This window comes from Francisella salimarina (genome assembly GCF_007923265.1).
Lineage (GTDB): Bacteria > Pseudomonadota > Gammaproteobacteria > Francisellales > Francisellaceae > Francisella > Francisella salimarina.
Window position 1 is genome coordinate 274,584 of record NZ_VOJA01000004.1, and the last position, 115,343, is coordinate 389,926.

Below are 115,343 nucleotides of genomic sequence, written 5' to 3' on the forward strand. Positions count from 1 at the left end.
GACAATAAAGACAATAAAGATAATAAAGATAATAAAGATAATAAAGATAATAAAGATAATAAAGATAATAAAGATAATAAAGATAATAAAGATAATAAAGATAATAAAGATAATCCTGAGCAGTCAGCCGCAGAAGATCAGCGCCAACAAGAACTAAATGATAAAGAGGCGAATAAGCTATTAGCTGCGATAGACAGTAATCCTGGAGGACTTCTTAAAAATAAATTTGCACGTGACTACCAGAGGATGATAGGAGATAAGCGTGAGAACTAAATTATTAAAATTAGTAAGTATACTTTTGCTGTTAATCGCTGGATTGAATATTAGTTATGCTAATGTCACAGCTAGTGTCGATAATACTCATCTTGAGTATGGAGAAACTTTTGAGCTAATACTCCATCTAGATGATTTTGACACCCAGCCTGACTTAGATGTTTTAGATAAAGATTTTACAGTTTATAACACTAGTACCAGCAGTAAGACTACTGTTATAAATGGTAAATCAAGCTCACAATTTGAGATGATTGTCACGCTTATGCCAAATAGATCGGGGAATCTGACAATACCTGCAATTGATGTTGGTAACCAGTCAACAAAGCCAATCTCTATAAAAGTAGATAAAAAACTCTCAAGTGAAGAAGCAAGTAATTATCAGGATATATTTGCTATAGGAACATTAGCTACAAACGAAACTTATGTTAATGTGCCGGTGTTATATACTTTGAAGCTGTATTATTCGACACCTATTTTGAGTCTAAATCCTAGAAATTTTGATATAAAAAACTCTGAAATTAAACAAACAAATCATAGAAGAACTTATCAAAAGCGCATTAATGGTAAAATGTATGATGTTGTGGAAGAAAGTTTTCTGATAATTCCACATAGAACAGGGACTATTGCTATTCCACCTATCGCAATGCAAGCGACTATTCCTAATACATTTGGTCAGTTAGGAACTAGGGTCAAAAGCTTCTCTACGGATGCTAAATTCTTAAGAGTTAAACCAATTCCTCAAAAGATTGCTATTAAAGATTGGTTTCCTGCATCAGATGTTAAGATTAGTGATAACTGGTCAGCAGGAGATACCATAAAAGAGGGTGAACTACTAACTAGGACCGTAACTATTAAGGCAAAAGGTGTCCTAAGTGAAGATATTCCAAAATTAGAATTTAAATCTTCGGATGCTTTTAATGTTTATCCTGAAAAGCCAGTACTTGAGGATGTTGAGCAAAGCGGTCAGCTAATAAGTACAGCGACCTATAAGATTGGTTATATGCCTATTAAGCAAGGTAAAACGACAGTTCCTGCTGTTATATTAAAATGGTTCGATATTGATAATAGTAAATCACAGCTTGCGACAATAGCTGCGAAAACATTTGATGTCAAAAAAGGCACTATACCTAGTACAAGTTTTAATGTAGGTAGTCAAACTGCACCACAAGTTATTAAAAAGGTTATTGAAGATACTTTTTGGCGAAATGTGGCTATAGGGATTTTTGTATTATGGCTGATTACATTTATGCTACTCATAAAGTGTAAACTAACTCGAAAAGCTAAAAATATAACTGAAGAAAAGTTTGTTACAGATGATAAAAATCCTGCAAGCATAAAAGATATTAAAAAAGCATGTGCAAATAAAGATAATATACAGCTTCAAAAAGCAATAATTGGTTGGGCAAATACTAAGAGTGATAAGCGACTCTTATCATTATTAGAGGTTGCTGAGATATTCCCGCAATTAAAAGAGCAATTAAAATCTTTAAATGCTAGCATATATGCCGGAAAAAGTTTTAGTAATTACCAAGAACTGTTAAGTTTGGTTAAAAGTACAACAAAAAATACTAAATCTAAATCTGATACACTAATTAAAGGTTTGTATGAATAGGTAGTTAACATGATAAAAGATTGGAAATATTATTTAGGATTATTGTTATTTATCTTATCATTTGTGCCTTATGTTGTAGTTTTTTGCATAATGCCTTTTTTGGGGTTATCTACATCTAGTTATTTGGCTATTTCATCAATTTTGCTTGTTAGTGCGGAGGGAATTTTTCTAATATCAGTTATGCTATTAGGTAAAGTAATAATTGATACGATAAAATCAGCGATTAAGACAGTATTTAAATCAGCTTTTACAACACACAAGCCTATTAGTCGTACAAGGCATAGCATTGGTTTAGTAATGTTCTTTGCTAGTTTGGTATACCCAACATTATTGCTTGAGATGACACTAATTTTTGACAAAATTAACCAAGTTGGGCAACTAAATATGATGCTTATCTTGTTTAGTGGCGATATTATTTTTGTGGCTAGTTTTTTTGTCTTAGGTGGTGACTTTATCAATAAGTTGAAATCAGTATTTAGGTACAGTAATTAAGCATAACTCAAATAGAGGGTATAAGAAGATATGTTTCATAGATTTAAGTTAATAGTTTGTATAACTCTAGCACTATTGCCTTTTAGTCTTTATGCAAAAGATAAAAAGTTAGATTATTCTAATTTCCTCGGGACTTGGACTAATGTGGATAAAAACACTCAATCCATAGTTAAGTTTGAAATAACTGCCGATTCTAAAGGTAATCCTTTGATTAGTCTAAAGGGAAATTGTTCACCAACATTTTGTGATATTGGGCCGTATAAACTAGTGCTATATGGAGATAGTGTAGCATCTAAAAAAGCGGTATCTGCTATTGCTAATTATGATATTGATTGGTCGAAAGGATATTATGTGCTAAGACTAGAATCAGCTGATAAAGTGGAGCTTTCTTCGTATACTAGTTATGATGATTTTAGGACTAATAGCTATACTTCAGGTGTCTTTGTAAAGACAGACTCAGTAGATAAATAGTATCTAGTCATTTGTCTATAGATTCTATTTGTATTATTATGGTTGTGTATTTTGGTAGATAGCTAAATTGTAATTTTTGGAGTGGTAATATTTGTGATGAAAGTAGAGTTTAGAGTTTTACAAACGCCAGATATTAACCAAATGCTAGAAGTGTTGATTACTACAGTTATCAAAGAGTATAACGAACGCAAAACAATAGCAGTTCTTGCTCCTACAGGTATTGCAAAACAACTTGATGATGATTTGTGGCAAGATGGTCAAGATTCTTTTATACCGCATCATTGTGCTATAACTGCTAGAGAATATAATCAATATAAAAATGTTCCGATTCTTATTACAGATAATTTATTTATCACTTCAGGTTATGATGTTTTGATTAATATTATGGAAGTAGCAGTTGATCCTCAACGAGTAAAAATCAAAGAGTTAAAAGAGTTTGTTTATCAGGAAGATAGAGCTTTACAGGCTTCGCGTAAGAAGTATGTTTACTATAAGAACTCAAATTTAGAAATAACTACTACCAAAGATAGTTAGTGTTGCTATTGGACATAGCTAGCTTATTGATGATAAACCTTAGTATTATTTAACGAGTGACTAATAGTACTTTCTAAAGAACTTTGTTAAAATTATCAGCATTAATTTTTTCTATAAACTTATATATTTAGGCATTATAAATGACTCAAGAAATGAATAAAAACTATAATCCAAAAGAAATAGAACAGTCTAATTATCAAAATTGGGAAGCTTCAGGCAAATTTGCGTGTGGTAATACTGACTCAAAAGATACTTATACAATCATGCTACCACCACCAAATGTAACAGGTACTTTGCATATGGGACATGGTTTCCAGATGTCGTTAATGGATATTTTGATCCGTTATAATCGTATGTCAGGCAAAGATACACTTTGGCAACCAGGTACCGATCATGCGGGTATTGCTACGCAAATGGTTGTAGAGAGACAGCTTAATGCTCAAGGTATCTCAAGACATGATTTAGGTCGTGAGAATTTTGTTAGCAAAATTTGGGAATGGAAAGAGCTATCAGGTGGCACTATTACATCACAGATGCGTAGAATAGGAGCTTCTCCAGATTGGGATCGTGAGAGATTTACAATGGATGATGGTTTATCTGATGCGGTTAAGAAGTGCTTTATTAAGTTATATGAAGATGGCTTAGCATATCGTGGCGAGAGATTAGTAAACTGGGATCCTAAACTAAAGACAGCCGTTTCAGATCTTGAGGTTGCTCAAGTAGATAAGCAAGGCTCACTTTGGCATTTCGTATATCCGGTAGCTGATAGTGATGAGAAGATCATAATCGCAACAACTCGTCCAGAGACAATGCTTGGTGATATGGCAGTTGCAGTGCATCCAGAAGATGGAAGATATACTCACCTAGTAGGTAAGATGATTAATCTACCACTTACAGACAGACAGATTCCAATTATCGCTGATGATTATGTCGAAAAAGACTTTGGAACAGGTTGTGTCAAGATCACTCCAGCTCATGATTTTAATGACTATGAGATGGGCAAAAGACATGATTTGCCAATGCTAAATATTCTAACTGATGATGCGACATTAAATACAAATGTACCATCAAAATATCAAGGATTAGATAGATTTGAAGCGCGTAAGCAAATAGTTGCTGATATGGAAGAAGCAGGGCTTTTAGATAAGATAGAACCACATGCGCTAAAAGTGCCAACTGGAGATAGAACAGGAGAAATTCTTGAGCCATATCTAACTAAACAATGGTTTGTTAAAGCTGATGTGCTAGCAAAACCAGCTATAGAAGCAGTTGAAAAGGGTGATGTAAGATTTGTACCAGATAACTGGAAAAATACTTATTTTGCGTGGATGAGAGATATTCAAGATTGGTGTGTATCACGCCAACTTTGGTGGGGTCATAGAATCCCAGCTTGGTATGATGAAGCAGGTAATGCTTATGTCGGCGAAGATGAGGCAGATGTTAGAGCTAAATATAATTTGGCTGAAGATGTCACTATCAAGCAGGATGAAGATGTATTTGATACTTGGTTCTCTTCTGCATTATGGCCATTTAGTACATTAGGTTGGCCTGAGAAAACTCCTGAGTTAGCAAAATACTATCCAACAAGCGTACTTGTAACTGGTTTTGATATTATCTTCTTCTGGGTAGCTAGAATGATGATGTTTGGCATGTATTTTATGAATGATGTGCCATTTAGAGATATTTATATCACAGGACTTATTCGTGATAGCGAAGGACAGAAAATGTCAAAATCTAAAGGTAATGTATTGGATCCTGTAGATTTGATAGATGGTATTTCATTAGATGAGCTTCTGAAAAAGAGAACTACTGGTCTAATGCAACCACAAATGAAAGCTAAAATTGAGAAAGCTACTAAAAAAGAATTCCCTGAAGGTATCAGCGCTTATGGTGCTGATGCGGTGAGATTTACTTATGCAGCACTAGCTTCTACATCACGTGATATCAGTTTTGATACTGCGAGAGTTGAGGGTTATCGTAACTTCTGTAATAAGCTCTGGAATGCTTCAAGATTTGTGATGATGAACCTTGATGATTATAAAGTTTGTAATAACTATGAGTTAGGTGTGGCTGATAAGTGGATTTGGAGTGTATTAAACACTGCTACTGCTGATGTACATAGACATCTTGCAAATTATCGTTTTGATTTAGTGGCAAACACTATCTATGATCTTGTATGGAATAACTATTGTGACTGGTATGTTGAGTTTGCAAAAGTTGCTCTAAAAGATGAATCTTTATCTGAGCAACAAAAAAATGGTGTTAAATATACGCTTACTAAAGTTTTAGAAAATATCTTAGCTTTAGCGCATCCGCTTATACCATTTATTACCGAGAGTATTTATCAGCAGTTAAAAGCACATTTAAATGATGCTAAAGATACAATTATGGATGTTAGCTATCCTGTAGCTACTCAAGATTTAGAAGCTCCAGAAGCTGAAAAAGCTATCGTATGGTTACAAAATGTTGTTACAACTCTACGTAATATGCGCAGTGAAGTCGGTATCAAGCCATCTTTAGAGATTTCTCTAATAGTCAAAGATGTTGCCGATAAGGACAGAGAATACTTAGCTCAAACGGAAGGCTTTATAAAAGCGTTAGCTAGAATAAATGATATTGAGTTTAATGATAATCCGCCAACATCTTTATCACAGATTGTCGAAGGGCTTGAGTTAAATATTCCATTAGCAGGTTTGGTTGATATCGAAGCTGAAAAAGCAAGATTAGATAAAGAGCTTGATAAGCTAAAAGGCGAAGTTGATAGAGTACAGAAGAAGCTTTCTAATGAAAGATTTGTCTCAAATGCTCCAGAGGCTGTAGTTGCTGCAGAACAAGAAAAGTTAGCTAAGTATCAAGAGCTTTATGCTAAGACTTTAGAGAAGAAGCAAGCATTAGTATAGCTACTTATAGATCACCTTATTTCTACAATTTTCTGGATAAAATTAATTTATATAGAATTCTGATTAGCATTTATATTAGCTGCTAGAGATTTTTTGATTATAGTTTTTAGAAGCTTTTTATGCCTATGATTAGGATTCTTTCTTAGGCAGTCTAACGCATATTGTTGCAATATAACCAAAGGTAGAGTTATATCATCTCTCATTTTGATAGATCTTTCTTTGACAGGATTTGCATGCAAGAAGCTCTCATCTTTTTCAGTTACAGCTAACAGATATTTTTTAGCTAATTGATGTTCATCGAACAATTGTTGCCAAAAGGCGCTGTATTTAGGATCTTTACTTATATGCTTTGTAATATTGAAATTTGTTTGAGCGATACTTTGTAGAGCATTATCAAATATTCCTTTGATTATAAGTGAGCGTTTATATATTTTTTGTAGTGCGGTTAGATTGTTGTTATCTTTTGTCACTACGGTACTTATAGCTGTTCCTAAACCATAAAATGCTAAGATACTCTGTCTCATTTGTGTCCAAGCAGCACCGTAAGGGATAGCTCGAAGATCATCTAGTTTAAATTTATCGCTAGAGTTTCTTTTAGCGGGGCGAGATCCGACATTCATTTCACTAATATATTTCAAAGGAGTGATTTCGGTAATATAGTCAATAAATTGCGGATGATTTTTTAGATTTATATAGGTATCGAAAGATAGTTTTCCTAGCTCATTTATAAGAGAAGTCTCTGTAGGATTAAGTCTATGTGCATTGTGTAAGTTCAGTTTGCCATATAAGCCAGATGTCAAAATTTGCTCAAGATTATATTGAGCGCTATTGGTATTACCAAATTTTGAAGAGATACTTTGTCCTTGGATAGTTATCTGTACATCGTGGTTTGAGACAACATTAGATAGTCCTTTGTAGAATAGAAACATATCTCCACCTCCACGTGAAGGAGGGCCACCACGGCCATCAAAAAATATTGGTTTGATACCTTTTGAGCTAAGATATTTGCTTAGAGCTCTTTTTGCCTCGAGGATAGACCAGTTAGCCATGAAATAACCACCATCTTTGGTACCATCAGAGAATCCAAGCATAATAGTTTGAGTATTTTGCCATGCTTTGAGATTGTCTGTGTAGAGCTGTATTTTGAGTAGTTCATCAATGATTTTTGTCGAGTTTTTGAGGTCCTCCATAGTCTCAAATAAAGGCACTACTTCAATTTTTATTTTACTGTTAGTATCGATATCTTTGTTGAAGAGTTTAAATATTGTCAAAACCTCTAAGATACTTACAGTCGAGTCAGCATTACTTATGATATATCTTTGAATAGCATCGTAACCACTGTGTTGCTGAATATATTGTATTACTTCAATAGTCTCTAGAAGTTCTCTAGCTTGGTCGCTGTTGATTTCTAGTTTTTTAAAAGATTTTTGTTCAGCGAGTTCGACAAGGTGTTTGACTTTCTCAGACTCGTTGAGTGCTTGATAGTCAAGGTTATAGTTCTCGCTAAAAAGTTCATTAAAAAACTGATTATGTATTTTGGCATTTTGACGAATATCCAATTTAGCAAAATGAAAGCCAAAAATTTTGACTTTTAGGATAAGATTATCGAGTTTATCAACAAATAAGGAGTCATATTCACTATCTACGACATTTTTTACTTTGACTAAATCATCCAAGAATGTTTGTGAGTTGGAATATTTATTAGTTTTTAGTCTTTTGCGTATTTTTGTAAGCTCTTCATGGACATTTTCAAAAGTAAGTTTTTTGATTAATCTCTTTAGATCTTTATTGTAGCTATTTAATATACTTGTTCTTAAGTGTTTAGAAACTTTTTTGGTAACATTTGCTGTCACAAAAGGGTTACCATCACGATCTCCACCTGGCCAAAATCCAATTTCAATATTAGTACTATCGTTAGTTAGTTTATGTTGAATTTTTGGAATCACATTATAAAAAATATTATTTAAATACCATATTATCGAAACAGCTTCATCTTCAGGTGTTGGCTTAGCTTTATTACTGAATTTAGTTTTTCCCATTTGTAGGAAAATATCCTGAATTTTATTTATATCATTGTCGATAATGGCTTTTTTTAGATCATGGATAATCGGTAGTACTAATTTTGCATAAAATTGCGTAGGATGAGCTGTGAGTACAAGTCTTGTTTTATACTCTTGTAAGGCTCTACTTAGGGCATTTTGCTTATCGTGTCGTTCGACTCTTCTAGCTAGCCTTGTGATGCTATACTCACCATTTAAATCATGTGTTTTGGCATAAGCAGCTTCTTCAAGAGCATCTATTAAGACTGTTTGTCGTTCAATATAGCGTATGAATTTGACAAAGATCTGAAGCTTTTGCTCTTCTGACATTTCAGGATATAGATTTTCAATAGTCTCTATTGGGTCTTTAGCATTTTCTATGAGATCTTTACAGATATTAGCAAATGTAGCTAGCATTGCATTCGCATTGTGTTCTTTATCAAGAGGAGTACTCAAAAAAAGACCATTTAACATCTTATACTTAAGCTCAACTTCAGATTTATAGCTCTCTACTAGTTCATTTTGGATCGAATAAAATGACATTGGCAACTCCTCAAATTTATAAAAACATATAAGTAAATATTTAAAACTATTTGGTATACAGAGTATATATTTATACGCTTATTTTGATAATTTTCTATAATTATTGCTTTAGTTTTGTGTTAATGAATAAGAGCTTATTAAATAACTGTCTTGAAACCATCAAATTTCTAGTTTAATCTTAAAACAATTTTATTTGCATGATATTTTAAATTGGGAATTTGTAGATATGAAAAAATCTTTTGTATTGCTTGACTATATTTTGAAAAACTTGTTTACAGCAATATTTTGGTTTGTTGCTGGTCTTTTTGTTGGTTATTTAGCAGTAAGCTTTGCAGCATCAGAACATGTTTATAGTGTTCTAAAGTCTTATGGTTTTGTTTGGATGTCAATATATGGAGCTATTAAGATTTCGGGAGTGCTTAGTATTATTTTTGCTATTATTTTTGCTGTATTTGATGAAAATAAAAAGTTTTTGATAATACCGATGATAGTTACTGTCGCTGTTTTATATTTTATTCAATATTTTTTGACTCATTTCATATTTCACTGTCTAGCATAAGATTATGTTGAATCAACTTGCTGAAAATATCTGGGTTGTAGATGGTGGAGCCGTTCCTTTTTTTGGTCTTCCGTATACGACAAGAATGACGATTATAAGGCTTGAGAATGATGATTTATTTATTCACTCACCAATTAAGCTAAATAACGAGCTAATGCAAGAAGTATCAAAGCTTGGTAATATTAAGTATCTAATCTCTCCAAATAAAATTCATCATCTATTTTTACAAGATTGGTTAGAGCTTTATCCTAATGCCGAAGTATATGCTTCACCAGGCCTTAGAGAAAAAAGAAAAGATATTAATTTTACTGCTGATCTAAAAGATTTTCCTAAAGCTCAATGGCAGAATGAAATTGATCAGCTAATATTTAAAGGTAGTAGGGTAATGCAAGAGGTTGTGTTTTTTCATAAACCTTCTAAAACACTAATTCTTACAGATCTTATAGAAAATTTTGATGAGAATTATTTCTCAGGATTTAAAGGCATGATAGCTAAGTTATCAGGTATAGTTGCCCCAAATGGTAAAACTCCTATAGATTGGCGAATGTCATTCTTTTTTGGTAAAAAACAGGCTCGAGAGTGTTTTGAGAGAATCTTGGCTTGGCAACCTGAGAGAATAATTATTGCTCATGGTAAAAATATTGAAACAAATGCTGTAGACTTTCTTAAAAAATCATTTAAATGGCTAGGGAAGTAAATTAATGATTTATGCAGCAGCTTTTGTCGCTATCAAAGATAATAAAATTCTTTTGACTAGAACTAGAGATAATACTATTTGGTATCAAGCAGGTGGTAAAATTGAGCAAAATGAAACACCTATCCAAACTATTGTAAGAGAGCTAAAAGAAGAGTTAAGTCTGGAGCTTACAACAGATGATATGCGCTATTTGGGGAACATAACTACGGATAATCATGATAGAACCACAACGGTATCTTTAGAGTGTTTTACAGCCGATATTAATCAAGAAATTAAGCCGTGTGCTGAAATTTCTGCAATCAAATGGTTTGACTTTGATGATACTGAGTTCGTTGCACCAGCTGTATTAGAGGTTATTACGAAATACAAAAGTGGTGAATGGCAGATATAGATATTTTAGGTATTCTTTTAGACTTTAAATCATAATTTTTTCAAATACGTATTTAAATGATTAAATAAACTCATAAGCTAGTATAAACTTGTTTCAAATTGCTAATGAATTATCAAAAAATATGCAAAGAAAAGAGCTACTAAATGCAGTTAAGAGAATAGTTGTAAAAGTTGGGACTAGTACTCTAACTCATCAAACAGGTCTACTAAATATTTATCGAATAGAAAAGCTAATTAGACAGTTATCAGACCTTCATAATCAAGGCTATGAAGTAATACTTGTAACATCAGGAGCTGTTGGTGCGGGTATGGGTAAGTTAGGGCTGCAACAAAAGCCAAAAACTCTACCAGAGAAGCAAGCTGTAGCTGCAGTAGGGCAAGTGGCTTTGACTCATTTATATCAAAAGCTTTTCTCTGAATATGGTAAGAATATTGCTCAGTTGCTTCTGACAAAAGATGATGTTGCTAATAGAGAAAGATACCTAAATGCACGAAATGCTTTTTCAGCTTTATTGGCAAAGGGAGTTATCCCAATCGTTAATGAAAATGATGCGGTAGTAGTTGATGAGATTAAGGTTGGTGATAATGATACTTTATCGGCATTAGTTGCGAATTTAATAGATGCTGATTTATTGATTATTCTCTCGGATATTGATGGCCTGTATACAGCAAATCCACGTATAGATAGCTCAGCAAAACTTTTAAATATTATCCCAGAAATTTCAGATGATATTCGAGCTATGGCTGGTGACGTGGGTTCTAAATTTGGTACAGGAGGCATGGCTACTAAGATTAAGGCGGCTGAGATTGCTGTGGCTGGTGGTGTTAATATGGTTATTGCCAGCGGAGAAGATCCTAAAATTCTTTTGGAGATAATATTAGGTCATGATATCGGGACATTATTTGCAAAAAATAACAAGAAAGAAATTACAGCTAAAAAGCATTGGATAACATACAGTAGTCATAAACGTGGAGAAATTATAATCGATAAAGGAGCCGTAACAGCCCTAAAACAAAACAAGAGCCTTTTACCATGTGGAATTATTTCAATTAATGGAGATTTTCAAAAGGGCGCTACGGTTGTTGTTTGTAGTGAAGATATTCAAGAAATAGCTACTGGATTGGTTAATTATTCATCACGGGATTTAGCAAAAATCAAAGGACATAAAAGTTATGATATTGCTAATATTTTAGGGCATTGTGATTATAATGAAGTTGTCCATGTTGATAATATGTTTTTAAAGGAGTGTTAGATGAGCTTGTCTATCGTAGAAATGGGTAAAAATGCTAAGCAAGCTGCAAAAGAGTTAGCTCAGGCAAATACAGAGCTTAAGAATAATGTGTTACATCAGTTAGAAAAATCATTGTTAGACAATGCTGAGTATATTTTGCAACAGAATCAAAAAGATCTAGATAATGCTAAAAAAAATAATTTATCAAAAGCATTTGTTGATAGGTTGACACTAACTCCAGCACGAATAGAATCTATGGCTCAAGGGGTTAGGCAAATTGCTGACTTTGCAGATCCTATAGGCAAGATTGAGAAAGGCTTCAAGCATCCAAAAGGAATGACAATCTCTCAAGTTAGAGTGCCATTAGGTGTAATCGCAATGATTTTTGAATCACGCCCAAATGTAACTATAGATGCTGGAGCATTAGCATTAAAATCAGGTAATGCTATTATCCTTAGAGGTGGTTCTGATGCTTTGCATACAAATATTGCTTTGAAAAATATTTTCCAAGAGGTATGTGAAATGCATGGGTTATCAAAAAATATAGTACAGCTAGTCGAGGATGTTGCTAGAGAGCGTGTAACAGAGTTAGTAACACTAGATAAATATATTGATGTGATAATTCCAAGAGGTGGCAAAAGTCTTAAAAAGGCTATCCAACAGCAGGCTACTGTTCCAATGATAGAAACAGGGGTGGGGATTTGTCACACTTATATTGATGAGTTCGCGGATTTAGATAAAGCTATAAAGATAGTTATAAACGCAAAAACCCAGCGCCCTGGAGTTTGCAATGCCTTAGAAACTCTTTTAGTTCATCAAAATATAGCGGAGAAATTCTTACCTAAGTTAGAAATAGAGCTTGCTAAATACAACGTTGAACTAAGAGCCAATAATGAGAGTTTAAAATATCTAGAAAATGCTACACTAACGACTACAGAAGATTGGGATGCTGAATATTTAGATTTAGTACTTTCTATCAAAACAGTGGCAAATATTAATGAAGCTATAGAGCATATTAATACCCATGGTAGTATGCATTCAGAGTGTATAGTTACTGAAAATTATACAAATACAGAGATTTTCTTAAATGAAGTAGATGCCGCAGCTGTATATGCCAATGCTTCAACTAGATTTACAGATGGTTCTGAATTTGGTTTTGGCGGCGAGATTGGTATTAGTACGCAGAAGCTTCATGCTAGAGGACCAATGGGTATCAATGAACTTACAACTCTAAAATATATTATTAGAGGAAATGGGCAGGTTAGGGGATAGTCTTATTTTACTAGTATAGATTTATCTACATTATTGATATCTGTGAAACCACAAAATGCCATAGTTTTATCCATTTCTTGATGGAAAATTTCAAGTACTCTGTAAGCACCTTGTTCGCCATAAGCACCAAGACCGTAAACCATTGGTCTACCAATTAGTCCAGCTTTAGCTCCGAGAGCTTTTGCTTTGAGTAAATCTTGACCGCTACGAATACCACTATCAATTAGAACTTCAAGCTTTGGATCTACTGCGTCAACTATCTCTTCAAGCATAGATATGCTAGAAGGCGCTCCATCTAATTGGCGACCGCCATGATTTGAGACTACTATTGCATCAGCACCAGTATTTTGCGCCATAACAGCATCTTGTGTATCCATAATTCCCTTGATAATCATTGGACCATTCCATTGCTTTTGTACCCACTCGACATCATGCCAATTTAGGCTTAAATCAAATTGTTCATTTGTCCATTTACCAAGAGATGCAAAACCACCTTTATTTTCAGCATGATTTGCAATATTACCAAAGGTTCTATTTTTGGTTTTTAACATATTCAAGCACCAGTATGTTTTAGTACTTAGGTTAATTAGATTTTTAAGAGTAGGTTTTGGAGGTACTGTTAAGCCATTTTTTATATCGGCATGGCGGTTACCTAGCATTTGTAGGTCAGCAGTTAGTACTAGGGCACTACAACCAGCATGCTTCGCACTTGCTATAAGATTTGCCATAAACTTTCTATCTTTCATCATATACAACTGAAACCAAAAAGGTTTGGTTGTATGCTTAGCTACTTCTTCTGTAGAGCAGATAGACATTGTTGATAGTGTAAAAGGAATACCAAATTCTTCAGCTGCTTTGGCAGCATGAATCTCGCCATCTGCATGCTGCATTCCTAGTAGACCAACTGGAGCAAATGCTAAAGGCATACTGTATTCTTGTCCAAGAATTTTGGTTTTTAACGATCGATGTTGGATATCAGTTAGCACTTTTTGCCTAAAAAAGTATTTATCAAAATCTTTTTGATTATGCTCTAGCGTTTTTTGTTGCCATGAGCCTGATTCACAGTAATCAACAAACATTTTAGGAACTCTACGATGATAAATTTTACGCATATCATCAAGAGATGTGATTTTTAGTAGATTTTTTTTCATAAAAGCTTTCTCAACTATAATGATATTTTTATCAAAACCGTAGTGTTAATGTAATAAGCTAAATTTCTGTAAATATTTTATCTTCAGGTAGTCTAGATTTTGGCAATTTAGCATTAAAATCTTCTTCTGAAGCATAACCAACAGTTACAACCACGGATGTTTTATAACCTTTTTCTCTTAGATTAAATTCTTCGTCTATTATATTAGCTTCGATACCTTCCATTGGTGTAGCATCTATTTTCAGGGCGGATAATCCTAATAGAATATTACCAAGGGCAATATAAAGCTGCTTTTCTGTCCAAATCTGTAATTCTTGTGGCTTGTCTTTGTATGCTAGAGCAAATTTTTTGCGTACATCTCTTTGCATATTTTCAAAATCTGAAGTAGGGAATCTACCATCTTTACGCTCTTGATCAAGAAGTAGCTGTAGATATTTATCATCGATATCAGTTTTTAGGCAAAATACTATAGCCAAAGCACAGTCTTTAATATTTGTTACATTTTTTGGGTGTATATTTTCAGCAGCTTTTGAAATTTTGGCTTTTGCCTTATCAGATGTTGCTAGGATAAAATGCCATGGCTGTGAGTTTACACTTGACGGTGTGAATCTTAGCAAGTCTTTTATTTGTTGGACTTGTTCAGAGTTTAACTTTTTTGTTGGATCATAAGCTTTTGTAGTGTAGCGAGTTTTGGCATATTCGACGATATTCATAATTAAAAAGTAAAATTTTATCAAAAGATTAACTCAGTATATTTGATTCAAAAATATACAACAATGTTTTTTGAGTTATAGACTCATCTTAAAGTTATTTAGCAATTAACCCTTACAGGACATTTCCAGTTAAAGTTTTCTGGTAGCTTAGTTATTATTTTTGGGAAATCTTTTTTTAGAAATATTATTAGTGAAATTGATCTTAAAGTTTTTATATACATTAGTAACATAAATATTGAGATCATAGTTTCATAGAAATATCTCATTATTTTTATACTGCCTTTTATTTCAAAGTTTAGATAGATGATTTTATCAAAGACTATTAACACTAAAAATGCTAATAGTGTTAAAAGTATAAATGTAATGAAACTAGTTATTACTTTCCTTAGGATTTTTAAACTTGGAGTAATATAAAAAGTATTGTTTTTATTATCAAAAATAACGGCTTTTAGTTTGTTTAATTTTTTTATTTCTTGAAAAGAAAGATACTCAGTAAGTTTATTTAGTAAGTAAATATCTCTAAATCTCGGTGGAGCTATTGCAAATTCACGCTTGAGAAAGTTTTTATGATCTATCTTAAATTGTAAATACAAAGCTGCTCTAGCGATAGGGTCTGTAGTAGAGTTTATTTTCTCTATTATTTCAGCCATATCTTTTATCTTATGATGACTAAAGACATTTACTTTCTCAGTTTCACCAAATAAAAAATTAAGTGCATAATAGAGTATTGCTACAGGGATAACTAATAGTAACTTGTAGTTAGGATCAATCAAAAATTCAAATAATTCCATGGTAACTGATATCCATAATTAGCTTATAAGCAATATTTAATATTCTTTAGTTACTAAATTCAATAGTGATCTATTATGCTATTTGTTAAGTTTGTTTTTAGTGTTATTGATGTTATCTTAGATTTATCAAGATGTTCACTGTGGGTGATGGCTTTGTATAGAATAGAAACTGATAGTATGGGGGAAGTCAAAGTTGATGACAGATATTATTGGGGTGCTCAAACTCAGCGATCTATAGAGCATTTCTCTATAGGTAAGGATTTGATGCCTATAGAAGTTATCAAGGCTTTAGCCATTATCAAAAAAGCAGCGGCAAATACCAATAATGAGCTAGGTATTTTGCCTACAAATAAGCGAGATATCATTGTTACAGTTTCTGATGAGATAATTTCCGGCCAGCTTGATAATCATTTTCCACTACATGTTTGGATGACCGGCAGTGGTACGCAATCAAATATGAATGTCAATGAGGTTATTTCAAACAGAGCGATTGAGCTACTGGGTGGCAAAAAGGGTAGTAAATATCCTATTCATCCAAATGATGATGTCAACATGTCACAATCATCAAATGATGCCTTTCCAAGTGCGATGTATATTGCTACTGCTTTTGAGATAAATAAACAATTATTACCAGCTCTCGAATACATGTATGAGGATCTAAAAAGAAAGAGCAACGACTGGCAAGCTATCGCTAAGATTGGCAGAACTCATATGCAAGATGCTGTGCCACTAACTCTCGGACAGGAGTTTTCAGGCTATGCGGCGCTACTTGAGAAAAATATTCAAAGAATCAAAGAATCTTTAAAAGATGTATATGAGTTAGCTCTCGGTGGAACAGCTGTTGGTACTGGATTAAATGCACCTAATGGCTTTGCTGAAATTGTAGCGAAACATATTGCTTCTATTACTGGGCTACCATTTGTTACAGCCACAAATAAATTCGAGGTGCAAGGTTCACATGACGCTTTAGTTGCGATTATGGGTCAGCTCAAAACTTTAGCAAATTCACTATTTAAGATTGCTAATGACATTCGCTTATTAAGCTGTGGCCCTAGAGCGGGGTTTCATGAGTTGTTAATCCCTGAGAATGAGCCTGGATCATCAATTATGCCTGGAAAGGTTAATCCTACACAATGTGAAGCTATGGCAATGGTTGCTGCTCAAGTAATGGGTTATGATGTTGCTGTTGGTATCGGTGGTTCTGCAGGATATCTTGAAATGAATGTCTATAAGCCCTTGATTATTTTTAATATTATTCAATCGATTAAGATTATTTCAGATAGTTGTGTGAACTTTACAAAATATCTTTTAGAAGGAATGATGCCAAATCATGACAAAATAGATTCTTATCTCAAAAATTCATTAATGCTTGTTACAGCTCTTAGTCCAGTGATAGGCTATGATAAAGCTTCTAAAATGGCGCATTATGCAGATAGTAACAACTTATCGTTAGCTGAGGCAAATAAAGCTCTTGGTTTTTTGTCTGAAGAGGAGTTTAGTCGAGCCGCTGATCCATACAAAATGACAAAAGGTGGTATTATATAATGGATAACTCTTTCCAAAAACAGTATCCTAATTCGATCTGCTAACTCTTGCAAGAAACCTATTTCTAGTTTAATCTTTAAGCAATTTTATATTCAAGGTACTTATTATATGATCACAACAAGATTTGCACCAAGTCCAACAGGTTTTTTACATGTTGGGGGGGTGCGTACAGCGCTTTTCAGTTGGCTTTATGCTAAGAATAAAAAAGGTAATTTTATCTTAAGAATCGAAGATACTGATTTAGAAAGGTCTACTCAGGAGGCAGTGGATGCGATTTTAGATGGTATGAGCTGGCTTGGGTTAGAAAATGATGGTGAAATTTACTATCAGACAAAGCGTTTTGATAGATATCATGAAGTTATTAAGCAATTGATAATAGAAGGTAAGGCATATTATTGTAATTGTTCTAAAGAAAGGCTAGAAGAGCTAAGAGAGTACCAACAAGCAAATAATCTTAAAACTGGTTATGATGGTAAATGTCGTGATACAAACTATGTGCCAAAAGAGGGCGATAGTTTTGTAGTTAGATTCAAAAATCCTACTGACGGAGTTGTAAGCTGGGATGATGCTGTAAAGGGTAGGATTTCAATTGCTAATCAAGAGCTTGATGACATGATCATCCAAAGAGCGGATGGTTCGCCTACTTATAATTTTTGTGTGGTTGTTGATGATATGGATATGGGTATTACACATATTATTCGTGGAGATGATCATGTTAATAATACTCCTAAACAAATCAACATATACAAAGCCTTAAATGTTAATGTCCCAGTATTTGCACATGTGCCAATGATTCTTGGCCCAGATGGAGCAAAGTTGTCTAAGCGACATGGCGCAGTTAATGTTATGCAGTACCGTGAAGATGGTTATTTACCTCAGGCTATACTTAATTATTTAGTTAGACTTGGGTGGTCGCATGGGGATCAAGAGGTTTTTTCTATAGATGAAATGATAGAGTCCTTTAATTTGGAGCACATCAGCGCATCGCCATCACGTTTTGATTTTGAGAAACTTAAATGGTTAAACAAACACTATATTAAAGAGTCTAACTTTGAAGATATCAGAGATGAAATTGAATACCATTTTGTCAAAGCTGGTTTGGATATCGCTAACGGCCCTGAGCTTCAAGATCTAGTAGCTGTTATGGCAGAAAAAGTTGACACTCTAGTAGAGCTTACAGAAAAATCAAGCTACTTTTATAGTGATGATATTACCTATGATGAAAAAGCTGTTAAAAAGCATATTAAAGCGACAACAGGTGATATATTTATTAAGCTTATAGAAAATTTTGAAGCTTTGGAAACTCAGCAATGGCAAGATCCAGATACTTTGCATAACGTAGTTGCATCAACAGCAGAGCAGTGTGAAGTTGGTATGGGTAAAGTTGGTATGCCATTACGTATTGCTGTTACAGGATCGGGGCAATCACCTGATATTGGTATTACTCTTAAGCTTTTGGGTAAAGAAAAAGTATTGTCCAGACTGCAAAAAGCAATCAAAGAGCTTTGTGAATTATAAGTTTATATTTTCTACCTTCTTCATTTTTTATAAAATCTAAAAGTTAATATCTAGATATCTGTATATAAAACATTTAGTATTTAAGTTTAGTACTTAACTTTTGGTTTTGTTTTGACTTATTCAATTATTGCTAAAAAAGGTAAACAGTACGGCGTAGGGACTATTACAGCATCTGTTGCTGTAGGAGGCTTTGTTCATCACGCTTTACCAAATCAGATAGTTTCAGCTACACAGGGGTATTATACCAACCATCTTTACCACTATTGGGCAGAAGAGTTACTAAAAGACCAAAACTCAACACAAGTTCTTAATAGAATTATTGAAAAAGATCTTAATTCAAATTATCGCCAATTTATTCTCATGGATAAGCAGGGTAATACAGCTGGTTGGACAGGTGAGTTTAACGATTCATTCTGTGGACATATCCTTAAGAAGAATTTAGCTGTTGCAGGGAATCGTCTAGTTGGTAAGCGGGTTTTAGATAATATGATTTCTGCGTATGAGAACTCAAAAAGTGATGATTTTGTTGAACAAATTATAGATTCGCTAGAGGCAGGATTGTTAGCTGGTGGAGATAAACAAGGAGCTGTTTCGATAGCTGTAAGAGTTGTTAGTGAAGACTTACCACCTTGTGACCTAAGGGTCGATTATTCTGAAAATGGAGTTATAACAGATATTCGAAAACTATATTCATACTATGCTGCGAACAATTATCAAGAATTTATAAAATCCATACCAACTATAAATAATCCACATAAAGCTGGATAGAAGATATTTTTTAATAAGAAAAACTATAAGAGAGATAAATATGAAGATTAATTATGATATTGCAGAGTTAAAAAAGTACTTTGATACAGCAGCAACTTTTAGCTCATCACAAAAAGGAGTTACTAGATTATTTTGTAGTAAAGAGCATAAGCAAATTATCCCTGTTATAGATGGCTGGATGCAAGAAGCAGGTTTTGAAACTCATTTAGATGCTTTGGGAAATGTTGTTGGCAGAAAGCAAGGTAAAAAAACCTCTAAAACCTTAATTATAGGATCTCATCAAGATAGTGTTATTGAAGGTGGAAAATATGATGGAATATTAGGTGTACTTTTACCATTATATGTGCTGAAAAAAATGCACGATGCGGGTATTGAGCTTGATTATAGTATTGAGCTCATAGCTTTTGGTGATGAAGAAGGTATTCGCTTTCCAGAGACTTTATTGGGAAGTAAAGCTTTAAATGGAGATGTATCTCTAGATGCCTTAATAAAAGCGACTGATAAAGATGGTATATCAATTTATGATGCTCTTAAATCAATCGGAGCCAATCCAGATGAAATTGCTAAATGTAAGAGAAATAAAGATGATGTTCTTGGTTTTTTTGAAGCACATATTGAGCAAGGTCCAGTTCTTGAACAAAAAGGGCTTCCAGTTGGCGTGGTAACTGCTATCACCGGAATTCAAAGATACGCTGTAAATATCCAAGGCAAGGCAAACCATGCTGGTACAACTCCTATGAATATGAGACAAGATGCTTTGGTTGCTGGTGCAGAGATTATTCGTTTTGCTGATAAGCTATTCAAATCAACAGAGGATTTAGTTGGTGTTGTTGGTGAGTTAAATGTATCTCCTAATGCTGTTAATGTAATTCCTGATCATGTTGATATGACGATTGAAATACGCTCTCCACATAGTAGTTTGAGAAAAGAAGCAATGGAAAAAATTGCTGAATTCTTTAAAAGTGTTGAACAAGAATATAGTGTGAAAATTTCTTATACTAAAAATTATGAGATGGAAGGACCTTTTTGTGATAAGAAAATGCAAGATCAACTTCTTGATGCTATAAAAGAAGAGAGTGAAGCTCCTTTTTCATTGTTTAGTGGTGCTGGTCATGATGGTTTAGCTATGATTAATCTTACTCCTATCTCAATGTTATTCTTGCGTTGTAAAGATGGTTTAAGCCATCATTTTGAAGAAGAGATAGATTATAATGATGCCACTATAGCTGCTAAAGTTATACAGAGATTCTTGCAAAAATTTGATTACTCATAGGAAGTAATACTATGAGTGATAAAGCTAGATTGGAGTCAAAGTGGTATCACAAAATTAGTGACCCAATGGTTATAATATTTATTGTTATAATCCTGGCTTCGATTTTGACATATATTATTCCAGCAGGCGAATTTACAAAAGATGTAGCTAGTGGAGTTACTACAGTTGGTACTAAGTTTTTTCATCGTTTACCTAATCATGGTATTAGTTTATTTGGCGTGTTTGAAGCAATTCCAAAAGGGCTAGAATCAGCTTCGGAATATTTGTTTATAGTATTTATTGCTGGAGGTTTATTTCACCTTCTTGATAAATCACAAGCATTAGAGCATGCCATAGGAACCGCAGTTAAGCATATAGGTTTTAAGAGAAAGACATTGCTAATCTTTTTGGCTACTTATATCTATGGTATTTTTGGAATAGCTGTTGGTTATGAGAATAATATCGCACTAGTGCCTGTAGCTTTGATAATATCAGCAGCTCTTGGTCTTTCAAGAGTTGTTGGTGTATGTATTGCTGTTGGTGGTATAGGCATGGGTTTTGCTCTGTCTCCTATAAATCCATATACTATTGGGGTTGCGCAAAAAATAGCTGATTTACCATTATTTTCAGGAGCTGGTTTACGAACTATTATGGTTTTTGTAGCTTTGACTATATTGGGTTCTTATATAGCAAAATTCATAGCTCCTAAAGAAGAGTGTCAAGAAGGGAAAGCGCTTTTATCTAAAAATATTGAAGATTATCATATGAGCCTAAGAGATATTTTGGTCATACTGGTTTTTGCTTTAGGAATACTTGTTATAGCTGTTTGTTCAATCCTTTCAGGTATAACAAAATCTGATGGGCGATCAGTCTTAGGTATGCCTTGGTATATTAATCAGATTGCTGCGGTATTTTTAATTATATCTATGCTTGTTGCAGTTATTTGTAAATATAACCCTAATCAGTATGTGAAGTTTATGATGGAGGGAGCGTCGAGAGTTACTCCTGGAGCTTTAGTTATTGGTCTGGCTGCAGCTATTCAGGTGATTCTTAAAGAGGGTCAAATAATAGATTCTATTATTTATTACCTAGGTGATATGCTTAGTTATATTCCAGCTTCTGTTTCCGCTATTTTGATGACATTAGTTCAAAGTGTTATAAATTTCTTTATCCCTGGTGGGTCTGGACAGGCTCTGGCTACTATGCCTATCCTAATTCCTGTCGCTGATATGGTAGAAATGAAAAGACAGCTTATGATATTAGCATTCCAAGTTGGAGATGGCTTTACTTATATGATATCTCCAACAGCAGGAGGGACTTTGGCAATGTTAGCTTTAGCTAGGGTATCGTATGTGAAGTGGTTAAGAGCGATTATACCTTTTATTATTTTTATGTACTTCGTATCTTGGATTTTTATATTAATAGCTCACTATATTAATTGGTCATAGCATAAAAAAAGCAAAAATTTTTAAAAACTGCTTGACTAGAGTCTAAAAGTCATTATAATACTCATTATTCCGCTGGAGACAGTGGTTTGAAAAGTCTTATGTCCCGTTCGTCTAGAGGCCTAGGACACCGCCCTTTCACGGCGGCAACAGGGGTTCGAATCCCCTACGGGATGCCAAATTTAAAAAGCCACTTAAAGTGGCTTTTTTTTATGTCGTTAAGGAGTGCTCTCTCTATCTATTTTTATAGAAGTTTTATTGACTTGGTTGAAGAATTATCTTTGTTTGTGTGGGTAGAGCAGTAGTATATGGCTCCATACTTTCAGTTATTACACTGTTTGGCGATACTCTGCAGTGTTTGCCAATAGTTATATCACCTAAGATTTTAGCACCAGCTCCAATTATTACTTCATCTTCAACTGTTGGGTGACGTTTTGTGTATCTCAGCTTTGGATTTCCAGATGAACCAAGAGTTACGCCATGATATAGTGATACATAATTTCCAACTATTGCTGTTTCACCAATTACAATACCCATACCATGATCAATGAAACAGTATGAGCCGATAGTTGCCCCAGGATGTATTTCGATTCCTGTTAGAAATCTAGATATATGAGACAGGAGTCTACCCAAAAATTTTAACTTAAAACGCCATAGTAGATTTGCGGGTCTATGAAGTAATATTGCATGTAATCCAGGATATGCAAATATTGTCTCAAGAATACTTGGAGCAGCAGGATCTTGATCTCGATAGTACTGTATTAGTTTAATCATGGCGCCTCTAAGCGTTGTTGTGGTTTTATTATACTATTATAAAATCGATGTTTTAGCCATCCAAATAGGGTAGAATATCAATTGTTATTTGTATAGAGTATCAAAAGGTTGTGCTATGAATATATCTGACAATTTCAGTGAAACTATTGGTAAAACTCCATTGCTTAGGTTACATAAAATTGAGAGGTTGTTTGACTTAAAAGCTAAGTTGATTGCTAAGTTAGAGTTTTTTAATCCGCTCTCATCTGTAAAGGATAGGGTAGCTCTTAATCTTATCGAAAATGCTGAAAAGGTTGGCGATATAAAGCCTGGTGCTACAACTTTGATAGAGCCAACGTCAGGCAATACTGGGATTGGACTGGCATTTATTGCTGCTGCAAAAGGTTATGATCTAATTATTACTATGCCAGAGACTGTATCGGTTGAAAGACGAAAATTAATACAACACTTTGGAGCCAAGCTTATCTTAACTCCTGCGGCAGAGGGTATGACTGGAGCAATTGCCAAAGCCAATGACTTGTTAAAAGAATTAAAAGATAGTGTTATATTGGGTCAGTTTACTAATCCAGCTAACCCAGAAGCACACAGGGCTTCAACAGCCTTGGAAATCTGGCAAGATACTGATGGTGAGATTGATATTTTAGTTGCAGGTGTAGGCACGGGTGGTACCATTACAGGTGTTGCCGAAGTTCTCAAGCATAAGAAATCTAGTTTTAAGGCAGTGGCTGTGGAACCTACATCTAGTCCTGTTTTATCCGGTGGTAAATCTGGTCCGCATAAAATTCAAGGTATAGGTGCTGGCTTTGTTCCAGAGATTCTAAATACATCTGTGATCGATGATATTGTTACAGTTAGTGATGTGGATGCTTTAGAGTATGCTCGTTTAGTAGCGCGTGAAGAGGGTGTGCCTGCTGGTATCTCATCAGGTGCAGCATTGAAAGCGGCAATTGAAATAGCACAACGTATAGAGAATGAGAATAAATTGATAGTAATTATCTTTGCGTCTAGTGCCGAGAGATACCTATCGACAGCTTTATTTACCGAAGATTAGATAGAGGTTTTTTCATATACGGCAAATGTAAAGTCAAACTCGTTTTTATCATCTTTTTTGAATTGTTTATGGCCTATGCGTTTGTATTTAGATTTGTCCCACTTAGGAAAGAAAGCATCAAGATCACTCATTTCTATGTCGACTTCAGTTATATATAGTCTATCGGCATATTGCAAAAATTCCTTATAAATCTGAGCACCACCAATTACAAAAATCTCATAATGAGGTTTTGATTGCGCGAAGTTTAGAATTTCTTGAACACTGTTAATTATTAAACATTTGTCCTGCTTGTAGTCTTTATCTCTAGTTAGGATGATATTTTTACGGTTAGGGAGTGGGCGACCAATTGATTCAAAGGTTTTTCTTCCCATTACTATATAATTATCCTCAGTTATCTTTTTAAAGTTTTTAAGATCTTCAGAAAGTTTCCAAGCTAATGTATTCTCTTTGCCTATCCCAAGGTTTTTATCATAAGCTACTATTAGTGAAATCATTTTGATGTTGGGTTTTTACAATTATTTTGCAATATTTTAGCATTTTAAATAAATATAAAATACCTTTTGTAATTTATAAATTAAGTGTGATAAAATTTTACGGCTTATATATTATAAGCAGAATGTTTAATTAATAAATCATGTATCTTTTAACCAAAAGTTATGTCAAAGGGTGTCGGTTTCGATATTTGGCGTGACTAAGATACTAGATATAACCCAAATAAGGAAAATCAAAATGTCTTTAATGAAAGAAATGTTATCTGCTGGTGTTCACTTTGGACACAAAAAAGCTTTCTGGAACCCTCAAATGAAAGAATACATCTTCGGTATTAACCATGGTGTACATATTATTAACCTTGAGAAAACAGTTCCTCTTTTCCAAGATGCAGTTAACTTTGTTGGTAAAACTGTAGCTAATGGCGGTAAGGTTCTTTTTGTTGGTACAAAAAGACAAGCACAAGATATCATAGAAGCAGAAGCTAAAAGATGTGGTATGCCATTTGTGAGTCATAGATGGCTAGGTGGTATGTTGACTAACTATAAGACTGTTAGACAATCTATCAAAAGACTTGCTCAGTTAGAAAAGATGAAAGAAGATGGTACTTTAGATTCATTAACTAAGAAAGAAATGCTTCAAAATATCAGAACTATCGAGAAGCTAGAAAAAGTTCTTGGTGGGATCAAAGAGATGGGTGGCTTACCTGATGCTATCGTTGTTATTGATAGTAACAAAGAGCACATCGCTATTCAAGAAGCTCAAAAATTAGGTATCAAAGTTGTATCTATCGTAGATACTAACTCAAACCCTGAAGGTATTGATTACATCATCCCTGGTAATGATGATGCTGTTAAATCAATATCTTTCTATATGGCAAAATTTGCAGATGCTGTTATCGATGCACAAGGTTTAGATAGAGCAGTAGAAGCAAAAGCTGAAGAAACTACAGAAGCATAAGAAACAAACAAGGATAAAACAATGTCAAATATTTCTGCTAAATTAGTGAAAGAACTTAGAGAAAGAACTGGTGCTGGTATGATGGAGTGTAAAAAAGCTCTAGTTGCTGCTGCTGGTGATATTGAAAAAGCTGCTGAAGAAATGAGAATTTCTGGACAGGCGAAAGCTGATAAGAAGGCTTCTCGTGTGGCGGCTGAAGGTGTTATCGAAGTTTATGCTGCTGATGGTAGAGCTGTTCTACTTGAAATCAACTCAGAGACAGATTTTGTTGCTAGAGATGATACTTTCAAAGCATTTGCTCAAAACGCTGTGAAAGCTGCTCATGCTGCAAAAGCTACAACTATCGAAGAGGTTTTAGCTGCTAAAACTGAGTCTGGTGAAACAGTTGAAGAAGCTCGTAAATCTTTAATTGCTAAGATTGGTGAGAATATTCAGGTTCGTAGAGTTAAAACTATCGAAGCTGGTAATTTAGGTGCTTATATTCATGGTGGTAGAATCGGTGTTGTTGCTGCTTTAGAGGGTGGTGACGATGAGCTTGCTAAAGATATCGCTATGCATGTTGCAGCTGCTAATCCTCAGTATGTTAATCCAAGTGATGTTCCAGCGGATGTTGTAGAAAAAGAGCAAGCTATTCAAGTAGAGATTGCTATGCAGTCTGGTAAACCTAAAGAAATCGCTGAAAAGATGGTTGTGGGTCGTATGAAGAAGTTCACTGGTGAAGTTAGCTTAACTGGTCAAGATTTCGTGAAAGATCCTAGCATCAAAGTTGAAAAGCTTGTTAAAGACAAGGGAGCTAAAGTAGTTAGCTTTATTCGTCTAGATGTTGGTGAAGGTATCGAGAAGAAAGAAGAAGACTTCGCGGCAGAGGTGATGAGCCAAATCAAAGGTTAATATATGTCTAATGATTCGTTAGAATGTTCTCAAAATGCTCCAAAGCTTAAGAGGGTCCTTCTTAAGTTAAGTGGAGAATCTTTATCGGCAGATCAAAGTTTTGGTATAAATGTTGAATCTGCTGCCCCTATCATAAATCAAATCAAAACTCTTGTTAACGCGGGTATTGAGCTAGCAATAGTTGTTGGTGGTGGTAATATCTTGCGTGGTGGCAGAGCTAACTTTGGTAATAAAATCAGAAGAGCTACCGCTGATTCTATGGGTATGATTGCTACCATGATCAACGCTTTAGCTTTGCGTGATATGCTTATTAGCGAAGGTGTCGATGCCGAAGCTTTTTCAGCAAAAGGTGTAGATGGTTTGTTAAAGGTGGCTAGTGCACATGAATTCAATCAGGAGCTTGCGAAGGGTAAGGTTTTGATATTTGCTGGTGGTACTGGTAACCCATTTGTGACTACAGATACTACGGCTAGTTTGAGAGCAGTCGAGGTTGGTGCAGATGCTTTGTTGAAAGCCACAACTGTTGATGGTGTGTATGATAAGGATCCTAATAAGCATTCAGATGCTAAGCGCTTTGAAAAAGTAACTTTCTCAGAGGTCGTTAGTAAAGAGTTGAATGTTATGGATTTGGGTGCATTTACTCAATGCAGGGATTTTGGTATTCCAATATATGTTTTTGATTTGACTCAGCCAAATGCTTTGATTGATGCTGTTGCTGATTCAAAACATGGTACGTGGGTTACTTTAGACTAATTGATTTTTAAAAAGGATTGTTTTTATGATAAACGAAATTCTAAAAGATGCTGAAAGCAGAATGACTAAGTCTTTAGAGGTTTTAGCCGATGATTTGGCTAAAATCAGAACGGGTCGTGCTCATCCTGATATTTTGGCTCATGTAACTATAGACTATTATGGCTCTGCCACACCGATTACTCAGGTGGCAAATGTTACAGTGCTTGACGCAAGAACGTTGGGTATTACTCCATGGGAGAAAGGTCTTTCTGGGCAAATTGAGAAGGCTATTATGACTTCTGATCTTGGTCTTAACCCAACTAACCTTGGTGATAGTTTGAGAGTTCCGATGCCTGCTCTTAATGAAGAGCGTAGAAAAGAAATGGTTAAGCTTGTTAAGTCTGAAACAGAAAGTGGTAGAGTTTCTATTAGAAATATTCGTCGTGATGCTAATAGTGACATTAAAGAGCTTCTTAAAGAAAAAGAAATAACTGAAGATGAAGCTAAGAGAGCAGAAGATAATATTCAAAAAATTACAGATAAAATGATTGCTCAAGCTGATGCGTTAGCGGTTAAAAAAGAGCAAGATTTAATGGCTGTCTAATTATTAGATTTCTTAATAAAACTTGTATTTCACTCTATTCTTTCTTATTATTTACGTAGTTTAAATATTTATATAAGTATTTGTCATGACCTTGGCTAAGGAAAATGCTCTTAAGCATGTTGCTATAATTATGGATGGTAATGGGCGTTGGGCTAAAAGTAAGCTAAAGCCAAGAATATTTGGTCATAGAAATTCTATATCTAGTGTAGATGCTTCTATAGAGTATTGTGCTGAGCGTAATATTCAGATGCTGACTCTCTTTGCTTTTGGTCGAGATAATTGGCTTAGGCCTGCTAAAGAAGTTTCTGATTTGATGGATCTTTTCTATAAGACTCTCAAGGATAAGACTCCAAAACTACATAAAAATAATATTGTTCTTAAAGTTATTGGTGATCGATCTAGGTTGCCAGACAAGCTTGTGCGTATGATAGAGTATGGTGAGTCTGTTACAAAAGACAATACTGGGTTGCAGCTTAGGTTGGCAGTTGATTATGCTGGAAGATGGGATATTGTTACTGCTATGAAATCTATCTTTGAAGATGTAAGTAATGGTAAGATGCGTTTGAGTGATGTGACAGAAGAAAATTTTGCTAGTTATACGATCGCTGGCGAGATGCCGGTTGATTTGCTTATTCGTACTAGTGGCGAGGTTAGGTTGAGTGATTTTATGTTGTGGCAGCTGTCGTATGCTGAAATGTATTTTACTGATGTTATGTGGCCTGAGTTTACTAAGTTTGAATTTCAGAAGGCAGAAGAATATTTTAACTCACGCCAGAGAAGATTTGGTAAGAGTGGTGAACAACTTGATAAGAGGGATGTATGAAAGAAAGGATAATAACAGGAGTATTGTTAGTAATTTTTGTTTTTGCGGGGCTTGTGTATGCAAGTGACTATCTTTTTGGTGTTGGTGTCTTTTTGGTTGCAATGCTTTCGGCATATGAGTGGCTAAAGTTCACAAAGATTAGTCAGCAAGAGACGGTTAATTATCTTGTGATATTTATGATAATCTTGTTTGTTGTTTCTGAGTTTTTTGTTTATATTCAGTATGTTTTTCCAATATTTTGGCTGTATGCGATTTATAGGCTTAGTGGTTATGAGCGCCAGAAGTTTGATGCATTGTCTACCAATGAAATGTTGATACTTGGTGTTTTTGCGATTTCGCCATTTGCTGCTTCATTATATGTGTTGCACACCAATTCAATTGCTTGGATATTTATGTTTATTTTGGTTGTGGCTGGGGCTGATAGTGGAGCTTATTTTACAGGTAAAGCAATGGGTAAGCGTAAAATGCTTCCTCGCTTGAGCCCAAATAAAACTATTGAAGGCCTTTTGGGTGGTATGGCTTGTGCGGTAGTTATTGCGGTTATATTTCTTTTATTTATGGATTTGAGCATTTTTGAATATGTATCTATGGTTGTTATTTCGGCTGTAGTTGCTGCTTTGTCAGTGGTTGGAGATGTTTTTGAAAGTATGATGAAACGAATTGCTGGTGTAAAGGATAGTGGTAATATTTTGCCTGGTCATGGTGGTGTGCTTGATAGGTTGGATGGCTATATGCCTGCTCTGCCTATTTTTGTTACATTGGGTTACCTGGCAGGTGTATTTGTTGTGTAGGAGAGCTGTTTTGAATATAGAGCTAAAAATTTTAAATAAAGATATTGTCAAAGAGGTGCCTGAATATGGCACAGAGGGTTCGGCCGCAGTTGATCTTAGAGCTTGCATATCTCAAAAAGAGTTTTTGAATCCTGGCGAGTGTAAACTTGTTGGTACTGGTATTGCAATTAATATCGCAAATTCAGGCTATGCAGCTATGATCTTACCTAGGTCAGGTTTGGGGCACAAGAAAGGTTTGGTATTGGGTAACGGTACAGGCCTTATTGATTCTGATTATCAAGGTGAATTGATGGTTTCTTGTTTTAACCGTTCTCAAGAAGTTATAGAGATAGAGCCTCTGATGAGATTTGCTCAGCTTGTTATTGTTCCCGTGGTTCAAGCAAAGTTTGATGTTGTAGAAGACTTTTCCCAACAGACAGTCAGGGCGGCTGGTGGGTTTGGTCACACTGGAGTTTGATTTATGTTTTTTAATATTCCAAATATTCTAACTTTTGGACGTTTGTTTCTAATACCTTTTATTGTAATTTGTTATTATTTTGACTTTCCTCATCATCATGGTATTACAGCTACTTTATTTTTGCTTGGGGCAGCTACTGACTGGTTGGATGGCTATTTAGCGCGTAAGTGGGAGCAAACAAGTAAATTAGGTGCTTTTTTGGATCCTGTTGCTGATAAGTTGATAGTGGCTACTGCATTATGTCTTTTTATTGAAATGTATCCTTATTGGTGGGCAACAATTCCAGCAATTATTATGATATGTCGAGAGATTTTGGTATCAGCACTGCGTGAGTGGATGGCTGAGCTTGGTCAGCGTAGTGTCGTTAAGGTAGGTGTTTGGGGTAAGATCAAAACAACAGCCCAGATGGCGGCTTTATTTATATTTTTGATTAAGCCTGCGATAGATTTTAGGCACTCTTTGGATTATGCTAGCTTTAATACTTGGTTTATCTTATTAGGTTTTTTAATGCTTTATGTTGCGGTAATTCTTACGGTTTACTCTATGTGTAACTATCTTTATGTTGCGTTTAAGTCTGTTTTTGGCAACTCTGATAAATAATACTTTTTCTTTTCTTTCTTTTGCTTTTTTGTTATTATTTCTGTCTAATGCTATTTTTGCAGGGATCACATCCTTGTCAGGCATTTGAAATCAATTTAAAACAAAACTGATAAAAAACGGAGAATAATAACTAATGGCAACTATTAATCAGTTGGTGAACAACCCTCGCAAGAGATCGGTTGTTAAGTCTAAGGTTCCTGCGTTAAAGGCGTGTCCACAAAGAAGAGGTGTGTGTACTAGGGTGTATACTACAACTCCTAAGAAGCCTAACTCAGCACTTAGAAAAGTAGCTCGTGTAAGATTAACGAGCGGATTTGAGGTAACAAGCTACATTGGTGGTGAAGGTCATAACCTACAAGAGCATAGTGTTGTGCTTATCAGAGGTGGTAGGGTTAAGGATTTACCAGGTGTGCGTTACCACATTGTTAGGGGTGCTTTAGATACTTCAGGTGTTAATAATCGTAAGCACGGTCGTTCAAAGTATGGTACTAAGCGTCCTAAGTCTTAATTTGTGTTTAAAGTTTAACATTTGAAGAAGGTGTAAAAATGTCTAGAAGAAATAGAGCTCCTAAAAGAGATATTCTACCTGATCCTAAGTTTAAGAGTCAGGTTGTTGCTAAGTTTGTGAACCATATTATGCTAGATGGTAAGAAGTCTGTAGCAGAAAAGATTGTGTATGGTGCATTTGATAAAATTAAAGCTAAAGATGCATCCGCTAACGAGGTGGAAGTGTTTGAGAATGCTTTAGAAAGTGTTAGTCCAATGGTGGAAGTTAAGTCTCGTCGCGTTGGTGGTGCTACATATCAGGTTCCTGTAGAGGTTAGACCAGAGCGTCGTCAAACTCTAGGTATGAGATGGATAATTGATGCTGCGCGTAAGAGAAAAGAAAATACTATGGGTGATAGAGTTGCTGCGGAAATTCTAGAGGCTGTAGAAGGTAGAGGTGCTGCTGTCAAGAAGAGAGAAGATACTCATAAGATGGCTGAAGCTAACAAAGCATTTGCTCACTTTAGATGGTAATAGGAGAATAGAAAATGCCTCGTAAAACAGCTTTAGAAAAATATAGAAATATTGGTATCTGCGCTCACGTTGACGCAGGTAAAACAACTACTACAGAGCGTATTCTATTCTATACTGGTCTTTCTCATAAGATTGGTGAGGTGCATGATGGTGCTGCCACTATGGATTGGATGGAGCAAGAGCAAGAAAGAGGTATTACAATTACTTCTGCTGCTACTACAACTTTTTGGTCTGGTATGGATCAGCAGTTTCCAGAGCATCGTATAAATATTATTGACACTCCGGGTCACGTTGACTTTACTATTGAGGTAGAGCGTTCACTACGTGTACTAGATGGTGCGGTAGTTGTCTTCTGTGGTTCATCTGGTGTTGAGCCTCAGTCAGAGACGGTATGGCGTCAAGCTAATAAGTATGGTGTACCAAGAATCGTATTTGTAAATAAAATGGATAGATCTGGTGCTGACTTTGAAAGAGTGTGTGGCCAGATTAGAACGCGTTTAAAAGCAAATGTTGTTCCGGTTCAGTTAAATATTGGTGCTGAAGAAGATTTCAAAGGTGTTGTTGATCTTATGAAGATGAAGGCCATCATGTGGAATGAAGAAGACATGGGTCTAACTTATGATCTTGTTGATATTCCAGCTGAGCTTCAAGATAGAGCTGAAGAACTTCGTATGGAGATGATTGAGGCTGCTGCAGAAGCTTCTGAAGAGCTTATGGAAAAATACCTTGAAGAAGGCGAGCTTTCTGAAGATGAGATTAAACAAGGTCTTCGCACTAGAGTGTTAGCTAACGAAATCGTATTGGCATTCTGTGGATCTGCGTTTAAGAACAAGGGTGTTCAAGCTGTACTTGATGGTGTTATTGAATACTTGCCAGCTCCTAACCAAGTTGCTGCTATCAAATGTGAGACAGAGGATGGTGAGCCAGCTTCTCGTCCTTCATCTGATGAAGAGCCATTTGCAGCTCTTGCGTTTAAGCTTGCTACAGACCCGTTTGTTGGTAACCTAACATTTATACGTGTTTATTCGGGTGTGCTTAAGTCTGGTGATGCTGTATATAACCCTGTAAAAGGTAAAAAAGAGCGTGTTGGTCGTATTGTACAGATGCACTCAAATAAACGTGAAGAGATTAAAGAAGTACGAGCTGGTGATATTGCTGCTTGTATTGGTCTTAAAGATGTTACTACTGGTGATACTCTTTGTGATCTTGATAAGCCAGTAATTTTAGAAAGAATGGAATTCCCTGAGCCAGTAATTTCTGTTGCTGTTGAGCCTAAGACTAAGGCTGACCAAGAGAAGATGTCTATTGCGTTAGGTAAACTAGCTGCGGAAGATCCATCTTTCAGAGTTAAGACAGATGAAGAGTCTGGTCAAACAATTATCTCTGGTATGGGTGAGCTTCATTTAGATATTATTGTTGATCGTATGAAGCGTGAATTCAAGGTTGAGGCAAATGTTGGTAACCCTCAGGTTGCTTACAGAGAAACTATCCGTGGAACTGTGGATCAAGATAGTAAGTTTGTTCGTCAGTCTGGTGGTAGAGGTCAATACGGTCATGTTGTTGTTAAGTTTGAACCATTGGCTGTTGAGACTAACGATGCTGGTGAAGAGAAAACTTTTGAGTTTGTTGACGAGATTGTTGGTGGTGTGGTACCAAAAGAGTATATTAGTTCAGTTGCTAAAGGTATCGAAGAGCAGATGCAAAATGGTGTATTAGCTGGTTATCCTATGATTGGTGTTAAGGCTACATTGTTTGATGGTTCTTACCATGATGTTGACTCATCTGAGATGGCGTTTAAGATTGCTGCTTCAATGGCTCTTAAAGAGGGTGCTAAGAAAGCAAATGCTTGTATACTTGAGCCAATCATGAAGGTTGAGGTTGTGACTCCTGAAGATTATTTAGGTGATGTTATGGGTGACCTTAACAGAAGAAGAGGTATTATCGAAGGGATGGACGAAAACCCAAGCGGAAGAGTTATTAATGCTCTAGTTCCTCTTTCAGAAATGTTTGGTTATGCTACGAATGTGCGTTCTATGAGCCAAGGTAGAGCATCATTCTCTATGGAGTTTAAGAAGTACTCTGAAGTGCCAAATAATATTGCTGATGAAATAATCAAATCACGTAACTCATAATAAAAGGATATAATTAAAATGGCTATAAATAATCAACGTATTAGAATTAGATTAAAAGCCTTTGATCATAAGCTTATCGATATTTCTACTCAAGAAATTGTTGATACAGCTAAGAAAACAGGGGCTCAAGTAAAGGGACCAATCCCTTTACCAGTTCGTAAAGAGAAATTTACAATTCTTATTTCTCCGCACGTAAACAAAAAAGCAAGAGATCAATATGAGATCAGAACTCACAAGAGATTGATTGATATTGTTGAACCTACGGATAAAACTGTAGATGCTCTAATGAAGCTTGATTTGGCATCAGGTGTTGATGTTCAGATCAGTTTAAGCTAATATATACGATACTTTTTTGGAAATTCCAGAAAATAGTATTAGTTAGGTCTCTGCAGTCAATCGTAATTGCAGAGTTAATATAATAATAATAGAGGATATAATAATGTCTTTAGGATTAGTTGGTCGCAAATGTGGTATGACTCGTATATTTACTGAAGATGGTGTTTCTATTCCTGTTACAGTTGTTCAAGTTGAGTCAAACAAGGTTACTCAAGTTAAAACTGCTGAGACGGATGGTTATAATGCTATTCAAGTAACTACTGGTTTTAAAAAGCGTTCTAATGTAAACAAGCCTGCTGCAGGTCATTATGCGAAAGCTGGTGTTGAGCCGGGCAGAGGTTTGTGGGAGTTTGCTATTGATAATGCTTCTGAGTACGAAGTTGGTGCATCTATTGATGCTACTATTTTCGAAGCAGGTCAGAAAGTAGATGTCAGAGGTGTATCTAAAGGTAAGGGTTTTGCAGGTGGTGTTAAGCGTCACAACTTTGCTACTCAAGATGCTACTCATGGTAACTCTCTTTCTCATAGAGTTCATGGTTCTACTGGTCAAAACCAGACTCCAGGTAGAGTATTCAAGAACAAAAAGATGGCTGGACACTTAGGTAGCGAAAACGTTACTATTCAGTCACTTGAGGTTGTGAGAGTGGACGCGGAAAATGGTTTATTACTTTTGAAAGGTGGTATTCCAGGTTCAGTTGGTGGAGATATTATCGTTACTCCAGCTGTTAAAAGTTAGTAGATAAATATTAATTATACCGGAGAGTTGTTGTGGACTTAAATATAAAATCTTTAGCTGGTGCAGAGGCTGGTGTAGTGGGTGTTGCAGATGGTATATTTGCAGCTGACTATAATGAAGCCCTAATTCATCAGGTTGTTGTTGCTTATATGGCAGGCGCTCGTCAAGGTACTAAAGCTCAGAAGACTAGATCAGAAGTATCTGGTGGTGGAGCTAAGCCTTGGAGACAGAAAGGTACAGGTAGAGCGAGAGCGGGTACGATCCGTTCACCTATTTTCAGAAAGGGTGGTGTTACATTTGCAGCTAAGCCTAAGAGCTATAAGCAAAAAGTAAATCGTAAAATGTATTCAGGTGCTGTTAAATCAATACTATCTGAATTGGTTAGATCTGACAGAATGACTGTTGTTGAGCAGTTGAAGTTAGATACTCCTAAGACAAAAGAATTCAAGACAATTGTTGATTCTTTAGGTGTTAAAGATGTTCTTTTTGTTGTTGGTGTGGAAGAGTTTAATGAAAATTTATACTTATCTTCTAGAAACCTTAAGAATGTTGCAGTATGTGATTCTGTGGAAATTAATCCAGTTTCTTTAGTTTGCTTTGAGAATGTTGTATTCACTAAGCAAGCTATTAAAGAAGTAGAGGAGAAACTAGTATGAGTTCTCAAGAAAAATTATTAAAGACAGTTGTTAGACCTCACGTTTCTGATAAGACTTATGGTCTTTCAGATGCTAACTCTACTATAGTGTTCGAAGTAGCAAGAACTGCGACTAAGCAAGATGTGAAAAGTGCTGTAGAGAAGCTTTTTGAGGTTAAAGTTGAATCTGTGAATATCCTTAATGTTAAAGGTAAAGCTCGTAGATTTGGTCGTGTTGAGGGTAGAACAAAGGCTTGGAAAAAGGCTTATGTAAAGCTTGCTGAAGGACATGACATCAGTTTTGTTGGTGCAGAGTAACTTAGAGAAGGTTTGTAATCATGATTGAAATAAAAAAAGCTAAACCTACTTCACCTGGCCGTCGCCACGTAGTGAGCGTAAAGAATACAGAATTACACACAGGTAAGCCGTTTAAGGGTTTGGTAGAAGCTAAGAAGAGTAAGGCTGGTAGAAACAATACTGGTAGAATTACAGTTCGTCATCAAGGTGGCGGACATAAGCAGCATTACCGTGTTGTGGACTTTAAAAGAAACAAAGATAATATCGTAGCTAAGGTTGAGAGAATCGAGTACGATCCTAACCGTAGCGCAAATATTGCTTTAGTACTTTATGCTGATGGTGAAAGAAGATATATCATCGCTCCTAAAGGTTTAAAGAAAGATATGTCGATAGTTTCTGGTGAAAAAGTAGATGTTGCTGTAGGTAACTGTATGCCATTGAGAAATATCCCTCTTGGTACAGTTATTCATAATATCGAAATGAAGCCTATGAAAGGTGCGCAAATGATCAGAAGTGCTGGTACTTTCGCTCAGTTGGTTGGTAAAGATAATGCTTATGCAATTATTCGTTTAAGATCAGGTGAGATGAGAAGAGTGCTTCTTGATTGTAGAGCTGTTATTGGTGTGGTATCAAATTCTGAGCACAACTTAAAATCTTTAGGTAAGGCTGGTGCGAAGCGCTGGAGAGGCGTAAGACCTACTGTAAGAGGTGTTGCGATGAACCCAGTAGATCACCCGCATGGTGGTGGTGAAGGTCGTACTTCAGGTGGTAGACATCCTGTGTCTCCATGGGGTGTGCCTACTAAAGGTTATAAGACGCGTAAAAATAAGCGTTCTAATAAGTTGATTGTTCAAAAACGTAAGTAATTAGGGAGAAGGTTGTGCCTCGTTCATTAAAAAAAGGACCTTTTGTAGATCATCATCTTTTAAAGAAGGTTTTTGAAGCGCAAGAAAGTAATTCTAAAAAGCCAATCAAAACATGGTCGAGAAGATCATTGATTGTGCCGGATATGATAGGTTTAACTATAGCTGTACATAACGGTCAACAGCATGTGCCAGTTCTTATGACTGAAGAGATGGTAGGTCATAAGTTAGGTGAGTTTGCTGTAACTCGTAACTACCGTGGTCATGCAGCTGATAAAAAAGCTAAGAAGAAATAGTTGGGGTTATACACATGGAAGTACAAGCTAAATTAAAAAATGCTAGAATCTCAGCTCAAAAGGCAAGACTAGTAGCAGACCAAGTCAGGGGCTTACCTGTAGAGCAAGCTATTAATCTTTTGACTTTTAGTAATAAGAAAGCAGCAGTGCTAATTAAAGATGTTTTAAATTCAGCTATCGCTAATGCAGAGCATAATGATGGTATGGATGTTGACTCATTGTTTGTTTCAACTGTATTTGTAGATGAGGGTCCTACTATGAAGCGTTTTGAAGCTAGAGCAAAAGGTCGTGGAAATCGTATTTTAAAAAGAACTTCGCATATCACTGTGAAAGTTGCTGAGAAAAATTAAGAGGTGTAGTAAAAATGGGTCAAAAAGTAAATCCTAATGGAATTCGATTAGGCATAGTAAAAGAGCATAATTCAACGTGGTATGCTGACTCTTCTGACTACGCTACTAAGCTTAATGAAGATATTAAGGTTAGAGAGTTTTTGCATAAAAAACTTGCATCAGCAGCAGTTAGTAAGATTCAAATTGAGAGACCTGCTCAAAATGCTAAAATCACAATACATACAGCAAGACCTGGTATCGTGATTGGTAAGAAGGGCGAAGATGTTGAAAAATTACGTTCTGATGTTAATAAGTTAATGGGTATACCTGTTCAGATTAATATTGAAGAAGTGCGTAAGCCAGAGATTGATGCTAAATTAGTTGCTGATAGTGTAGCTCAGCAATTAGAAAAAAGAGTAATGTTCAGAAGAGCTATGAAAAAGGCTATGCAAGCTGCTATGAAATCAGGTGCTAAAGGTATCAAGATTATGGTTAGTGGTCGTTTAGGCGGTGCTGAGATTGCTCGTTCTGAGTGGGCTAGAGATGGTAGAGTTCCTCTACAAACTTTTAGAGCGGATGTAGACTATTCTACAGCTCAAGCGTTGACGACTTATGGTATCATAGGTGTTAAAGTTTGGATCTATAAGGGTGAAGTTCTTCCTGGTCAATTGAATCAGAAAAATAATAAAAAAGGAGCTAAATAATGCTACAGCCTAAGCGTACAAAGTTTCGTAAACAGCAGAAGATGCGTAATAGAGGCTTGGCTCACAGAGGTAATAAAGTAAGCTTTGGTGAGTTTGGTCTACAGGCGACATCTAGAGGTAGGGTTACTGCTAGACAAATAGAAGCAGGAAGAAGAGCTATTACTCGTCATATTAAGCGTGGTGGTAAAGTTTGGATTAGAATCTTCCCAGATAAGCCAATTACACAAAAACCTCTTGAAGTTCGTATGGGTAAAGGTAAGGGTTCTGTTGAATATTGGGTTGCTCAAATTCAGCCGGGTCGTGTACTATATGAGATCACTGGTGTAAAAGAAGAATTAGCGCGTGAAGCTTTTGCTAGAGCAGCTGCTAAAATGCCAGTGCAGACAACTTTTGTTGAAAAGCAGGTGATGTAATGAAAAGAAAAGATACTTTAAAAGATTATAGAGGTAAAAGTATTGACCAATTGCAAGAAGCGAAAATAGAGTTATTGCAACAGTTATTTTCTCTTCGTATGCAGAAGGGTACAGGGCAATTAAAAAAGAATCACTTGTTTAAAAGTGCAAAAAGAGATATTGCTCGTATAAATACAATAATATCAGAAAAGAATAAATAGGTGCCTTGAAGATGAGCGATAAAATTAGATTGTTAGAAGGTAAAGTTTCTAGCGTAGCTATGGATAAAACTGTAGTTGTAAGAGCTGAAAGATATGTTAAGCACCCTTTATATGGTAAGTTTGTTAAAAAAACTACAAAATACTATGTTCATGATGAGAAAAATGAATGTAAAGAAGGTGATGTTATCAAGTTCAAAGAAACTAAACCGTATTCAAAAACTAAGAAATGGTGTTTAGTCGATATTATCCATAGAGAAAAATAATAAATTTGATTTTATTTTTGTTTATTGGTATATTTATCGGACTGCAAATTACTCAGCAGTCTTATATAATAATAATTAAGGGTTATTTGTATGATTCAAATGCAAACAGAACTCCAAGTTGCTGATAACAGTGGCGCTAAGAGAGTAGAGTGTATTAAAGTTTTGGGTGGTTCACATCGCAGATATGCATCTATTGGAGATGTTATAAAAGTGACTGTGAAAGAAGCTGCTCCAAGAGGTAAAGCTAAAAAAGGATCTGTATATAATGCTGTAGTTGTTAGAACAGCTAAAGGTGTTCGTAGAAAAGATGGTTCTAAAGTCCGTTTTGATGGCAATGCTGCCGTGCTTCTAAATGCTAACGGTCAACCTATCGGGACACGTATTTTTGGCCCTGTTACTAGAGAGCTACGTACAGAGAAGTTTATGAAGATCGTATCTTTAGCACCAGAAGTACTATAGTTATATTTATTGAGGTGTAGATAATGAATAGATTAAAAAAAGGTGATGACGTAATAGTTATTGCTGGTAAAGATAAGGGTCGTAGAGGCGTTGTTAAATCATTCGCTAAAGGCGGTTCTTTAGTTTTGGTGGAAGGTGTTAATATTGTTAAGAAGCATGTTAAGCCTAACCCTAATAGAGGTGTGGAAGGTGGAGTTGTTGAGAAAGAACTTCCTGTTGATGCTTCTAACGTTGCTATCTTTAACCCTGCTACTGAAAAAGCAGATAGAGTGGGTTACAAGTTTGTTGATGAGAAAAAGGTTCGCTACTTTAAATCTAATGGCGAGCTTGTAGACTTATAGGACTAAGTTTTTATGGCAAGATTAAAAGATTATTATCAAAAAGAGCTTGTAGCTAAGTTAAAGTCTGAGCTAGGGCTGGATAATATAATGGAAGTACCTGCTATTGAGAAAATTACTCTTAATATGGGTGTTGGTGATGCTGCAAAAGACAAGAAAATTATGACTTTTGCGTTAAATGATTTGACAGCGATTGCTGGTCAAAAACCAGTTGTTACTAAGTCTAAAAAATCAATTGCTGGTTTTAAAATTCGTGACGGATGGCCAATAGGTGCTAAAGTTACTTTACGTGGTGAGCGTATGTATGAATTTTTAGATAGACTTATAACAATTGCTATTCCTAGAATCAGAGATTTTAGGGGGTTAAGTGCTAAATCTTTTGATGGAAGAGGTAATTATAGCTTAGGTATGAGAGAGCAAATTTCTTTCCCTGAAATTGATTATGATAAAGTTGACTCTATCAGAGGTTTAGATATTTCGATAACTACTACAGCTAAAAATGATGATCAAGGAAGAGCTTTGCTTAAGGCATTTGGTTTTCCTTTTAAGTCTTAATTTAAATTGGGGTTTTAAATGGCAAAAAAATCAATGATTCAGAGAGAGTTGAAGAGAGAAAAATTAGTAGCTAAATATGCTCAAAAAAGAGCTGAGCTAAAAGCTATTATTCTTGATACAAACTCTACTGAAGAACAAAAGTGGGAAGCTCAAATTAAACTGCAGAAGTTACCGGTAAACTCTTCAGCTTCTAGAGTTCAAAGAAGATGTAAAGTTACAGGTAGACCACATGCTGTATACAGAAAGTTTGGTTTATGCCGTAATAAGCTTAGAGAGTATGCAATGGCAGGTGATGTTCCTGGTTTGAAAAAAGCTAGTTGGTAATAAGGAATTTAAGTTATGAGTATGCAAGATCCTATCGCGGATATGTTTACAAGAATTAGAAATGGTCTTTCTGCAGAGAAGGAAGTTATTTCTGTACCATTTTCAAAAATGAAGATGGAAATCGCGAACTTTTTAGTTAACGAAGGTTATATTAAAGGTTGTTCAAAAGGCACAACTTCAGCAGGTCATCCTTCAATTGAAATTGAACTTAAGTATCATGCAGGCACGCCTGTAATTGAGATGATAAAGAGAGTTTCTAGACCAAGTTTGAGAATTTATAAGTCTCATGAAGAGCTACCTAAGGTATATGGTGGTTTTGGTGTTGCTATTGTCTCTACATCTAAAGGTTTGGTAAGTGATAGAAAGGCTAGAGATCTTGGTGTTGGTGGCGAAATTATCGGCTACGTAGCTTAAGTTAGCAAGGAGATTTGATATGTCAAGAATAGGTAAAAAACCTGTTGCTATCCCTAGTGGTGTTACGATAAATGTTGCTGCTGGTAATCAGGTTGAAGTTAAAGGAGCTAAAGCAACTTTAAGCAAAACTTTTTCTACAGAAGTAACTTTTAATGTTGAAGATGGCGTTGCAACTGTATCACCTAATAGTAGCAGTAAGAATGCTGTTGCTCAGTCTGGTACTGCAAGAGCTATACTCAACAATATGGTTGAAGGTGTAAGTAAAGGTTTTGAAAGAAAATTAAAGATTATTGGTGTTGGTTATCGTGCTAAAGCTCAGGGTAGCGAACTTAATCTTACTTTAGGCTTTTCACATCCTGTGGTTTACAAGTTGCCACAGGGTATAACAGCTGAAACTCCAGCTCCAACAGAAATTGTTCTTAAAGGTGCTGATAAAGAGCTTTTAGGTAAAGTAGCTTCTGAAATCAGAGATTATAGAAAGCCTGAGCCATATAAAGGTAAAGGTGTTCGTTACGAAGATGAGTATGTAGCGAAGAAAGAAGCTAAGAAGAAGTAGTTAGGTAAGGGATAGTATAATTATGAATAAAAAAACTGCTCGTTTAAGTCGTAGTAAACGTACTAGAATTAAACTAAAAGAGCTTGGTCATACTAGACTGTGTGTTTATAGAACACCTAAGCATGTATATGCTCAAGTAATATCTGGTGATGGTTCTACTGTAATAGCTGCGGCGTCTACTGTAGAAAAAGACGTGAAGGCAAAGTGTAAATATACTGGTAATGTTAATTCTGCTGCAATTGTTGGTGAAGTTATTGCTAACAGATGTAAGGAAAAGGGTATTTCACAGGTTGCTTTTGATAGATCTGGATATAAGTATCATGGACGTGTTAAAGCTTTAGCAGAGGCTGCTAGAGAGCATGGTCTTCAGTTTTAATAAATAAAATATGGATGATTATTCATTATGTCTAATGAAGTGAAAAAAAACGAAGAGCTGATTGAAAAGTTAGTTAGTGTTAAGAGACACTCTAAGACAGTAAAAGGTGGAAGAATTATGAGCTTTGCCGCTTTAACTGTTGTGGGTGATGGTAAAGGTAGAATTGGAGTAGGTAGAGGTAAATCAAGAGAAGTACCTGCTGCTATCCAAAAAGCTATGGAAAACGCTAAGAAAAACATGGTATCAGTCAATCTTAATAACGATACGTTATGGTATGCTACTATGTCTAATCATGGTGCTTCAAAAGTATTTATGCAACCTGCATCTGCTGGTACTGGTATTATTGCTGGTGGTGCTATGCGTTCGGTTTTTGAGGCTGTTGGTGTACACAACGTTTTAGCAAAAACTTATGGCTCAACTAATCCTGCAAACGTTGTAAGAGCAACGATAGCTGGTTTGGCAAAAATTAAATCACCAGAAGAGATCGCTGAGAAAAGAGGTTTGTCTGTTGAAGAGATTCAGGGGTAATTAAAAATGACTCAAGCTAAAACATTTAAAGTTACTTTAACAAAAAGCTTAATTGGCCGTAAAGAAAACCATATAGCATCAGCTAGAGGTTTAGGTCTTAGAAAAATAAACCATACTGTTGAGGTGTTAGATACTCCTGAAAATCGTGGTATGGCGAACAAAATATATTATATGGTTAAGATAGAGGGGTAGTATAAGATGAAATTAAATACAATTGCTCCTGCTGCTGGCTCTAAGAGTGCTCCGAAAAGACTTGGACGTGGTATTGGAAGTGGATTAGGTAAAACTTCTGGTAAAGGTCACAAAGGTCAAAAAGCACGTTCAGGTGGCTATCATAAAGTAGGTTTTGAAGGCGGTCAGATGCCTATACAAAGAAGACTACCAAAGTTTGGTTTTACTTCTGCGTCTAAAAGATTTGTTGCTGAAATTAGACTACATGAATTGAATAATGTAGCTCTAGAAGAAGTAACTCTTGATGCTTTAAAAGACTCTGGTCTTATAAGAAAAGATATTAAATCAGTAAAAGTAATAGCAAGTGGAGAAATCCAAAAAGCTGTTAGCCTTAAAGGTATAGCTTGCACAAAAGGTGCTAAAGAAGCTATCGAAAAAGCTGGTGGTAAGGTAGAGTAAGATTTAAGATATGTCAAAGTATAACAGTGCTTCTGGTACAACAGGTGAATTAAAATCTAGATTAATTTTTGTGGTTATCGCTATATTAGTATTTAGACTAGGGGTATATATTCCTATTCCAAATATTGATCCTACTAAATTGGTCGAGATTATATCAAATCAGCACTCATCAACAGGTGGTTTGATGAGTATGTTTAATATGTTCTCTGGTGGCGCTCTTACTCAAATGAGTATCTTTGCATTGGGTGTGATGCCATATATTTCGGCATCTATTATTTTTCAGATGCTTTCAGCTGTATATCCTAAATTTATAGAGCTTAAAAAAGAAGGTGAATCTGGTCAAAAGAAGATAACCCAATATACAAGATATTTGACACTTGCTTTGGCTATAGTACAATCATTTGGTATTGTTGCATTTGTATTGCATCAAGATGGCTTAGTGACTACAAGCAATATGGGGTTATTTTATTTAACTACAATTGTTTCTGTTACTACTGGTAGCATGTTTTTAATGTGGTTGGGTGAGCAAATTACAGAAAGAGGTGTAGGTAACGGTATATCACTACTAATCTTCTCTGGTATCGTTGCTAATCTACCATTTGAAATTTCTAATACGCTATCTCAAGCTAATCAACATGTAATATCTTACTTATCTGTTTGGGTTCTATTGATACTTCTTTTGCTTGTTATTGCTTTTGTGGTATTCATGGAGAGTGCTCAAAGAAAAATTACAGTAAACTATGCTAAAAGGCAGCAGGGTAGAAAAATGTTTGCTGCTCAGACTAGCCATCTACCATTAAAGTTAAATATGGCAGGTGTGATTCCAGCAATCTTTGCATCATCTATACTTATGGTGCCCGGTGTTTTGCTTGGTTGGTTATCTAACTATAATTCACTTGGTTGGTTTGCAGATGTTGCAGAAATGTTGCAACCTGGAAGTATTGTCTATACTGTAGTATTTGCTGCGACAATTATTTTCTTTTGTTTCTTCTATACTTCATTGGTGTTTAATCCAAAAGAAACAGCAGATAATCTGAAAAAATCTGGAGCTTACATTTCTGGTGTAAGACCTGGTGAGCAGACAGCTAAGTATATTGATGCAGTTATGACTAGACTAACTTTAGTAGGTTCACTTTATATTACAGCTATATGTTTATTACCAATTTTTGTGGTTAAGTTCTTCGCTCAAGGACTTTCATTTACATTTGGTGGTACATCTTTGCTAATTGTAATAGTTGTGATGATGGACTTTATGGCTCAAGTTAGATCTCATATGATGTCAACACAATATGATTCTTTACTAAAGAAAGCAAATCTTAGTGGTAAGAGAAAATAGAGAAATATTATTGGAGAAATTAAAATGAAAGTTAGAGCTTCAGTTAAGAAAATGTGTAGAAACTGTAAAGTTATCAAACGTAATAGAGTAGTTCGTGTGATATGTACAGACCCTAGACATAAGCAAAGACAAGGTTAAACAATCAAGCAAATTAAATAAAGCTTGATTATTTGTTTTTAAAAAGCTATCCTAGCAAGTTACAAAATGCGATAGATAGTAACTAAATTAAGAATAATTATTAGGAGTGAATTAGATGGCTCGTATAGCTGGTGTTAATATTCCTGTTCATAAACATACAGTGATAGGATTAACTTCAATTTATGGAATAGGTAAAACAAGAGCGCAACAAATTTGCCAATCTTGCAAAGTAGATCCAACTGTTAAAATTAAAGATTTATCTGAAGAACAGATTGAAATTTTGAGAACAGAAGTTGCTAAATTTACGGTAGAAGGTGATTTACGCCGTGAAGTTTCTATGGACATAAAAAGACTTATGGACTTAGGTTGTTTCAGAGGTAGAAGACATCGTCGTAGCCTTCCTGTAAGAGGACAAAGAACGAAGACTAATGCACGTACTCGTAAAGGTCCAAGAAAGCCAATCAAGGCGTAAAATACAATTATAACTATAAAGATTAAAGGGTAGATTATATGGCTAAGTCTGTTAGATCATCAAAGAAAAAAGTAAAAAGAGTAGTGACTGATGCAGTTGCTCATATTTACTCATCTTTTAATAACACTATAGTAACTATCACAGATAGACAAGGTAATGCTTTATCTTGGGCTACTTCTGGTGGTAGTGGCTTTAGAGGTTCGAGAAAAAGTACACCTTTTGCTGCTCAAGTAGCTGCTGAAAGAGCCGCTGATATGGCTCTTGAATATGGTGTTAAAAACGTAGATGTTTTAGTAAAGGGACCAGGTTCAGGTAGAGACTCTGCTGTTAGAGCTTTAAATGCTAAAAACTTAAAAGTTACAAGCATAACAGATGTGACTCCATTACCGCATAATGGTTGTCGTCCTCCTAAGAAACGTCGTGTTTAATATTTTAAAGGGAAATTAATAATGGCTAGATATCTAGGACCAAAATGTAAGCTTTCTAGAAGAGAAGGTACTGACTTATTTTTAAAAAGTGGTGTAAAAGCTAACGACGAAAAATGTAAAATGAATACTGCACCGGGTCAACATGGAGCAAGAAGAGCGCGCCTATCTGACTATGGTTTACAGTTAAGAGAAAAGCAAAAAGTTCGTCGTATGTATGGTGTTTTAGAAGGTCAATTCAAAAAATACTATCTTGAAGCTAATAGAAGAAAAGGTAACACAGGTGCTACTTTATTAGAGATATTAGAGTCAAGACTAGACAATGTTGTTTATAGAATGGGTTTTGCTGCTACGCGTGCAGAAGCTAGACAACTTGTTGTACACAAAGGTATTATGCTTAATGGACATACTTGTAATGTTCCTTCAGCGCAAGTTAAATCTGGTGATATAGTTGCAGTTAGAGAGAAAGCTAAAAAGCAGTTAAGAATTCAAAATGCTGTTGAGCTTGCTAAGCACAGAAAAGAACTTTCTTGGATTGATGTAAATACTGATTCACTAGAAGGTACTATGAAGTCTTCACCGGATAGATCAGAATTATCTGCAGATATAAATGAACAATTAATCATCGAGCTTTACTCTAAGTAATAATTTTATTATTTTTTTAAAGACTCGTATATAGCCTTATTTCAAGGAGATTTTTTTAGTGAGTAATAATAATTCAAATCAGGAATTTGTACCTAATATACAGCTTAAAGAAGAGTTAGGGGCTTTTGGATATAAAATTCAAGTTTCTCCTGTAGAAAAAGGTATGGCTCATATCCTTGGTAACTCTATTAGAAGATTTTTGTTATCTTCATTATCAGGTGCTTCTATTATCAAAGTCAATATAGATGGTGTATTACACGAATATTCGACTTTAGAAGATGTTAAAGAAGATGTTGTTGAGATTGTTTCTAATCTAAAAAAAGTTGCAATAAAGCTTGATAAAAGTGTAGCAAAAGTAGAATTAGAACTATCAGTAACTAAATCTGGTGTTGTAACTGCAGGAGATTTTAAAACAACTCAAGGCATAGAAATTATCAACAAAGATCAGCCTATTGCTACTCTAACTAACGAAAGAGAGTTTAGTCTGACAGCTACTGTTAGTGTGGGTAGAAATGTCGGAATTCTTTCGGCACTACCAACTGAGCTAGAAAATGTTGGAGACATCGCTGTTGATGCGGATTTCAATCCTATAAAAAGAGTTGCTTTTGAAATTTTTGATAATGGAAATAGTGAGACATTAGAAGTGTTTGTGAAAACAAATGGTACTATTGAACCACTAGCAGCTGTTACAAAAGCACTAGAGTATTTCTGTGAACAAATATCTGTATTTGTATCTCTTAGAGTACCTAGTAATGGTAAGACTGGAGATGCACTATTAGATTCTAATATTGATCCTATATTACTTAAACCAATTGATGACCTAGAGTTAACCGTTAGATCATCTAACTGCTTAAGAGCAGAGAATATTAAGTATTTAGGTGACTTAGTACAATATTCAGAGTCGCAGCTTATGAAGATACCTAATTTAGGTAAAAAATCTCTAAATGAGATCAAGCAAATATTAATAGACAATAGTTTATCTTTAGGTGTTCAAATTGACAACTTTAGAGAACTAGTTGAAGGAAAATAAATATATAGTAATCATATAATATTAACTATAAAGGAGTAATTACTATGAGACATCGTAAAAAAGGAAGTAAGTTCGGAAGAACTAGTAGTCATAGAAAAGCTATGTTTAAGAATATGTCAGCATCTTTGATTAATCATGAGCTTATTAAAACTACTTTACCTAAAGCAAAAGAGTTAAGAACTATAGTTGAGCCTTTAGTTACTTTAGCTAAAAGAGAACATAAGCTAAGAAATGAATTAGATGTTAACTCTAATGAGTTTAAAGCACAATCTGTTGCTCTTAGAAGACAAGCTTTTGATTTCTTAAGAAATAAAGCTGCTGTTACTAAGCTTTTTGAAGAGTTTGGTGCTCGTTACGCAGAAAGAGCTGGTGGTTATACTAGAATTCTTAAGTGTGGTTATAGATTTGGTGATAAAGCTCCTATGGCTTTCATCGAATTGGTTGATAGACCTCAGGTAGAAGAAGCTGCTGACGAAGAATAATAACCTTTTTTCTATATTCTATATTTATCTCAAACAAATATATCTATTTTAAATTTAACTTACTCTTATAAATTTTGCTAAACTCTTAATAATAGAGTTTTGAAGAATATTATCTTATTATATGCTACAAAAAATTTATCAGAGTATAATAGTCCTTCTTGTTATTATAAATTCATTTACTTTAATTGCTCAGATCGATTATGGCGATATTAATTATTTGAATTATATAAATATAGCTTTTTCAGCTATTTTTTCTATAGAATACATTATCAGATTTTTTTTAGCACGGAGAAAGTTTGTTTTTGTTTTTGGTTTTTATAATGTTATTGATTTTATAGCGATATTTTTACCATTAATATTATCATTGTTTGGTATTAATTCTCATGAATTAATAGCATTGAGGTTACTAAGAGTATTCAAAATTTTCCAAAATACAGCGATAATGAATAGATTGATTAATGTATTTAAAAAAATCTATCTCGAACTGTTAGTATCATACTGCTTAATTTTTGTGATATTGATAATATCTTGTATCTTGATGTTTTATGCTGAGCATGAAGCCCAACCTCAGGTTTTTTCATCTATATCTAATACTTTGTGGTGGGGTGTTATTACTCTAACAACAGTAGGTTATGGAGATATGTATCCAATTACACTCTTGGGTAGATTAATAGCAGCTATAGTTTCTATGTTGGGAATTGGTGTTTTTGCTATTCCAAGTGGTTTGATTGGAGGTGCTTTTATTGACGAAATCCGTCAAGAAAGAGAGCTGGCTGCCAAAAATAAACAAAAAGTAGAATAATTATCTAAAAAGACATTTTTTATATACTAAAAAATCTTGAAAAAATAGCAATGACTCTCATATAGATACTTGTGATTAAGTTATTTGAAAAAAGTATAACAAAAGAGGGTTATATAAATGTCAGAGAAAAAATATACATTTGAAACAGAAGTTGATAAATTACTTCATCTTGTGATCCATTCACTATATTCAAACCGTGAGATATTCTTAAGAGAGCTTGTATCTAATAGTTCTGATGCTATCGAGAAGCTAAGATATGAAAGTATCTCTAATGCAGCTTTGAATGAGGATGATACTGATTATGCTATTAGAATTGATTTTGATAAAGATGCAAAAACAATTACTGTTAGTGATAATGGTATTGGTATGACTGAAGAAGAGGTTATTGAAAATCTTGGTACAATTGCAAAGTCTGGAACTAAAAAATTCTTAGAAAGCTTAACTGGCGACAAGAGTAAAGATAATGAGTTAATTGGTCAGTTTGGTGTTGGTTTCTACTCTTCATTTATCGTTGCTGATAAGGTTACAGTTAGAACAAGAAAAGCAGGTCAAGATAAAGCTCAGGCAACTAAGTGGGTTTCTGATGCGAAAAATGGCTTTACAGTAGAAACTATCACTAAAGAAAAGCGTGGTACAGAGATAACTCTTCATATCAAAGAAGATCAGTTAGACTTATTAGAGTATCACTTATTAAAAGGTTTAGTGAATAAGTATTCTGATTGTATTAATACTCCAATTCAAATGAAAAAAGTTGAAACTGATGATAAAGGTGAGCAAACAATCAAAGATGAGTATGAAACTGTAAACAATACTAAAGCTATTTGGTTAAGATCAAAAGATGAAATAACTGATGAAGAATACCAAGAGTTTTATAAGTATATATCTCATGATTTTGCAGATGCTTCAATGTGGATACATAACAAGGTTGAAGGTAATCTTGAGTATAACAGCTTATTATATATCCCAGAGAATAAGCCTTTTGACTTCTGGAATAGAGATAAAGATTATGGTTTATCTTTATATGTGCGTAGAGTATTTATCATGGAGAACAAGGAATTATTACCTCCATATTTAAGATTTGTTAAAGGTGTAATTGATTCTGCTGATTTACCACTAAACGTATCACGTGAGATATTACAGCATAACAAAGTTATTGATAAAATCAGAAAAGCTACAACTTCGAAAGTTCTTGGTGAGCTTAAGAAACTTGCTAATAAAGATGCAGAAAAATATCAAAAATTCTGGGATAACTTTGGTCAAGTGCTTAAAGAAGGTGTATCTGATGATCATTCAAATAAAGAAAAGATCGCTGGCTTAATGAGATTTGCGACTACTGAAAGTGGTGACTCTAAGCAGACAGTTTCTTTAGCTGACTATATTTCTCGTATGAAAGAAGGTCAAGATACTATCTACTATATTACATCTGATAGTCATAAGGCTGCTGCGAATAACCCTCAACTTGAAGCGTTCAAGAAGAAAGGTATCGAAGTAATCCTAATGTCAGATCGTATTGATGAATGGATGATGTCTACTTTGACTGAGTTTGATGGTAAGCATATGAAATCTATTATCAAAGGTGATATCGATCTTGATAAGTTTGAGTCAGAAGAAAATAAAGAGAAATTTGAAAAAGAGTCTAAAGATTTCAAAAAGATCTTAGAAGAAGTGAAAGAAACTCTAAAAGATAAAGTTGAAGATGTACGTTTATCTAAGCGTCTAACTGATTCTCCAAGCTGTGTGGTTGTAAATGACTATGGTATGAGCTTACACATGCAAAAGATGATGGAAGAAGCTGGACAGTCGTTTATGCCAGGTATGGGTATGAAGCCTATCCTAGAGCTTAATGCTGAGCATCATTTAGTACAAAAGCTAAAAGATGAAGCTGATACAGAAGTATTTGGTGATATTTCTGAGTTACTTCTAATGCAAGCAATGTTTGTTGAAGGCGCTAAAATAGAAGATCCTATGTCTTTTGTTAAGCTTGTAAATAAATATATCAGATAGTTTTTCTCTAAATATTTTTTCTTTTTGGTTATTTTTTAGATCCTATTTTTTTCAATTAGCTCAATTTTTACAAAAATGATGAAAAAAGACTAATTTTAAGCTTTAATAATGAGATAGAGGTATACAATAAGCTAAAGCATTAGTGAGCTAAGCACAGCAAATATATAATAATTCCTTAGGAAAAGTACAAAAATGAACAACCAGCAAATAAAAGATTTAGAAAAAAAACTGTGGGATTCTGCAGATAATCTCAGAGCAAACTCAAAACTAACAGCAGCAGAGTACAAAGACCCAGTACTAGGGTTGATACTTTTACGCTTTGCACAAAATAGGTTTGAAGAGGCAAAAATACAGATAGAAGCTAATCTACCAATAAACCCAAGAACAAGGCAAAAAAGAGCTATTTCAAAAGAGGATTTTATTGGAGCTGGAGCAATTTATTTACAAGAAAACTCTAAATATGAGTATCTTGCAAATCTGCCAGATGGCGAAGATATCAACGATGCTGTAAATACAGCTATGCGATTGATTGAAGAAGACTATACTGACTTAGCGGGTATTTTGCCTAAAAACTATCAAGAATTAGATAGTGATTTACTTCATAATTTAATCAGAGTGTTTAATTCTGAATCAGTACGAACTATCACAGGTGATGCTTTCGGTAGGATTTATGAGTATTTCTTGATGAAATTCTCAATGAGTGGTGCTGGTGCTCAAGAGGGAGGCGAGTTCTTCACTCCGCCATCACTTGTGGAGCTGATAGTTAAATTCATCGAGCCAAAAAGTGGTATTATCCATGACCCTGCCTGTGGTTCGGGTGGTATGTTTGTGCAGACTGGATATTTTATCAAAGACCATACCAAAAAATCTATCAACGAAGCTATCACAGTATATGGTACAGAGCTAAAAACAAACAATGCCAAGTTAGCAAAGATGAACCTAGCTATCCATGGTATCGAGGGGAAAATTATCGAGGATAATAGTTTCTACTCTAACCCTCATGCTCTAACTGGTAAATGTGACTTTGTAATGGCAAACCCTCCTTTTAATGTCAAAAAAGTTGATAAGAAAAAAGAGTTTGTTAAAAATGATGTAAGTCCTAATGGTCGGCTTCCTTTTGGACTGCCGAAAAATGACAATGGCAACTATATGTGGATACAGTATTTTCACGCATATCTAAATGAAACTGGTCGTGCTGGTTTTGTAATGGCTAGTTCTGCTACAGATGCAGGATCTAGTGAAAAGGACATCAGGCAAAAGCTGATAGAAACTGGCGATGTAGAGGCGATAGTAAGTATTGGCAATAACTTCTTTTATACTCGTAGTCTGCCGTGTCATGTATGGTTTTTTAATAAGGATAAAAAAGCCGAGAATAAAGACAAAATACTAATGATAGATGCGAGAAAGACTTTTAGAAAAGTAACACAGACTATCAATGACTTTAGCCCAGAGCAACTAGATGGTTTAACCGCGATTATCAAAAACTTCCGTGGTGAAGAGGTGGATTTCACAGCTAATGAGTGGCTAAAAGAGAAATTTGTAAATGGTAAGTATGAGGATATCGAAGGGCTATGTAAAGTTGCTACTCTTGATGAGATAAAAGAAAATGACTACTCGTTAACCCCTGGTAGATATGTTGGTTTTAGTATAGATATTGATGAAGATTTTGATTATCAAGGTAGAATCAAAGAAATTAACGATGAGTTAATACAGCTAAATAATGGAAGCCAACTATTGTTAAAAGCAATTACAAATATGGGTATTTAGTTATGGAATATAAGCTAGAAGATATTTGTGATTTTTATAATGGGGGTGCTTGGAGTGAATCTGAGTATGCTGAATCTGGTATTCCCGTTGTCAAAGTTTCTAATATAAAAGGTAATGATATTGTTTTTGACAATATTGATTATATATCAGAATCAAGTCTCAAAAAATATCAAAAAAACATATTAAAAACGAATGATGTAGTTATAGCTACAGTAGGTTCTCATCCATCATTAGAATCATCCGCAGCAGGAAGATCTGTAATTATCCCAAAGAAAATTGATGGTCATTTATTAAACCAAAATGCTGTATGCTTAAGAACAAAAGATAATGATATTTTGGATCAAAAGTATTTGGGATATTTAGCTGAAACTCAAACATTTAAGAACTTTATTCAAAATAGAGGTGGTGGTGCAGCAAATCAAATGAGGATACCTATAGGAGCTATTAAATCTTATAAGTTTAAAATTCCAAAAGAACAAAAAAAGATAGCAAAAATTCTATCAAGCTATGATGATTTGATAGAAAACAATCTCAAGCAAATCAAACTTTTTGAAGAAAAAGCAAGGCTTATTTATGAAGAGTGGTTTTTACGCTTTAGAATAGATGGACAAAAGCTAGAGATTGATGAAACTACTGGACTTCCTTTTGGGTGGAATAAAAAAGCAATTACAGTCTTTGAATCTTTCAAACAAGATAAATCTAAAGTAAAAGAGTTCATTGGTGAAAAAAGATATTTAGCAACTGCTGATGTTGATAAATCATTTATTGTAGCAGATGGTGAAATTATAAATTGGTATAATAAGCCATCAAGAGCTCAAATTGCACCATCAAGAAATAGTGTTTGGTTTGCAAGAATGAGTCATACATACAAGGTACTATGTTTTACTAATGAAGATAAAGAATTTAGAGAAAGTATAGTTTTATCATCTGGATTTGCTGGATTCAAATCTAAAAATGAGTTATGTTTACCGTTCTTGTATTGCACTATTAATAGCAATATATTTCATGAATTAAAAGATTTATATGCAACAGGGGCTACTCAAGTATCATTGAATAATGAATCAATGAAATTTATTAAAATGATCGAACCAGATATTGATACTATTGAGAGCTTTGGTAAATTAGTATTGCCAATGCTAAAAAATATTTCCATATTATTAAAACAAAACCAACTATTAAAAGAATCAAGAGATATTTTACTTCCTCGCTTGATGACAGGTATGATAGATGTAGAGACTATGGGTGTTGAGGTGTAGTTAATATGAAAGAGTTTCATAAGTTAAGTGATGATTGGTTTGCGAAATTTATAAACTTATGGATACTACGGTCGTGGCCGTAGTATGACGGTTAATTATGTCATCCTATGGCTTGACCATAGGATCCATTGTTGATGAGTTGGATTCTACAATCAAGGCTTGTGCTGAACTTGGAATATAAGGAAATTAAAATGAGCTACGAATATAACGAAGATAATCTAGTAGAACAAGCAACAGTTGATGTTTTAGCATCTTTAGGTTGGAGCATAACTACAGCTTGGAAATCTGAAACATTTGGCGATAACAAAACACTTGGTCGTAATGATAAATCACAAGTGATACTTAAGAAGTTTTTACTACCAAAACTAAAAGAGTTTAACCCAAATTTACCTGATAAAGTTTATACTGATGCTTATCTTCAAATCGCTCAAAAAATAGCCGATAAAACTCTCGATAGAATCAACAAAGAAAAATACTCATTACTAAAAGACGGCGTAGAAGTCAGCTATCAAAATGACAAAGGCGAACTTATCAAGAAAAAACTAAAAATCTTTGATTTTAAAGAGCCTTCAAATAATGACTTTTTAGCTGTTAGACAGTTTGAAGTACTAGGCGAACTATACCTAAGAAGACCAGATGTAGTAGGTTTTGTAAATGGTATTCCACTAGTGTTTTTTGAGCTAAAAGCTCATCATCGAGATTTGTTTCATGCTTATGATGATAATCTCCGCGATTATAAAAACACTATCCCACATCTGTTTAATACCAATGCTTTTATTATCCTATCAAACGGACTCGATAAAAGTGATGATAGCGGTACAAAAGTTGGTACAGTTACTAGCCCATATAAATTTTTCCACGAATGGAAAAGAATCGAAGAAAACGAACAGGGTATCGTAAGTCTTGATACTACTATCCGTGGTACTTGTGATAAATCGCGACTTATGGATATTTTTGAGAATTTCCTAATCTTTAATGACGATGGTGGCGATGTTGTCAAAATTATGGCAAAAAACCACCAGTTTATCGGTGTAAACAAAACTATCAATAATGCTAAAAACTTTGAAGAACTAAAAGGTAAACTTGGTGTATTCTGGCATACTCAAGGTAGTGGTAAAAGCTACTCTATGGTTTTCTTATCTCAAAAAATACATCGCAAATTTGCTGGTAGTTATACCGTACTTATCGTGGTTGATAGAAGCGAGTTAGAAAACCAACTTTATGATACATTTACAGCTATTGGTGCAGTTAAATCTGACGAAAAAGTCGTAGCTACTAGTAGAGACCACCTGCGAGAATTACTAAAGCAAAATCATAAATATATTTTCACACTTATTCATAAATTCTCAATCGACCCGAAAAAAGAGAGTGAATATCCATTACTGAGTGAAAGAAAAGATATCATCGTAATATCTGATGAGGCTCACCGTACCCAAGGTGGAGTTTTTGCTCGTAATATGAGATTTAATGCTCTGCCAAATGCTTCTTATCTTGGTTTCACAGGTACACCAATTATCAAGGGAGAAGAAGAGCTTACTAAAAATATCTTTGGTGAGTATGTATCTGTTTATGATTTTAAATCAGCTATTGATGATGGTGCTACTTTACCACTTAGCTATATAAATGCTGGTAAAAAACTCAAACTAGAAAATCAAAAAATAGATGATGAGCTAGTCAGCATTTTAGAAAATGAAAACCTAAGCGAAGATGAGCTTAGAAAATTAGACAGACTTTATAAAACTAGCTATCCTGTGCTTACAGCAGAAACTAGGCTTAGAGAGATTGCTAAAGATATTGTTTGGCATTTTAACGAAAGAGGATACCAAGGTAAAGGTATGCTTGTAGCTCTTGATAAACCTACAGCTCTACGCATGTATGACTATATCCAAGAGTATTGGCAAGACTATCTAAAAGAACTAGAAACTCGTATAGCAAATGCTATAGATGAGCAAGAATATCTACAGCTAAAGGCTAAAAAAGAGCTAGTCACAAAAACAGAAGTATGTGTAGTAGTCAGCCCAGAGCAAAACGAAGAAGAGAAATTTAAAAAGCTAGGTCTTGAGATAAAACTACATCGTAAAAAGATGGTGGAGCGAGATTTAGAGAAAGAGTTTAAAGACTCTGATAACTCATTCCGGCTAGCCATAGTTTGTGCCATGTGGATAACAGGTTTTGATGCTCCGTGTATCTCTACAGTGTATCTTGATAAACCAATCAAAGGACATACTCTGATGCAAACTATTGCACGAGCAAATAGAGTATACGATGATGAGAAAGAAAATGGTTTAATCGTTGATTATGGTAATGTCTATAAAAAACTAGAAGAAGCATACAGTCTATACGGTGAAGGCAAAAAAACTGGTTCATCTAATGAAAAACCTGATAGCCCAACCAAAGATAATCAACAAATGGCAGATGAGTTAGATATTGTAATCACTAGCATTATCAGCAACCTAAAAGAACTAGGTTTTGAGCTACAGCAACTTATAGAAGCTAATCCACTCCAGAAATTAGCTCTATTAACAGATGCTATAAATGCTGTATGTCTAAATGAAACAACCAGAGCCAAGTTTGAAGTACAAGCTCGCGATATGTTTAGAAAATACAAGGCTTTATATCCTGCCGAAGAAACTAAGCCATTTATCAAAAAATACAATGCTATAGAAGCTATCTATAATGGATTAAATCAAAAAGTAAAAGAAGCTGATGTTACGGATATAATCATACAGTTACAAAAAGTAGTTGACGAAAATATACAGCTAGAAACTAATCAGACAAAAGATGATGTTTTTATTGATTTAAGTAAATTAGATTTTGATAAGCTCAAACAAATTTATCAGAAAGTATCATCTAAAAATAAGATGGTCTATGACTTGCAACAGGCGGTAGATAAAAAGCTCCAGCAAATGTTATCAAATAATCCATTAAGATTAGAATATTACGAACGATACCAAAAAATCATCGATGAATACAACCGTGGTAAAGATGCTAGTATAACTAAGAAAACTTTTGATGAGCTAGTCGATTTTTTAGAAACACTAAATGAAGAAGATAGCCGAGCTGTCAAAGAAGGGTTAGATGAAGAGACATTAGCTATATTTGATTTACTCAAAAAAGATAATCTTACAAAAAAAGAGTTTGATGAGGTCAAAAGAGTTGCTAAAGAAACACTTACAAAACTAAAAGCTGAAAAGTTAAAAGTGGTGCGATGGCGAGAAAGTGAACAGCTAAAAGCTCAGGTCAAAACTATTATCCATGATGGTTTATTGTGGCTACCACAGGAGAGCTATAGTGACGAAGAGGTCAACAAAAAAACTATAGATGTTTATCAACATATCTATAGTAGCTACTATGGAGGTGGTCAAAGTAGCTATAATAGTTTTACAGTTTAGAAAATTACTTAGACTGAAAGAATAAATAGCCCGATGAGCGTTGGGTAAAACTACCCCCATCAGTTGGTTGCTGAGCGAAGTCAAATGTACTAACGACTGCCACCCCTTCAAAATTTGAAGGGGAATTTGGTTTAAGGTTGAAGTTTGATATTTCCCCTTCGAGTGTCGAAGGGGCGGCTGCGAAGCAGTTCGGGGTAGTACTTTAAAATATCAAATGGATTCTATAATCAGGTCATAGAATAGCAGAATTTTATTAAACTATAATGTAAACTTATAAGTATCTATATATTCAAATTTATGAGTATTTTCATGAAAATAAATAAGCTGTTAGTTAGTGGAGGTGTCCACGGAAATGAATATACCGGTATTTATATCATTAATCGCTTGAAAAAATATCCATTAAAAGCAAAAACATTTGAAATTATACCTTTATTATCAAATCCTGAGGCTTTTAAATTAAGTAAAAGATATAAGGATCAAGATTTAAATCGATCTTTCTCAACTGAGGATCTAAACAATCTTTCATTAAATACCTACGAAGATCAAAGAGCTCGAGAAATTAATCAAACTTATGGGTTTAAATCAGATTCTCCCGTTGATTTTCTAGTTGATTTTCATACAACAACTTCAAGCCTTGGTAAAACAATAATTACTGATGGTAGAAGCCCTCTAGTTAATAAATTATGTGCATACTTAGTTGAGCAAATTGATGGCCTTAGAGTTATTAGGCATCAAAGTATTACTGATGTGGCAATTAATAATATTGCACCAATGTCACTAACTATTGAAATCGGAGCTGTGCATACGAGTGTTTATGATACAAAAGCTATTGAAATAACTACTGAAATATTAAATGAAATTATTAAGTTTGTTGAGATGGCAAACTGTGATGATTTACCAGAAACCAAAAATTGTAAGGCATATGAGCCAGTTAAAGCTATTGCTTTTCCTAGAGATAGTAATGGCAATATTAACGCAGTAATTCATGATAATATTAATGGTAATGATTTTAAGCTAATTAATGAGCAAGATCCAGTTTTTGAATTAATGGATGGCAGTGTTCAACTGTTGAATGAGCTAGGAGAATGGTATCCTATTTTTGTGAATGAATCTGCGTATTATGAAAAAGATATTGCCTTTTATCTGACACGAGAAATTGATTTTTAATTTAGGTATTTTATTCTGTTACAGGGTTTCCCAATAACATATACAAAAGAGCTTTTTGTATAAATTTTCTATTTAAGCTTTGTTGGAAAATAACTGAGCATTTATCATCTGGGAGATCTTTGCTGACTTCTTTACCTCTTTCCATAGGCATACAGTGCATAAAGATAGCATTATTATTTGCATATGACATTAGTTCTTTATTTACCTGGAATCCTGCGAAAGAATCTTCTGCTGTTGGTTCAAAACCCATGCTACACCAGACATCAGTATATACAGCGTCACATCCTCTGACAGCTTCTTTAGGGTCATCAAAATCTTTAACAATACTTAGATCTTGAAGTTGATCTAAAATCCTTTGATCTGGTTTATGACCTTCTGGACAAGCGTAGTGTATTTCTAAGCCGATAGTATTAGCTAATAATAACAAACTGTATAAAATATTGTTAGAATCACCTATATAAGCTATTTTTAGGGAGTCTAAACTACCAAAAACTTCTTTTAATGTTAGTAAGTCTGCTAATGTTTGACAAGGATGATATAAATCTGTCAAAGCATTTATAATTGGAACTTTAGAGTAAGAAACCATTTCCTCAACATCGCTATCTGCGAAAGTTCTAATCACAACAGCAGAACAATAGTTTTGTATCACTCTAATAAAATCTTTGGGTTGTTCATTTTTTCTAGAGGCAGAGACGCTCTCGATTAGATTACCACCCATTTCGATAATAGCAGCAGAAAAACTAAAACGAGTTCTAAGAGATGGTTTATCAAAAATCAGCGCAATAATCTTATCTTTTAAGGCATGGTTATATTTTTGAGGATTAATTTTCATATCCTGGGCTATTTGAATTATATTTTCAAAATCCTTAGTTGTTATTTCTGCCCCTGAAAGTAGATGATTAAAAGATAAGTTTTTCATATTTCTCCTCCAAATACACAAGTTGTTCCTAGTTCTTCTGCATTAAATAATATTTTTTTTGTTAAAATTTTTTCTTGATTACCATTTAGTATGCTAATGGTTTTTTTTGAGCAATTTAAAAAGTTTTTTATTGAGTCAAGCTTGATACTCATTCCACCAATAGCTGTTTTACTTTCAATTAGTTTTGAAATATCTTTCACTGAAAGGCTTTTGATTAAATTACCATTATTATCAAGTACACCATTTTGATCAGTAATATAGATAAGCTCATCGACATCACAAATAATAGCTAGCTCTGATGCAACATTATCTGCATTGACATTTACTGACTCAAATTTATCAGTAAGACAAATCGTTGCAACTATAGGTATTAGCCCTTGAGGTAGAGATTTTAGAATAACTGTAGGATCAACATCTTTGACTAAACCGACATAGCCATATTTATCTTTATCGATTAGGCTACAAGTAATTAAGTTACTATCCTCACCAGATATGCTAATACCATCTAAATTGATACTACTAAACATTTGCGAGAGCTTTTTGTTAACTCTGTATAGAGCCATTTGAATTATCTCCATATGTTCTTTTGGAGTAACTCTTAAACCATCTAGAAATTTTGTTTGAACATTGTGCTTTTCTAGACACTTAGTTATAAATTTACCACCACCGTGGACAACGATTATTTCTGCTCCAGCTTCTTTTAGGTTTTTTATATCAATACATAGGTTTTTCATCACTTTTTCATCTTCAAGTACTGAGCCACCTAGTTTTATTAAGATTCTTTTATTTGCTAATTCTTTCATGATAAATAATCCGCATTTATATTTACATATTGCTGAGTTAGGTCACAGCCCCATGCTATTGCTTGTTGGTTTCCTTGAGAAAATTTGACATCAATAGTTACAGTATCTTCTTTCATGGTATTTTTAAGATTTGTTAAATCATCTAAAACAGGTAGACCGTTTGTGAAGATCTTCTGTCCTTGCATAAATATCTGACAACTTTCTAGAGTTTGCTCATCTATATCAACTTCGCCAATTTTTGCTAAAACTCTTCCCCAATTTGGAGATTCCCCATATACTGCTGTTTTGACTAAAGAGCTAGAGATTATTTTCTTTGCTAATTCTTTGGAAAGGGCTATATCATTTAGACCAGTAACTTTTGCTTCGATAAGCTTGGTTGCTCCTTCGCCATCACGAGCTATGCTTTTAGCTAAAATCACAGCTATTTCATGTAATGCTTCTTTGAATATCTTTATATCTTCATCAGATGAAACCTCTATACCACTTGCGCTATTTGCCAGCATAAATACACAATCATTTGTAGACATATCACCATCTACTGAAATCATATTGAAACTGTTATCACTTGACTCTCTAAGGATTTCTTGAGCTAAATGAATATCTATATCAGCATCTGTTAGAAAATATCCAAGCATTGTTGCCATATTTGGGTTTATCATTCCAGAGCCTTTGCAAATTCCAGTAATAGTGATTTCCCCTGTGGATAGCTGTATTTTCTTGTAAACTGATTTGGGTAGTAGGTCTGTCGTTAGTATTGAGATCGCAAATTTATCAGCAATATTAGATACGCTATTTACTAGTTTTGGTATAGCAGATGTTATTTTATCAGTAGCCATTTGCTGACCAATAACACCAGTGGAGGCAATCAAGACTTGCTCAGATGAACAGTTTAGTTCTGTCGCTAAACTATCAACCACCTGCTGGTTGTGTTTATCGCCTATTTCTCCTGTAGCAGCATTAGCTTGACCACTATTTGTTATGATCGCTTTGATATTACCTGCTGGTAACAAATTCATACAATATTTAATTGGTGCAGCTTTGTATTTATTTTTTGTAAAAACTCCTACAGCTTTACAGTTTTCTTCTGAAATTATAACTCCTAGATCTGGACGATAGAGCCTAACACCACAGTTTACACCACCTGCTAAAAATCCTTTTGGCAATTTTGTTCTAAATAAGCTCTCCATGTCTATCTCCTTTTTTATAATCCTGTGGTTATAGGAAGTCCGTAATAGCTGTTTAAATTCTCAATTGCTTGAGTAACAGCGCCTTTTAGTAAGTTATCGATAAAAGAAAAAATTATGATTTTATTATTTTTAATCGAAAATCCTAAATGAGTGTTGGGTGTGCCAACGATACTTTTAATTGATAAAAATGATGATACTTCTGTACTATCTGTCTCTGCTGCTATATCAATGAATTTAAATAAAGGGTACTCAGCATATTCTTTGTTATAAGCATCGCTAACTAAATCACTAATATTCTCTTCTGAAGTTGTAGTTTCTAAATTTAAATCAGCATAAATTGTCATCGCAATGCCAGAATGAATCGGTAACATACTTGTGTTGAAATAAAGCTCATCTTCTTTAATATCAAACTCTGTTAAAGCTTTTAGAATTTCAGGAATATGTTGATGTTTGCCAATCTTATATGGAAAAAAGTTGTTAAGCATCTCTGAGAACATTAGATCTTGTCTTGGTTTTTTTCCTGCTCCAGAGACTCCTGATTTGGCATCTATAATTATATTGTTGGATTTTATTAGATTATGCTTTAGTAGGGGAAGTAGTGATAATAATGCGCATGTGGCATAGCATCCAGGGTTCGCTATTATGGAATCTTGCTGAGTAAATTTAACATATGGAGAAAGTCCATATTTGGCACCTTGTTCTATGCCTTCAATAGAGTGAGATAATCCATACCAAGATGCTAATAAATCTTTATCTAGTCTAAAAGCGCCACTTAAATCTAAGACCTTTGTTTTTATATTCTTCTCATAGAGCTTTTGTAGTATCTCTATAGAAATCTCTGCTGGTGTAGCTAATAATAAAAAATCCACATCGAAGTTTTCAGCACTTAATTCATCCAAAGAATATGTGTATTCTTTATTTTCTTGCTTAGATATTCCTAAGCTCCCAGCTAATTCAAAATTTGGGTGTTTACTTATTAATTTTTTAAGAAGCTGGCCTGTGTAACCATTTATTCCAGCTATGCATATTTTTGAAATCATTATTTGCTCACAACTCATAATACTTGATGAACACTGTAACATTTTAAAAACTTGCTGTGAATAATTATTTACCAAAAAAGAATAAAAATTTACAATAAGGGTTAGTTTGTGTTTATTTATTCATTTGTTGTGAGGGAGAAAGTTATGGAAACAGTTGTTGATATTACAAAGCAGTATGGTGCAAATATAGTAGCAGCCATGCCTATAAATATAGTCAAAGGGGAAAATGCTTACGTATATGATGGTTTGGGTAAAAAATATATCGATATGGCAACAGGTATTTCATCTGTGAATTTTGGACATAATAACCCTAAAATTTTGTCAGCTCTGTTTGAGCAAGTGAATAAAATTTCAGTTGTGCCAAGACTTTTTCACAATGAGCCTTTGGCAAATTTATTAAAGAAAGCTTGTGAGCTAACAAGTATGGATAAGGCTATAGTTATGAATAGTGGTGCTGAAGCTATAGAGACTGCAATAAAAGTAGCTAGAAAGTGGGGATATGTAAAAAAGCAGATTCCAGATGGTTTGGTAGAAATAATAACTTTTGATAATAGCTTTCATGGTAGAACAATAACGGCAATAGGTACATCATCGAATTATGCTTATAAAGATAAGTTTGGTCCTATGCCTCAGGGTTTTATCTCAATACCTTATAATGATTTAGATGCTCTTGAAAACGCTATTACAAAAAATACAGCAGCAATAATTATTGAGCCTATCCAAGGTGAGGGTGGAGTGATTATTCCAAATGAGGAGTATTTGTATAAGTGCCAAGAAATTTGCAAAAAGAATAATGTGCTGTTTATTCTAGATGAGATACAAACAGGTATGGGACGTACTGGCAAAAATTTTGCTAAAGAGCATTATGGTTTAGATCCTGATGGGATGACATTGGGGAAATCTTTGGGAGGAGGAGTTTTACCTATTTCACTATTTCTAGGCAAAGAAGATCTTATGGAAGTGTTACACCCTGGTGATCATGGTAGTACTTTTGGAGGGAATCCATTGGCTTCTGCTGTGGCGTATAAGGCTCTTAATATTTTGGATGAAGAGGCTTTAGCTGAGAGAGCAGGAGTTTTAGGAAGCTTATTTGTAGATCAGTTAAAAAAAATAAATTCTAAATATATCCAAGAAATAAGAGCAAAAGGTTTATTTATTGCTTTGCAAATATATCCGCAATATTTTGAGAGTTTTTATCAAGAACTTTTAAATCTAGGCATACTTGCTGTAAAAACTAGAAATAATACTATTCGTTTATTGCCACCACTAACTATAGATAGAGAAAATCTTACTGAAGCTGTGAGTATAATAAAAAATCTAAATCTTTGAAAATAAAAAGTTTTCTATGTTCGTTTTTAATTTTTTAATATTTTTGATTGATGATGGAGCAACAAAAATTGTATCATCACCGGCTACTATACCAATTATTTCAAAGCTATTTTTATTATAGTCTAAAGTTCTTGCTACTAATTGTGCGGCACCTGGAGCAGTATCGATTATAACAATAGCTTCATTTGCATCAATCTTGATAACTAAAGATGAAATATTATCAGTCATTATTGGAGGAGCTGGCTCATTGGGTATTTTATATACTAGAGTGCTTTTTTCATTTTTGACTTTAACGGCACCAATTTTTTTGAGCATTCTATTAACTTTTGACTGGCTAGCACTATAGCCTAGGCGCTCCAAAGTATCACAGATATCGTTCTGAGAAGAAAATTCTTTGCTAAGAATGAGCTGTCTTAGATCGTTATAAATATCAGATTTATCCATAAATTTCCCTTATATAAACTAACCACTGTCTTATTTCAGCCTTCGTTATTTTAACGATATTGAGATATCGCAATTATAAGCTTTTCAGAAGAATATATCTATTTTTTGCAAAAATACTAGAATTATTTATTTAGTTTAAGTTTGATAGCTACATAAGCATCACGGAAAGACAGACCTTGTTCTACTAATTTATATACTTCTTCGGTAGCATACAAGTCAGGGGTCATTGCTTGCTCTAGTTTATCTATATGAACATTCAAATCCTTGATTGTTGAGTTAAATAATAAAGCGGTATCTTCGATTAGAGTTATAGCTTCAAAGAATGGTAGTTTTGTTAGTTGGTAGTCACGATTATAACCACTAGGGACACTATCAATTATAGAAGTGATTTGTTGGAGGTAACCTAGATACAGTTTTGCATTGCCTCTCATGATTTCAAATAAATCATAATTACGTTTTTGAGGCATAATTGATGACCCTGTCGTATATGAGTTGCTTAGACTAAAATAATCAAATTCTGCCATTGTAAATAACATCATATCATTAGCAAATCTTGAGTAGATGCTTATAGGGTTTGAGAATGTTTGTAGCATCAGCTTTTCAAAATATCCTCTAGAGAATGCACAATAAATAGGGTTGTCTTGTGTTCTATTAAAGCCAAGTAGTTCGGTGGTATATTCTTTATCATGTTTGAAGTTGCTGATACCAAATCCTGATGCAGATCCTAGGGGATTTTGGTTAATAACTTTGCTAGTAGCTGATATTAATAACAGAGTGTCTGCTAGTGCATCAGCAAAAGAACCCAACCAAGTTGCAACCGTAGTTGGCATTGCTTTTTGCATGTGCGTATAGCCAGGCATGGGTATATTTTTGAATTTACTAGCTTTAGAGCGAAGAGTGTAGATATTCTCTTGAATAGTTTTTTCTAAGAATTGAATCTTATCTATCATGAAAAGACGTAGCATCACTAATGACTGATCATTTCTACTTCTACCTGTGTGTATCTTTTTGCCAACTTCACCATAATGCGTACATAAATACTGTTCAATTGCAGTATGACCATCTTCTTGATCTTGAGTTATTCTAAATTCATTGTTAGATAGGAGCTCTTGTATTTCTTGTAATCCTTTTTTGAGAAGATTAAGTTCATCTTTAGTAATGATTTTCATCTTATAAAGCATTTTTGCATGAGCTAAACTAGCTTGTAGATCGTATTTTAATAGTTTCTGATCAAGTATATGGTCCTGACCTACAGTATATTTTTCAACTATAGGTAAGAGCTTATCTGTTTCTGTTTGCCAAAGTTTTTTGCTCATAATATTACTTCTTATTTTTCATTATTGAATATGCTGTACGTTGAGCTAAGCTGTGAAGTTCTATAAATCCAGCAGAAGCATTATGATTAAATAAATCGCCACCAGCTTCAAAAGTTGCTAACTCAGGTTTTAGCATAGAAAATGGTGATTCGACTGCTACTACTTCTATATTACCTTTATATAAAGATACAGTCACTTTTCCCGTTACTTTTTTATTTTGCTCTTCGATAAATGCAAGAATATTATTCATAACAGGGTTATACCATTCAGCAGCATAAGCAAGGTAAGCCCATTTGTTGTCCATAAATGTTTTTAGCTCATTTTCCTGACGGGTAGAAACAAGTTGCTCAAGCTTTTTGTGAGCAGCTATTATAATGCTAGCACCTGGGTTTTCATAAATACCTCTAACTTTTAGACCAATCAATCTATCTTCAATAAGGTTAAATACCCCAACACCATGTTCGCCACCTATTTTATTAGATTGCATTATTAGTTCTGCTAAAGGCATAGCTTTTCCATCTAGCTTGGTTGGTATACCTTTGACAAACTCTAAGGTAATATTTTGTGGTTTATCAAGAGCATTTTCGGGAGTCTTACACCATTGTAAAATTGCCTCTTTAGGAGCAATTAAATTTGAATGTTCTATTTCGCCACCTTCTGCGGTATTACCCCACATATTTTCATCATAAGAGTAAGGTTTATCTTTTTGTTGCTTAACTGGAATACCATGTTTTTCAGCGTATTCTAATTCTTGCTCTCTACCCATTCCCCATTCTCTAACAGGAGCAATTGTTTTTATATTTTCATCTAATGTTGTTAGATAGCTTTCAAAACGAACTTGATCATTGCCTTTGCCTGTACAGCCATGAGCAACAACTTGACAATCATATTTCTTAGCTACTTCAACAGCTATCTCTGAAATAATAACTCTGCCAAGAGGTGTTGAAAGAGCATAGCCACCTTGATAATCGGCATTTGCTTTAATAGCTTTGCTTATAACCTCATCTGCAAAACGATTTTTGGCATCATACACCACAGCATCTATAGCACCTAAGCTGATAGCTTTTTGTTTTATTTGTTCTAGATTATCAGCAACTTGACCAATATCTATAGTTAAAGCAACAACTTCAACATCATATTCTTCTTGAATCCACTTGAGCATAACTGATGTATCAAGCCCACCTGAGTATAGTAGAAGACAACGTTTGAAATCACCTTTTTTTGCTTCATGACTTGCGACTTTTTGATATGAGATTGACATTTTTACTACCAGTTGTTTATTGAATATTTATTCATGTTATCAAATTAATATTCGATATCAAGGGTTTTATTGCGTATAATGTGAATAAATATTTAAATGGTTGAGATTTTATTTATATCCTATGTACACAGCTATAATTATCATAATAGAGCTTAAAGTCATTAGATATAGATAGAATTTAAAGATGAATTTTAGCCATAACCCATAAGGTATTCTTGCAACACCAAGTACAGCCATAAGTGTAGCTGATGTAGGCATTAAGCAATGTGTCCAGCCATCACCAAGTTGGAATGCTAAGACAGCAATTTGCCTACTTAGGCCCGTTAGGTCTGCTAATGGCGACATAATTGGCATGGTAAGAGCTGCTTGGCCTGAGCCAGATGTAACAAAGAAGTTAAATATTGATTGGAAGAAAAACATCCCTATAGCAGATACATATTCATTGGTACCTGATATAGCTTCTGAAGCATAGTGTAATATGGTGTTTAGCATAGTGTAATCTTGGGGATTAGAGCCTCCCATAAGATATATCAGACCATAAGCAAAACCAATGATTAAACAAACAGGTAAAAGATCTTTGGCACCATTTTTGAAAGCATCAATAGCAATGTTTAAGTTCATACCATTTACTTTACCAACTATAGCAAACAGCCCAGTTAATAGTCCTAGTATTGTAAAAAGTGTCGCAATTTCGGGGATATAATAGCCTAGTTCTACTACGCCATACACTAGCCATATTATTGTAGCGATTAAACTCAAGAGTATTAACCATGAGTAAATACACATTTTTTGTGTTTGTTCTAAGCTATGTTCATCAGAGTTTCTATAGAAATTATCATAAATATACATAGGTGAGGATTGAGGTTTCTTTTGTATTTTTAGTGCATAGATCATTGCAAAAATACTTATAGATAGAGTAAATATAAACCACATAATAATCCTAAAAAGGCTACCTGATAATATTGGAATTTCTGCAATTCCTTGAGCAATACTAACTGAGAAAGGGTTCATCCAAGAAGTTGCAAACCCAATTTGAGTTGCTAAGTAGATAACCACAGTGCAAGTTAGAGCGTCAAACCCAATAAGTACAAAAATTGGCACAAGCAACATTATAAAAGGAATCGTTTCCTCTCCCATACCAAATACAGCGCCACCTAAAGAAAAAATAAAACATAAAACGGGTAGTAGAATGATTTTGTTATTTTGGAATTTATTCACTACTCTGAGAATTGATTGATCAATAACTTTTGTTTTAAGAAGAACTCCGAAAGATCCTCCTATAATTAATAAGAAAGCTATAATTGCAACAGCACCACCATCTTTTGAGCCTGAAGTTATACCATCATATATGAAATTAGTAAAACCTCGACTTTGACTATTTTCAGTTGCAAAGACTTTGACAGGAGATGTTTCTGGATTGCCTTGAGAATCTAATTTATATTGAAAGCTATCAGCAACTAATACATTTCTAGAATATGTTTGGCCATCTGAAGAGTATTGGATTTTTTTTACATCAAATTTACCAACTGGTATGAAATAGCTTGTGATTGCTACGAGGATTGCGATACAGAATAGTATCACTAAAGTATCAGGCATTTGTATTTTTTTTTGACTTCTCATCTATGGAATAATTTTATTATGAGTATTTATTTAGATTATCAGCATTTGATAAAAAATGGATACAAAAATTAACGAAGATTGTCATATTTTCAAATAGCAACATGCCCTTAAAAATGTTATTATTATGTTCCATGATTTTTTATATTTTCATGTGTTCAAATGAATCCAAATACTAAAATTATTTTTGTAACAGGTGGCGTTGTATCGTCGTTGGGTAAAGGTGTAACTGCAGCCTCTTTGGCAACTCTTTTAGAAAGTCGTGGCTTAAATGTAACTATGATGAAGCTCGACCCATATATAAATGTTGATCCAGGGACAATGAGCCCATTACAGCATGGTGAAGTTTTTGTAACTGAAGATGGGGCAGAGACTGATCTTGATTTAGGTCACTATGAGCGTTTTATTCGTAATAAAATGACTCAAGCAAGCAACTTTACAACTGGTAAGGTTTACCAAAGTGTTTTAAGAAGGGAGCGTAAGGGCGACTATCTCGGTGCTACTATACAAGTAATACCTCACATCACAGATGAAATAAAAAGACGAGTATGTGAAGGGATTGCTGAGGATGTCGATGTGGCAATTGTTGAAATTGGTGGAACTGTTGGTGATATAGAGTCTCAGCCATTTTTAGAAGCAATACGACAGCTAAGAATTGAGCTTGGTAGAAATAGGACATTATTTGTACATCTGACTCTGCTCCCATATATAAAAGTAGCTGGAGAGTTGAAGACAAAGCCAACGCAGCATTCAGTTAAAGAATTACGAGGAATTGGAATTCAGGCTGATATGTTGGTTTGTCGCTGTGAGAAAAAGTTTGATGAAAGTGAGAAGCGTAAAATTGCTCTTTTCACGAATGTTGATCAAGATTGTATATTCACAGCTGAAGATGTTGATACTATTTATGAAGTGCCACTTAAATATAATCATCAAGGTTTTGATGCTAAGTTGGTTGAACTATTAAACCTTAACACAAAAGAAGCAGATCTATCTGAGTGGCAAAATGTTGTAAGTACCATTAGAAATGTCAAAGGTGAAGTAACTGTCGCAATGGTAGGTAAGTATGTATCTCTTACAGAAGCATATAAGTCTCTTAACGAAGCCCTTTATAATGCAGGTTATAAAAGAGGTGTTAAAGTGAAAATAAAATTTGTTGACTCTGAAGAGGTTAATGATACTAATGTAGAGTCATTCTTTAACGATGCTGATGCTATTTTAGTACCTGGTGGCTTCGGTAGCAGAGGTGTTGAGGGTAAAATAGTCTCTATTAGGTATGCTCGAGAAAATCAAATTCCTTTTTTGGGTATTTGTTTGGGGATGCAGTTAGCAGTTGTGGAGTATGCTAGAAATGTATTGGGTATACAAGATGCACACTCAAGTGAATTAGATCCATCAACCTCTAATCCAGTCATAGGTTTAATAACAGAGTGGCAAGCAGAGGATGGTACTATACACCAAAGAACTCATGAGTCAGATCTAGGTGGTACAATGCGTCTAGGTGGGTATAAATGTGTGTTAAAAGCAGGTTCCCGTGCTAGAGAAATTTATCAGGCAGATGAGGTAATTGAAAGACACCGTCATAGATATGAAGTAAATAATAATTATGTTGATCGTTTAGAAAGTGCGGGTCTGATTTTCTCAGGAAGATCTGAAGATGATAAGTTAATGGAGCTAATAGAAATTTCTGAACACAAATGGTTTATAGCTTGCCAAGCTCATCCAGAATTTACATCTACTCCTAGATATGGGCATAAATTATTTGAATCATACATTCAAGCAGCTATCGAAAAATCTAATAAATAATCCCTAGTTTTGAAATTTTGTCAATAAAAGTGATATAATCTGAATTAACTAAGAATTGGAGAATTAATTAAATGAGTAATCAAAGAACTTTATCTATTATTAAACCAGATGCTGTAGAAAAGAATATAATCGGAGAAATTTACAGACGTTTTGAGAAGTCTGGTTTGAAAGTTGTTGCAGCTAAAATGAAACATTTGTCAAAAACAGAGGCCGAAGGCTTCTATGCAGTGCATAAAGATAGACCATTTTTTAGCGCTCTTGTAGAGTTTATGATTTCAGGTCCTGTGATGATACAGGTATTAGAAGGTGAAAATGCGATAGCTAAAAATCGTGAGTTGATGGGTGCTACAAACCCTAAAGAAGCAGATGCTGGAACAATTAGAGCTGATTTTGCTGATAGTATTGATGCTAATGCTGTGCACGGTTCAGATGCTCCAGAAACAGCAGCACAAGAAATTAAGTATTTCTTTAGTGATATAGAGATTGTTGGCTAAGCCGGTCTATATCGAATAATACCTAGGAGGAGATTGATAATGAGTTGGTTAACTAGAGTAATTGGTAGAAGTCTTGGTTTAGAAGCACAGAAAAAAGATATGCCTACAGGAGTTTGGAGTCAATGTCCAAGCTGTGGAGTAACGTTGTACTCTGAAGAGTTACACAATAATAAGTCAGTGTGTCCAAACTGTAATTATCATTACAGAATATCTGCTAGACACAGACTAAACTTATTCTTCGATAGAGAGAGTACAAAAGAGCATTTTGCTAATATATCTCCTGTGGATATGCTTAAGTTCAAAGATACTAAGTCTTATAAAGATAGACTTTCTCAAGCACAGAAAAAAACTGAAGAACAAGATGCATTGGTAGTGATGGAAGGAACTGTAAAAGGATTCCCAGTAGTTGCTGCAGCATTTAACTTTATGTTCTTAGGTGGTTCTATGGGTTCTGTTGTAGGTGAAAAATTTACTAGAGGTGTTAAGCTTGCTATCGAGAAAAAAGTTCCTTTTGTATGCTTTACAGCAAGTGGCGGAGCTAGAATGCAAGAGTCTCTATTTTCATTAATGCAGATGGCAAAGACAAGTGCTGCTTTACAAAAATTGGCAGAAGCTAAGCTACCATATTTAGTTGTATTGACAGATCCTACTACAGGTGGTGTATCTGCGTCTTTAGCTATGCTTGGTGATGTACATCTTGCTGAACCAAAAGCTCTGATAGGCTTTGCTGGACCTAGAGTGATTGAACAGACAGTAAGAGAAAAATTACCTGAAGGATTCCAAAGAAGTGAGTTTTTGGTAGAGAAAGGCATGGTAGATATGATCGTTGATCGTAGAAACTTAAGAGAAGAAGTTGCAAAGTTAATAGATAAGCTTATGCCTAACTTGACTAAAATTAATCATTCTCAATCTCTAGAATATAAATCTGAACAGCAAGTATAATCTAAATTAAAGATGAGCATTGAAGTCAAAATAGCTAAAATAATGGCTAAGCCAGATGCTCATAACTGTGATCTTTTAGATCTGTTACTTATTCTTGATAGATTTAACTTTACCAAAAAGTTTAAAGTAATAACAATTGCGGGGACAAATGGTAAAGGTACTACAGTAGCTATGTTAGAAGAGCTATTAGTGTCGAATAACAAGCAGGTGTTAAGTCATACATCTCCGCATGTTTTTAAATTTAATGAAAGAATATCTCTAAATAAGAAATCGATTCCAGATAATGTTTTATTAGAGCTATTAGAAAGATTAGATGAGATAACTCCTGAATATCGACTATCTTATTATCAAATAGCTTTTTTGTGTGCTTGTATGTATTCTCAGAAGGTTGCTATTGATTATCTGATTTTAGAAGTCGGTATAGGTGGTCGTTTAGATGCAGCAAATATAATAGATGCTGACATTACAGCTATTACTAATATTGATTTTGATCACTGTGAAGTTCTTGGTGATACGTTAGATAAAATTGGACATGAAAAGGCTGGTATAGCTAGGGTAGGAGTACCTTTGTTCTTGGGAACAAAAATGCCTGATAGTGTTTATAAATATGCAGAAGCTTGTGGTGCAATAATTTATGAAGAAAATCATGAGTATAGTTCTAGTGAGTGCTTTATACATAGTTATAATATTGCCGTAAGTATAGCTAATTATCTTTTTAATAAGTTGTTGATATCTTATATTCCAAATTTAGAAGAGATAAGAGCTAAAGCAAGATTTTCAATATTAAAAAATAATAGTTTCAATAATAGTTATGTTGTTGTTGATGTTGCACATAATCCAGCTTCTGTGAGGCACTTATTTGAGCTTTTAGATGCAAAATTTGGCAATAATAATGTCAGGTATGAGGCGGTATTTGGGATTTTAGCAAGTAAGGATCTACATGAGATATTAAATATAGCAAGAGACCGTATACATAAATGGGATATTGTGGATCTTAAATATTTGGATGGTCGAGCGGCTGATTTAGACAAAATAAAGCAAGAGTTTGAATCACAAAAAATTGTGCGAGTTGATTTTAATACAGACCTAGGTAGTATATATTTGTCAAAAAAAGATACGGTAACAGTTGTTTTTGGATCATTTGTATTAGCTGGAGAGTTTATAAAGCAGTATGAAAAGCATAATAGTGAAAAGTGAAAAGCATCTGTTTGAGTTTGCTCAAGAGTATGCCAAAAAACTTCAAGTAGGTCAGATTATATATTTACATGGGGACTTGGGTGCTGGCAAAACTACCTTTGTAAAAGGGGTGCTTAAGTCTTTGGGTTATAAAGGCAATGTTAAAAGCCCAACTTATACCTTGGTTGAAAGTTATGAGTTTGATAATTTTAATATTTATCATTTTGACTTGTATAGATTAGCAGACCCCGAAGAGCTTGAATGGATAGGTGTTAGAGACTATTTTAATAATGATTCAATCTGTTTTGTTGAGTGGCCAGAAAAAGGTAAAGGGTTCTTGCCAAAAAACAGTACTGATATATATATAAAATATTTACCTAATGGCAGGCAAATAGATTTTTGTTAAAAATCTCTATAAATATGGTATGAAAGTATATTATACTGTTAAAAATATTTTGTATTTATATTATTTGTCTGTGGGAGAGAAGGATGAAAGTTAGGTTTATAATCACCTTTTTATCAGTTATGTTCTTTGGTTCATCATACGCAACTTTAAAAGAGTGTTATAAAGATGGTGTTGATCAAGAGTATGAAAGAGTCTTAGAATCATGTAAGCCATATCTTAAAACTGATGCTAGAGCTACAGGGCTTTTGGCAGAAGCAAATGTTCAACTTGATATGAGTGATAAAAATGCTTTAGATTATGCTCTTTGGGCTGCTGATTTCTATGAGAAAAATGGTGCCCCAACTGATCCTGAAGGAATTAGGTCTTATTCATATTTGGTATATTTGATTGGTGAGTTATATTTCTTTGGAGCAGATGGTATTGAGGTTGATCAACCTAAAGGGATTGAATATATAACCAAGGCTGCGAATTTGGGCTATGATATTGCACAAAATCAGCTAGGTAACTTATATGTGAGAAATGATAAAGTACCAGGTATGAATGTTGCTAAGGCTTATAAGTGGTATAAGCTTGCTATAGCTAATGGTAGTTTAGAAGCTAGAGGAGCTTATTTAATTAACAATCAGCAAAAATTTATCCAAGAGTATCCATACTGTATGTCTTTGGGTAGAGCTTTTATTGCAGATGCTTATTTAAATGGAACTGGTGGATTACCTAAAAACCCTAACTATGCTATTAAGTGGTATCAGAAGGCATATAACTTAGATCATTCATCTGAAATAGAGGCTGGCCTAGCAGAGGCTTATTATGCAGAGTATAAAAATATTACTCAAGGTAAGCATGCGTTTAAACATGCTGGGATGGCAGAGGCACTTATCGCTAAAGGTGATAAGCAACGAGCGTATAAGTATGCACGTGAAGCTATAACACAGCCATATGCACCAGCATTTGCTATTATGGCGTCATTGACTGACAATAAAGTTGCTAAGTATGCATATCTATCAGAGGCTATTCAGTTATATAATAATCCACTACTAGGTTTTTGGCGTCAGTTTAATCAGTACTGTATGCCAAATCTCTCTGATAAGAGCGGATTAAAGAAAGCCGAGCAGGAGCTAGCTAAAATAAAGCTTACAGCAGAAGAGAAAGAATTAGCTGTTAAAGAGCAGGAGAGTTTAGAGGTATATTGGAATCCAAATGTTCAGTCTAAACAAGAAGGACAAAAGCAAGAATCTTCTGAGGTTCAGCAGCAAGTTAGTGAAAAAACACAAGTAGAGTCAAATTAATCTTAATGAGTATCTCTGTGACTTGAGAAAATGAAAAAGTTCTTCTCAAATAGTTTAATTGTATCTGTATTCTTATTTTTATCGAAATTATTAGGTTTTGTTAGAGACTTATTATTAGCTAGTTTTTTTGGTAGTGGATCAGCTTTACAAGCGTTTTTGGTAGCTTTTAGGTTTCCTGAATTCATGCGCAAGGTTACGTCATCTGGTATTTTGACACAAATAATTAATCCATATTTAAATGGTAGTACTAATGATAGAAACAGAAAGTTTATTATAACTGTACTTTACTTCATAGCTTTATTGTTATTGGTTTTGACTATTGTAGCAATAGTCTTTAGTAATGTTTGGGTGGAAATATATGCATATGGCCTGGTTGATGATAGAAGTGTTTTGAGCTTAGTCAAAAGCATGTTTGTGATCATGATCCCGTACTTGTTGTTCAATGGGATTATGGGAGTGATATCGGCTATCTTAAATAGTTATAGTAAATATCTAATATCGTCAATCCTACCAATTGTACTAAATATTTTAATGATAGTGGGTATAATTATCTCACCAATGTTTAATGTTCCTATCTTTAGTGTTGCTTATGCGGTTCTCTTAGCAGGGATTATCCAAGTTATCATTGGAGGGTATAGTCTTAAAAGACTAATGGGTAAGGTTAAGCTTAATCAAGATGTGTTTTTGGTTAAGGATCTCAGGTCAAGAACATTCTTAAAAAAACTTCCTTCAGCATTTTTCGGAACAGCAATATTACAAATAAATGGATTGATAGAAACATTTTTTGCATCTTTTTTGCTATCTGGAAGCTTGGCGTGGCTATATTATGCAGATAGAGTTAATCAATTCTTATATGGGGTTTTTGGGACAGCTATAGCAACGGTTATGATTCCGTACCTAATTAACTATAAGAGAAACCAGCAGAAATTTTTCCAGACATTAAGCTTTATTATGAGATTTACTTTAATAATAACAGTTCCTGCCGTTATAGGTCTATTTATATTGGCTAAGCCTATCGTTATTTCACTATTTTTCTATGGTAAGTTTAATTTGCAGGATATCGATTTTACTTATCTGGCTTTGCTTGGTTATTTAGTATCATTGTGTTGTTTTGTAATCGTCAGAGTAGTTGTTTCAGCACTTTACATACAGAATAAAACCTCAATAGTTTTTTATATTAGTTTAATATGTCTAATAATTACTATAGTTGCTGATATGCTAGTTGTGAATTTGTTTGCAAAAGATGATCATGCATTTTTGTATTTAGCGTTGGTAAGTTCCTCTGTTGCATTAATCAATTTGGTTATTCAGATGTGGGTGCTTTGTGATTTTAATATTAGATTATTTGTTGATAGTTATTTAGATTTGATGACAATTTTTAGGATAACAATTGCTAGTATATGTATGGTTTTAGTATTAAAATCATTTAATCTAAGTGATAGTTATTGGATTACTTTATCAATGTTTGATAGACTCAAAAGTATAGCTCTAATAGTGTCTAGTGGTATAATTGCTTATTCTGTAGTTATGATAGTACTGGGAGGTTTTAGATCTTTGAAAGATTTAAAACAGTAATAGTTTTATCAAACTATCAGGACAAATTTATTTAGGATAAAAATGTACGATTTCAAAAAAATAAATAATCTTAGGGGAATAGAAAGAGAAACTTTGAGAATCACTTGTAGTGGAGTGCTTGCTGATTCGTGCCACCCGTATGCTCTTGGGCATAAACTAACTAATAGTAGTATAACTGTTGATTTTTCGGAGAATCTTCTTGAGTTGATTACTAAACCTCATGAGAGTATAGAAAGTACTTTTTGTGAGCTATATGACCTTTCAGCTTTCACATTAGCGAATATGGCAGATAATGAGATTATACTTAATACTAGTATGCCTCTTTCAGCTGATGAAAGTGAAATAGAAGAGGCTGATTTTGGTAGTTCGAACTCTGGACAGATGAAGAGAGTTTATCGCAAGGGATTGTCTGTTCGATATGGTAAGATTATGCAAATAATCTCAGGCATACACTATAATTTCTCTTTTGATAGAAAGCTGATAGAAAATATTGCTAGTGATAAGCAAAGTTCAGTTTCTGATGTTTATTTTGATGTTCTTAATAAATATTTTGAATTTATGTGGTTATTACCATATCTATTTGGAGCTAGTCCAATATGTGCTAAGACTTCTGTTAAAAATAAGCCTAACTACTTGTCAGATTTAGATGATGAGTTTTTTGTTGGCAAATATGCTACAAGCTTGAGAATGAGTGATCTTGGTTATACGAGTCCAGCACAAAAGGATCTGGCTATATCATATAATGATGTTAAATCTTATGTTAAAGATTTGATACATGCGACTGATGATATTTTTGATGATTATAGAAATTTGGGTTTATATGATGCTGAAGGTCAAAGAGTGCAACTAAACGAGAGTATTTTACAGATAGAAAATGAGTACTACAGTGCGATTAGACCTAAGCAGATAGCTAAAAGGTGTGAAAGACCTGCATGTGCATTATATAACCGAGGTGTAGAGTATATTGAGGTTAGAGTTCTTGATGTTGACCCTTTTACTCCAGTTGGAATAAGTAAAAATACAGCTCTTTTCGTTGAAGCAATGTTGATGACTTGTTTGGAGGAAGGCGCAGTAAGATATAGTAAAGAACAAATCAAGCAGGCTAAGCAAAATTTGACTGCTGTGGCAATACAGGGTCGTAATCCACAGCTTAAGCTAAAAAAACTAGGTGATGCTAGAGAAGTCTTATTGAAGGATTATGCATTAGAGTTGTTTGATAAGATTGAAGCAACAGCAGAAAAGATGTCATCTGAGTATCTTGAAGCAGTATATCTAGAAAAACAAAAGATTTTGGATATTAATAAAACACCATCTTCTAAAATAGTTAAGATTGCAGAGGAGCAAGGATATAAAAATTTTGCGTTAAAGGTGTCTCAAAAAGCCTCTGAAGAGTTCAGAGGCTATGCGCTATCAGCAGATGTTGAGTCTGAACTACAAAGTCAAGTTTCTCAGTCTGAAGTCGCAGAGAAAGAGTTGGTTGCAAATGATAGCATATCTCTAGACGAATATATTAATAGGTATTACGAATCTTCAAAAGGGTGCTGTTAAACTTTGTTTTAATTTGTTATTTCTGTATAAATTGATAGGCATAAAAAAACCAGCTCAAGGCTGGTTTTGATATTATGGTACAAGTGAAGTAAAAAACTATACTTTCTTGATACCACCGAATCTCTTCTTGAACTTATCAACACGTCCAGCTGTATCAACAATTCTTTGCTTACCAGTGTAGAACGGATGACATTGTGAACAGATATCGATGTTCATAGCATCTTTACCAGAAGTTGATTTAGTAACAAAAGTATTTCCACAACTACAAGTTACTTTTACTTCAGTATATTTAGGATGAATTTCTTGTCTCATTTTTATAGTTTCCTTATATTTATAATCTGACATCGCCACTTAGACTATCTCATCTAAGCACCATATCCCTTATTAGAATAGCTCAGAGATTGTAGCTTAAAATATCCACAGTATCAAGCTTAATTCGAAGAAATATACTTCTCTCTACGTACACTCTTAGGTCCAAAACCTGCATTTGTAAGCATCTCATATGATTGATCAATCATATTGGGATTGCCACAAACGTAAACAATATCAGTCTCAGGGTTTAGCCCTATACTTTCAAATTGATTTTGAACATATCCAGAGATCTCATAATCTTTAAGATCTTGAGTTTCTCTACTAAGACATAACTTAAAGTGAATGTTATCATGCTTTTTTGCAAACTCTATAAAATCATGTTGATAAAGAGCATCTTTGCGATATTGGACTCCTAGTAGTATATGTATTTCAGTGTTGTCAGCCCTTTCTAACAGCTCTGGGAACATTGCTTTGTATGGTACAATACCAGTACCAGTACCAACCAGAACTAATTTATTAATTTCTTCTTCTTTTAGAACAAGTCTACCCGCTGGTCCCATAGCAGGAGCAGTATCACCAATTTTCATATTAAAGAAAGTATCAGTTGCTACACCGCCTTTTACATAAGTGATACCTATTTCTAGAAGCATATTATCAGAAGGTAGTGAGCCTAAGCTGTAGCTTCTGCGTTTTAGGTTACCTTCCTGATCTGTTAATAGGAATGTGATAAATTGCCCAGCGATAAAGTTAAGAGGTTTACCATCAGTTCTTTTGAATACGAAATGTCTAACATTGTCTGTAATATCTTTAAATGAAACTAGTTCAAGTTCAAATTTTTCCAAAGCCATTTTATTAAAAATTGTCATGTGTATTTATAACAGCAATAATTATATACTCAAAATACCTAGAAATATAGATATCTATCAAATCATATTGTTAGATAATTAGTAAAATACATTAGAACAAATTTATGCATTTAGAGTGCTTTTGTGTATATAATAATTTTATATGGGTAGTAAGCTTAAACTTAGAAAATGTATAAAATACTAGTGTTTTTGTTGCTTCTTCCTTGCTTAGGATTGGCAGAAATGACTCAAGCAGATATAGAAAAGATATATACAAAACCAATCATTCTAGATAGTAGGCACTATACTTTTAATGTTGAGTTACCCGTAGATTCGATAGATGGATATAGATGGTTTCTTATTCCACCAGATTATGATTATATAGATGATAGTGGCTATACCCATGAGAGTGTTAATGTTGAAAAATCAAAATGGGCTGGTATGGATAATTTTAAACTTAAACTCACTAAAAAGTTTAGGAAAGTACCTCATAAAATCATATTACATTTTGAATGTTTTCGACCGTTCGAGGAACATCCTGAGATTTTAACAAAAGATGTGACAGTATTATCACTTTTAGATTAGGAGCATATATGAAGAAAATACTGATGATAATATCTGCGATGTTGGTTGCTTTGAGTGCAACTGCTGCAGATTGTGCTGATAAAAGCTTTACTATAATAAGAGATAAAGCTAAGCAAATGGAGCAAGCCTGGGATGCGGCTGACCTTGATAAAGTTGTATCATTCTATGATGATGATTTTATGTATATGAGTGGAGGTAAAACTTATACAAGTAAAGATGCTGTGTTAAAGCATTATCTTGATGGATTTGCCGCAAATAAAGCTGGCAAAAGAGATATGGGTAAGTTAAAACTTAACTATGAGTATTGTCGAAACCTTGATGAGAATCATCAGTTAGTTATATTAAAGTTTATATGGGATGGCTCTGATGGTAAGGTTGTTACAGGTCACGATTTACTTGTTTGGCAAAAAGATGGTAAAGATAACTATACTATAATAGTAGATTTTCCACAGTCATAGTTTATATAAGGTATAAGAGGAGATGTTATGTTTTTTTTGATATTTTTGGTAATAGTTTCTATATTCTTATTGGCTTTCTCAATAAGTATAGTTGAGACTCAGTCAGTAAATGTGATAGAGAGATTTGGTAAGTTTGTTAGAATCCAGCGCGCTGGACTTAATTTTAGAATACCTTTTATTGAAAGAATAGCTGGTAGAGTCAGTTTGAGGGTACAACAGCTTGATATAGTTGCAGAGACCAAAACAAGAGATAATGTATTTGTACACATGAAAGTTTCTGTACAGTTTCTAGTTGAAGAGTCGAAGGCTGTGGATGCTTTTTACAAGCTAACAAATGCCAGAGCGCAAATGGAGTCGTATGTTTTTGATGTGATTAGATCATCACTACCGCGTATGAGTTTGGATGAGTCTTTTGAAAATAAAGATGCAATAGCACTAGATATTAAGAAAGAGTTATCAGAAGAAATGAGTACTTATGGATATACGATAATTAAGTCATTAGTTGTTGATATTAATCCTGAGGAAAATGTTAAGCGTTCGATGAATGAGATTAATGCTGCGCAAAGACAGCTTGAGGCTACAAAAGCAAAAGCAGAAGCAGAGAAGCTTATCAAAATCAAAGAAGCAGAAGGGCAAAAAGAGTCAATGAAGCTACTTGGTGAAGGTATAGCAGAGCAGCGTAAAGCAATAGCAAGAGGTTTGCGTGTATCGATAGAAGATGTCAAAGAGGGTACTGGAGGAAATATTTCTTCTGAATATATTTCATCTTTAGTAATGATGTATCAATATTTAGATACCTTAGAGAATATGACAAAATCAGGTAAATCAAATGTAATCTTTACTCCAAATTCTCCAAAAGGCTTCAATAATCTAACATCAGAAATGATAAGTGCGTTATCTGCTGTTAAAGATATCTAAACTTTTTGTAACTATATTTCTTGAGAAATTGTGCTATGATAGCACAAGCCTTTTTAGGTAGTTAAATCCCTTATTTATATTTATGATTTTTAGGTTTATAAACGACATGAAAAGAATTTTATGTAGATTATTTATTTGTTTCTTATTACTTATGGAATCAAATTATTCATGGGCACTCATAGGTAAACTAAGTTTACAGAATGAAAATCTGAAGCTTGTAACAAAAGATAGAGAGTATAGTGTACTAGGTAGTTCAAGTGTTTTGGGTGAATCAAAAAGTATGGCTTATCTTGATACGTTGGTATTCATAGATAATCAAAACCAAATTAATGATAATGCTTTGTATATTAATGATGTTCCGACTGCTATTAGTGGGAGCGAGCGACTAACAGGTGTTTTGGTTAGACAAAATCGTGACCTATATTTGAAGGTTGGTGATCAAGATATTCCTGTTAAATTTATAGAAGCAGTTGATTTTAGGGGTAATCATTTTGATCAAAAATCCATAGACTACTATCTTAATAAGAAAGTTAATGTTATAGCTGAATTTGATCATGGGGTCCTTTACATATCAGCGATTGTGATTAGTAATGTTTTTGAGAGTATAAATAACCTCTTCCCTTTAGATAGTAACTATAAAAAACTTATCGAAGAGGATTATGTAGAGTTTGTGACAGATACTTTAATGGAAGATGCTCTTAGTAAAAATCTAGAGCCATTTAAGGCTACTTTATTTGATGATGCAAAAGTTAAAAATGGTGATCATGTTTTGATTATTTCTTTGTCGGGTCGTCAAGGCGATGATCTAGTTACAGTTGGAGGACATTTTGTTTTAGGTGAAGCAACTGTTAAACATGGACAGCTCGAGAATTTTAGCTTTTATAATTTTTATACTACTAAGAATAAGAAACTAATGATGCCAGCAAAGGTTTCTTATGAAGATTATTTTGGACATTTATCACAAGGTCAGCAGAACTATAGACCTACGTATACTCTTTTGGTATATGGTGTAGATAAGGATAAAATTAAAAAAATGGCTGAGGTAATAGGTAGAGATTTAGAATATATGCGCACCTCTGGAGATACTGGTGGAATATCTTATGATTGTGTTAATACGGCCTTACATGCCCTATATAAGTCAGAATTTATAGAAAATCCCAACTTTCTGGGATTGGAGAGTTTTTACACCCCTCCAAAAGATTATACAGAAGGAAAATATTCATATTTTAATAATAGCTGGTATTACATTTTGAACACTAAGAGAGTGTTTTTACCAAGGTCTGGTTTTGAATATGTTTTGGAAAATATCGAAACATTTAACCCTAAAAGAGTTGATTTTGTATTTTATAATCAAACACCATCAGGCAGACCTGTTGGTGGGGCACCCATTGCCGGAGTGCTCAAATACTTTAGAATATCACTTCATTCAAATGAGCTTAGTGAGCAAAATACTGTTTATGATATAGCTACTTTTTTAGATGGTTTGGGAATATAGGCTTTATATAGGAAAAAGATACTCATAAAAGCATGTTTAAAATTTCCTGAGTTTTTCTACTTTCTGAAAAAGGCTTTTTAGACACTAAGAAAATGTCAAACCTCTGAGAGGTATATTTTTCAAAAATTTCTACAAGCTCTCCTTTTTGTATTGTATCATCTACAGTAAATGATGGGAGATAAACTATTCCTAGTGAGTTAATTGCCATACTGGTTAATAGTCTAGAGAAAGAGCATTTTTGTTTTAAATTTATGCTATATTCTTTACCAGATATTCCCCAAGTAGATTTGAAGTTTTGATAGTGGTCTAAGCATTGATAATTTACTAGGTCTTTTGGACTGCTTGGTGTCCCATAACTTTTGAGGAAATCAGGTGAAGCGCATACAACTTTTTTCCATTCTCCTATTTTCTTTGCATAGAAGTCACCATCTGGTAGAGTTCCACAGAAAATAATAGCATCAAAATTTTCATCGTATAATCTATTTAAGTAGTTTCCAATTTTCCACTCAACAAAAACATTTTCATTATTTGTTGTATAAAGCTTTACTTTATCAAGAATTGATTCAAAAAATGAAAAAGGAATGCCTATTTTTAAATTTCCTATAAATTGGTAATTAGTGTTAAGATCTGTTTTGATTTGATCTTCAATAAGTATAAGCTCTTTGATTCTTGGTAATATACTGATACCTGTTTCGGTTAAAAAAACTGATCTTGTATTTCTGTAAAAGAGAGTGGAGTTGTAATATGTTTCTAGTTCTTTAATTTTTTTAGATACTACTGATATCGATAGGTTTAATTCTTTTGCGGCTTGTCTGAAATTCAGAGTATGTGCGAGTTTATCAAAAATTTTATAGTGTAAAATTTCTATTTTCATTGATTCTTTTTTGATATCAGTGTTTCTATATTTTGATTATTAATATCATATAAGAATCATTGTAATATTTCTATGTTAATTTGAAACATGAGTAATTAGGATAAAAGATGATATTGATAAATGTTGAATATAAGAAAAGTTTAGATATTGTGGATAAATATAGACAGTCACACATGGATTATCTTTCAAAGTTTTATGATGATGGGTTAATTTTGGCATCAGGCCCTTATAATAACCGCTCCGGAGGGTTCATCATTTCAGTAATGGATCTTGAGTCAGCAAAAGAATATGTTAGAAATGATCCTTTTTATTTAAATGACATAGGTGATTTTGATATTAAGGATTTTATACCTACTAAATCATCACTAGGTTTTAGGAATTTAATTAATGGTGAAAACTTTAGTAAAGATGGTAGAGAATTATTTAATCAGTTACATGGTAAACATGCTGGAGAACAGTTGATTAAAGCTTTATCGAAAATAGCCCCAGATTTCTCAAAGTTAACTTTTGATTTTGCATTTGAAAGTATTTTTGCTAGAGATACTGAGATGTCTATGCTGACAAAAGAATTAATTACAATTGCTGTATGTTGTGCAATAGGTGACTGCCAAGCACAAGTGCAGTCGCATCTAGAAGCTGCTATTAATCTTGGTGCTTCTAAAGATATGATAGTTGAAACTTTACTATTAGTATCTCCATTTGCAGGATTTCCTAGAGTTGCAAATAGCTTACTTGCGATAGATTTGGGTTAAATAAGTTAGGAGTATTTTAAAAAAAATGTATATAAAAGACAAAAAATACTTTTTTAGGTATATGGTCATCTTGGCTATGATGAGTAGCATGGGATTATTAGCTTCCGATATATATGTGCCAGCGATGCCTAGTTTATCAAAAGCTTTATCAACAACTAGTTCGTCATTACAGTTAACATTGGGAGTTTACTTATTTGGACTTGCTATATCTCAGATATTTATAGGTTTTTTATCTGATATTTATGGACGCCGTAAGACTTTATTAATAGGTTTTGGTATATATACGATTGCTTCTATTTGCTGTGGTTTATCTTCTTCTGTACATGTGCTGATAATATGTAGATTTGTTCAAGCGATAGGAGCTTCTGCAGGTTTGGTTGTTGGAAGGGCAACTATTAGTGACCAATTTAATCTCAGTGAGGCAACAAAAATATATAATATAATTTATCCAATAGTTGCAATCTCACCTGCAATAGCCCCATTAATTGGTGGATATATTTCTAGTTTTCTAGGGTGGCAAGCAACTTTTGAGTTTGTCGCAATATATGGCATAGTATTATTCATTATAAGTTTTCTATTCTTGAAAGAAACGAATCATAATAGAGAGCAAAAGAAGATAATATATATTTTTCATGATTATCCTTTACTGATATCAAACTATGCTTTTTTGAGTTATCTTATTCCTGTATGTTTATTATATGGTGCATGGTTTACATATTTATCCCAGTCGACTTTTTTGTTTAATCAAATGGGTTATTCACAATATACTGTTGGATACTTTTATATACCTCTTGCGATAATGATTTATTTAGGAAATTTTTTTAGTAAGAAAGTAATAAATATTTGGGGGAGTGAAAAAGTATTTTATATTGGGTTGCTATCTTTCTTAATTGGTGGAGTATTGTTTACAGCTTTTTATTTTTTGTCGAGTATGAATTATGCTTTTGAAATAATAATACCAATGTCCATTGTTTCAATATCAAACGGCATAGTCTTACCGTTGGGGATAGCTTCTGCAATAAATATATTTAAAGATAAATCAGGAGTAGCCTCTGGACTAGTTGGTTTTGCTCAGATTGGTTTTTCAGGTTTATGTGCTTCATTTATTGGTAAATTATTTGGTATTAATACTTTTGTTCTTGTAATAACTATATTCTGTATGTCTATCTTAGCTTTTCTAAGTTACATATTGAAATCAAAAAATATAAACAAGAAGTAGATATTAACTTTATAATCTGAAAATATTTTGTTGGGGAAAATAAGTGGTAGCTATGAGTGGACTTGAACCACCGACCCCAGCATTATGAATGCTGTGCTCTAACCAACTGAGCTACATAGCCACAAAAGATGATTGATATTATATGTAATTTAGTTAAATTGTCAATATTAATTCATATCGATGTTAAAAAAAATATTACTGATGTTTTATTACTTGCTAAATATATTAGTTTTGTAGTACGATATAAACCAAGTATACACAGGGTTTACCCTATATAACTATTAATAAAATAAGAAATGTCTGAAGGTAGAAACAAATTAAACGATTTTTCATTGTTACAATCATTGTTAGGTGGGTCATCTAAGATAGAAGAGAAGACTTCTAGAATGAAGCAAGCTAGAGATAAGAATATCTCTAAGAGTAAAAATACTCCTAAAGCTCCTGCTAAGAAAGTAGAAGATAGAGATACCTCTTTTATACGTATTCCACAATATGGTCATAGGATAAACAATAAGACAGTAAATGAGCTACAGAATCCTCAATTAGAAGATGCTCAAGAAATTGTAGTTACTGTTGATGTTGAAAAAGAAAGACAAAAAGAAGAAGCTAAGCTGTTTAAGTGGCTATGTCATCGTTTTCCAAAATGTTTTGATCCGATCAATAAAAAGCCACTAAAAATTGGTATAAGCGAAGAAATTGAAATAATTTATCAAAATGAGCATTTCGCTCCTGTAGATAAAATGGTTCTTAGAAATGTATTGCGCCGATATGTTGGTGATACACGCTATCATAGAGCTGTTTTTGAGCTTAAACAGAGATTTAATCTACAAGGTCAACCGGTTGAGGATTATGCTCCTGAGCATGTTGAGTACTCTAAAAAACGTCTTGATGAGATTGCTGAGAAAGCTGAGTTTAGAGCAAAAGGTTTGACTATGAAAGATTATTACGAATACAAAAAGCAGCAGCAAGAAGAAAAAGTAGATATAGAAGAATAAATTCTTAAATCATTTTAAATCACCGTAAATTATTGCCTCTTTTGTCTTTTAAGTTTATTCTTTTACGTATGAATTACTAATTTATATTATGTTGTGAATTCAAAAATAAATAAAATTTTCTCTAAAAATTTTTTAATAGTTTCGGTTTTATCGGTATTTTTTGTGCTACTAACCAGTTGTGCAACTGATGATGGCTATCAAGGTCAACCGCTTCCTGTCATAAAACATGGTTATTCAAAGAAAAAACAGATAGCTTATAATATATACGGCTTTAAGTTCGAAAATACACCTAGAGGTATTTACAATATTCTTGACAAAAAGCCCACTCAGTTTTTGGTTAACGTATATATTGGCGATAATTATGGCTGTAAGTTTATTTACACTATGAATAAAGATGGCAAAAAAGAAGAGATTAGCAAAACAAGTTCTTTTGAATCATACTTGTCAGGTAGTAATGAGTTACTGAAGCTTGAATGTAAGGGTGAAGATTCTAATATTGATTATAAAATTGTTGTCTATGCTAATAATACTGAGTACGACAAAATAGGGAATCTGTCTTATTTGGTTGCTTCTGGAGGACTCTAGCTCTATTTTCTCCAAAAATCTGGCATGAATAATACTAAAATAGTAAATATCTCAAGACGTCCTGCAATCATTGCAAAATCACATATCCATAGAGCTTCTTTGGGAAGGTTCTTGAAATTAGAGCCTATTTCTCCTAAACCTGGACCGACATTTGATAGCGTAGTTGCGATAGTGGAGAATGCTGTAGTGACGTCTAGACCGCAACCTAATAAAGCTAACCAGCCACCAGCAAAAATTATAATATAGACGGAAATAAATCCTGATACTCTATTTAGAGCTTGCTCAGAGATATGGATGTCACCAAGCTTAACAGTAAATACTCCTTGAGGGTGAATTACTCTTTTAGCTTCTAGAATAGCTTTTTCCTTAAAAAGAATTGCACGAATCATCTTCAAGCCACCAGCGGTTGAGCCACCACAACCACCAATTATTCCAATAAACATTAGCATTATTGGTAAGAAACTAGGCCATAAGTAGTAGTTTGTATCAGAAACAAAACCAGCACTAGATGATATTGATATCACTTGAAAAATACTATTTGTAACTATGCTAAAAATATTAGACAAGTCATCAGTGTGGGCAATCATGGTTATACATACTATAAAAGACGCAAAAAATATAAAATAAAAATATGCTTTAAATTCAACATTTTTGAAATAGTGACTTATCTTGAATTTTGATAAAGCTATATAGTGTGCTTTGAAACTAGTAGCACCTAAGAAAAGAAAAATACCACAAACTAGAATCATTCCAAAAGGCTTATCAGCCATACTTGAGTCAGATGGAGCAAATCCTCCTGTAGATACAGTTGAGAATGTGTAGCATATAGCATTAAAGGGATCTACGCCAACTAATAAATAAGAAATAAAGCATAGGAATGTTAGCAATAGATATACTAGCCATAGAGCTTTGGCAGTACTTGAAATTTTTGGAGCGATTTTGTCATCTTTCCATTGTCCAGATATTTCAGCTTTATATAGCTGCATACCACCTACACCTAAAAGTGGTAAGATGGCAACTGACAAAACGATAATCCCCATACCGCCAAAAAATTCAGTTTGTTGACGATAAAATAGTATACTGTGTGGTAGTTTGTCTAGTCCTTCAATTACAGTACCACCCGTAGTTGTAAAGCCAGAGACTGATTCAAATACAGCATCAGTGAATGAGAGGTTTAAGCCAGGAAATGACATATAAGGAATAGCACCGAATACAGTCACAAACATCCAAACTAAAGTTACTATCAAAAACCCATCTCTATTCGAAAGTTTTTTTTGGGTGTTCCTGGAGATAAACCATAAAAAGAAGCCACATGAAAAGGTCACAGCAAAGCTTAAAATATAAGGATAGGCATTTTTTTCAGCATATATGTAGTCAACTAATAATGGACTAAGCATAGTGATGCTTAAAAACATTAAGAATATACCAATTATCTTTGGTTTTTGACTCAACATAATCTGCTAATACTTAAAAGCTTAATGTTTTGTATATGACTTTGATGTTTAGTTTAGTATAATTACACACAAGCTACAAGATAATTTATATTTAGTATTTTAGGAGAAGTCGTAGTATGATGAAGCTTATATTGCGTTTGGCTCACTTGTTCGATAACAAAAAAGATAGAGCCTATGTGAGTGAAATAGACCAGTTTTTACAGGAATTCGATAAAGCTAACCCACAGAAGTCGGAATCACAAAAAAAAGAAATATTAAAGCACAGAAATATCTACAAAAGAGAAGCTAAGCCTAAGACAGATTTTCTTGATGGTTAGTTCTTTTATAAAAGCAACTTAATACACTCTTAGTTAGTTCTACTTTTACAATCAGCTTTTATTAGTATCCCAAATATAATACACTTATGATACATTTGTGTACCTTTTTTGATTATTAGTAAGTTATGAAAAAGAATTATTTTATTATCGCTACTATATCGGTTTTTATAGTTGCATTTTTTTTGCTTCTAAATTATCTGCAACCAATGAGAGCAGATGATTTTGGTAGAGCTAATACGGATACCCTGGCAAAGGGTTTAATAATTATGGTTCACTCTATTCAGGCTGATTATTTTACTTGGACAGGCAGAGTTTCTGCTCAGGCTTTAATCTACTTCCTGATGAGTAAAACATATATAACTTTGTCACTATTTATAGTCAATGTGGTTAATTCGATAGCATTTTATATATTCATGTTGCTGACCTTCAAAATAGTCACTTATGATCGAGGTAGAATATTATCTAAAGATTTTGTTATATATAGTTTTTTCTTTGTTTTTGTCTTTTATCAAACAGGGTTTATGGCAAATATCCTATGGAAAACAGGAGCTATTCAGTACTTTTGGGGATTAACATTACTTACTGTTTTATACTATTTCTCTATAGTCAAAAATAAAAATAGTATGTTGCTTGGCTTATTTATTGGCTCGATTATTGGTTTATATAATGAGATATTTGTATGTGTCAGTATTTTACTTTGTCTAGCATACTTTTTTGAAAGAGTGCTAACAAAGAAAGTTATAAACGATACGCTTGTTGCTTTTTTTGTGGCGTGTGGAGTCGGAGGGATTGTATTAATAACAGCACCTGGAAACTATGCAAGGTTAGATCATTTATCATCAGGAGTTCAGTCATCACTATTGCAAAATGTTACTCGCTTGATAAGTGAGCTAATATTTACGCCACAGTATACGCTTATACTGTTGATTATGATTGTGATCTTTTTAATATTAGCTTTCACTAATAAAAATTTCAAAAAACTATCAATAGTTGTATATTCTGCAGCACTTGTATTATCACTGTTTGTATTAGTGCCAGTGGCAAAGTCATACGATCTAAATCAAAGAGTATTACTTATTTATTATGCGATATTTTTTATGGCTGCTTATATGCAAATTTATAGTCATAGTAGTTTATTTGTTATTAAACTATATGTAGCTCTCAAAAAGCTAAGTCCGATATTTGTGTTATTGTTGGTAGCACAATTATATTTAATATTTAGTATGAGCTTGTTTTTTTATAACTTCGAGCAAAAGCGTGATGTTTTAGTAGAACAATATCAACATTCGGGAGTTGCTGATCCAACATTACCGTGTATAGTTGATTATATATCACCAACTGTTTTTATTGATGATATTACACCTAATAAAGATCTTTATAATAATCAAGCTTATGCTGATTTTTATGGTTTTAAAAGTGTCGCTTGTAAGACTGTTGGTTAACTAAAAGTAGGATATGAAATAATGTTAAATAAAAGTTTTTTTATAAAAATATTGCTGCTGATTGTTTTTGTTATAACTTTTTTTATTGGTGTTGCAATTTATAGTTATGTGTTTGCTAGAGTGCAAAATTCAACAATATTTTTTAAAATTTTAGATGTTATAAGAGTGCATAGTTTGACTCAGGTAGTATCTTTTGTATGGATTACTTCATTGCCGGTGTTGCTAGCTGCTTACTACTATTTTTTCTTTAGAGTGATTTTTAAGAAGTATATAAAATAAAACTATCAATCTTTAGTTTCATCAATTACATCAGTATCTTTAGGGATGTCGAAGTCAAATTTAGTATTATCTATGTCAATATCGGTTTTCACATCTGAGAAAGAGATTTTAGTAAATTGATTCAAAGATGTTGATATAGCTAGGTATTCAAGATTTTCATTATTAGAGAATTTAATTTGTATACTATCAATCATTTGATCATTCTTGGGTTTTAGTAGGTATGTGTTCTTGTCGAGCTCTTTAACAGTAAACAGTTTATTTATATTGTCAGTGTTTTTAGAAAGCAAAATAAGATAAGGGAATTGAGCTATATTATTAGATACTTTCTTTATGATAACCTGTTCTAAGTCGCCATCATATATCCAAAGCTTTGATCCATTTGAGATGATTTCTTGATTATTAGGAGAAGTAGTTATCCACCTGAAGAACTTAGGCTTTTTTAAACTCATATAGCCTTTTGAACTAATATTATCGCTAGCTCTTCCACCATTAATGAGTTTTTGATCAAAGCTTGCAGTCATTGAGTGAATGTTTTTGATTTTATTTATAAGATCATCACTAGCATTAGCAAAACTATAGTTGATGCCAAATATAAGAGTTAGGAGTAAAGTTATTTTTTTCATTTAAGAGTCTCTTTTAATTAGAACTTCGCGCATACCATTTTGATTCATTTCTGAAACAATACCGTTTTCTTCCATTTCTTCCATCAGCCTTGCAGAACGGTTATAACCTATCTTTAATTTACGTTGGACAGCCGATATAGAAGCTTTTTGTGTTTTGATAACAATTTCTACAGCCTCATTATATAGTGGATCTTCGCTGTCTCCGCTACCATTGCTAGAGCCACCACTACCATTATCAGCATCCTCAGAGGCTTCTAAAATATCTTGTACATAGTCAGGTTCGCCATACTCCTTCCATGATTCTACTACTCTATGTACTTCATTATCATCAACAAAAGCACCATGAATACGCATAGGAGCTCCAAAGCCCGGCTTTAAATAGAGCATATCACCTTGTCCAAGAAGTTGCTCAGCACCTTGCTGGTCAAGGATTGTTCTAGAGTCAATCCTTGAAGATACTTGGAATGACATTCTTGTTGGAATGTTTGCTTTGATTAATCCTGTTACAACATCAACAGAAGGTCTTTGAGTTGCTAAAATGATATGGATACCTGCAGCACGAGCTTTCTGTGCGAGTCTTGCAATTAGCTCCTCAACTTTCTTACCGACAACCATAATCATATCGGCAAATTCATCTGCAACAACTACAATGTATGGCATTTTTGTAAGAGTTGGAGCCTCGTGAGCTCTTTCTGGATTCATTTTGATGAACATTGTATCTTTGAGAGGTCTGCCAGCTTTTTCTGCCTGCTCAATTTTATCATTAAGTAATGCGATATTTCTAACTCCAGCAGCAGACATTAGCGCATAGCGACGCTCCATCTCTTTAACACACCAACGCAAAGAGTTAGCAGCTTCTGTCATATCTGTAACAACTGGTGTTAGTAGGTGAGGTATGCCATCATAGATAGAAAGCTCAAGCATCTTAGGATCAATCATAATAAATTTAAGCTCATCAGGGCTACATTTGTATAGCATACTGAGAATCATCGCATTAACACCAACAGACTTACCAGATCCTGTTGTACCAGCTACTAGTAAATGAGGCATCTTAGCAAGTTCAGCAAAAGTTGGCTTACCGGATATATCGACACCTATTCCCATTAAGGTAGGTGCTTTTGACTTCATGAATTCAGGTGAGGCAAGTACTTCCTTGATACGTACCATCTGTCTAGTTGGATTTGGTAATTCTAAACCTACATAAGGCTTACCTGGTATAACCTCTACAACTCTAACAGCTGTAGTTGATAAGGCTCTAGCTAAGTCTTGAGCAATATTGGTAAGTTTGCTAACTTTTGTACCTCTTGCTAAATCTATCTCGTATCTGGTAATTACAGGACCAGGATAAGCGGCGACTACCTTAGCATTTATGTTAAAGTCATTTAATGTTTGCTCTAGTAAAGATGATGTTTCATTAAGCTGTGTCTGTGAAATAACAGTTTGCTTTGGCTCGGGTTCTGTAAGTAGATCCAGTGATGGTAAACTAGACTTTTTTAGAGGCTTGGTAACAGTTTGAGTGCGTGTAATTTCTCTTAGATCTTCTTTAGTCATTCTATTTGAGGGGGAAGACTCCTCAGCTTTGACGTCATCAAAATCGATATCAAGGTCCAAGATAGGTTCTTGTTCTATTGAAGCTGTTTTATTCAAATCTTTTTTAGGATCTTTGAATGAAAGTTCGTTATCAATATCTGTATTTTCTAGAACTTCACGGAAATTATCATTCTTTTTTGGAGAATTATCCTTTTTTATATCAACAGGTAATTCATTTGAATTATTTTTTTCAAGGTTTTTTGTTGAGTTTGTTTTTCCTTCGAATGCGTCAAAATCATTTATGTCAGGTATATCTTTATCATTTTTAGGTTTAGCTTTTGATAAGTAGTTCAAGGCTCTGCCCAAAAACATAGCTATGTTTTTGAATATATAAATCCATGTTGTGCCTGAATATAGTATTAAACCAACAAATAGTGATATTAGTAATGTAAATGTCCCACCTACGGAACCTAAATATTTTATAACAAATTTTGCTGTTTCATATCCTAAGATTCCTCCTGAACGCTGGGGCACCCAGTAGTTAAAAAAATTAAGATAAAGTTCAGATAACCCACAACAAGAGAGTATAAAGGTAATGATTCCAACTGTTTTGATCGTGAACATCAAGTAGCTGAGGCTTTCTTGTTTTCTTTTTAGCAGAAGAATCCTAACAAAATCGATAAGCAGAAAAGGCAGAATGAAGCCAATAATTCCAAAAATTGCGAGTATAAAACTAGATATGTAAGCTCCGACAGGACCTGCATAGTTCTTGATTGTAGTTTCAGAAGAAATACTGCTCCAGCCTGGATCATTTATATTAAAGCTAAATAGTGCTATGAATAGATATACTATTATCGCGGTTAATATAACTATGAGAGTTATCTTAAGCCTACCTACCGCATGATTTGTTTTGTTTATATTGTTGTCAGCCATGATTTTGTAAAATGTTTAAAAATTAATGATAAAAACCAATTCATAATTCTAACAAAAAAAACTCTAAAAATGTTAGACTATACTACTAATTTATCAAGCATAAGTATTAAAGGGACAAGATTTGGCTAGATTTCATATCGTATTGGGTTTTATAGTTTGCTTTTTTGCGTGGGTATTTTTTTTAATATTTCCACATCTTGACATACAAATAGCAGGCTATTTTTATGATTCATCTATGCACCAATTTACGGGTGGTTATGATGGTTTTTTGGGTTTTCTTCACTGGTTTGCGAGATTTTTTCCAATATTTTTTTCTATAGCTGTTATTTTATTTTTGTTGGGGTCCCTTTTCATAGATAAGCTTAAGATTAAGGCTAGAAAGGCTATATTTTTTGTGGCTGTTTGCTTATGGATTGGACCAGGTTTGGTTGTCAATTATGTATTCAAGGATCACTGGGGTAGACCTAGACCAGTTATGGTTCAGGAATTCAGTGGTGATAAGGTCTTTCAACCCCCGTTTGTGATATCATCACAGTGTGATAAGAACTGCTCTTTTGTGTGTGGTGATGCTTCGATGGGCTTTTGGATATTTGCATTTATGCCACTGGTTGCTACACGTAGAAAAAAAGCCATAGTATTTACTGCTGCAATATTAGCCGGAGGTGGTCTAGGGTTGATGAGAATAGCACAAGGAGGCCATTTCTTTAGTGATGTGGTGTTCTGTGGAGTATTCGTTTATATATGTACATGGATTGTTTATGCAATTATGTACCGGAAAAATAACGTTGATTTATAGGTTATAAACATACATAATTGAAGATTGAAGATATTGGTTGGAGCAGTATTATGGATTTAGGTTTTATTTTTATGGCAGAGGTTTGGAATATATAGAGAAGCATTGTTTTATCTCTAACTTTCTAACTATTTAATCGCTCTAAAAAAATCTTAAATTTCCTAGATACCGACCTAATTGTAAAGAGTAGCTTATTAATTTGCCTCTTTGATTTTTTAATATTGCCTATGGGAGAGAAAAATAATAGATGTCACAAAAGCTTAAACGTGGATTACATACTCGTCATATGTCAATGATAGCCTTGGGCGGCTGTATAGGGACAGGTTTATTTGTAGCACTTGGTGGGGCCATAGCCGATGCAGGGCCTGGAGGTACTGTTTTAGCGTATGTCATAATTGCAATAATGGTATATTTTTTAATGGCTAGTCTTGGTGAGATGGCAGCTCATAGTCCTGTTAGTGGAACATTTTGTGAGTATGCAACTCGCTATGTTGATCCTGCTTTGGGTTTCAGTACAGGTTGGAGTTATTGGTTTAATTGGGCGATAACCGTGGCAACTGAAGTAATTGCAGCTGCGATAATTATGCAGTACTGGTTTCCAGGAAGCTCTATATTATTATGGAGTGCATTTTTCTTTGTGCTCGTATTCGCTTTGAATATATTCTCAGTGAAAGTGTACGGTGAGGTTGAGTATTGGTTATCATTTATCAAAGTTTCAACAGTTATTATATTTATTATAGTTGGTTTCTTATCGATTCTTGGTATGGTTGGAAATCATGGCAGTGTAGGTTTTGAAAATTGGCGTATAGGCGATGCACCATTTCATAATGGCTGGTGGGGATTTATCTCTGTATTTATGATTGCCGGATTTTCATTTCAAGGGAGTGAGCTTATAGGTGTGACAGCTGGTGAAGCTAAAGATCCTGATACGTCTATTCCTAAAGCTATTAAACAAACTTTTTGGCGTTTGTTTATATTTTATATATTAGCAGTAGTGATAATTAGTTTCTTGATTCCATATAATAATCCTTCTTTGATACAGTCTAGTGCTGGAGATGATGTCTCGGTTAGTCCATTTACAATGGTTTTTGAGAGCGTTGGCTTAAGCTCAGCAGCTACTATTATGAATGTGATTATTCTTACTGCGATAATATCAGCATGTAATGCTAGTATGTATAGTGCGACTAGGGTCTTATGGCATTTGGGTAAGATTAAGCAAGCCCCTCAGTTTTTTGCAACTACTAATTCAAAAGGCACGCCAATAATTGCTCTTTTAATTACAGCTTTAATTGGTAGTTCGTTCTTTTTTGTATCATTTGTCGGAAGTGGGAAAATATTTACATGGTTAGTTAATGTATCAAGCTTAGCTGGTTTTATAGCTTGGTTCACAATTGCCTTGAGCCACTATCGCTTTAGAAGAGCATATATTAAACAAGGTAAGAGCTTGAATGATTTACCATTTGTTGCGAAGTTCTTCCCTTGGGCTCCGATTATTGCATTAATTTTGGTTTCTATCGTAATAGTTGGTCAAGGAGCAACTATGCTGACTATGGAGGGTAGAAGTTGGTCTAGTGTTATAATTGAGTTTCTATCAACTTATGTAGGTTTCTTTGCATTTGTGATACTATATTTTGCATATAAAATAATCAAAAAAACAAAACTAATAAAACTTGAGGATTGTGATCTTTCAAGGGAGTCGTAGTTGTAGCATTATGAACACTTTTTTTATTCAAGGCAGGGCTGGCCGAGTTGAAGCAGTCTATGATAAAGTCAAAGGTGCTAATCAAGGAATTGTAGCAGTTATATGTCACCCTCATCCGTTATATCAAGGCAGTATGCACAATAAGGTTGTGACAACTCTTTCTAGAGCTATGAAGACATTAAATATTGAGTCATATAGATTTAATTATAGAGGTGTTGGAGATAGTCAAGGAGAGTATGGAGAGGGGGTTGGTGAGTTGGAAGATCTTCTTTCTGTCTGTAAATGGATTAAGGAAAATACTTCTTTCAAAAAAATCATATTGTGCGGTTTTTCATTTGGTGGAGCTATAGCTTATATGGGTTTGAATAAACTTGATAATGTTGTGGGTCTAGTAACCATAGCGCCAGCTGTTGACAGGTTTGATTTGACTAAGTTTGGTGAGCCTAATAACATTCCTTGGCTTGTTGTACAGGGAATAGATGATGATACCGTAAATCCTAATTCTGTGTTTGATTTTACTCTTAAAACAGTTAAATCAGATTTAACATTAGTTAAAATGAATGAGGTTGGACATTTTTTTCATGGTAAGCTTATACAGTTGAAAGATGAGGTAGAAAAATTTTTAATACCAACCGTAGATGAACTATAAAACAAAAAAGGACCAAAGCAAATGAATAGAAATGTAGCACTAGAAGCAGTAAGAGTCACTGAGCTAGCAGCTTTAGCATCATGGAGTCAGATGGGTAGAGGCGATAAAATTGCTGCAGACCAAGCAGCTGTTGATGCGATGAGAAAGGCATTAAATGAAGTAGCTATTGACGGAACTGTTGTTATTGGAGAAGGTGAATTAGACGAAGCTCCTATGCTATATATTGGAGAAAAGGTTGGAGCAGGTGGCTGTGAGGTTGATATAGCTTTAGATCCACTAGAAGGTACAACTATAACATCTAAAGGTGGCCCAAATGCGCTTACAGTTTTAGCTGTAGCAGATAAAGGAGGTTTTTTAAATGCTCCTGATGTATACATGCAAAAAATTGCTGTTGGTGGTATTGATGCACCTAAAGGTATAGTAGATTTGGATGACTCAGTTACTGAGAACCTAAGAAGGGTTGCTGAGTTTAAGGGTGTGCATATGTCTGCGCTAGTTGTTTGTACTATGGATAGGCCTCGTCATGAACATATTATCAAAGAAGCACGTGAGTGTGGTGCTAGAGTTGTGCTTATTGATGATGGTGATGTATCAGGAGTTATTTCTACAGCTACGGAAGGATCAGGTATTGATGTATTTATTGGTACTGGTGGAGCTCCTGAAGGAGTTCTTTCAGCTGCAGCTCTTAAATGTCTTGGTGGTCAAATGCAAGCTAGGCTTGAATTTCATAGTGATGAAGAAGTTCAGAGAGCGCATAGGTTAGGCGTTACAGATCTTGATAAAAAGTACGATATTGATGATTTAGCATCAGGAGATATAGTTTTTGCTGCTACAGGTGTTACAGATGGTAATATGCTTAGAGGCGTGAAGAGAGTTAATAGTACTCGTAGAGGGTCTTATGCAGTTACTCATAGTGTGGTTATGCGTTCAACAACTAAGACTGTAAGACATATCACAGCAGAGCATAGCTTTGATTTTAAGGATGGTGTTGAGAAGTTTATGTCTTAAACTTACTTCAAACTCCTATTATTCTATTTTATATATTATCCAATATGTAAATCTTTATATTGTTAAGCTTGCATAGTAAACTTTAAAATGACTTTTGAAAATGTTAAGTTTATAGGATGTATTTTTTAAATAGTCACTAGAAAATGAGTCAAAATAGTATACTCTGGGTTACATTCATAATATATATTCTAATTATATTTAGTATAGGAATATATTCATATTTTCAAACAAAAAAAGTTTCGGATTATATGTTGGGTGGGCGGTCTTTGAGTGCTCCAATAGCAGCGTTAGGTGCTGGCGCATCTGATATGGGATCTTGGTTGTTATTAGCTTTGCCGGGAGCATTCATGGCTTCGGGGTTTAACCAGATATGGTTGCCATTAGGATTAACATTAGGAGCCTTTGTTAACTGGGGAGTTATCGCTAGGAGATTGCGTATTTACACGGAAATTGCCAAAGATTCGATAACAATTCCTGCATATTTTGAAAATAGGTTTCATGATAATAAAGGAGTAATAAGATCGTTAACAGCCATAGTAGTAGTTATCTTTTTTACGATATACACAGGCGCTGGGTTTGTATCAGGTGGTATTTTGTTTAGCTCAATGTTTGGTATTTCTTATCATGAAGCTTTGCTGCTAACGGCAACAATTATATTTATTTATACATGTGTTGGTGGTTTTTTAGCTATATCTTGGATTGATTTTTTCCAAGGAACTTTAATGCTTCTGGCATTATTGGTTGTACCAGCTGTAGTCTATTTCAATTTAGGCAGTGTGGATATTATAGATAATTTATCAAATATAAAAATTCAAGGTTTTTATGATGTTACTTCAGGAGTGCCTTTGATTACTATAATATCGTTACTTGCGTGGGGATTGGGATATTTTGGTCAGCCACATATAATTGTGCGTTTTATGGCAATAAAAGATCCAAATAAGACTTCACAAGCAATGTGGATTTGTATGATATGGATGATTTTAGCATTGATAGGAGCAGCTTGTGTAGGTATTCTTGGAGCTGCTTATTATAGTGATGGATTGACTAATCCGGAATCTGTATTCTTAAAACTGTCGGCAGTATTTTTTAACCCTTGGGTGGAAGGAATCTTACTTGCTGCAGTTTTATCAGCGGTGATGAGTACGTCATCAGCGCAATTGTTATCATTATCAAGTGCTTTCTCTGTTGATGTGTATGCGAAGTTTCTTAGGAAGAATGCTTCCCATAAAGAACTTCTTAATATTAGCCGCTTGGTAGTGTTATTGGTGACAGTTTTTGCGATTATACTATCGTATAATCCAGAGACAAGTATTTTAAAGTTAGTAGGTTTTGCATGGGCCGGACTTGGTAGCTCATTTGGTTCTGTGGTCATTTTTTCACTATTTTGGTCTAGGATGAATAAAAAAGGCGCCATTGCAGGGATTCTGGTAGGGTCGCTGACTGTTTTGATTTGGCCACTGTTTAGTGATTTAGGAGGATGGTTTAAAGTTTATGCTATGGTTCCAGGATTTACTTTAAGTAGTATATGTATAGTATTGGTTAGCTTACTAACATCTAAGCCTGAAGAGTCTGTGCAGTTAGAATATCAAAAATATAAACAATCATTATAATTACTTATTGTGAGAGTTACTTTTTTCAAGTAAAATTCTCATCATTTGAATTCTGTAATTTTTTATGAAAAAACTGTTATCATCTATAACAGCCTTGCTAGTTTTTTATGGTCTTTCTCAAGCTGGTGAAGATCTTGCAAGTATAGCTTTGTTGTCACTATTGTGTTGTTTTGTTATTTATCTTTTTGTAACATCTAAATCTCGCAGGTTGAATTTTGTAACTATAGTATACGTATGCTTGAGCTTTGTTTTTGTTACATTTGTGACAAAAGCTATATTGAATGTTGATTATGGTTCTCATCCTTTCATATCCATCTTGATATTGTGTATTTTATTGCCTACCTTTTTTTTACTTGGATATAGAATTATTTTGAGTATCCATTGCTTTATTGATAGTTTTTTTGGTAGAAGTACGAGCTATGAGGGAATTGAGCAAGAGTTAGGATGCTCCGTAGTTATAACTACTCGTAATGAACCTTTTGAAGTTTGTAAGTTAACTTTTGATTCGGCGTATCAGCTTGATTATCCTGCTGATAAATTTGAGATAATAATTGTTGATAACAGTGACTTAGATCATCCAGACTTCTTAAAATGGCAAGACTATGTTAGTAAACATAATATGAAAGGTGACGTTAGCTGTAAATTTATCCATAGAAAAGGCACAGAGGGATTTAAGCCACGCAATCTTGATATTGCCATGGAGCATATTTGCTATGACTATGTTTTATTTTTAGATGCTGACTCAACGTTACCTAAAAGTACATTAAAAGTGGGGTTGCCGGAGTTTAAAAAAGACGCTAAGCTTGGTTTTGTTAGCTTCTTGATAGAAAGTACTAACTATAGCACTAATTTAGTTACAAAAGTGGCCAGTATCTTCCAAAATACAATTCGCTATTTTAACGAGTTCGTAGGTAAATATGGATATTGTAACTATCAAGGGCATAATGGTATTTGGAGTAAGCAAGCCTTACAAGCGACATCTAAATGGGAAGAGTACTATAGATCTCAAGTGATGGTAACAGAAGATATTGCTGCTGGATTTAGATGTTATGAAGCAGGGTTCAATAGTAAGCCGATATTTCTTAAAACAGGTGAGTGGGTTCCTACATCTCTCAAAGAATTTGAGAAAATGTGGTTAAGGTGGTCTTTTGGTGGTATGCAAGTTATGCATAAGTATATGTCAAAGATAATAAGCTCCTCAAATCTGAATTTTAGAGTTAAGCTTGATATGTTGTATTTACTTTTTAAGGTTGTAGCTTCAGGTTTTCCAATATTTGCATTATTATTAGTGCTTTTTCCAAGAAGTAATGTAGCTTTTGTATCAATAGTAAATGTTACTCTTATCCCATTAGTTATATTGAGTGTATGGTATTATTTATATGGAGATATTAAAGGTAATTTTATAAGTAAAATTTCTCAGATTTATATAGCGATGTTTATGTTATCATCATTTGTATTTTGGTGTGGTATAAAAGCTGAGATTAACTACTATTTGAATAAACCCCAAGGCTGGAAACCAACAAGTAAGGTTTTTGATAAGGTTGAAGGCTGGACTCAGGTTATCTATGATAATTTTGGTAAATTAAGCTTTTCTATTTTAGGTCTTTCAATAGCAATATATTCTATTTCTAAGCTTTATAGCCAAGTAGATTTTTATCTATACTTGTTATGTATGTTGCCAAGTATATTGCTTTTTTTAAATACTATACTGTGTGTGTTAGTATTAGGTAGGGCGAAATACTAGAGTAATATTGATGATGGAGTATGATAATCTTATTTTTTTGATTGTGGCTTTTGGTTTTGTCCTTCTTAATGCTTTTTTTGTTATAGCTGAATTTTCATTAGTTAAGATAAGAAGTTCGCAAGTTGAGGTTTTAAGTAAGAGAAATGGATTACAGGGTAGAATACTTTACAAGGTTCATAGCAATATAGATATCTATCTTTCTGCTTGTCAATTTGGTATAACACTAGCTTCATTAGGTTTGGGATGGGTTGGAGAACCTGCCTTTTCTGAACTATTAGAGCCAGTTTTTGTATTTTTTGGAGTTACAGGGAATCTTTCAAGAATTATTGCTTTTGCAATTGGGTTTGCGATTATATCATTTCTGCATATAGTGATCGGCGAGCTTATGCCTAAGTCAATGGCTATCAGGCAAACTGAAAGGCTATCCTTGCTTACTTGTATACCTCTATATGTTTTTTATTGGTTAATGTTTCCATTTATTTGGATATTAAACATTACAGCAAACAAGCTTTTAAAGTTATTTAATTTAGACACTGTGGCAGAGGCTGAGTATGGGTATACTACAGATGAGGTCAAAATTATTTTAAAAAGTAGCCACCTAAAAAAACCTCTTACAGAAGAGCATAGAGATATTTTATTAAGAATGGTTGAGTTTTCGCATCTACAGGCAATCGATGCTATGAGGCCTATAGAAGAGATGGTAGTTATTGATTATGATTCATCAGTTAGACAAAAGCTCGAAGTGGTCAAAGACAATCTTTATACGAGATACCCTGTTTATCAAGGAGATAAAGGTAATATTATTGGAGTAATTCATACAAAGGATATTCTATGTGCCTTAGATAATGATTTACGACAAGAGAGTTTAAGGCCGATATTAAAAGTGTCTCATCATGATCAATTAATTGATGTTTTGCGAAAATTCCAGCAAGGTAAGCCTCACTTTGCATTAGTCTATAAAAAAAATAAACCTATAGGGTTTATTACGTTAGATAACTTATTAACAATAATGATTGGTAGAATCTCTGATGAATTCCATCTTGTTAAAGAGCCATGGGTAACATTAGCGAATAACAAATTCTTGATAAAGTCTCAGGCACCTGTGTACGCAATAGAAAAATTAGCAGATGTTGATCTTTCTGAATATCCAGTAGATACTGTTATTGATTTGTTAATTGCTTTATTTGGGCATCAGCCAACAATAGATGATGTATGGGAGCAGGAGAGTTTTTATATTAGACCGTATAGGTTTGAGGGTAATTCTCTAGAAGAGGTTATTCTAGAGCTTAAGTAGGATGCCAAAAATTCAAAGTATGAAAAAGTGACTTAAAAAAATAGCTGTGTTAGTATATGGCAGAAATTTTATTAAGAAAAAATGATTAAATGGTTAACTTTAGGTTCTATAAAACTAACAAACAAAAAGGAATATCTTTGGTTGAGAGTATAATCTCATCAGGGTTGATTTTGTTTGTTTTGTCATCATCATTTTTGGTAATAAATTCCTCGATAACCACTTCAGTAATAGCAGAAAAGAAAACACAACTAATACAGGAGTTAGATAAAAAAATAGCTATTTATGTTTTAACTGGTAAATTTAATACTAAGGCAGTCAGTAGTGATTATTTTTTTCAGAAAAGAGTTAGTAATCCTAAAATGATTAAATTTATCGCTAAAAATAAGAATTTTGATATTTGTGTTTCTAAGGAAGTTATGAAATATGTGTCAAATTCATAGGAATCGGCTGATTTCAGGCTTTACGCTAGTTGAGCTCATGGTTGGTATCACTATTTCTATCATAGTGATTACGATGGCAGTCAATATATATGTGTCTACAAAAAGGAGTTATCAAAAAGCAAAGCTTAATATTGAGCAAAATATAAAAGTTATTTCAGCGCAGAAAGTGCTTTCTGATGCTATTGTAAATGCAGGTTTATCATGTAAATATGGATCAGATCATCAACTTTATGTCAATAGAACTGGAGAAGACTCTCGTAGATTTAAGTTTTTTTACGATAATTATTCAGTTAGATTAGGAAAGTTATCGACCATAGAAAATTTGTTAAAAAATTCTTCTAACCAAAAATTTTTATTCCATTCTGGTACAGACTACTTGATGGTTAAAACAGAAAACTCATCTGCAGAACTTACGCAAAAACCATTAAATTTAAGTTTGTATTTAGACAAAACTCAGCAATGGCAGAATGGTGATTATCTAGCACTTTGTAATAATGACTATATAGATATTGTTAAAATATCTAGCACTAATAATGAAACAAAACAAATAAGACTTGCCTCAGCGCCAGCTAATGAATTTAACAAGGGTGATTATATAGGTAAGATAAATATTCAAATTTTTTTTACAGCTGCTACAGTCGATCCTAAGAAACCAAGTGAATATAAGTATTCTTTGTATATGTTAGTTAAAAATGGTCAAGCTCATGCAACAGTATATCCCATCGTGGAAGGGGTTTCTGATCTTAAGTTAACTTATGCTGTTTCAGATAACAAGAATCTTTCTTGGAAAGAAATATATCAAGATACAAGCTTGAATGAAATAGGAGCTAAAGCACTAAAAATATCATTTAAATTGGATAATCAGTATTATGATAAAGTAGTTTTGTTATGAAATATTTTCGTTTAGTGAGTTTGATAAGAGAATCAGGATCTTCATTATTATCGGCAATGATATTTGCCTTTGTGGTGTTAGTTACAGTATCAAGCCTTGCATATATTGTTAGGTACAATTTATTGAGCATAAAAAGTCTCCAGTCACAAGAAATAATATCAACGGTGGAGCAGCAATATATTCAAGAAATATCTCGCAAAGGAGCTATAGCTACAGGAAGTTCTGAATTCGGCGATTATCTCATAGAAAATGCGTTACAGCGTAATAGACAAGCTATTTTCTCTAATAGTAATACTGTGGTAAATCTATATGATTCGGAGCCGACGGCAATAAGTATGGATATGCAGCATAAGCTTTTTTATAAAGATAAGCTAATGTTAACTAAGAAAATAATCTATAAAGAGTTACCAAAACATTCGATGACTGACTATCACTCATCTTTGATACCAATTAATGTTCCGTATGTTGATGTTGCAAGAATGAGTAGTTCACAGAAGTTTTATAGACTTAATACAAATCAGGAGATTAGTGACTCAGAGCGAGGCTATATAGGATACATCAAAAAAGAGTATGATTGGCTGTTGGTATCGATTAATAATAATATCCAAATTATAAATCTGAAAAATTTAGATTTGTCTGAAAATTATAATGTTAAAGTTGGTTGGCAACTTCGTAAAGGTAATTGGCACGTATTATTAGCCATATATGATAGTCAGCATTTGTATATATTCAAAACTAGGCTAAGCGATCTGACAAATAATTTTTCTAAGGCAATTTTAGATTTGTCAACGCCATGTAAAATAATTAATACACCCAAGGATATAGCAGCATTAAGTTGGTACTATCAATTAGATGAAACGCAACCTAGTTTGGTAGTTTTATCTACACGTAGAGATAGTTCAGGTAGTATGAGTATTATTGTGCAAGATGTTGAATATGACGAGTCTAATAGTAGATATACAGTTTTGATAAAAGATATAATAAATGCGAATGAGGAAACTAATAATAGTAATATTTATGTACAGGCATTAGACCCAAGTAGAACTCTTTCAAAAAGCTTACTGTATCTATTCATTGGAAATAAATTAATAGTTTATGGTTTAGATAACTCTTTCAAAGCTAGTAAAAAAGAGGTTGATTTAGGTAAAGTTGTTGAGAACCCTCCTATAATTGTTAGGAAAAATCAATATAGTAATTATATTTTGGCTTATAATGGGGATCACTATTATCAGTATTTATATACTAATAATACTAAGCTCATTAGAGTTGTAAAAATAATAAGATATCCCAAAGAAAAAATCCAAAATATAATAGTTAAATACGGTCTAAAGTTTATAGTTACTAGGATGAAAGTTTATATAGAGGACTTTAATAATGAGCGTGTTGAGACAGTTGAGATATAGGTGAATAACTTGATAAAGCTAAAATATGTTGTATTAGTATCTATTTTTTTTCTGGTCTCTAATTTGGTATATGCTAGTAGTTGTCAGCTTATTGATAATCAGAGTGGCTATAAGGGATTTTTAGAGTTTAGTTGTGATGCGGAAATATCGCTTGATGATAATAAAATTGTTTTTTATCTAATAGGAAAGGGTGTTGATGTTGATTCAATAGATCTTGCAAATGCAGATGTTAAATACTCTGTTGATGATATTGCTGAAAATGTTAAAAGAGTTAGTTTAAATATCTCAAAAAAAACTTTGTTTATCGACTTTGATTATTTTGCATATAAAGATAAACCAGTAAAACTAAAAATAACTGTGAAAAAGAATAGTAACTTGAATTATAAGGTTCTTTGGGGTGGGATTGTAAAAAACTCATACAAAATTCAAAAAAGTAGTGGTAATAATCTTCAGTTTTATAGAACTACATCAAAAGATATCTTTGCAATTAAAGATGGCTTCAAATGTACATTAAATGATGATTGTGATGGCAGGATAAAGCTTCTAACTCAAAATAATTTAGAAAATCATAAATCGTTACAAAAAGTTTTGGGTTATCTAAATTTTGGCATTATTTACCAAAAATTAGATTAATATTAAATTTAGTAAAGGATAGATAAGTATTTTTATGATATTATATTAGTTATCTGTATAGAAATGCTGATGTGATTTATATCTTGAGAAAGTACGATAAGGGCTTAAATACTAAAAAACGTAAAGGATTCACCTTTCTTGAAGTTTTAATTGCTTCATTATTGGGTGTGTTTGTTCTTATTGCTGTTTTTTATGCGGTTGGAAATATACTATCAAATGGGGTTTTAACTGAGAAAAGGGTTGAACTAGCAAATGAGTTAGAGGCTAGAGTAGACAATTATATGTTAGCGGGAAATTTTGATGATAGTCCATCAGGAGACTTGGCTTTTAGTAGGGTTGATAGTGGCAGTGGTATACGTGAATTCATAGGAATAAATTCTAACTTTTCATTACAAGTTATCAAGAGAGCTTATGTGCCTATAACAGTTGCTGAGATTATTGATCGTGAGCTGGGTCCATATATGCGTCGTGCTAATGAAATATATATTGAGAAAAATGCAAGTGTGATTGATGATCCAGCGGTATTAGCGGATATAGAGGTGGCAAGGAATCAATATTTGTCAGCTAGTACGAGTAAGTGGTCGTCAAGTACCGCAGTTTTATTAAATTTAGGTACTACTCAAATTGTAACAACAGTTCCATTAGCTGATGCACCACTTGGTTCTGGTGCTTATATAACTGTAGCACCATTTACTAACGCTGATATTACTCCGGCTATTTTATGGCACTGTACGGCTTTTGGGTTTGATTCTGATTTGCTTCCTTCTTGGTGTGTTTTATAGTAGAGGATAGAGATGCTAGCATTTTTGAACAAAAGAAATAAAAAAGGCTTCACTTTAACAGAACTATTAGTTGCTACAGTGATTGCAGTGATTGCACTTTCTGCTTTGATTAATACATATATAGGAGTTAAGCATAGTTATACAGAGTATAAAGATAAAACAACTGCAGAATCTAGTGGGTTACTGGTTAAAAATTTTTTATATGATTTTATTAAAGATGTCGGTTTTGCCTGTAATTTTGGTAGCTTAAATCAAACATATTATGATAGTACTTCCGATTCTCTTGATAATTTCTTTTATAATTCAGCAATGATTCAAGTAGGTCAGTTGCCTCTACCAGTTTCTGATCATTTATCAGAGGCTTTAGAAAATGGATGCTCTGGAGAGTGCTTTAAGAGTGGCACAGATTACATAATGATAAAGAAAGAAGAAAGTCATGCTTATCTTACACAAATAAACTCCTCTAGTTCAGAATTACATACTACTTCAGTAGAAGATATATCTGCTGGAGACTATTTGTTTCTGTGTAATAAAAATCATATTAATCTTGTCAAAGCAACGGGTATCAATAGTGGAAGTGGTATTATTGACTTATCTCGAGCACCACAGGGTAGTGATTATTACCCTGGAGACTATGTCGGTAAATATTCTTTACAAATTTTGTATATTAGAGATACTGGAGAGAAAGATGATGACGGACAAAGTATTTATTCGTTATATGTATTTATCAAAGATAGTAATTCTAATGGGGTATCTCACGAACTTGTAAGGGGTGTTGATAACTTAACTGTTGAGTTAGCAACTATTAGTAATGGTAATATAACATGGAATAATGTTTCTACTGATATAGATGTTAGTAGTTCTAATTATTCATCAATTAAGATATCTTTTGACTTAGATGGGCAAACATTTCGTAAGATAATTAACTTATAGGTTATTAAAATGACAAAAAAAATTAAAGGCTCTGCACTATTAGCATCTTTAATATTTGCCTTCGTAATACTAGTAGTAGTATCAGCACTTGCGTATAACTACAGGATGGATTCTTTAGCGGTTAGTACTATGCTTGATCAAAAGCAAAATATAGGTGTGGATGAGGGCTATTTTGGCAGCATTATAGGTGGCTTGGATACTTCACAAGATAAAGAAGAAACAATAGATGGTTATAGATTTCAGACAACTATTGATTCTTCGGTCCTGAAATTTTTGTATGATAACAATAATGCTGACTTATATGAAGCGGAGCCATATATAATAACTTATAATTATACTCATAGATTTTTTGAGAATGAGATCAACCGATACACCAGAGAATTTATATATAATACATTACCAAGTTCTTCTGTTATGACTCAATATGACAGGTCAGTTATTCCTCTAAATCTACCATATATTAATGCTGAAGCTATGAGTCAAGCAGAATATAATTATAAAATTGGAAGTCAAAATGCAGTTCCAGTTGAGGGAGGCTATATTGGATATTTACAAAAGCCTGTGATAGATGGTTATGATGGTACTGGATCAAAGGATGACTATATCGTTGAGCAAGGTAATGGTAATATAAAGTATATTTTATGTCATAAGCCAGAGGACGGTGGAAATAGAATAGTTGTATCAGAGAACTCTTGGGATGCTCACCATGATCATGGTGATTATAGGGGACCTTGTTTGGATAATGGTTCACGTAGTTTTACGATAAATGTATATGGTAATACTTTAACTATGACTTTCCCTGAGGTTTTGGCTTTGAGTTATTATCATTTCAGTGTAGGTTGGGGTCTTGAAAATGGTCAATGGACTCTTTATTTAGCTATTTATGATTTAGATAGAGTCTATACTTCTTCAGCTGCTCTCAATGATATCAAGAACAATCCATCAACAGCAGAAGTATCTTTATCAAACTGGAAAGAGGTCTCTGGATTAGAAGAGTTTGATGGTGGTGATATTGTTAATGTAACATGGTACTTTGATAATGTAGAAGATGTTCCAAAGTTACTAGTTCTGGAAAAGTTTCTTAGAGATGGTGACTATGATATGGATGTTTATCGAACAACTTATGCTTCAGCTAGCAAAACTTATGCAGCTACGCTAACGGATAGATTTGTCACTGGCTCAACCAATTTTAATGATAAAGAGGTTTTTACAGTCGTTCCGGATAGTTTATTTACATTATTCGGTGCAGTACCATTAATCTTTCAAGGTAAGAATATCATAGACTTTAATTATGATGCTCCTTATAAATTAGGTGATGGGGTAGGTTCAACTAAATCAGTTTTAACAGCTAATGTTACCAATAAGCCAGTTATTATCAAGAAAAATGCAACACAGTTTTATATAGTCTATTTCAATAATAATACTGTCTATAAATATCTCTATAATTATGGAGTAGGAGCACCATCACTAGTGTTACCAAATAATAGTTTCTCCGGACAAACTATTCAAAAAATTATTGCCAAATATGGGGCTTTATTTATTATTACAAATAGTAATATATATGTTGAAAATATCTCAAATTCAGCACTGATAAGCCGCGTGGCTATATATGGAGCAAATTATCAAATTGCTAGAGATAGTAGTGGTAGAATTTATGCTATGCCAGATGGTTTTACTTGTACTATCAATGGCAATTGTAATACTTCTTCTAGAGTTTATCTTGATAGTGGATGTGGAGCATATAGTGGTGGTTGCGATGCAATGAATGAGCTTGATGATTTGTCATCATACCTAAATATAGTTTATAAGAATTTCAGCTATTAAGATTTTTTCCAAAAATACTAAAATTTAGTTATACTGATAGCTTATGATATAAGACTTATGATATGGATAATTACTATATGATTTTTTATAACTCGTTATCTGGTAAAAAAGAAGAATTTAAGCCAATTGAGCCTAATAAAATTAAGATGTATGCATGCGGGGTTACAGTGTATGATGATTGTCATATCGGTCACGCTAGAACATACATAGCTTTTGATGTTATTAATAGATATTTCAAGTATCGTGGCTTTGATGTTACATTCGTGCGTAATATTACAGATATAGATGACAAAATTATCAAAAGAGCTAAAGAAAATATTGAATCTACTACTGAGCTAGTTGATAGAAATATTAAAGCAATGCATGAAGTGTTTGATAAACTTAATATTCTTAAGCCATCTTTTGAACCTAAAGCAACGGAAACGATCCCAGAAATGATAGCTATGATTGAAACTCTCGTTGAGAAAGGCTTTGCTTATCAAGGTGCAAATGGAGATGTGTTTTATAGAGTAGCTGAGTTTGCTGATTATGGTAAATTGAGTAAGCAAAATCTAGAAGCACTTGAGCAAGGATCAAGAGTAGACGTTGTTGAAGAAAAAGAAAACCCAATGGATTTTGTACTTTGGAAAAAAGCAAAAGAGGGTGAGCCTGCTTGGGAGTCGCCTTGGGGTGCTGGTCGTCCGGGTTGGCATATAGAGTGTTCAGCAATGTCAAAGAAGATTTTGGGTGATACCTTTGATATTCATGCTGGTGGCTCAGACCTTAGATTTCCACATCATGAAAATGAAGTAGCTCAATCAGAAGCTTGTAATGATTGTAAATATGTAAATTATTGGCTACATTCTGGCATGGTAAAAGTTAATGCAGAGAAGATGTCAAAGTCTTTGAATAATTTTTTTACTATTAAAGAGGTATTACAAGAATATCATCCTGAAGTTATAAGATATTTCTTGGCTTCTACTGTATACAGAAGTGAAATCAACTATTCGAAAGAGAATCTTGATAATGCCAAAGCGTCTGTCGAAAGGCTATTTAATGCTCTTCGAGATATTGAGCCAATTGAGATAAATCTGCCTGATGATGCTAACGAGTATGAAGAGAAGTTTATCAAAGCTATGGACAATGACTTTAATACTCCGGAAGCTTTAGCAGTTCTATTTAGCTTGGCTAAAGAGATAAATACATTAAAAACAACAAATAAATATAAAGCTAGTGGTTATGCATTTTTACTACGCAAGCTTTGTGATGTATTGGGTATTTTATTTACTGATATAGAAGATTACTTCAAGCAGGGTGATGGTGTAGACGCTAGCGAAATTGAGAAGCTTATAGCAGAGCGTGCTCAAGCTAAAAAAGATAAAAATTATGCTAGAGCTGATGAGATTAGAAATGAGCTTCAGAATCAGGGAATAATATTAGAAGATAGTGCAACTGGTACCACATGGAAGAAAGGTTAATAGATGTATTCAAGTGAAAAACAACAAGATATTATAGATAGTCTACATACAATTAGAGATTATATCCGTTGGACAATCTCGGAGATGACAGCAAATAATGTTTATTTTGGTCATGGTTCTGAATCTATTTGGGATGAGGCTGTACACCTTGTACTTAGTGCAATAAATGTATCTCATGATATTGATAGCAATATGGTAGGCTCAAGATTGCTCAAAGAAGAGAAAAAAATAATTATTAATTATGTTTATCAAAGAGCTTGTCAGCGCAGACCTTTACCATATATTCTAAAAAAAGCTTGGTTTGCAGGTATGGAGTTTGATATTGATGAGAGAGTTATTATTCCTCGTTCACCAATAGCTGAGCTTATACGTAATGAGTTTTCACCATGGATTAATGATATTGATGATGTTAATAATGTATTGGACTTATGTACGGGTAGTGGCTGTATAGGCATCGCTTGTAGTAATGTTTTTGAAGATGCAAATATAACTTTGGTTGATATATCTGATGATGCCTTAGCTGTAGCAAATCATAATATCAAAAAGCACCAGTTAGGTGATAGGGTAAAAGCTGTTAAGTCTGATTTATTTGGTAGTCTTCAGGACCAAAAGTTTGATTTGATTGTCTCAAATCCTCCTTATGTTGATAGAGAAGATTTAAATAGTATGCCACAAGAGTATCATTATGAACCTAAACTTGCTCTAGAGGCTGGAGATGATGGGTTAGACTTAGCAAAAAGAATAATTCTTGAAGCTGACCAGTATATGACAGAAAAGGGAGTGTTGATCGTTGAGGTAGGCAATAGTCAGTATGCTCTTATGGAGATGTGTCCTGATATTCCTTTTACGTGGTTAAGCTTTGCTGATGGTGGTGATGGTGTGTTTTTACTTACTTATGATGAACTAGTTAAATATAAAGATTCATTTAAAAAATATTTCCAAAGCTAATATTTAGTCTATAATCTCTTCAGAATTCAATCTTTTAAAAATTTAGGATTAGTAAATGCCTAATGATCCTTTTAAAAAAATATCATCTGATAAAACAGTTATTCTCATAATTTGTCTTTTTGGTTTGATGTCACAATTTGCTACTGATAGTTTTACACCGTCATTACCTCATATTGCTGACTATTTTCATGCTGCTGCAAAAGATATTAAGTTAACTGTCGGGATATATTTCTTTGGTATGACGTGCTCTATGCTTGGGTTTGGTTATTTATCAGACAAATATGGACGCAAACCGACATTGCTAGCAGGTTATTTTGTATTTTGTATTGCAAGTATACTTTGTATGTTAGCTCAGAGTGAATCTCAGTTGCTATTTTTTCGCTTTTTGCAAGGGATTGGGATGGGTAGTTCTTTTGTATCTTTTCGTGCAATTATGAAAGATGTTTTCAGTGATAGTCAATCACTTGCGAAAGCTAGTCTTGTAATCACTAGTATAGTTTCATTAACGCCACCTCTAGCCCCGATTACTGGAGGAATTATCCAAGAGACTATTGGATGGCGTGGTAATTTTGCTTTACATTCAATAATGGCACTTGCGATTACAGTTTTGATTGTTAAGTATTTACATCTAGAAGCTATACCAAAAAGTAGCTATAAGCTTCTAGAGTCATATAAGAAAATATTATCTCATAAAGTCTTTGTCCTTAACGCAATATGTAGTGGTTTGGCGTTATCGCTTGTTTTTGTGTTTGCAACACTTTCACCATTTTTCTTCCAAGTAAAATTAGGATTTTCTGCTGTTGAGTTTTCATTTTTATCAGCAGCAGTAATTATACCCTCAGCAATATTTTTAATAATCTTTAAAAATAAGATTAGTAAACTAGATATGGATAAGGTAATACTTTATTGTGGATCTTTTTCTGCATTAAGTGGTATATTACTGGCTTTATCATATTTTATTTTTGGATTAGATGCTAAGGTAATTGTTGTATTATGTGCTTTAGCCTTTTGTGGGAATGTCTTTCAGTATACAGCTACTTACATTTGTGCTTATAAGGATATACACACAGAGATTGGCGTAGCATCGGCAATATTTGGATTCATACAGATAGCTGTTACAACTGTTTCATCATCACTTGTTTCTAGTATTAGCCTTAATAATCAATTTTTATTTGGATTATTAATGATGGTACCACCATTATTGATAGTGATTTTAAAAATAATTGATCTTAAAAAACTTTTGTAAATCAGGCGTATATGATTAAATTAGAAAAATTTACAGAAAACAATATACCTGATCTTTTGTCTGAATTGAAGGAGTATGACATTCGTTTTTTATATCAGTTTGGTGGTATTAATTATCAATTTCCTCTTGATTACCTTCAGATAAAACAAACTATGGATAATAAATTAAACTTACTCTTTAATGTTATAAATGATGAGAGTAAATCAATTGGACATTGTCAAATAATTAGATTAGATCAGGCTAACAAAAAAGCTTCTATAGGTAGGTTACTAATATATGAGCAATATAGAGCAAAAGGCTTTGGCAAGTTAATGATCAAAAAGCTTTTAGAATTTGCTAAATCTATTGGTTTACAAAGCATAAGCTTGAGAGTTTTTGATTTTAATAGCTCAGCAATTAAATGTTATGAAGCTATAGGATTTGAGAAAACTATAGAAGAATATATTGATATTCCTAGTTTAAAAGAAAAATGGAAGATAATCTCAATGGAGATTGAGATTTAAGAAAAGATTATCCTTCTATAACAATATTTGGGAAGTGAGCTTTAACACATTTAGTATAGTCACCCTCCGTAAATGCTGAGTATGGTGTTTGATAGCCAACTAATTTACAGGCAAACGATTTACCACCTGGGTTATCAGCATAATGATCAAAGTTTTGCTCCCAGTAAATCTCAGTAGCACCGGCACCATTAGCATCAAATTGCTTCATACCTTTACAACCCAGAACTTCAGTGCTTGGAATATTCAAGCCAAGATATTTCATAAAGTTACCATAATAGTCTATACGATTCATAGATTGAGCAACTTCTACACTACCACCACACTCTACACCACCATTAATGATTTGCGTAGTTACTCCAAACCCTGGTGTTAGGTTATTTGCTTTATCAGCAGCATTTGGTTGCCAAGTACCATCGATAACATGAAGCATAGATGGCTTTGGTGGCTGTGGGTATACAAAAAAGAATACTGCAGATGCCAAATTTAACCATGTATCAGCAACCATATCAGGATTATCCAGTAACACTCTTACATCACCAAACATAGCTTGTGAGAATGGCCCATAGTTATAATTATAACTTAGCTGTTTTGCACCACGTCCGAAGTAAGATTTGAAATCACCATTTTCAAACTTGCCACATGGCCAAGTTTGACCTTGCCATACATCTGGATTACACTCACCATTATAACCACCACGCATATTTTCATCCCATCCCATTTCACGTACATGGACTAAGCCTTGACGCCATTCTGGTACATCCCACCAACTAGTATGTCCGCCTGTTTCTTGAGTAAAGTGAGCAAACATAGTAGCTAGAGACTTGCGACAAATAGCATCTGAATCTCTACCATCTATGTAAGTACCACAGAATGCTGGGAATTTAGCCACTGTCTTTAGGAAGTTTTCATATGTATATTCTGGCGAACGTTCTGGGAACATATAATTCCATACACCTTCAGCAGATTTTGTTTCAATGGCATTATCTTTTATAGCTACTTCAGTGAATATTTTTTCAACTCTTTTAACATTATCAGGATTATTTGGGTTACCTGCAGTTACAGCTTCAACCACACTGTTATCTCTTGTCTTAATAGACTCTTTCACTTGGCTTAAAACTGTTCCACTTGTTAATTCAGCTTCTTTTGCATCAAGTTTAGCTTGAGTCGTAACATATTCATCAGAAGTTGGCTCATCAGGATCTGTAGGATCAACCGGCTCATCAGGATTGCTAGGATCGTATAAATCCCAAGCAGTCTCCCAAGCAGTACCAGAGCCTGGAGCATAAGCCCACCCAGCAGCGCTCGAACACCAAGCAGCGACACCAGCTTTACATTTGTATAATTTACCATCAGCAGAGACTATAGTACCACTTTCATATTTTGTACCAGCAACATAGTTCTGATAATCTCCACTTGGAGGATCAATCGGATCTACTGGGTCAATAGGGTCGACTGGATCCTCTGGATCTGTAGGATCAACAGGGTCGTCACTACCACCATTACCAACTGAAAAGCTTTCAACATTAAATACAGGAGCGCTTGGAGAGAAACTGAAGCTTGCAGTACTACCCGCTGTAACAATAGTTGGCTGACCACTCCATTGCTTAGAAGTAATCGATATAACTCCTCCATTTGACTGAGTCATACTAGCATTGCCGATACCCCAAATACTACCAACTTCTACACCATTGCTCAATTTAAATGAGATAGGATTTTCCTCTAGATTCGTATTTTTATCGCAGCTAAAAGTTATTTTACCTGTCCAACCTTTTTGTACATCTTCTAGTTTGCAATTAGCAAAAGCTAAAGATCCCATTAAAGTTAAGGTAAATGCTGATAAGATTTTTATCTTATTATTCATTTTTAGTTTCCTTATAATTTTTAAGATTATTTAATAATTATTAAGTAATTGTTATTACTTATTTAGCTCAAATATTTTTTATTTGAGTTGTGATTAATTATATATTAAGCATCGTGTGTGCGGGTATATTAGAATTTGATAAGGCTTGTTAAAAATTGATAAATGAATTCTAATAATTTAATGATTCAAATCAAAAATCTACTGCTGTTTTCTGGTGTGAATTATCTATATTGCGCGAAATATTAAGCTTATTATTTGATGTTTCTTAAATATATAAAGCTTTGACTTTATATTTTCTTATTGTACTATTTTTCTTACTCTCAGAGCGTTAAGCTTAGTGAGTGCTTCATCTTTAGTTATATTGTACATATTGGCATGTTGTTTTAAGCTCAAGCTATTAGGTCCAAATAGTTCAATCATATCAAACATTTTTAGTTGATGTTTAATTGCTGATATATCTACGTATAAATAATCCATATTTATTGATAGGATAGGGCACTTAGTAGCATTAATAAGTAGATATGAGTCATGATGAATTTCACAACCTAAACCATCGGCATAGCCAATATTTAAAATAGCTACAGTAGTATCTTTATTACAGAAATATTCATTACCATAGCTTATATATTCTCCTTTGGGGATATCTCTGATAGAGATAATACAAGCTTTAAGAGATAAGCTAAATTTGATTTCTTTAGGTTCTTGGTCATAGCCTAATACTGCCGAGCTAGAACGAATATACTCTTGTTGAAAATCGGTATCAAAAAGAGAAACTGGTGAGTTAGAAAAAGTATATTTAAGTTTGGTTTCTTCAGCTAACGAAAGAATTTTATCAATATATTTTTTAGATCTATCATAGCCATTATAGCCTGTTGGAATATGTGAGAATAATATTATGTTTGAAAATCCGGAAAATTTTAGCATATCAAGATGTTTTATAAAGTCATCTCTATAAAAACCAAATCTTCCCATACCACAATCAAAATCAAGCATAATTGGTTTTGACTTATCATCTTCATACTTTATATAGTCTTTGATTAGTAATTCATTACCAAGTATAGGAATAACATTTTTAGGTATTTTAAAGTCAAAGCATTCTGCATATATACCACTTAGGAAAATTATATCTTTTGTACAGTCTAAACTCTTTAAAACATAGTACTCTTCTATGC

At 33.8% G+C, this 115,343-nt stretch carries 121 protein-coding genes, 2 tRNA genes and 1 pseudogene (1 of these 124 only partly in view); 101 read left to right on the forward strand and 23 right to left on the reverse strand.

Annotation, left to right across the window (positions count from 1 at the left end; genetic code table 11):
• The 6 genes and pseudogenes from FQ699_RS06805 to FQ699_RS06830 all read left to right on the forward strand — a co-directional run.
• Positions 1 to 273, forward strand: a pseudogene (locus FQ699_RS06805) (tetratricopeptide repeat protein); the annotation flags it as partial.
• Positions 263 to 1,885 (forward strand): BatD family protein, encoded by a 1,623-nt coding sequence (locus FQ699_RS06810; RefSeq protein ID WP_146421702.1) that lies wholly within the window; start codon positions 263 to 265, stop codon positions 1,883 to 1,885. The pseudogene FQ699_RS06805 and the gene FQ699_RS06810, both read left to right, overlap by 11 nt.
• 9 nt (positions 1,886 to 1,894) lie before the next feature.
• Positions 1,895 to 2,377, forward strand: coding sequence for a transporter suffix domain-containing protein (locus FQ699_RS06815; RefSeq protein WP_146421703.1), 483 nt, complete (start codon positions 1,895 to 1,897; stop codon positions 2,375 to 2,377).
• 30 nt (positions 2,378 to 2,407) lie between these two features.
• Positions 2,408 to 2,848 (forward strand): hypothetical protein, encoded by a 441-nt coding sequence (locus FQ699_RS06820; protein ID WP_146421704.1) that lies wholly within the window; start codon positions 2,408 to 2,410, stop codon positions 2,846 to 2,848.
• A 96-nt stretch (positions 2,849 to 2,944) separates the two neighbouring features.
• Positions 2,945 to 3,382: a DNA polymerase III subunit chi gene (locus FQ699_RS06825; protein WP_146421705.1), complete on the forward strand. Its 438-nt coding sequence runs from the start codon at positions 2,945 to 2,947 to the stop codon at positions 3,380 to 3,382.
• A 140-nt stretch (positions 3,383 to 3,522) separates the two neighbouring features.
• Positions 3,523 to 6,282, forward strand: a complete 2,760-nt coding sequence (locus tag FQ699_RS06830; RefSeq protein WP_146421706.1) for a valine--tRNA ligase — start codon at positions 3,523 to 3,525, stop codon at positions 6,280 to 6,282.
• A 47-nt stretch (positions 6,283 to 6,329) separates the two neighbouring features.
• Here the strand turns inward: FQ699_RS06830 and FQ699_RS06835 are convergent, their stop codons facing one another.
• Positions 6,330 to 8,864 carry a phosphoenolpyruvate carboxylase gene (locus FQ699_RS06835; protein WP_146421707.1) on the reverse strand — a complete coding sequence of 845 codons (2,535 nt, stop codon included), beginning with the start codon at positions 8,862 to 8,864 and terminating at the stop codon, positions 6,330 to 6,332.
• Positions 8,865 to 9,090: 226 nt separating this feature from the next.
• On the opposite strand from FQ699_RS06835, the gene FQ699_RS06840 reads away from it, so the two are divergent.
• The 5 genes from FQ699_RS06840 to FQ699_RS06860 all read left to right on the forward strand — a co-directional run bounded on the left by FQ699_RS06840 (position 9,091) and on the right by FQ699_RS06860 (position 13,014).
• Positions 9,091 to 9,423: a hypothetical protein gene (locus FQ699_RS06840; protein ID WP_012280054.1), complete on the forward strand. Its 333-nt coding sequence runs from the start codon at positions 9,091 to 9,093 to the stop codon at positions 9,421 to 9,423.
• A gap of 4 nt (positions 9,424 to 9,427) precedes the next feature.
• Positions 9,428 to 10,120, forward strand: coding sequence for a DUF4336 domain-containing protein (locus FQ699_RS06845; RefSeq protein ID WP_146421708.1), 693 nt, complete (start codon positions 9,428 to 9,430; stop codon positions 10,118 to 10,120).
• 4 nt (positions 10,121 to 10,124) lie between these two features.
• Complete coding sequence (locus FQ699_RS06850) at positions 10,125 to 10,511, forward strand: NUDIX hydrolase (RefSeq protein ID WP_146421709.1); 387 nt, start codon at positions 10,125 to 10,127, stop codon at positions 10,509 to 10,511.
• Positions 10,512 to 10,632: 121 nt separating this feature from the next.
• Positions 10,633 to 11,763: a glutamate 5-kinase gene (gene proB, locus FQ699_RS06855; protein ID WP_146421710.1), complete on the forward strand. Its 1,131-nt coding sequence runs from the start codon at positions 10,633 to 10,635 to the stop codon at positions 11,761 to 11,763.
• Positions 11,764 to 13,014, forward strand: coding sequence for a glutamate-5-semialdehyde dehydrogenase (locus tag FQ699_RS06860; RefSeq protein WP_146421711.1), 1,251 nt, complete (start codon positions 11,764 to 11,766; stop codon positions 13,012 to 13,014).
• 2 nt (positions 13,015 to 13,016) lie between these two features.
• On the opposite strand, the gene FQ699_RS06865 is transcribed toward FQ699_RS06860, so the two are convergent.
• The 3 genes from FQ699_RS06865 to FQ699_RS06875 form a co-directional block, all read right to left on the reverse strand.
• The gene (locus FQ699_RS06865; RefSeq protein ID WP_146421712.1) at positions 13,017 to 14,165 is read right to left on the reverse strand and encodes an alpha-hydroxy acid oxidase; all 1,149 of its coding nucleotides are present in this window, start codon (positions 14,163 to 14,165) and stop codon (positions 13,017 to 13,019) included.
• A 58-nt stretch (positions 14,166 to 14,223) separates the two neighbouring features.
• Positions 14,224 to 14,877: an oxygen-insensitive NAD(P)H nitroreductase gene (gene nfsB, locus FQ699_RS06870; RefSeq protein WP_013921998.1), complete on the reverse strand. Its 654-nt coding sequence runs from the start codon at positions 14,875 to 14,877 to the stop codon at positions 14,224 to 14,226.
• 98 nt (positions 14,878 to 14,975) lie between these two features.
• A complete protein-coding gene (locus FQ699_RS06875) occupies positions 14,976 to 15,668 on the reverse strand; it encodes a hypothetical protein (protein ID WP_146421713.1) in 693 nt (230 codons plus the stop codon).
• 153 nt (positions 15,669 to 15,821) lie between these two features.
• On the opposite strand from FQ699_RS06875, the gene fumC reads away from it, so the two are divergent.
• The 6 genes from fumC to FQ699_RS06905 all read left to right on the forward strand — a co-directional run bounded on the left by fumC (position 15,822) and on the right by FQ699_RS06905 (position 22,375).
• The gene (gene fumC, locus FQ699_RS06880) at positions 15,822 to 17,213 is read left to right on the forward strand and encodes a class II fumarate hydratase (protein WP_146421895.1); all 1,392 of its coding nucleotides are present in this window, start codon (positions 15,822 to 15,824) and stop codon (positions 17,211 to 17,213) included.
• A 108-nt stretch (positions 17,214 to 17,321) separates the two neighbouring features.
• Positions 17,322 to 18,731 (forward strand): glutamate--tRNA ligase, encoded by a 1,410-nt coding sequence (gene gltX, locus FQ699_RS06885; protein ID WP_146421714.1) that lies wholly within the window; start codon positions 17,322 to 17,324, stop codon positions 18,729 to 18,731.
• A 111-nt stretch (positions 18,732 to 18,842) separates the two neighbouring features.
• Positions 18,843 to 19,499, forward strand: coding sequence for a DUF1028 domain-containing protein (locus FQ699_RS06890; protein WP_146421715.1), 657 nt, complete (start codon positions 18,843 to 18,845; stop codon positions 19,497 to 19,499).
• A 40-nt stretch (positions 19,500 to 19,539) separates the two neighbouring features.
• A complete protein-coding gene (locus FQ699_RS06895; RefSeq protein ID WP_146421716.1) occupies positions 19,540 to 20,772 on the forward strand; it encodes a M20 family metallo-hydrolase in 1,233 nt (410 codons plus the stop codon).
• 11 nt (positions 20,773 to 20,783) lie between these two features.
• Positions 20,784 to 22,199: a YfcC family protein gene (locus FQ699_RS06900; protein ID WP_146421717.1), complete on the forward strand. Its 1,416-nt coding sequence runs from the start codon at positions 20,784 to 20,786 to the stop codon at positions 22,197 to 22,199.
• 100 nt (positions 22,200 to 22,299) lie between these two features.
• Positions 22,300 to 22,375 (forward strand) — tRNA-Glu (locus tag FQ699_RS06905).
• A gap of 76 nt (positions 22,376 to 22,451) precedes the next feature.
• Here FQ699_RS06905 and epsC read toward each other — a convergent pair.
• The gene (epsC, locus tag FQ699_RS06910; protein ID WP_146421718.1) at positions 22,452 to 22,970 is read right to left on the reverse strand and encodes a serine O-acetyltransferase EpsC; all 519 of its coding nucleotides are present in this window, start codon (positions 22,968 to 22,970) and stop codon (positions 22,452 to 22,454) included.
• 115 nt (positions 22,971 to 23,085) lie between these two features.
• On the opposite strand from epsC, the gene cysK reads away from it, so the two are divergent.
• Positions 23,086 to 24,021, forward strand: a complete 936-nt coding sequence (cysK, locus tag FQ699_RS06915) for a cysteine synthase A (RefSeq protein ID WP_146421719.1) — start codon at positions 23,086 to 23,088, stop codon at positions 24,019 to 24,021.
• Here cysK and FQ699_RS06920 read toward each other — a convergent pair.
• Positions 24,018 to 24,515 carry a dihydrofolate reductase gene (locus tag FQ699_RS06920; protein ID WP_146421720.1) on the reverse strand — a complete coding sequence of 166 codons (498 nt, stop codon included), beginning with the start codon at positions 24,513 to 24,515 and terminating at the stop codon, positions 24,018 to 24,020. The genes cysK and FQ699_RS06920 overlap by 4 nt on opposite strands.
• Positions 24,516 to 24,750: 235 nt before the next feature.
• Between FQ699_RS06920 and rpsB the strand changes: the two genes are divergently transcribed.
• The 45 genes from rpsB (at position 24,751) to FQ699_RS07145 (ending at position 57,687) form a co-directional block, all read left to right on the forward strand.
• Positions 24,751 to 25,470 carry a 30S ribosomal protein S2 gene (gene rpsB, locus FQ699_RS06925; RefSeq protein ID WP_013922008.1) on the forward strand — a complete coding sequence of 240 codons (720 nt, stop codon included), beginning with the start codon at positions 24,751 to 24,753 and terminating at the stop codon, positions 25,468 to 25,470.
• A gap of 21 nt (positions 25,471 to 25,491) precedes the next feature.
• Entirely contained in the window at positions 25,492 to 26,361 is an 870-nt protein-coding gene (gene tsf / locus FQ699_RS06930) for a translation elongation factor Ts (RefSeq protein WP_013922009.1), read from the forward strand.
• 3 nt (positions 26,362 to 26,364) lie between these two features.
• Positions 26,365 to 27,114, forward strand: coding sequence for a UMP kinase (pyrH, locus tag FQ699_RS06935; RefSeq protein WP_146421721.1), 750 nt, complete (start codon positions 26,365 to 26,367; stop codon positions 27,112 to 27,114).
• 25 nt (positions 27,115 to 27,139) lie between these two features.
• Positions 27,140 to 27,697, forward strand: a complete 558-nt coding sequence (gene frr, locus FQ699_RS06940; protein ID WP_013922011.1) for a ribosome recycling factor — start codon at positions 27,140 to 27,142, stop codon at positions 27,695 to 27,697.
• Between the two features lie 85 nt (positions 27,698 to 27,782).
• Positions 27,783 to 28,520 carry a polyprenyl diphosphate synthase gene (gene uppS / locus FQ699_RS06945; protein ID WP_013922012.1) on the forward strand — a complete coding sequence of 246 codons (738 nt, stop codon included), beginning with the start codon at positions 27,783 to 27,785 and terminating at the stop codon, positions 28,518 to 28,520.
• Positions 28,517 to 29,311: a phosphatidate cytidylyltransferase gene (locus FQ699_RS06950; RefSeq protein WP_146421722.1), complete on the forward strand. Its 795-nt coding sequence runs from the start codon at positions 28,517 to 28,519 to the stop codon at positions 29,309 to 29,311. Before uppS ends, FQ699_RS06950 begins: the two co-directional genes overlap by 4 nt.
• Before the next feature lie 10 nt (positions 29,312 to 29,321).
• Complete coding sequence (gene dut / locus FQ699_RS06955; protein WP_146421723.1) at positions 29,322 to 29,768, forward strand: dUTP diphosphatase; 447 nt, start codon at positions 29,322 to 29,324, stop codon at positions 29,766 to 29,768.
• Between the two features lie 3 nt (positions 29,769 to 29,771).
• The gene (gene pgsA / locus FQ699_RS06960) at positions 29,772 to 30,368 is read left to right on the forward strand and encodes a CDP-diacylglycerol--glycerol-3-phosphate 3-phosphatidyltransferase (RefSeq protein ID WP_013922015.1); all 597 of its coding nucleotides are present in this window, start codon (positions 29,772 to 29,774) and stop codon (positions 30,366 to 30,368) included.
• 133 nt (positions 30,369 to 30,501) lie between these two features.
• Positions 30,502 to 30,876 (forward strand): 30S ribosomal protein S12, encoded by a 375-nt coding sequence (rpsL, locus tag FQ699_RS06965; protein WP_003035357.1) that lies wholly within the window; start codon positions 30,502 to 30,504, stop codon positions 30,874 to 30,876.
• Between the two features lie 38 nt (positions 30,877 to 30,914).
• Positions 30,915 to 31,388, forward strand: a complete 474-nt coding sequence (gene rpsG, locus FQ699_RS06970; protein WP_013922016.1) for a 30S ribosomal protein S7 — start codon at positions 30,915 to 30,917, stop codon at positions 31,386 to 31,388.
• 14 nt (positions 31,389 to 31,402) lie between these two features.
• Entirely contained in the window at positions 31,403 to 33,520 is a 2,118-nt protein-coding gene (gene fusA / locus FQ699_RS06975; protein ID WP_013922017.1) for an elongation factor G, read from the forward strand.
• A gap of 18 nt (positions 33,521 to 33,538) precedes the next feature.
• Positions 33,539 to 33,856: a 30S ribosomal protein S10 gene (gene rpsJ, locus FQ699_RS06980; protein WP_004286618.1), complete on the forward strand. Its 318-nt coding sequence runs from the start codon at positions 33,539 to 33,541 to the stop codon at positions 33,854 to 33,856.
• Positions 33,857 to 33,959: 103 nt separating this feature from the next.
• Positions 33,960 to 34,592 carry a 50S ribosomal protein L3 gene (gene rplC / locus FQ699_RS06985; protein ID WP_013922018.1) on the forward strand — a complete coding sequence of 211 codons (633 nt, stop codon included), beginning with the start codon at positions 33,960 to 33,962 and terminating at the stop codon, positions 34,590 to 34,592.
• A 32-nt stretch (positions 34,593 to 34,624) separates the two neighbouring features.
• The gene (gene rplD, locus FQ699_RS06990; protein ID WP_146421724.1) at positions 34,625 to 35,248 is read left to right on the forward strand and encodes a 50S ribosomal protein L4; all 624 of its coding nucleotides are present in this window, start codon (positions 34,625 to 34,627) and stop codon (positions 35,246 to 35,248) included.
• Positions 35,245 to 35,544: a 50S ribosomal protein L23 gene (gene rplW, locus FQ699_RS06995; protein ID WP_146421725.1), complete on the forward strand. Its 300-nt coding sequence runs from the start codon at positions 35,245 to 35,247 to the stop codon at positions 35,542 to 35,544. The genes rplD and rplW overlap by 4 nt, the downstream gene beginning before the upstream one ends.
• 20 nt (positions 35,545 to 35,564) lie before the next feature.
• A complete protein-coding gene (rplB, locus tag FQ699_RS07000) occupies positions 35,565 to 36,389 on the forward strand; it encodes a 50S ribosomal protein L2 (protein ID WP_013922021.1) in 825 nt (274 codons plus the stop codon).
• A 14-nt stretch (positions 36,390 to 36,403) separates the two neighbouring features.
• Entirely contained in the window at positions 36,404 to 36,682 is a 279-nt protein-coding gene (rpsS, locus tag FQ699_RS07005; protein ID WP_004286613.1) for a 30S ribosomal protein S19, read from the forward strand.
• A gap of 14 nt (positions 36,683 to 36,696) precedes the next feature.
• Positions 36,697 to 37,032, forward strand: coding sequence for a 50S ribosomal protein L22 (gene rplV, locus FQ699_RS07010; RefSeq protein WP_013922022.1), 336 nt, complete (start codon positions 36,697 to 36,699; stop codon positions 37,030 to 37,032).
• Positions 37,033 to 37,046: 14 nt separating this feature from the next.
• Positions 37,047 to 37,715, forward strand: coding sequence for a 30S ribosomal protein S3 (gene rpsC / locus FQ699_RS07015; protein ID WP_013922023.1), 669 nt, complete (start codon positions 37,047 to 37,049; stop codon positions 37,713 to 37,715).
• Positions 37,715 to 38,128 carry a 50S ribosomal protein L16 gene (gene rplP / locus FQ699_RS07020; RefSeq protein WP_013922024.1) on the forward strand — a complete coding sequence of 138 codons (414 nt, stop codon included), beginning with the start codon at positions 37,715 to 37,717 and terminating at the stop codon, positions 38,126 to 38,128. Before rpsC ends, rplP begins: the two co-directional genes overlap by 1 nt.
• Positions 38,128 to 38,328, forward strand: a complete 201-nt coding sequence (gene rpmC / locus FQ699_RS07025; protein ID WP_003017801.1) for a 50S ribosomal protein L29 — start codon at positions 38,128 to 38,130, stop codon at positions 38,326 to 38,328. Before rplP ends, rpmC begins: the two co-directional genes overlap by 1 nt.
• 11 nt (positions 38,329 to 38,339) lie before the next feature.
• Entirely contained in the window at positions 38,340 to 38,591 is a 252-nt protein-coding gene (gene rpsQ / locus FQ699_RS07030) for a 30S ribosomal protein S17 (RefSeq protein WP_013922025.1), read from the forward strand.
• Positions 38,592 to 38,681: 90 nt separating this feature from the next.
• Positions 38,682 to 39,050, forward strand: a complete 369-nt coding sequence (rplN, locus tag FQ699_RS07035) for a 50S ribosomal protein L14 (protein WP_013922026.1) — start codon at positions 38,682 to 38,684, stop codon at positions 39,048 to 39,050.
• 23 nt (positions 39,051 to 39,073) lie between these two features.
• The gene (gene rplX, locus FQ699_RS07040) at positions 39,074 to 39,391 is read left to right on the forward strand and encodes a 50S ribosomal protein L24 (RefSeq protein WP_013922027.1); all 318 of its coding nucleotides are present in this window, start codon (positions 39,074 to 39,076) and stop codon (positions 39,389 to 39,391) included.
• A gap of 12 nt (positions 39,392 to 39,403) precedes the next feature.
• Complete coding sequence (gene rplE / locus FQ699_RS07045) at positions 39,404 to 39,943, forward strand: 50S ribosomal protein L5 (protein WP_013922028.1); 540 nt, start codon at positions 39,404 to 39,406, stop codon at positions 39,941 to 39,943.
• Positions 39,944 to 39,961: 18 nt separating this feature from the next.
• Positions 39,962 to 40,267 carry a 30S ribosomal protein S14 gene (gene rpsN, locus FQ699_RS07050; protein WP_013922029.1) on the forward strand — a complete coding sequence of 102 codons (306 nt, stop codon included), beginning with the start codon at positions 39,962 to 39,964 and terminating at the stop codon, positions 40,265 to 40,267.
• A 15-nt stretch (positions 40,268 to 40,282) separates the two neighbouring features.
• Positions 40,283 to 40,681, forward strand: a complete 399-nt coding sequence (gene rpsH / locus FQ699_RS07055) for a 30S ribosomal protein S8 (protein WP_013922030.1) — start codon at positions 40,283 to 40,285, stop codon at positions 40,679 to 40,681.
• A gap of 19 nt (positions 40,682 to 40,700) precedes the next feature.
• Positions 40,701 to 41,237 (forward strand): 50S ribosomal protein L6, encoded by a 537-nt coding sequence (rplF, locus tag FQ699_RS07060; RefSeq protein ID WP_146421726.1) that lies wholly within the window; start codon positions 40,701 to 40,703, stop codon positions 41,235 to 41,237.
• A 22-nt stretch (positions 41,238 to 41,259) separates the two neighbouring features.
• The gene (gene rplR / locus FQ699_RS07065; RefSeq protein WP_013922032.1) at positions 41,260 to 41,613 is read left to right on the forward strand and encodes a 50S ribosomal protein L18; all 354 of its coding nucleotides are present in this window, start codon (positions 41,260 to 41,262) and stop codon (positions 41,611 to 41,613) included.
• A 27-nt stretch (positions 41,614 to 41,640) separates the two neighbouring features.
• The gene (gene rpsE / locus FQ699_RS07070; protein ID WP_013922033.1) at positions 41,641 to 42,141 is read left to right on the forward strand and encodes a 30S ribosomal protein S5; all 501 of its coding nucleotides are present in this window, start codon (positions 41,641 to 41,643) and stop codon (positions 42,139 to 42,141) included.
• Positions 42,142 to 42,147: 6 nt separating this feature from the next.
• Complete coding sequence (gene rpmD, locus FQ699_RS07075) at positions 42,148 to 42,333, forward strand: 50S ribosomal protein L30 (RefSeq protein WP_004286599.1); 186 nt, start codon at positions 42,148 to 42,150, stop codon at positions 42,331 to 42,333.
• A gap of 6 nt (positions 42,334 to 42,339) precedes the next feature.
• On the forward strand, positions 42,340 to 42,771 hold the full coding sequence (gene rplO, locus FQ699_RS07080; RefSeq protein WP_146421727.1) for a 50S ribosomal protein L15: 432 nt from the start codon (positions 42,340 to 42,342) through the stop codon (positions 42,769 to 42,771).
• Between the two features lie 10 nt (positions 42,772 to 42,781).
• On the forward strand, positions 42,782 to 44,107 hold the full coding sequence (gene secY / locus FQ699_RS07085; protein WP_146421728.1) for a preprotein translocase subunit SecY: 1,326 nt from the start codon (positions 42,782 to 42,784) through the stop codon (positions 44,105 to 44,107).
• Between the two features lie 24 nt (positions 44,108 to 44,131).
• Positions 44,132 to 44,245 (forward strand): 50S ribosomal protein L36, encoded by a 114-nt coding sequence (rpmJ, locus tag FQ699_RS07090; RefSeq protein WP_003017816.1) that lies wholly within the window; start codon positions 44,132 to 44,134, stop codon positions 44,243 to 44,245.
• A 115-nt stretch (positions 44,246 to 44,360) separates the two neighbouring features.
• Positions 44,361 to 44,717, forward strand: a complete 357-nt coding sequence (rpsM, locus tag FQ699_RS07095; RefSeq protein ID WP_013922036.1) for a 30S ribosomal protein S13 — start codon at positions 44,361 to 44,363, stop codon at positions 44,715 to 44,717.
• A 38-nt stretch (positions 44,718 to 44,755) separates the two neighbouring features.
• Positions 44,756 to 45,145, forward strand: a complete 390-nt coding sequence (gene rpsK / locus FQ699_RS07100) for a 30S ribosomal protein S11 (protein ID WP_003021583.1) — start codon at positions 44,756 to 44,758, stop codon at positions 45,143 to 45,145.
• 21 nt (positions 45,146 to 45,166) lie between these two features.
• On the forward strand, positions 45,167 to 45,787 hold the full coding sequence (gene rpsD, locus FQ699_RS07105; protein WP_146421729.1) for a 30S ribosomal protein S4: 621 nt from the start codon (positions 45,167 to 45,169) through the stop codon (positions 45,785 to 45,787).
• A gap of 58 nt (positions 45,788 to 45,845) precedes the next feature.
• Positions 45,846 to 46,817 carry a DNA-directed RNA polymerase subunit alpha gene (locus tag FQ699_RS07110; RefSeq protein WP_146421730.1) on the forward strand — a complete coding sequence of 324 codons (972 nt, stop codon included), beginning with the start codon at positions 45,846 to 45,848 and terminating at the stop codon, positions 46,815 to 46,817.
• A gap of 44 nt (positions 46,818 to 46,861) precedes the next feature.
• The gene (rplQ, locus tag FQ699_RS07115) at positions 46,862 to 47,299 is read left to right on the forward strand and encodes a 50S ribosomal protein L17 (RefSeq protein ID WP_013922039.1); all 438 of its coding nucleotides are present in this window, start codon (positions 46,862 to 46,864) and stop codon (positions 47,297 to 47,299) included.
• A 121-nt stretch (positions 47,300 to 47,420) separates the two neighbouring features.
• Positions 47,421 to 48,101 carry an ion transporter gene (locus FQ699_RS07120; protein ID WP_146421731.1) on the forward strand — a complete coding sequence of 227 codons (681 nt, stop codon included), beginning with the start codon at positions 47,421 to 47,423 and terminating at the stop codon, positions 48,099 to 48,101.
• 117 nt (positions 48,102 to 48,218) lie between these two features.
• Positions 48,219 to 50,105 (forward strand): molecular chaperone HtpG, encoded by a 1,887-nt coding sequence (gene htpG, locus FQ699_RS07125; protein ID WP_146421732.1) that lies wholly within the window; start codon positions 48,219 to 48,221, stop codon positions 50,103 to 50,105.
• A 192-nt stretch (positions 50,106 to 50,297) separates the two neighbouring features.
• On the forward strand, positions 50,298 to 51,872 hold the full coding sequence (locus tag FQ699_RS07130) for a type I restriction-modification system subunit M (RefSeq protein WP_146421733.1): 1,575 nt from the start codon (positions 50,298 to 50,300) through the stop codon (positions 51,870 to 51,872).
• Between the two features lie 2 nt (positions 51,873 to 51,874).
• Positions 51,875 to 53,128: a restriction endonuclease subunit S gene (locus tag FQ699_RS07135; protein WP_146421734.1), complete on the forward strand. Its 1,254-nt coding sequence runs from the start codon at positions 51,875 to 51,877 to the stop codon at positions 53,126 to 53,128.
• Positions 53,129 to 53,319: 191 nt separating this feature from the next.
• Positions 53,320 to 56,520: a type I restriction endonuclease subunit R gene (locus tag FQ699_RS07140; protein WP_146421735.1), complete on the forward strand. Its 3,201-nt coding sequence runs from the start codon at positions 53,320 to 53,322 to the stop codon at positions 56,518 to 56,520.
• 309 nt (positions 56,521 to 56,829) lie between these two features.
• Positions 56,830 to 57,687, forward strand: coding sequence for an aspartoacylase (locus FQ699_RS07145; RefSeq protein ID WP_146421736.1), 858 nt, complete (start codon positions 56,830 to 56,832; stop codon positions 57,685 to 57,687).
• A 10-nt stretch (positions 57,688 to 57,697) separates the two neighbouring features.
• Here FQ699_RS07145 and argF read toward each other — a convergent pair whose 3' ends face one another.
• Genes argF through argC form a run of 4 tightly spaced genes read right to left on the reverse strand, consistent with a single transcriptional unit; the run spans position 57,698 to position 61,678 of the window.
• Complete coding sequence (gene argF, locus FQ699_RS07150) at positions 57,698 to 58,606, reverse strand: ornithine carbamoyltransferase (RefSeq protein WP_146421737.1); 909 nt, start codon at positions 58,604 to 58,606, stop codon at positions 57,698 to 57,700.
• The gene (gene argB, locus FQ699_RS07155) at positions 58,603 to 59,409 is read right to left on the reverse strand and encodes an acetylglutamate kinase (protein WP_146421738.1); all 807 of its coding nucleotides are present in this window, start codon (positions 59,407 to 59,409) and stop codon (positions 58,603 to 58,605) included. Before argB ends, argF begins: the two co-directional genes overlap by 4 nt.
• Positions 59,406 to 60,596: a bifunctional glutamate N-acetyltransferase/amino-acid acetyltransferase ArgJ gene (gene argJ, locus FQ699_RS07160; RefSeq protein WP_146421739.1), complete on the reverse strand. Its 1,191-nt coding sequence runs from the start codon at positions 60,594 to 60,596 to the stop codon at positions 59,406 to 59,408. Before argJ ends, argB begins: the two co-directional genes overlap by 4 nt.
• 14 nt (positions 60,597 to 60,610) lie before the next feature.
• Positions 60,611 to 61,678 carry an N-acetyl-gamma-glutamyl-phosphate reductase gene (argC, locus tag FQ699_RS07165; RefSeq protein ID WP_224728123.1) on the reverse strand — a complete coding sequence of 356 codons (1,068 nt, stop codon included), beginning with the start codon at positions 61,676 to 61,678 and terminating at the stop codon, positions 60,611 to 60,613.
• A gap of 102 nt (positions 61,679 to 61,780) precedes the next feature.
• Between argC and rocD the strand changes: the two genes are divergently transcribed.
• Positions 61,781 to 62,965, forward strand: a complete 1,185-nt coding sequence (gene rocD, locus FQ699_RS07170) for an ornithine--oxo-acid transaminase (protein ID WP_146421740.1) — start codon at positions 61,781 to 61,783, stop codon at positions 62,963 to 62,965.
• Here rocD and FQ699_RS07175 read toward each other — a convergent pair.
• From FQ699_RS07175 to yfcC, 4 genes are all read right to left on the reverse strand, one after another.
• On the reverse strand, positions 62,954 to 63,409 hold the full coding sequence (locus FQ699_RS07175; RefSeq protein ID WP_013922047.1) for an arginine repressor: 456 nt from the start codon (positions 63,407 to 63,409) through the stop codon (positions 62,954 to 62,956). The genes rocD and FQ699_RS07175 overlap by 12 nt on opposite strands.
• 122 nt (positions 63,410 to 63,531) lie before the next feature.
• Positions 63,532 to 64,725: an argininosuccinate lyase gene (gene argH, locus FQ699_RS07180; protein ID WP_146421741.1), complete on the reverse strand. Its 1,194-nt coding sequence runs from the start codon at positions 64,723 to 64,725 to the stop codon at positions 63,532 to 63,534.
• A 4-nt stretch (positions 64,726 to 64,729) separates the two neighbouring features.
• Positions 64,730 to 65,986 (reverse strand): argininosuccinate synthase, encoded by a 1,257-nt coding sequence (locus tag FQ699_RS07185; protein WP_146421742.1) that lies wholly within the window; start codon positions 65,984 to 65,986, stop codon positions 64,730 to 64,732.
• 108 nt (positions 65,987 to 66,094) lie between these two features.
• The gene (gene yfcC, locus FQ699_RS07190) at positions 66,095 to 67,606 is read right to left on the reverse strand and encodes a putative basic amino acid antiporter YfcC (protein WP_146421743.1); all 1,512 of its coding nucleotides are present in this window, start codon (positions 67,604 to 67,606) and stop codon (positions 66,095 to 66,097) included.
• Between the two features lie 159 nt (positions 67,607 to 67,765).
• Here yfcC and pyrG point away from each other — a divergent pair, with 159 nt between their 5' ends.
• The 8 genes from pyrG (at position 67,766) to gshA (ending at position 76,833) form a co-directional block, all read left to right on the forward strand.
• The gene (gene pyrG / locus FQ699_RS07195) at positions 67,766 to 69,406 is read left to right on the forward strand and encodes a CTP synthase (protein ID WP_146421744.1); all 1,641 of its coding nucleotides are present in this window, start codon (positions 67,766 to 67,768) and stop codon (positions 69,404 to 69,406) included.
• Between the two features lie 71 nt (positions 69,407 to 69,477).
• Positions 69,478 to 69,900, forward strand: a complete 423-nt coding sequence (gene ndk / locus FQ699_RS07200) for a nucleoside-diphosphate kinase (RefSeq protein WP_146421745.1) — start codon at positions 69,478 to 69,480, stop codon at positions 69,898 to 69,900.
• A gap of 39 nt (positions 69,901 to 69,939) precedes the next feature.
• A complete protein-coding gene (accD, locus tag FQ699_RS07205; protein WP_146421746.1) occupies positions 69,940 to 70,842 on the forward strand; it encodes an acetyl-CoA carboxylase, carboxyltransferase subunit beta in 903 nt (300 codons plus the stop codon).
• A gap of 12 nt (positions 70,843 to 70,854) precedes the next feature.
• A complete protein-coding gene (locus tag FQ699_RS07210) occupies positions 70,855 to 72,039 on the forward strand; it encodes a bifunctional folylpolyglutamate synthase/dihydrofolate synthase (RefSeq protein WP_146421747.1) in 1,185 nt (394 codons plus the stop codon).
• Complete coding sequence (gene tsaE, locus FQ699_RS07215; RefSeq protein WP_146421748.1) at positions 72,014 to 72,424, forward strand: tRNA (adenosine(37)-N6)-threonylcarbamoyltransferase complex ATPase subunit type 1 TsaE; 411 nt, start codon at positions 72,014 to 72,016, stop codon at positions 72,422 to 72,424. The genes FQ699_RS07210 and tsaE overlap by 26 nt, the downstream gene beginning before the upstream one ends.
• 83 nt (positions 72,425 to 72,507) lie before the next feature.
• A complete protein-coding gene (locus FQ699_RS07220) occupies positions 72,508 to 73,710 on the forward strand; it encodes a tetratricopeptide repeat protein (protein ID WP_146421749.1) in 1,203 nt (400 codons plus the stop codon).
• A 30-nt stretch (positions 73,711 to 73,740) separates the two neighbouring features.
• Complete coding sequence (murJ, locus tag FQ699_RS07225) at positions 73,741 to 75,285, forward strand: murein biosynthesis integral membrane protein MurJ (protein WP_146421750.1); 1,545 nt, start codon at positions 73,741 to 73,743, stop codon at positions 75,283 to 75,285.
• A 42-nt stretch (positions 75,286 to 75,327) separates the two neighbouring features.
• Positions 75,328 to 76,833, forward strand: coding sequence for a glutamate--cysteine ligase (gene gshA / locus FQ699_RS07230; protein ID WP_146421751.1), 1,506 nt, complete (start codon positions 75,328 to 75,330; stop codon positions 76,831 to 76,833).
• Between the two features lie 96 nt (positions 76,834 to 76,929).
• Here the strand turns inward: gshA and rpmE are convergent, their stop codons facing one another.
• Both rpmE and FQ699_RS07240 read right to left on the reverse strand, forming a co-directional pair.
• A complete protein-coding gene (gene rpmE / locus FQ699_RS07235; protein WP_013922062.1) occupies positions 76,930 to 77,145 on the reverse strand; it encodes a 50S ribosomal protein L31 in 216 nt (71 codons plus the stop codon).
• Positions 77,146 to 77,264: 119 nt separating this feature from the next.
• Complete coding sequence (locus FQ699_RS07240) at positions 77,265 to 77,993, reverse strand: ferredoxin--NADP reductase (protein ID WP_146421897.1); 729 nt, start codon at positions 77,991 to 77,993, stop codon at positions 77,265 to 77,267.
• 186 nt (positions 77,994 to 78,179) lie between these two features.
• Between FQ699_RS07240 and FQ699_RS07245 the strand changes: the two genes are divergently transcribed.
• From FQ699_RS07245 to FQ699_RS07260, 4 genes are all read left to right on the forward strand, one after another.
• Positions 78,180 to 78,575, forward strand: a complete 396-nt coding sequence (locus FQ699_RS07245; protein WP_146421752.1) for a hypothetical protein — start codon at positions 78,180 to 78,182, stop codon at positions 78,573 to 78,575.
• A gap of 8 nt (positions 78,576 to 78,583) precedes the next feature.
• Positions 78,584 to 79,033 (forward strand): nuclear transport factor 2 family protein, encoded by a 450-nt coding sequence (locus tag FQ699_RS07250; RefSeq protein WP_013922065.1) that lies wholly within the window; start codon positions 78,584 to 78,586, stop codon positions 79,031 to 79,033.
• Between the two features lie 27 nt (positions 79,034 to 79,060).
• Positions 79,061 to 79,951, forward strand: coding sequence for an SPFH domain-containing protein (locus FQ699_RS07255; protein ID WP_146421753.1), 891 nt, complete (start codon positions 79,061 to 79,063; stop codon positions 79,949 to 79,951).
• A 106-nt stretch (positions 79,952 to 80,057) separates the two neighbouring features.
• On the forward strand, positions 80,058 to 81,446 hold the full coding sequence (locus FQ699_RS07260) for a hypothetical protein (RefSeq protein WP_146421754.1): 1,389 nt from the start codon (positions 80,058 to 80,060) through the stop codon (positions 81,444 to 81,446).
• Between the two features lie 22 nt (positions 81,447 to 81,468).
• Here FQ699_RS07260 and FQ699_RS07265 read toward each other — a convergent pair whose 3' ends face one another.
• The gene (locus FQ699_RS07265) at positions 81,469 to 82,320 is read right to left on the reverse strand and encodes a LysR family transcriptional regulator (protein WP_146421755.1); all 852 of its coding nucleotides are present in this window, start codon (positions 82,318 to 82,320) and stop codon (positions 81,469 to 81,471) included.
• A gap of 107 nt (positions 82,321 to 82,427) precedes the next feature.
• On the opposite strand from FQ699_RS07265, the gene FQ699_RS07270 reads away from it, so the two are divergent.
• Both FQ699_RS07270 and FQ699_RS07275 read left to right on the forward strand, forming a co-directional pair.
• Positions 82,428 to 83,072: a carboxymuconolactone decarboxylase family protein gene (locus tag FQ699_RS07270; protein ID WP_088820812.1), complete on the forward strand. Its 645-nt coding sequence runs from the start codon at positions 82,428 to 82,430 to the stop codon at positions 83,070 to 83,072.
• A gap of 25 nt (positions 83,073 to 83,097) precedes the next feature.
• Positions 83,098 to 84,291 (forward strand): multidrug effflux MFS transporter, encoded by a 1,194-nt coding sequence (locus FQ699_RS07275; protein ID WP_146421756.1) that lies wholly within the window; start codon positions 83,098 to 83,100, stop codon positions 84,289 to 84,291.
• A gap of 44 nt (positions 84,292 to 84,335) precedes the next feature.
• Here FQ699_RS07275 and FQ699_RS07280 read toward each other — a convergent pair.
• Positions 84,336 to 84,412 (reverse strand) — tRNA-Met (locus FQ699_RS07280).
• Positions 84,413 to 84,587: 175 nt separating this feature from the next.
• On the opposite strand from FQ699_RS07280, the gene FQ699_RS07285 reads away from it, so the two are divergent.
• Both FQ699_RS07285 and FQ699_RS07290 read left to right on the forward strand, forming a co-directional pair.
• Positions 84,588 to 85,286: a ProQ/FINO family protein gene (locus FQ699_RS07285; protein ID WP_146421757.1), complete on the forward strand. Its 699-nt coding sequence runs from the start codon at positions 84,588 to 84,590 to the stop codon at positions 85,284 to 85,286.
• Positions 85,287 to 85,391: 105 nt separating this feature from the next.
• The gene (locus FQ699_RS07290) at positions 85,392 to 85,871 is read left to right on the forward strand and encodes an FTL_1709 family lipoprotein (protein ID WP_041263885.1); all 480 of its coding nucleotides are present in this window, start codon (positions 85,392 to 85,394) and stop codon (positions 85,869 to 85,871) included.
• A 2-nt stretch (positions 85,872 to 85,873) separates the two neighbouring features.
• Here the strand turns inward: FQ699_RS07290 and FQ699_RS07295 are convergent, their stop codons facing one another.
• Positions 85,874 to 87,328 carry a potassium transporter TrkG gene (locus tag FQ699_RS07295; protein WP_146421758.1) on the reverse strand — a complete coding sequence of 485 codons (1,455 nt, stop codon included), beginning with the start codon at positions 87,326 to 87,328 and terminating at the stop codon, positions 85,874 to 85,876.
• A 113-nt stretch (positions 87,329 to 87,441) separates the two neighbouring features.
• Between FQ699_RS07295 and FQ699_RS07300 the strand changes: the two genes are divergently transcribed.
• The 3 genes from FQ699_RS07300 to FQ699_RS07310 all read left to right on the forward strand — a co-directional run bounded on the left by FQ699_RS07300 (position 87,442) and on the right by FQ699_RS07310 (position 89,363).
• A complete protein-coding gene (locus FQ699_RS07300) occupies positions 87,442 to 87,642 on the forward strand; it encodes a CBU_0585 family protein (RefSeq protein WP_004286565.1) in 201 nt (66 codons plus the stop codon).
• A 125-nt stretch (positions 87,643 to 87,767) separates the two neighbouring features.
• The gene (locus FQ699_RS07305; RefSeq protein WP_146421759.1) at positions 87,768 to 89,084 is read left to right on the forward strand and encodes a DUF6056 family protein; all 1,317 of its coding nucleotides are present in this window, start codon (positions 87,768 to 87,770) and stop codon (positions 89,082 to 89,084) included.
• A 21-nt stretch (positions 89,085 to 89,105) separates the two neighbouring features.
• Positions 89,106 to 89,363 (forward strand): hypothetical protein, encoded by a 258-nt coding sequence (locus tag FQ699_RS07310; RefSeq protein ID WP_013922097.1) that lies wholly within the window; start codon positions 89,106 to 89,108, stop codon positions 89,361 to 89,363.
• A gap of 5 nt (positions 89,364 to 89,368) precedes the next feature.
• Here the strand turns inward: FQ699_RS07310 and lolA are convergent, their stop codons facing one another.
• Positions 89,369 to 89,986, reverse strand: a complete 618-nt coding sequence (lolA, locus tag FQ699_RS07315; RefSeq protein ID WP_146421760.1) for an outer membrane lipoprotein periplasmic chaperone LolA — start codon at positions 89,984 to 89,986, stop codon at positions 89,369 to 89,371.
• The gene (locus FQ699_RS07320; protein WP_146421761.1) at positions 89,987 to 92,449 is read right to left on the reverse strand and encodes a DNA translocase FtsK; all 2,463 of its coding nucleotides are present in this window, start codon (positions 92,447 to 92,449) and stop codon (positions 89,987 to 89,989) included. It abuts the gene before it with no gap.
• 121 nt (positions 92,450 to 92,570) lie between these two features.
• On the opposite strand from FQ699_RS07320, the gene lpxF reads away from it, so the two are divergent.
• From lpxF to FQ699_RS07410, 18 genes are all read left to right on the forward strand, one after another.
• The gene (gene lpxF, locus FQ699_RS07325) at positions 92,571 to 93,245 is read left to right on the forward strand and encodes a lipid A 4'-phosphatase LpxF (RefSeq protein WP_041263582.1); all 675 of its coding nucleotides are present in this window, start codon (positions 92,571 to 92,573) and stop codon (positions 93,243 to 93,245) included.
• Positions 93,246 to 93,489: 244 nt separating this feature from the next.
• Positions 93,490 to 94,944 carry an amino acid permease gene (locus FQ699_RS07330; RefSeq protein WP_146421762.1) on the forward strand — a complete coding sequence of 485 codons (1,455 nt, stop codon included), beginning with the start codon at positions 93,490 to 93,492 and terminating at the stop codon, positions 94,942 to 94,944.
• Between the two features lie 10 nt (positions 94,945 to 94,954).
• The gene (locus FQ699_RS07335) at positions 94,955 to 95,593 is read left to right on the forward strand and encodes an alpha/beta hydrolase (RefSeq protein ID WP_146421763.1); all 639 of its coding nucleotides are present in this window, start codon (positions 94,955 to 94,957) and stop codon (positions 95,591 to 95,593) included.
• 21 nt (positions 95,594 to 95,614) lie between these two features.
• Complete coding sequence (glpX, locus tag FQ699_RS07340) at positions 95,615 to 96,601, forward strand: class II fructose-bisphosphatase (protein ID WP_013922103.1); 987 nt, start codon at positions 95,615 to 95,617, stop codon at positions 96,599 to 96,601.
• 143 nt (positions 96,602 to 96,744) lie between these two features.
• The gene (gene putP, locus FQ699_RS07345; RefSeq protein WP_041263583.1) at positions 96,745 to 98,211 is read left to right on the forward strand and encodes a sodium/proline symporter PutP; all 1,467 of its coding nucleotides are present in this window, start codon (positions 96,745 to 96,747) and stop codon (positions 98,209 to 98,211) included.
• A gap of 64 nt (positions 98,212 to 98,275) precedes the next feature.
• On the forward strand, positions 98,276 to 99,955 hold the full coding sequence (locus tag FQ699_RS07350) for a glycosyltransferase family 2 protein (RefSeq protein WP_146421764.1): 1,680 nt from the start codon (positions 98,276 to 98,278) through the stop codon (positions 99,953 to 99,955).
• A gap of 10 nt (positions 99,956 to 99,965) precedes the next feature.
• Positions 99,966 to 101,249 (forward strand): hemolysin family protein, encoded by a 1,284-nt coding sequence (locus FQ699_RS07355; RefSeq protein ID WP_146421765.1) that lies wholly within the window; start codon positions 99,966 to 99,968, stop codon positions 101,247 to 101,249.
• Positions 101,250 to 101,338: 89 nt separating this feature from the next.
• Positions 101,339 to 101,689: a type II secretion system protein gene (locus FQ699_RS07360; RefSeq protein ID WP_146421766.1), complete on the forward strand. Its 351-nt coding sequence runs from the start codon at positions 101,339 to 101,341 to the stop codon at positions 101,687 to 101,689.
• On the forward strand, positions 101,673 to 102,581 hold the full coding sequence (locus tag FQ699_RS07365) for a PilW family protein (protein WP_146421767.1): 909 nt from the start codon (positions 101,673 to 101,675) through the stop codon (positions 102,579 to 102,581). The genes FQ699_RS07360 and FQ699_RS07365 overlap by 17 nt, the downstream gene beginning before the upstream one ends.
• Entirely contained in the window at positions 102,578 to 103,984 is a 1,407-nt protein-coding gene (locus FQ699_RS07370) for a hypothetical protein (protein ID WP_179951683.1), read from the forward strand. Before FQ699_RS07365 ends, FQ699_RS07370 begins: the two co-directional genes overlap by 4 nt.
• Entirely contained in the window at positions 103,985 to 104,617 is a 633-nt protein-coding gene (locus tag FQ699_RS07375) for a hypothetical protein (protein ID WP_224728122.1), read from the forward strand. It begins immediately after the preceding gene.
• Positions 104,618 to 104,700: 83 nt separating this feature from the next.
• On the forward strand, positions 104,701 to 105,399 hold the full coding sequence (locus FQ699_RS07380; protein WP_146421768.1) for a PulJ/GspJ family protein: 699 nt from the start codon (positions 104,701 to 104,703) through the stop codon (positions 105,397 to 105,399).
• A gap of 12 nt (positions 105,400 to 105,411) precedes the next feature.
• The gene (locus FQ699_RS07385; protein ID WP_146421769.1) at positions 105,412 to 106,332 is read left to right on the forward strand and encodes a PilW family protein; all 921 of its coding nucleotides are present in this window, start codon (positions 105,412 to 105,414) and stop codon (positions 106,330 to 106,332) included.
• Between the two features lie 9 nt (positions 106,333 to 106,341).
• Positions 106,342 to 108,156 carry a hypothetical protein gene (locus FQ699_RS07390; protein ID WP_146421770.1) on the forward strand — a complete coding sequence of 605 codons (1,815 nt, stop codon included), beginning with the start codon at positions 106,342 to 106,344 and terminating at the stop codon, positions 108,154 to 108,156.
• A gap of 77 nt (positions 108,157 to 108,233) precedes the next feature.
• The gene (cysS, locus tag FQ699_RS07395) at positions 108,234 to 109,613 is read left to right on the forward strand and encodes a cysteine--tRNA ligase (protein ID WP_440137196.1); all 1,380 of its coding nucleotides are present in this window, start codon (positions 108,234 to 108,236) and stop codon (positions 109,611 to 109,613) included.
• A gap of 3 nt (positions 109,614 to 109,616) precedes the next feature.
• Positions 109,617 to 110,561, forward strand: a complete 945-nt coding sequence (prmB, locus tag FQ699_RS07400; RefSeq protein WP_146421772.1) for a 50S ribosomal protein L3 N(5)-glutamine methyltransferase — start codon at positions 109,617 to 109,619, stop codon at positions 110,559 to 110,561.
• A gap of 55 nt (positions 110,562 to 110,616) precedes the next feature.
• On the forward strand, positions 110,617 to 111,807 hold the full coding sequence (locus FQ699_RS07405; RefSeq protein WP_146421773.1) for an MFS transporter: 1,191 nt from the start codon (positions 110,617 to 110,619) through the stop codon (positions 111,805 to 111,807).
• Positions 111,808 to 111,818: 11 nt separating this feature from the next.
• Positions 111,819 to 112,310, forward strand: a complete 492-nt coding sequence (locus FQ699_RS07410) for a GNAT family N-acetyltransferase (protein ID WP_146421774.1) — start codon at positions 111,819 to 111,821, stop codon at positions 112,308 to 112,310.
• A 7-nt stretch (positions 112,311 to 112,317) separates the two neighbouring features.
• Here the strand turns inward: FQ699_RS07410 and FQ699_RS07415 are convergent, their stop codons facing one another.
• Complete coding sequence (locus FQ699_RS07415) at positions 112,318 to 114,171, reverse strand: chitinase (RefSeq protein ID WP_146421775.1); 1,854 nt, start codon at positions 114,169 to 114,171, stop codon at positions 112,318 to 112,320.
• A 297-nt stretch (positions 114,172 to 114,468) separates the two neighbouring features.
• Positions 114,469 to 115,343, reverse strand: the 3' portion of a protein-coding gene (gene alr, locus FQ699_RS07420) for an alanine racemase (RefSeq protein WP_146421776.1). Its footprint extends 181 nt past the window's final position; the window shows 875 of its 1,056 coding nt (coding positions 182-1,056); its start codon lies off the right edge, out of view; it ends in the stop codon at positions 114,469 to 114,471.

What these genes read in the sequence shown, in the direction of transcription:
- FQ699_RS06815 (WP_146421703.1), top strand. Translation starts at nt 1,895, where the DNA reads ATGATAAAAGATTGGAAATATTATTTAGGATTATTGTTATTTATCTTA.
- FQ699_RS06820 (WP_146421704.1), top strand. Translation starts at nt 2,408, where the DNA reads ATGTTTCATAGATTTAAGTTAATAGTTTGTATAACTCTAGCACTATTG.
- FQ699_RS06825 (WP_146421705.1), top strand. Translation starts at nt 2,945, where the DNA reads ATGAAAGTAGAGTTTAGAGTTTTACAAACGCCAGATATTAACCAAATG.
- FQ699_RS06830 (WP_146421706.1), top strand. Translation starts at nt 3,523, where the DNA reads ATGACTCAAGAAATGAATAAAAACTATAATCCAAAAGAAATAGAACAG.
- FQ699_RS06835 (WP_146421707.1), bottom strand. Translation starts at nt 8,864, where the DNA reads ATGTCATTTTATTCGATCCAAAATGAACTAGTAGAGAGCTATAAATCT.
- FQ699_RS06840 (WP_012280054.1), top strand. Translation starts at nt 9,091, where the DNA reads ATGAAAAAATCTTTTGTATTGCTTGACTATATTTTGAAAAACTTGTTT.
- FQ699_RS06845 (WP_146421708.1), top strand. Translation starts at nt 9,428, where the DNA reads ATGTTGAATCAACTTGCTGAAAATATCTGGGTTGTAGATGGTGGAGCC.
- FQ699_RS06850 (WP_146421709.1), top strand. Translation starts at nt 10,125, where the DNA reads ATGATTTATGCAGCAGCTTTTGTCGCTATCAAAGATAATAAAATTCTT.
- proB (WP_146421710.1), top strand. Translation starts at nt 10,633, where the DNA reads ATGCAAAGAAAAGAGCTACTAAATGCAGTTAAGAGAATAGTTGTAAAA.
- FQ699_RS06860 (WP_146421711.1), top strand. Translation starts at nt 11,764, where the DNA reads ATGAGCTTGTCTATCGTAGAAATGGGTAAAAATGCTAAGCAAGCTGCA.
- FQ699_RS06865 (WP_146421712.1), bottom strand. Translation starts at nt 14,165, where the DNA reads ATGAAAAAAAATCTACTAAAAATCACATCTCTTGATGATATGCGTAAA.
- nfsB (WP_013921998.1), bottom strand. Translation starts at nt 14,877, where the DNA reads ATGAATATCGTCGAATATGCCAAAACTCGCTACACTACAAAAGCTTAT.
- FQ699_RS06875 (WP_146421713.1), bottom strand. Translation starts at nt 15,668, where the DNA reads ATGGAATTATTTGAATTTTTGATTGATCCTAACTACAAGTTACTATTA.
- gltX (WP_146421714.1), top strand. Translation starts at nt 17,322, where the DNA reads ATGATCACAACAAGATTTGCACCAAGTCCAACAGGTTTTTTACATGTT.
- FQ699_RS06895 (WP_146421716.1), top strand. Translation starts at nt 19,540, where the DNA reads ATGAAGATTAATTATGATATTGCAGAGTTAAAAAAGTACTTTGATACA.
- FQ699_RS06900 (WP_146421717.1), top strand. Translation starts at nt 20,784, where the DNA reads ATGAGTGATAAAGCTAGATTGGAGTCAAAGTGGTATCACAAAATTAGT.
- epsC (WP_146421718.1), bottom strand. Translation starts at nt 22,970, where the DNA reads ATGATTAAACTAATACAGTACTATCGAGATCAAGATCCTGCTGCTCCA.
- cysK (WP_146421719.1), top strand. Translation starts at nt 23,086, where the DNA reads ATGAATATATCTGACAATTTCAGTGAAACTATTGGTAAAACTCCATTG.
- FQ699_RS06920 (WP_146421720.1), bottom strand. Translation starts at nt 24,515, where the DNA reads ATGATTTCACTAATAGTAGCTTATGATAAAAACCTTGGGATAGGCAAA.
- rpsB (WP_013922008.1), top strand. Translation starts at nt 24,751, where the DNA reads ATGTCTTTAATGAAAGAAATGTTATCTGCTGGTGTTCACTTTGGACAC.
- tsf (WP_013922009.1), top strand. Translation starts at nt 25,492, where the DNA reads ATGTCAAATATTTCTGCTAAATTAGTGAAAGAACTTAGAGAAAGAACT.
- pyrH (WP_146421721.1), top strand. Translation starts at nt 26,365, where the DNA reads ATGTCTAATGATTCGTTAGAATGTTCTCAAAATGCTCCAAAGCTTAAG.
- frr (WP_013922011.1), top strand. Translation starts at nt 27,140, where the DNA reads ATGATAAACGAAATTCTAAAAGATGCTGAAAGCAGAATGACTAAGTCT.
- uppS (WP_013922012.1), top strand. Translation starts at nt 27,783, where the DNA reads ATGACCTTGGCTAAGGAAAATGCTCTTAAGCATGTTGCTATAATTATG.
- FQ699_RS06950 (WP_146421722.1), top strand. Translation starts at nt 28,517, where the DNA reads ATGAAAGAAAGGATAATAACAGGAGTATTGTTAGTAATTTTTGTTTTT.
- pgsA (WP_013922015.1), top strand. Translation starts at nt 29,772, where the DNA reads ATGTTTTTTAATATTCCAAATATTCTAACTTTTGGACGTTTGTTTCTA.
- rpsL (WP_003035357.1), top strand. Translation starts at nt 30,502, where the DNA reads ATGGCAACTATTAATCAGTTGGTGAACAACCCTCGCAAGAGATCGGTT.
- rpsG (WP_013922016.1), top strand. Translation starts at nt 30,915, where the DNA reads ATGTCTAGAAGAAATAGAGCTCCTAAAAGAGATATTCTACCTGATCCT.
- fusA (WP_013922017.1), top strand. Translation starts at nt 31,403, where the DNA reads ATGCCTCGTAAAACAGCTTTAGAAAAATATAGAAATATTGGTATCTGC.
- rpsJ (WP_004286618.1), top strand. Translation starts at nt 33,539, where the DNA reads ATGGCTATAAATAATCAACGTATTAGAATTAGATTAAAAGCCTTTGAT.
- rplC (WP_013922018.1), top strand. Translation starts at nt 33,960, where the DNA reads ATGTCTTTAGGATTAGTTGGTCGCAAATGTGGTATGACTCGTATATTT.
- rplW (WP_146421725.1), top strand. Translation starts at nt 35,245, where the DNA reads ATGAGTTCTCAAGAAAAATTATTAAAGACAGTTGTTAGACCTCACGTT.
- rplB (WP_013922021.1), top strand. Translation starts at nt 35,565, where the DNA reads ATGATTGAAATAAAAAAAGCTAAACCTACTTCACCTGGCCGTCGCCAC.
- rplV (WP_013922022.1), top strand. Translation starts at nt 36,697, where the DNA reads ATGGAAGTACAAGCTAAATTAAAAAATGCTAGAATCTCAGCTCAAAAG.
- rpsC (WP_013922023.1), top strand. Translation starts at nt 37,047, where the DNA reads ATGGGTCAAAAAGTAAATCCTAATGGAATTCGATTAGGCATAGTAAAA.
- rplP (WP_013922024.1), top strand. Translation starts at nt 37,715, where the DNA reads ATGCTACAGCCTAAGCGTACAAAGTTTCGTAAACAGCAGAAGATGCGT.
- rpmC (WP_003017801.1), top strand. Translation starts at nt 38,128, where the DNA reads ATGAAAAGAAAAGATACTTTAAAAGATTATAGAGGTAAAAGTATTGAC.
- rpsQ (WP_013922025.1), top strand. Translation starts at nt 38,340, where the DNA reads ATGAGCGATAAAATTAGATTGTTAGAAGGTAAAGTTTCTAGCGTAGCT.
- rplN (WP_013922026.1), top strand. Translation starts at nt 38,682, where the DNA reads ATGATTCAAATGCAAACAGAACTCCAAGTTGCTGATAACAGTGGCGCT.
- rplX (WP_013922027.1), top strand. Translation starts at nt 39,074, where the DNA reads ATGAATAGATTAAAAAAAGGTGATGACGTAATAGTTATTGCTGGTAAA.
- rplE (WP_013922028.1), top strand. Translation starts at nt 39,404, where the DNA reads ATGGCAAGATTAAAAGATTATTATCAAAAAGAGCTTGTAGCTAAGTTA.
- rpsN (WP_013922029.1), top strand. Translation starts at nt 39,962, where the DNA reads ATGGCAAAAAAATCAATGATTCAGAGAGAGTTGAAGAGAGAAAAATTA.
- rpsH (WP_013922030.1), top strand. Translation starts at nt 40,283, where the DNA reads ATGAGTATGCAAGATCCTATCGCGGATATGTTTACAAGAATTAGAAAT.
- rplF (WP_146421726.1), top strand. Translation starts at nt 40,701, where the DNA reads ATGTCAAGAATAGGTAAAAAACCTGTTGCTATCCCTAGTGGTGTTACG.
- rplR (WP_013922032.1), top strand. Translation starts at nt 41,260, where the DNA reads ATGAATAAAAAAACTGCTCGTTTAAGTCGTAGTAAACGTACTAGAATT.
- rpsE (WP_013922033.1), top strand. Translation starts at nt 41,641, where the DNA reads ATGTCTAATGAAGTGAAAAAAAACGAAGAGCTGATTGAAAAGTTAGTT.
- rpmD (WP_004286599.1), top strand. Translation starts at nt 42,148, where the DNA reads ATGACTCAAGCTAAAACATTTAAAGTTACTTTAACAAAAAGCTTAATT.
- rplO (WP_146421727.1), top strand. Translation starts at nt 42,340, where the DNA reads ATGAAATTAAATACAATTGCTCCTGCTGCTGGCTCTAAGAGTGCTCCG.
- secY (WP_146421728.1), top strand. Translation starts at nt 42,782, where the DNA reads ATGTCAAAGTATAACAGTGCTTCTGGTACAACAGGTGAATTAAAATCT.
- rpmJ (WP_003017816.1), top strand. Translation starts at nt 44,132, where the DNA reads ATGAAAGTTAGAGCTTCAGTTAAGAAAATGTGTAGAAACTGTAAAGTT.
- rpsM (WP_013922036.1), top strand. Translation starts at nt 44,361, where the DNA reads ATGGCTCGTATAGCTGGTGTTAATATTCCTGTTCATAAACATACAGTG.
- rpsK (WP_003021583.1), top strand. Translation starts at nt 44,756, where the DNA reads ATGGCTAAGTCTGTTAGATCATCAAAGAAAAAAGTAAAAAGAGTAGTG.
- rpsD (WP_146421729.1), top strand. Translation starts at nt 45,167, where the DNA reads ATGGCTAGATATCTAGGACCAAAATGTAAGCTTTCTAGAAGAGAAGGT.
- rplQ (WP_013922039.1), top strand. Translation starts at nt 46,862, where the DNA reads ATGAGACATCGTAAAAAAGGAAGTAAGTTCGGAAGAACTAGTAGTCAT.
- FQ699_RS07120 (WP_146421731.1), top strand. Translation starts at nt 47,421, where the DNA reads ATGCTACAAAAAATTTATCAGAGTATAATAGTCCTTCTTGTTATTATA.
- htpG (WP_146421732.1), top strand. Translation starts at nt 48,219, where the DNA reads ATGTCAGAGAAAAAATATACATTTGAAACAGAAGTTGATAAATTACTT.
- FQ699_RS07130 (WP_146421733.1), top strand. Translation starts at nt 50,298, where the DNA reads ATGAACAACCAGCAAATAAAAGATTTAGAAAAAAAACTGTGGGATTCT.
- FQ699_RS07135 (WP_146421734.1), top strand. Translation starts at nt 51,875, where the DNA reads ATGGAATATAAGCTAGAAGATATTTGTGATTTTTATAATGGGGGTGCT.
- FQ699_RS07140 (WP_146421735.1), top strand. Translation starts at nt 53,320, where the DNA reads ATGAGCTACGAATATAACGAAGATAATCTAGTAGAACAAGCAACAGTT.
- FQ699_RS07145 (WP_146421736.1), top strand. Translation starts at nt 56,830, where the DNA reads ATGAAAATAAATAAGCTGTTAGTTAGTGGAGGTGTCCACGGAAATGAA.
- argF (WP_146421737.1), bottom strand. Translation starts at nt 58,606, where the DNA reads ATGAAAAACTTATCTTTTAATCATCTACTTTCAGGGGCAGAAATAACA.
- argB (WP_146421738.1), bottom strand. Translation starts at nt 59,409, where the DNA reads ATGAAAGAATTAGCAAATAAAAGAATCTTAATAAAACTAGGTGGCTCA.
- argJ (WP_146421739.1), bottom strand. Translation starts at nt 60,596, where the DNA reads ATGGAGAGCTTATTTAGAACAAAATTGCCAAAAGGATTTTTAGCAGGT.
- argC (WP_224728123.1), bottom strand. Translation starts at nt 61,678, where the DNA reads ATGTTACAGTGTTCATCAAGTATTATGAGTTGTGAGCAAATAATGATT.
- rocD (WP_146421740.1), top strand. Translation starts at nt 61,781, where the DNA reads ATGGAAACAGTTGTTGATATTACAAAGCAGTATGGTGCAAATATAGTA.
- FQ699_RS07175 (WP_013922047.1), bottom strand. Translation starts at nt 63,409, where the DNA reads ATGGATAAATCTGATATTTATAACGATCTAAGACAGCTCATTCTTAGC.
- argH (WP_146421741.1), bottom strand. Translation starts at nt 64,725, where the DNA reads ATGAGCAAAAAACTTTGGCAAACAGAAACAGATAAGCTCTTACCTATA.
- FQ699_RS07185 (WP_146421742.1), bottom strand. Translation starts at nt 65,986, where the DNA reads ATGTCAATCTCATATCAAAAAGTCGCAAGTCATGAAGCAAAAAAAGGT.
- yfcC (WP_146421743.1), bottom strand. Translation starts at nt 67,606, where the DNA reads ATGAGAAGTCAAAAAAAAATACAAATGCCTGATACTTTAGTGATACTA.
- pyrG (WP_146421744.1), top strand. Translation starts at nt 67,766, where the DNA reads ATGAATCCAAATACTAAAATTATTTTTGTAACAGGTGGCGTTGTATCG.
- ndk (WP_146421745.1), top strand. Translation starts at nt 69,478, where the DNA reads ATGAGTAATCAAAGAACTTTATCTATTATTAAACCAGATGCTGTAGAA.
- accD (WP_146421746.1), top strand. Translation starts at nt 69,940, where the DNA reads ATGAGTTGGTTAACTAGAGTAATTGGTAGAAGTCTTGGTTTAGAAGCA.
- FQ699_RS07210 (WP_146421747.1), top strand. Translation starts at nt 70,855, where the DNA reads ATGAGCATTGAAGTCAAAATAGCTAAAATAATGGCTAAGCCAGATGCT.
- tsaE (WP_146421748.1), top strand. Translation starts at nt 72,014, where the DNA reads ATGAAAAGCATAATAGTGAAAAGTGAAAAGCATCTGTTTGAGTTTGCT.
- FQ699_RS07220 (WP_146421749.1), top strand. Translation starts at nt 72,508, where the DNA reads ATGAAAGTTAGGTTTATAATCACCTTTTTATCAGTTATGTTCTTTGGT.
- murJ (WP_146421750.1), top strand. Translation starts at nt 73,741, where the DNA reads ATGAAAAAGTTCTTCTCAAATAGTTTAATTGTATCTGTATTCTTATTT.
- gshA (WP_146421751.1), top strand. Translation starts at nt 75,328, where the DNA reads ATGTACGATTTCAAAAAAATAAATAATCTTAGGGGAATAGAAAGAGAA.
- rpmE (WP_013922062.1), bottom strand. Translation starts at nt 77,145, where the DNA reads ATGAGACAAGAAATTCATCCTAAATATACTGAAGTAAAAGTAACTTGT.
- FQ699_RS07240 (WP_146421897.1), bottom strand. Translation starts at nt 77,993, where the DNA reads ATGGCTTTGGAAAAATTTGAACTTGAACTAGTTTCATTTAAAGATATT.
- FQ699_RS07245 (WP_146421752.1), top strand. Translation starts at nt 78,180, where the DNA reads ATGTATAAAATACTAGTGTTTTTGTTGCTTCTTCCTTGCTTAGGATTG.
- FQ699_RS07250 (WP_013922065.1), top strand. Translation starts at nt 78,584, where the DNA reads ATGAAGAAAATACTGATGATAATATCTGCGATGTTGGTTGCTTTGAGT.
- FQ699_RS07255 (WP_146421753.1), top strand. Translation starts at nt 79,061, where the DNA reads ATGTTTTTTTTGATATTTTTGGTAATAGTTTCTATATTCTTATTGGCT.
- FQ699_RS07260 (WP_146421754.1), top strand. Translation starts at nt 80,058, where the DNA reads ATGAAAAGAATTTTATGTAGATTATTTATTTGTTTCTTATTACTTATG.
- FQ699_RS07265 (WP_146421755.1), bottom strand. Translation starts at nt 82,320, where the DNA reads ATGAAAATAGAAATTTTACACTATAAAATTTTTGATAAACTCGCACAT.
- FQ699_RS07270 (WP_088820812.1), top strand. Translation starts at nt 82,428, where the DNA reads ATGATATTGATAAATGTTGAATATAAGAAAAGTTTAGATATTGTGGAT.
- FQ699_RS07275 (WP_146421756.1), top strand. Translation starts at nt 83,098, where the DNA reads ATGTATATAAAAGACAAAAAATACTTTTTTAGGTATATGGTCATCTTG.
- FQ699_RS07285 (WP_146421757.1), top strand. Translation starts at nt 84,588, where the DNA reads ATGTCTGAAGGTAGAAACAAATTAAACGATTTTTCATTGTTACAATCA.
- FQ699_RS07300 (WP_004286565.1), top strand. Translation starts at nt 87,442, where the DNA reads ATGATGAAGCTTATATTGCGTTTGGCTCACTTGTTCGATAACAAAAAA.
- FQ699_RS07305 (WP_146421759.1), top strand. Translation starts at nt 87,768, where the DNA reads ATGAAAAAGAATTATTTTATTATCGCTACTATATCGGTTTTTATAGTT.
- FQ699_RS07310 (WP_013922097.1), top strand. Translation starts at nt 89,106, where the DNA reads ATGTTAAATAAAAGTTTTTTTATAAAAATATTGCTGCTGATTGTTTTT.
- lolA (WP_146421760.1), bottom strand. Translation starts at nt 89,986, where the DNA reads ATGAAAAAAATAACTTTACTCCTAACTCTTATATTTGGCATCAACTAT.
- FQ699_RS07320 (WP_146421761.1), bottom strand. Translation starts at nt 92,449, where the DNA reads ATGGCTGACAACAATATAAACAAAACAAATCATGCGGTAGGTAGGCTT.
- FQ699_RS07330 (WP_146421762.1), top strand. Translation starts at nt 93,490, where the DNA reads ATGTCACAAAAGCTTAAACGTGGATTACATACTCGTCATATGTCAATG.
- FQ699_RS07335 (WP_146421763.1), top strand. Translation starts at nt 94,955, where the DNA reads ATGAACACTTTTTTTATTCAAGGCAGGGCTGGCCGAGTTGAAGCAGTC.
- glpX (WP_013922103.1), top strand. Translation starts at nt 95,615, where the DNA reads ATGAATAGAAATGTAGCACTAGAAGCAGTAAGAGTCACTGAGCTAGCA.
- putP (WP_041263583.1), top strand. Translation starts at nt 96,745, where the DNA reads ATGAGTCAAAATAGTATACTCTGGGTTACATTCATAATATATATTCTA.
- FQ699_RS07350 (WP_146421764.1), top strand. Translation starts at nt 98,276, where the DNA reads ATGAAAAAACTGTTATCATCTATAACAGCCTTGCTAGTTTTTTATGGT.
- FQ699_RS07355 (WP_146421765.1), top strand. Translation starts at nt 99,966, where the DNA reads ATGATGGAGTATGATAATCTTATTTTTTTGATTGTGGCTTTTGGTTTT.
- FQ699_RS07360 (WP_146421766.1), top strand. Translation starts at nt 101,339, where the DNA reads ATGGTTAACTTTAGGTTCTATAAAACTAACAAACAAAAAGGAATATCT.
- FQ699_RS07365 (WP_146421767.1), top strand. Translation starts at nt 101,673, where the DNA reads ATGTGTCAAATTCATAGGAATCGGCTGATTTCAGGCTTTACGCTAGTT.
- FQ699_RS07370 (WP_179951683.1), top strand. Translation starts at nt 102,578, where the DNA reads ATGAAATATTTTCGTTTAGTGAGTTTGATAAGAGAATCAGGATCTTCA.
- FQ699_RS07385 (WP_146421769.1), top strand. Translation starts at nt 105,412, where the DNA reads ATGCTAGCATTTTTGAACAAAAGAAATAAAAAAGGCTTCACTTTAACA.
- FQ699_RS07390 (WP_146421770.1), top strand. Translation starts at nt 106,342, where the DNA reads ATGACAAAAAAAATTAAAGGCTCTGCACTATTAGCATCTTTAATATTT.
- cysS (WP_440137196.1), top strand. Translation starts at nt 108,234, where the DNA reads ATGATTTTTTATAACTCGTTATCTGGTAAAAAAGAAGAATTTAAGCCA.
- prmB (WP_146421772.1), top strand. Translation starts at nt 109,617, where the DNA reads ATGTATTCAAGTGAAAAACAACAAGATATTATAGATAGTCTACATACA.
- FQ699_RS07405 (WP_146421773.1), top strand. Translation starts at nt 110,617, where the DNA reads ATGCCTAATGATCCTTTTAAAAAAATATCATCTGATAAAACAGTTATT.
- FQ699_RS07410 (WP_146421774.1), top strand. Translation starts at nt 111,819, where the DNA reads ATGATTAAATTAGAAAAATTTACAGAAAACAATATACCTGATCTTTTG.
- FQ699_RS07415 (WP_146421775.1), bottom strand. Translation starts at nt 114,171, where the DNA reads ATGAATAATAAGATAAAAATCTTATCAGCATTTACCTTAACTTTAATG.